A 115343-nucleotide genomic window follows, 5' to 3' on the forward strand; every position below is an offset into this window, starting at 1 on the left:
CTCACCGTCGGTCTCGCGGTGCGCTCCGCTCTCTTGGTTTCGATCCGAAAACGATACCCAATCTATTTCTCCGATCCGAAAATACACGCGCTATGAGCTACAGAGTCGACGAGATAGACAAGCGCATCCTGTATCATTTGGCCGCCGACGCGCGGCGCACGTCCGCACCGATGATCGCCGAGGAAGTAGACGTGACGCCGGCCACGATTCGCAACCGTGTCCGGCAACTGGAAGACAACGGCATCATCGAGGGGTATCACGCCGATATCGACTACGAGCGGATCGGCGGGAAGATCACGACGCAGTTCACGTGTACCGCGCCGCTGAGCGACCTCTCGGCACTCGTCTCGGAGGCGACGACGATTCCCGGCGTCGTGAACGTCAGGGAGCTCATGGCCGGCCAGGAGAACGTCGTCGTCACGGCCGTCGGCGAGGACACCGACGACATCAGCCGCATCACGCAGACGCTCTCTGACCTCGGCCTCGTCGTCGAGCGCGAGGACATCGTGCGCGACGAGCAGTTCCACCCGTACCAGCCGTTCAATCCGGAGAATGGCCGCTCGCACACCGCGCTCACCGACTTCCAGTCGCTCGCCGGCGGGGCCGAGGTGCTCGAGTTCACGGTTTCGGCCGACGCCGAAATCACGGGGATGTCCCTGGAGGAAGCCAACCGAGCGGGGCTGTTACCCGACGAAGTGCTCGTCGTCGGTATCGAGCGTGGCGACGACCGCCTCACGCCGAAGGGGGAGACGCGCATCGAGGCGGGCGACGTGGTCTCCATCTTCTGTCGGGAATCGGCTCCCGAGCCGATCAAACGCGCGTTCGCGGCCGAGGGGACGCAATGACCGACGGCCCATCCTAGCGTCGCCGCTACGTGATCGTCGGCTCACTCTGCCTCGCCTCGGTATTTTCGATGCGAAAAAATGGAATCTAGTTTTTGGTGGAGACGTAGATATACTGCATTATCTTAACCGATACGATAATAAAGGGCGTAACGTATTTATTTCCCGCACAGAAACGGGGGGATATGACGACAGAACACAGTCGGTCGGCGTTGGAGCGCCTGCGAGAGTACTACGACCACGAGGAACTGATCTGTCCGGAATGCGGGTACGAGGACGCGGACGGTAGCTGGCAGAGCGAGACGGACGGCGATGTGGTGGAGTACCACCACGAGTGTCCCCAGTGTGGCGCGGTCAGATCGCACACGCTCAACGTACACGAGGACTGACGGTCGCCCCGACCACTGAAGCTCTCGCAGGAACCGATGAATACGATGGTACGGGTCGACTGGCGCGCGAGCGTCAGTCTCGCCGGCAGCGTCGTGAAGTGGCTCACAGTGCCGATGCTGTTCCCCGTCGCGCTCGCGGCGTACTACGGACGAGGGCTCGGAACGTTTCTCGTCAGCATCACGGTCGCGTTCGCGGTCGGTTGGGCGCTCGAACGACTCCACACCGATCCGACGGACGCCCTGGGTGCCCGGGAAGGGTTCCTCATGGTCGCGTTGACGTGGCTGCTCGTCAGCGTGGTCGGAGCCGTCCCGTACCTCGTCGAGGGCTGGACGACCGCCTACGGGGCCGCATCGACGCTCCGGTACCCGGTGAACGCCCTCTTCGAGACGATGAGTGGGTTCACGACGACGGGGTCGACCGTCATGGGAACGATCTCCTTCGACCGCCACTCCCGGGCGCTGCTGATGTGGCGACAGGAGACGCAGTGGCTCGGCGGCATGGGGATCGTCGTCCTGGCCATCGCGATCCTACCGGAGCTCTCTGTCGGGGGTGCGCAGCTGATGGACGCCGAGGCCCCCGGACCGGGAATCGAGAAGCTCACACCGCGGATCGCGGAGACGGCGCGTGCCCTCTGGGGATTGTACGTCGGACTCACCGCCGTCGAGATCGCGGGGCTGTACGTGTTTCACCTCGTGGGGATGGCACCCGAGATGACGCTCTACAACGCCGTCGCACACGGCTTCACGACGATGCCCACCGGCGGGTTCTCGCCGGAGGCGCGCTCGCTCGAAGCGTTCACGGCGGTCGTCCAGTGGTTCGTCATCCCCTTCATGATCGCCGCCGGGATGAACTTCGCGCTGTTCTGGCACCTCTGGAACCGCGACTTCCGAACGGTGCTCGACGACGTGGAGCTCCGGGGCTACCTCGGCGCCATCGGCGTCCTCACGGCGCTGGTGACCGGCCTCCTCTACGCGAGGCCCGGTCTCGCGTCGCTCACGGGCGCGCTCGAACCGTCGCTCAGACACGCCGCCTTCCAGATCGCCTCTATCGTGACAACGACGGGGTACGCGAGCATGGACTTCAACACCTGGGGCAATCACGCGCAGTACGTCCTGCTCTTTGGCATGTTCGTCGGCGGGTCCGCCGGCAGTACCGGCGGCAGCATCAAGGTCGTCAGGTGGGTCGTAATCCTGAAATCGCTCCGCCGGGAGCTGTTCACGACGGTCCACCCGGAGGCCGTACGGCCGGTTCGCCTCGGCGACCAGGTCATCGACGAGACGGCCGTCCGCGGGATACATGCGTTCACCGCGCTCTACATCCTCATCTTCGCCGTCGCGACGCTGGCCGTCGTCGTCATCGGCGTTCCCAGCGGGGACCTGACTCCCTTCGAAGCGACGAGCGCGGTCGCCGCCACGCTGGGCAACGTCGGGCCGGGCGTCGGCCTCGTCGGCCCGATGAACAACTTCCTGCCGTTCCCGCGGAGCACGAAGCTCCTGCTGTTCTTCCTGATGTGGCTCGGGCGACTAGAGATCATCCCCGTACTCGTCTTGCTCACCCGCTCGTACTGGCAGTCCTGAGCACCGACGCCGTCGAACCGAACGGGGCGCTCGACGGGAGCATTCGGAGAAAACGGCGGGACAGCCGGACGTGGCGTGTCCCGGACCGTCTGACGTTCGGAATCCGAACGCTGGGCTCTGGGCCCGGGGGCAATCGATGTGTGGAGCGGCTCGAAGGGGAGCGAAGCGGGGACCAGAACCCATCTAAAGCGTGGCGAGCCAAACGGCAAAAATTTTGTGAAACCGCAAGCCACCAGAGGGATTGCGCGGCCGGGACAATGCCTCGGGCCGTCGTACCCACCGCGTCAGAACCGCGATTTGATTGGGCCAGGTAAGTGTAGAAAACCCACGTGTGTAGCCATTTCTTTCGCCAGTCCTTCGACAGATATCGTGACTTGTCTCTATTGAGTCCCAGATGCCAAATTCCGGTTTTTTCTTGGTAAATGTATCTGCCCCGACTTGCAACTGAACCCAAAATATCCCCTATGGGGACGTGCGACACACGGATTCGATGAATAACGAGGCATACGCCCGGGCGCGAGAGTCGTACACATACCTTTTAGTCGGCCGAACGGCAAGCACAGATACCGAGCAGATGTCGATAGACGAACCCACACCTTCAGCGGCACGTGTCGCATCGCAACTCCGAACGCTCGACCTCGACGGCAAGTCGTGGATCACCGGCGTGGCCATCAACGGGCTAATCGCCGAGGGGAGCGAGCCGTCGGTCCAGACCGCCAGAACGCTCGTCGACACGGCTGTCGCGACCCAGGACGACGACGGCCAGCTGGGCTACGGCCCGAGCTATCCCATCGAGGTGTTCAGTCACGGCCGGGAGTACGAGGCGAGCTGGGACCTGACGGTCAAGAAGTGCATGAACACGAACAACACGACCGCCATCGGCCACGGCGTGCTCAATTTCTACGAGCGGACGGGCGACGAGCGCTACCTCGACGCGGCGCGAAACGAGTACGAGTGGCTCCTCTCCGTCGACCGGACGGAGACAGGCGGAATCCCCCATCACGACCCCGACGTGGCCGGCATCAAGTCACTGTGGATCGACTCGGCGTACATGATGTGTCCCTTCTTCAGCCGGTACGCCGAGGCCGCCGACGACCCGGCGGCCCACGACGAGGCCGTCGAGCAGTACGAGGTCCACGCCGAGCACCTCCGGGACCCGCGGACCGGGCTGTTCCGGCACATCTGGGTCGAGCAGCCGGACCACTACCCGCAGGGGACCTTCTGGGCCCGGGGGAACGGCTGGGCCGCCGCGGCGGCCGTCGAAATTCTCGACCGACTGCCCGACGACCACGCGCGCCGCGACGACCTCGCCGAGCAGTTCAGCGACCACTGCGCGGCACTGCTCCCGCTCCAGGACGGCAGCGGCTTCTGGCACAACCTCGTGGACGACCCGGACACGCCGCTTGAATCCTCCGGGACGCTGATGTTCGCGTACGCGTTCAACCGCGGCATCGACCTGGGACTCCTCGACGAGGCGGACTACGGCGAGGCGGCGGCCGACGCGCTCGACGCCGTGACGCGCGTCGTCGACGACGACGGTAACGTCAATCGCGTCGCCGGCCCCCCCGGCGGACCGGAAGCCCCGCTGACGGTGACGCCGTACGGGCAGGGCTGGTACCTCATGGCCGCCGACAGCGACCGGCGGTGAGGCGTCGGCGGGCGCCGTCGACCGGCGAGGGGCACGTTTTATACGCGGAGGCACCGATGTCACGGGTATGGATGCAAGTGAACAGGAGATAGCGGCGCGAGCGCTGTCGGTCCCGGAAGACACCATCGTCGAGGCCTGCGGCGACCCGCCGCTGCCGGAACTGGGCGTAATCGAGCAGGTCTGGGACACCGACCCGATTCCGTCGGCCGAGGTCGCGGCCCGCGCGGTGCAGGCCGTCGAGTCGCTGTCGTTCGCCGACGTACCCGACGGCGGGGAGGTCGCCCTGGGCGTCGGCAGCCGCGGCATCGCGAACCTCCCGACCATCGTCGGCGGCGTCGTCGAAGCGGTCAGAGACGCCGGCTACGAGCCGTTCGTCTTTCCGGCGATGGGCAGCCACGGCGGCGCGACCGGCGAGGGCCAGCGTGAGATGCTGAACGAACTCGGCGTGACGGAGTCCGCCATCGGCTGTGAGATCCGCTCCAGCATGGACGTCGTCGAGGTTGGGCGGACGCCGGACCGCGACGTGCCGGTCGTTGCCGACGCCAACGCTGTCGACGCCGACGCCATCGTGCCGATCAACCGCGTCAAGCCTCACACGGACTTTGACGGCTCGGTCGAGAGCGGGCTCTCGAAGATGCTCGTCATCGGCATGGGCAAGCAACGCGGCGCGCAGATCGCCCACAAGTGGGCCGTCGACTGGTCGTTCCGGAAGATGATTCCCGAGATCACCGGGCAGTTGCTGGACGAACTACCCGTGGTCGGCGGCGTCGCGCTCGTCGAAGACCAGCGCGACGAGACGACGCTCATCGAAGGCGTCCCGCCGTCGGGCTTTCTCGACCGCGAACGCGAACTGCTGGAGACGGCCTACGACCTGATGCCGAAGCTCCCCTTCGAGGACCTCGACCTCGTGGTCTTCGACCGGCAGGGCAAGGAGATCAGCGGCCAGGGCCTGGACACGAACGTCATCGGCCGCCGCCCGTTCTCCATCAACGAACCGGCCCCCGAGAAACCGAACATCAAGCGCATCTACACCCGCGGATTGACAGAGAAGACACACGGCAACGCCATGGGGATGGGATCGGCCGACATCGTCCACGAGGACGTCGCCGCCGGACTCGACGCCCAGACCTCGCTCATCAACGCGCTCACCGCCAGTACGATCCGCGGCGTGAAGCTCCCGCCAGTGGTCGAGACCGACCGCGCCGGCCTGGTCGCCGCCCTCTCGACCATCGGCGTCGTCGACACCGAGACGGTCCGCGTGCTCCGCGCCGCCGACACGATGCACCTCCAGCGGCTGTACGCCTCGCCGGCGCTGGTCGCGGCAGCGCGTGACCGCGACGACCTCCGTGTCGTCGAAGAACCCTCGCCCATCGAGTTCGACGACGGCCAGTTCGCCGCGCCGTCGCTCCGCGAGTAACCGCCCGGCCGTCTCACTCGGTCGTGCGGTGACGATTTTCCGACGAGAATCGCCGGCACACTCAAAGATTTATAAGGATTGCTAGTGATGTGTTATCCACGGAAACCGACCGCCGCGGGTAGCGGACCGTCTCGGGAGCGCAGCGGGTAGCGACCGAGCCGCGTCTGTGCCCAGCGGCGGCACTCACACAGCCATGACATATCGAGCAGGCGTAATCGGAACGGGCGGAATCGCGGGAATGGGCATCCTCGGCATGCACGACGAGGACGCGATCGGCACGGAGAAGATCGACGCGAGCCACGCCGGCGGCTACGCGAGCACCGACGACATCGAACTCGTCGCGGTGGCCGACGTGGACGAGGAGAAACTGGCGACGTTCGGCAACGCGTGGGACATCCCCGCCGAGCGCCAGTACGTCGGCCACGAGGCGATGCTCGACGCGGAGGACCTGGACGTGGTGTCGGTCTGCACGCCGTCGTTTCTCCACCACGAGCACACCATCGACGCCGCCCGGTCCGCCGCCGATCCGGAGGTCATCTGGTGTGAGAAACCCATCGCCTCGCAGGTCAGCGCCGCCGAGGAGATGGTCGAGGTCTGTGAGGAGACCGACACCGAACTGGTCGTCAACCACTCCTTTCGGTTCACCGACAAGCTCCAGCGCCTCTACGATCTCATCCACGACCGGGACATCCTCGGCGAGGTCAAGTCCGTCAGCACCCAGTACCGCATGGAACTGATGCGTAACTCCACGCACGTGCTGGACACGCTGGTCTACCTACTCGACGCCCGGGCCGCGGAGGTCAGCGGGTACATCAACGGCGAGAACGAGGCCGTCGATTCACTCGACGCCGCCCAGGACGTGGTCGACGCCGGCGGCGGCGGCCACGTCGTGATGGACGACGGTTCGTTCGTCACCGTCGACTGTACGATTCCCCGCGACATCTCCTCGATGACCCTGAACTTCATCGGGACCGAGGGGAAGCTGTACATGAACAACGACGACGGCGAGTGGCGCTACTGGTCGCTCGAAGACGGCGAGCACGTCGAGCAATCGCTGCCGGGCATCGACGGCGCGTGGACGTGGGAAGACGACTACGAGCGGTCGTTCGCGAACGCGGCGACCCACGTCGAGGACCTCCTCAACGGCGAGGAGGAGAACTACTCGCCCGGGACGGAGGCCGCCCGGTCGCTCGAAATCATCGTCGGTTTCTACCTCTCGCACTACACCGGCGCGTCGGTGGACATCCCGCTGGCCCCGCCGCTGCGCGAGATCTCCATCACGTCCTGGTAACGAACCGGGGTTCGGGTTCGACCGCACTCCTTCGTCACCCGTTTTCGCAGCGCGTTCACGCCTGACCAGCGCGATCGCTCCCGGACGAGTGATCGTTCAGAAAACAGCCCGCCGTGTGTTTCGCTCGCTGTTCAGGCTTCGAGCCAGGGCGCGCCGTCGCGCGAGACGAACCGCTCCTCGCGCTCGATGCCGCGAATCGTTTCGATATCTTCGGCATCGAGTTCGAGGTCGAGCGCGCCGAGGTTGTCGCGGATGTGGGCCTCGCCGGTCGCCTTCGGGACGACGCTGACGTTCTCACGCGAGAGGAGCCACGCGAGGCTTACCTGTGACGCGCTGACGCCGTGCTTCTCGGCGATGGCGACGACTTCGGGGATATCGAAGACGTCGCCGCGCGCGAGCGGTGAGTAGGCGACGTGTTGGTAGTCGTGCTCCTGGGCGTGTGCGACCAGTTCGTCCTGCTGGAGCAGCGGATGGGTCTCCGCCTGGTGGGCCACCAGCGGCGCGTCGAGGTGGTCCATCGCCTCGTCCAGCAGTTCCGTGCTGAAGTTACAGACGCCGACGTGGTCGATCAGTCCCCGGTCGCGGACCTCGTCGAAGGCCGGCAGCGTCTCGGCGGCGTCGTAGTTCCCGACCGGCCAGTGGACGTACAGCAGGTCGAGTTTGTCCAGGCCGAGGCGGTCGAGCGTCACTTCGAGGCCTTCGATGACCTCGTCGTGTGCGAGCCCGAACTTCTCCGCGTGGACCTTCGAGCCGACGAAGACGTCCTCGCGGGGCACGTCGGCCCGGGCGATCCCCTCGCCGACGGCTTCTTCGTTGCCGTAGTACTGCGCCGTGTCGATGTGTCTGTAGCCCACTTCCAGGGCGGTTCGGACGCTCTCCGCGCACTCTTCGGGGTCGGTGTTCTGCCACGTGCCGAGACCGATGGCTGGTACGTCGCTCATGTCCACATGCTCACCACCGGGGCGGTTATTTCTTTCGGTTACCGGTGATACGTCACGAGAAATCGCTCTGGTGTCGTGCAGTGAAAACGGTCTGGAAAGCTGAGACGACGGGGCCGAGCGGCGGGTCGGTGGCCGCCCGGCGTTAGACGAGCTGTCGTCGGTCGGTGCTCCGTCGCTCTCGGATCCAGCCCAGCAGCTGGGGCAGGAAGCGGTGGCGAAGATCGAAGTACAGCGACACCGCGCCGTAGATCCAGAGGCCGAACAGTAGCGTCATCGCGACGAGGTACGCCACGCCCGTGAGCGTCGGCATCTCAGGCCTCCCCCTCGACGGTGACGTCGTCGGCCGCGGCGCTGGGGTCGACGAGGCTGTGGACGACCGCGTCGCCCGCGCCGTCGAAGACGTGCACGTCGTCCCGCGAGAACACGACCTCGACCGTGTCGTCCTCGCTGATCGACTTGTCGGGGTCGATGCTCATCAGCAGTTCCGTCGTCTCGCCGTCGGTCTCGGCCAGCAGGTACGCGTAGGTCTGGTCGCCGACGGGCTCCAGCACGTCGACGGACACCGTGACGGGCGTGCTCGGGTGCGCGATGTCGTCGGCGTCGTCGGCGAGGTAGATGTCCTCTGGGCGCACGCCCAGGGTCACCCGGTCGCCGTCCGCGAGCGGCGTGCCGGTCGTGTCGTACGCGACGCTGAAGTCGCCCACGTCGAGGGCGTCTCCGGCCACCTCGCCGTCAAAGAGATTCATCGAGGGGCTCCCGATGAACTGCGCGACGAAGGTGTTGACCGGGCGGTTGTAACACTCCAGTGGCGGCGAGCACTGCTGGAGTCGGCCGTCGTTGATGATGGCGATGCGGTCGGACATCGTCATCGCCTCTTCCTGGTCGTGAGTGACGTACACCGAGGTGATGCCCAGTTCCTTCTGGAGGCGCTGAATCTCGGTCCGCATCGCGACGCGGAGCTTGGCGTCCAGATTGGCCAGCGGCTCGTCCATCAGGAACACGTCCGGCTCGCGCACGATGGCGCGGGCGATGCCGACGCGCTGTTGCTGGCCGCCCGAGAGCTCGTCGGGACTGCGGTCGAGCATCCCTTCGAGCTGGACGATTTCGACGGCGTTCTCGACCCGGCGGTCGATCTCCTCTTTGTCGAAGTTCCGCAGCCGCAGCCCGAAACTGATGTTCTCGTAGACGGTCATGTGCGGGAACAGCGCGATGTTCTGGAACACCATCGCGATGTTGCGGTCTTTCGGCGGCTTGGTGGTCACGTCCCTGCCGGCGATCTCGATCGTGCCGCTCGTGGGCGTCGTCAGCCCGGAGATGGTCTCCAGGGTGGTCGACTTCCCACAGCCGGATGGCCCGACCAGCGTGACGAACTCCCCGTCCTCGATGGTCAGGTCCATCCCTTCGACGGCGACGACGTCTTCGTACTCTTTGCGAACGTCCGTGAGGTTGACTTCTCCCATTGTGTTACTCCTTGAGGCCGCCCGCGGTCAGGCCGCGGACGATGTGTTCTTGCGCGAGGATGACGAGCACGGCGATCGGGATGATTCCGATGAGGCTCGCGGCCGCCATCATGTTGTACATCTGCGTGTGTTGCTGCTGGAAGTTCAGTATCCCGTACACCAGGACGGCCCAGTTCTCCGGGGAGCCGTCGGTCATGATGAACGAGAAGAAGAACTCCCGGTAGACGCCGATGAAGACGATGATCGCGGCGGTCACGACGCCGGGTGCCGACAGCGGCATGATGACCCGGAACAGCGCGCCCAGCCGCGTGGTTCCCTCCACCCTGGCGGCGTCCTCCAGCCCGTCCGGAATCTGGCTGTAGAACGTCGTCAGGATGAAGATAGTGATTGGCAGGCTGAGCATCGTAAAGGGGAACACCATCCCCCAGGGCGTGTTGTAGAGGTCCGGCGTCGGCGTCCCGAGGATGCTCAGCGAGCCGGTCAGTAGCTCGAACAGGGGGATGAGGAACGCGATGCCCGGGAAGTACGAGATGATCAGCAGCAGCAACAGCAGCGGTCCCTTCCCGGGGAAGTCCACCCGCCCGAAGGCGTAGCCCGCGAGGCTCCCGAGCGTGATGCAGACGATCACCGTGACCGTCGCGATCAGGATGCTGTTGAAGATGTAGTGGTGCAGCGGGTACTCCTGGACCACGGTGAGGAACACGCCGACGTTGAAGTTGTCCGGCACGATCCCCATCTGGTAGAGCTGGTTATCCGGCGTCACTGCGAGCACCAGCAGCCAGTAGAACGGGAACAGGGTGATCATGATGAACGATACCAGGCCGACCCAGAACCCCAGCCGGTACACGTCGGTGGAGTTGTGGATGGCGTACTTGACGATGCGGCCGGTCAGGCCGCTGTATTGCTGTTCGCTCATGACGCATCGGCCTCCCGGAACCGCACGACGTACACCATGATTATCACGCCGATGACGACGGCGGTGAGGAACGCGATGGCGGACGCGGTGGCCCAGCGCTGCTGTCTGAAGGTCTGGACGACCAGACAGGTCAGCGTGGGAACGGTGCTACAGCCTGCCGACGCCTCGACGATGCCGTAGATCTTCATCGAACTGATCGTGTAGAAGATCATCCCGATGAACAGCACCGGCTTGATCTGTGGCAGGGTGATCAGGCGGAACTGCTGCCACTTCGTCGCGCCCGCGACCTCCGCCACGTCGTAGAGGTTCTGGTCGATGCTCGCGATGCCGGCCATGATGATCAGCGCGATGAACGGGATCTTCCGCCAGATATCGACGAGGATGACGATGATCGTCGAGTCCTGGCTGCTTATCAGCGGATTGGAGCTGAAGATTCCGAGGTTCGCCAGCGGTTCGACGAACGGGCTCAGCGACGGCTGGAACAGCAGGAAGAACATCATCCCCTGGATGACGATGGGGATCGACCACGGGAGGATGACGATGGTCCGCGCGTAGCGCCTCCCTCTGAACTCCTTATTGAGGATGATGGCCATTCCGAGACCCAGGACCGTCCCGATCAAGACGCTCACGCCCGTGATGAGCAGGGTGACGATGAGCGCGCTGGAAAACGGCGCTTGCAGGTCGAAGAAGGGCGAGGTCAGGATGGCGTTGGCGTCGCCGCTGAGTATCTGGACGTAGTTCTCCAGGCCGACGAACTCGCCGATGGGGTGGACTCCGGTCAAGTCGTCGTCCTGTAACGAGAAGTAGAACGTCCTGACCAGCGGGTAAAACGCCAGCACCCCGAGAACGAGGAACACGGGCGCGACGAGCAGGTACCCGTACTTGTCCTCGTCCAACTGCTCGATCTTGAGGAAGACCGGTGAGACCGCCTGCTGGACTTTCTGTCTCATCGTGTTAGTGTACGGCGTCGCCCAGTGGCTTGTAGATTTCGGCGGACGGTGTCGAGGCGGGCGTCACGCTCACGACTCCTGTTCCTCGATCTGTTCGACCTGGCTCTGTGCGGCGGCGACCGCTTCCTCGGGCGATTTCTGCTGATTGAGACAGGCGTGGAACTCCTGGCCGATGGCGGACTTCTGGGGGTCCCAGACGGCGTTGATCGGCGGTGCGAACTGGTTCTGGGACTGGAACTGCAGCGTGTCGAGGTACCGGCCCATCACGTCGATCTCCTGTGCCCGGTCCGACTCGAACAGTCCGGGTTTCGGCGGCGTCGAACCCAGTTCCTCGAAGATGGTGAGGTAGAACTCGTCGGAGGTCATCGCTTTGATCGCTTCGACGGTCGCCGCCAGCTTCTCGGTGTTGGGGTTGATCGAGAGGTGCCAGCCGCCCAGTTTGGCGTTCGTGCCGCCGGCGCCCTCGTATGGGGCATCGGACTCCGAGACGCTGTAGGGGTACGGCATGACGCCGAGGTCCTCACCGAAACTGTCTTCGCTGCCGTACTCGGCGATGGCGAACGACCAGTTCCGGTGGGTGATGGCCTCGCCCGCGTTGAACGACTCCATCGACGGGGAGGTGTCCCAGCCGAGCGCGTTCGACGGCGTGATGCCACCGGTGAGTCCCTCGATGGCGTACTCGTCGTCGCTCCCGTAGAGGAAGGTCCGGAACTGCCGGAGCGTCTGGATCGTCTGTTCCTCGTCGATGGTCACGGGCCGGTCGCCGATGGGCCCGTTCTGGTTCGACATGTCGCCGAAGTAGTTGCCGCCGTTGGTGACGAGGTGCTCGTAGCCGGTGATGCTCCCGATGTTGCGCTGGTTCATCGCCGTCGTGTAGCCGTGGTCCGTCCCGGCTTCCTCCTGTGCCGCTTTCGTGACTTCGGCGAAGTACTCCCACGTGAGCGGCTCCGTCGCCCAGTTCTCGCCCTCGGGGTCGTAGCCGGCCGCCTCGACGAGGTCCTTGCGGTACTGGATGGTCGGGATGTCGATGAACTGGGGGATGCCATAGAGGCCGCCGTCCCAGCGCATCGAGTCGACCATCACCTGCGAGTAGTCGTTTTCGAGCGCGTTCAGCTTCTCCTCCCCGAGAACCTGCGTGAGGTCGAGCAGCCACTCTCGCGGGGCGAAAAACGGCGTGTACGCGAAGTTCGTCAGCATGAAGTCCGGCGTCGTCCGCCCGGACGAGAGGATCTGGTTGTAGCGGTCCTGCAGGTCGTCCGCGCCCCACACCGTCGTCGAGAACTCGATGTCGATGCTCTGGGGCATTCCCGCGTCGTAGGCCGCCTGCTTGAGCGTGTCGGCGATGTTGCCGAACAGCGGCGCGGTGCTGTACTCGACGGTGACGTCCTCGCCGCCGTATTCGAGGTTGTCCGTCGATACGTCGCCACCGCTGCTCCCGTCGCCGCCGCTCCCGTCGCCGCCGCCTGTGCCCGAACAGCCGGCCAGTCCGGCCGCCAGCCCGGACGCACCGACTGCGGTGACGAACTGCCGTCGGGAGAGCGCACGGGCGCTGCTGTGACTAGACGTATGGGTATTGCTGCTGTCGCGTGCCATACGCTGGATATCATGGTCCCAGTATATAAAATTATTGTTCACGTAGATCTCGTCGGTCACTGATTTCGGTCGGCAATTCCGGAACGCCTGAATTGCAAGGTGAGAGGGTATCTCGCGGCCGTTCACCCAAAAGTATAAGAACGGTACGTCTGATTTCCTACGCGCTGTGGCAACACAGTACGCACTACTATGAGTGACGACGATACGCGACCAGACGGTAGCGAATCGCCTGCCAATCTCCCCCTCTCTCGACGCGGGGCGCTCGCGGCGCTCGGAACTGGACTCGGCGGCCTCCTCGCGGGCACGGGGGCCGCGAGCGCACAGGAAGACACAGGAAACGGCAACGGAAACCAGCCGTGGTACGACTGGGACGCCGACGTCGACGCCGGCGAGCACGCGCTGACGGGCCTGGGCTCGCTCTCTATGGCGGGCGGCGACGCTTCCATCTCCGAGTTCACCGGGGCGAACCTCTCCGTGACGGACGGGACGCTCAACGCCAGCGGCGGCGTCCCGGACTCGATACACGTCGTGACGGAGTACCCGGGCGAGACGCTCGACCAGAAGGTCGACAACGTACTCGAAGCCCTGCCCGAGGGCGACGACATCCCGAACCAGCAGCCAGGTCACCGAATCGTGATTCCGGCCCCCGACCCCGAGGACCCCGCCGCGGCCGACGGCCTCCCGGCGTGGCGCGTCGAGTCGCCGATGACCATCGGGAACAACACGGGAAAGCTCGTCTTCGACATGGGCTGGACGCTCATCTACGCGACCGACACCATCGAGAGCTTCTTCGTCATCGGGCCGGACGAGAAGACCGAGAACATCACGCTCAACGGCGGGATGTTCTACGCGAAACAGAACCTCGAACGCTCGTTCGTCGACATCCAGGGCCTCGGCCACGGGCACCTCTCGCGGATGTACCTCCAGAACCTCGAAGGACGAAACACGGTCCCGGCCGGCGTCCGCCTGGCCGACTACCACGGCTCCAGCGAACTGACGGTCCACGACACGGAGGTCACGGGCTGTACCGACGCCTTCCTCGCCGAGCACGGCAACGACGACGTGCCCTACGGTCCCGCCTTCGACCTCGACATCTACAACTGGCGGGGCGGCGGCGGCGAGCACAGCATCCGCATCGACGGCGGCGCGACTATCAACCTGGACTCCATCCAGTGTGGCGGCCACCCGCTCCAGTCCGTCAGCGAGAGCATCGTCAAACTGGAGAACTCCGTCACATCCGTACGGAAAGTCTCGATCCAGAACGTCCGCGAGCGCCACAACGCGATGGAGTACCACAGCGGCGTCACCGTGGCCGACGTGACCGACGGCGAGGGGGACCGCCACGACGGCGTCTACATCCAGAACGTCGACTGCTACAACGCAGAGGTCGGGACCGACCTGGAGTACGTCACCCACTACGACCAGCAGAACGTCCGCCCCGCGCCGACCGTGGGCGACGACGCCGAGGGGTCGACGCGCTGGTTCGACGACGGCGTCGAGCGCCGCCAGACCCACGACTCACACGCCTTCCACGCGGGCGACGGCGAGGAGGCGTCGCTCGTGGTCGACGACACGGACGTTCGCGTTCCCGGTGCCGGAGACGGGGTGGTGCTGACGACGCCCGACGGGTCCGCCCGGTACCGCGTCAGCGTCGATAACGACGGCTCGCTCGTCACCGAAGAGGTCGACGACGAGTAGCGGCGCGTCTTCGCCGCTCTCCCTTCGTCCCCGCCCTCACTGCGGATCGACGTTCCCGAACTCCGTGAACGCCGTTCCGCCTGCGATTTTCCGCTCCGCCTCGGCGAGGTCGTTGCCCGAGAACAGTCGCTCGTCGCTCGTCTCCACCGCTTCGAGGAAGACGCCCGTCCCAGCTCGGGCCCGCGAATCGCGGACGGTGACGGTCGACGAGTCTCGGAGCGAGACCGCGGCGTCACCGCTTTCGGAGTGAGCCGGAGCGCCGTCGAAGCCGTCGATAATGACGTCATCGAGACCGACGCCCGCAACACCGTGGGTGTGGTACGCCGGCACGTCGTCGGCCCACTCGACGGTAACGTCGCGTAGTACGAGCCCGTCGACGTTCTCGCAGTGGACGGCCGGCACGTCGTGCTCGCGAATCGGCGGCTCGACGCTCGTCGGCTGGAGGTCGACGTTCCCGCCGACAGCATCCGCCTCGGACGCCTCGCGAACGTCTAGGTGGACCGCCTCCAGTCGCACGTCTTCGATGTCGGCGTCGGTGTGGCCGTACACCAGCACGCCGCTCTCACACCGCGCGTCGACGTTCGAGACCGTGATGCCCGCGACCCGTCCGAGGTCCGTCTGCTCGTCGCGCGGGACCGACGTGACGTAGATGGGCTCCGCCTTCCCCCACCACGGCCCGTCGAACAGGCGCGTCTCGACGGTGCAGTCGCGAAACCGAATCCGCTCGATGTCGCCGCCGTCGCGGTGCTGGATACCGAGCCCGCGGTTCGAGCCGCGCACGACGCAGTTGGAGATAACGCAGTCGCGGATCGGCCCGTTCGTCTCGGACCCGAGTTTCACGGCACACGCCCGCGAGGCGAGCGTGCAGTTCGTCACGGCGACGGATTCGCAGGCCCGCTCCGCCTCCGTGGCCTTCAGCGTGATCGCGTCGTCACAGCACCGGATCGAACAGTCCGAGACGCGGACGTCGCGCGACCCGTCCACGGAGAGGCCGTCGCAGTTCGGGATTCGCATGTGGTTGCGGACGGTGACGCCGCCGACGGTCACCGACTCGCAGTTCCGGAGCGAGACCGTCCACGCCGGCGCGTCGCTGAACGTGACGCCGCTGAGTGCGACGTTCTCACAGCCGTCGAAGCAGAGCATCGGTCCGGGTCGGAAGGGCGGTTTCGCCACCGGCCACTCGTCGGTCCCGTCCGTCGGGTCGAGGAAGTCCTCGCCCTGGCGCGCCCGCGGTTCGCCGTCGCTGACGAGCGGGACCGACGCCGACTGCCCGGAGTGCTGTCGGAGCGGTTCGTCCAGGTCCGTTATCTCCGTCCCGCGTCCGCGGATCGTTCCCTTGCCCGTTATCGACACGCCGGTACAGTTCCGAGCGAGAACGAGCGGGCGCTCGCCGTCGGGACCGACGTACTCCGGGGGACACTGGTAGTCCGCCTCGTCGGGACTGGCAGAGACGACCGCACCAGGGGCGAGCGAGACGGTGAGATGGTCAGAGAGCGAGACAGACCCGACTTCGTACTCGCCCGGTGGGACGCGGACCGTTCCGCCGCCGTCGTCGGCACACGCGTCGATTGCCGCCTGAAACGCTTCGGTGGCGTGGCTTCCGTCGACACCGCCGTAGTCAGTGATAGCGTGGCTCATCTCCGGTAGTGGACCGAAGGACTGGACGGTGCAAAGCGCTTGTGCTGACGGAGCGCTCACGATGGTCCAGTATTACTGGACTCAGAGTTGGCATCGCTGGAATAGATTTATCAATGTTGCCGTTCTCGTATCGGCTATGGCCGACCAGCAGAACCCGAACGCAGTCAAGACCGCACAGACGACGTTCTCGATACTCGAGGAGCTAAAGGTGCGAAACGGGGCCACCGTCACGGACCTCACCGACGCCTTCGACCTCTCGAAGAGCAGCATCCACAACTACCTCACGACGCTCGAAGACGACGGCTACGTCGTGAAAGACGGGAACACCTACAAGGTCGGACTGCGACTGCTCGACCTCGGCGGCCACGCGCGCCACCGGGAACGACTCTACGACATCGCGAAGGACGAGGTGGACGAACTGGCGGCAGAGACCGGCGAACTCGCGAATTTGCTCGTGGAACAGCACGGCAAAGGGGTCTACCTGCACAGGGCCCACGGCGAGGACGCGGTCAAGACGGATTCGTACATCGGCCAGCGGGTCTACCTCCACAACACGGCCCTCGGGAACGCCATTCTCGCTCACCTCCCGCGTACGCGAGTCGAAGAGATCATCGACCAGCACGGGATGCCGGCGACGACGGAGAACACCATCTCCGACCGCGAGGAACTGTTTTCACACCTCGAACGGGTCCGCGAGGAGGGCGTCGCGTTCGACGACGAGGCCCGCCTCAAAGGCCTCCGCTGTGTGGCCGTTCCCATCGTCAACAACAACGACACCGTCGAGGGCGCGATCAGCGTCTCCGGGCCGACCAGCCGATTTCAGAACGAGCGCTTCCGCGAGGAACTGCCCGAGAAGCTCAAGAGCGTCGCCAACGTGATCGAACTGAACATCACCTACACGTGAAACAGTATTAGTAGAGTGTATTTCAGCAATACAGAATCGTATTTCAGAATGTCCATTCTCACACAGCCGCATACTGAATATTCACTTATATTCAGTGAGATATTACTATTAGTTGAGTGAATCAAGTAATACTGGATTCGGGCCAGTCATACTTGACAGTTCCACAGTTAGACAGCGTATCGCGTTGCGATACGGCGACCACCGAACGATTCGGCAATCGGAATATAACAGCCGTACACCCGTTAGTCCTCTCGCACGATGGACGAACCGTCGGGACGGCAGTTCACGACATGGATACGTCCGTTCCGCTACGAAGGCGCTCTCTGTCACGGAGAAGCGACTGGCACGCGGCCTGTCTGGCTAGCGCGTCCTCCAACGTCTCTGTCGACGCGAGGTGGGAGACAGTCCTGCATCGGTAGCCGCCGTGGGTGGGTCAGGATCGTTCGTTTCCATCTCACAGCCGGCCGAGCTATGTAGTACGGCCGTCGTGGTCGCCGACAGTCGACAGTTCCCGATCGACTGTCAAATGTCCGTACGTTCGGCGGATACGAGGCAACTTACGTTCGTATTCCCAGCACTCGGAAACAGGTTCGGGAATTTTCTCTGAGTTCGAATTTATATTTGACATATGCGATTGTATCTACGGAATAAAGATTCGAGGATTTGAACATTGACAACGATTGTCCCGAGCGGAGCTGCGAGCCTTCGCCGGCGGAGTTCGTCTGTTGTGTCCGCCCCAAGACGAACGCTCGGGCGTTTCGGCCGGGATGACGGACACTCGTCGCGGTCACTCGGCGACGAGTTCGACAGCCTGGGTCGGTCCGTCGAGAACCGCCACGTCGAATGCGCCGACGGTCGAACCGCCGGTGTGGAAGGTAACGGTGGGGTCTACGTCGATTTCGACCGCATCGCTGGTGAAGTTCAGGACCCACGTGTAACCGTCTCGCTCCATCACCCGCACGCCGTCGGGGAAGCGGTCGGTGTACTCGATGTCGGCCGCGGCGAGCAGGTCCGTGACGAGCGCGTCGGCGAGCGCGTCGCTGGGCCAGCAGCCACAGTAGGTCACCGCTCCCTGTCCCGTCTCGTTGTGTACGATCGCCGGACATCCGTCAGCCTCGCCCGTCCCGTACTCGCCGCGCCTGTCGCCCTCCTCCGGGGCCAGCCACGAGGCCCACGTCCGAAAGCCGTATTCCGAGCCACGGTAGTCCACCCGAGTCTCGACCGAGTCGGGAAGCGTCTCGTGGCGCTCGATACGCGTGCCGGCGAGCGACGCCAGCGGCCCGGGCGCGAGTGACTCGTGGAGCTGATTGTGCGGGTCTTTCTCGCCCGTCCGGGCACCGAGGAGGAGGGAACCACCCGACGACACGTAGTCCGCGAGCGCCGACGCGCGGTCGTCACCGACGAGGTACAGCGTCGGCGCGACCACCGCGTCGTACGTCTGGAGGTCCGCAGTCGGGGGGACGACGTCGACCTGTTGGCCGCGGGCACGGAGTGCGTCGTAGTAGGTTCGCAGGTGCGCCCAGTAGTCCCATTCGGGAGCGTTGGGCTGTGAGCTGGTCGCCCAGAGGCTCTCGTAGTCGTGAACGACCGCGACCGACGCGTCGACCGAACCAAGGTCGAACAGTTCCTCCGCGGCCCTCGAGGCGTCCCGGTAGCCCCGGTCTGGAGAGCCGTCCTGCCGCCGGAGGCCGGCGTGATACTGTTCCTGTCCCTGTCGGCACCGCCGCCAGCGGAAGTAGACGACGGCGTCGGCCCCGTGAGCGACGGCGTGGTGCGCCCACAGTCGCATCGCGCCGTCGGCCGGCTGAGACGAGTAGGGCGGCCAGTTCACGTCGCCCGGTTGCTGTTCCATCACCCAGAACGGGTTCCGTTTCGCGCCGCGCTGGATGTCGTGGTTCATCCCCACCTGGTCGGGGTCGCCGGCGCGCAACTGATCGGGCGTCGCCGGTTCGGGCTGGCGGTCCTGGACGAACCCCGTCGGATACGAGTCCCACGAGAGGAAATCGAGGTCGTCGGCCAGCCGATAGGCGTCGAGCGAGAAGCCGCCGATGAAGTTGTGGGTGACGAACCACTCGTCGTTCGCCTCGCGTATCAGGTCGGCGTGCAGGCGATTGTACTCGACGACGCTGTCGTTGCTGAACCGCTCGTAGTCGAGCAGGCGCGCGGGGTGATGTGCCGCCGGCGTCGGTCCCGGGGGATCGACCGCCTCGAACCGGTCGTACTGCTGGCTCCAGAACGCGGTGCCCCAGGCTTCGTTGAGCGCGTCGACGCTGTCGTACCGCTCCGCGAGCCATTCGCTGAACGCCTCACTACAGTCGTCACAGTAGCAGGTGACGGTCTCGTGACAGCCGTACTCGTTGTCTGTTTGCCAGCCAGCGACGTACGGGTGGTCGGCGTAGCGTTCGGTCATCGTTCGGACGATGCGCTCCGTTTCGGCGCGATACGTGGGGGAGTTGAAACAGGTGAATCGACGGCTCCCCCACTCCCGGGGCGTCCCGTCGCGGTCTCTCTGACGGATGTCTGGATGGTCGTCGACGAGCCACTTCGGTGGCGTCGCCGTCGGCGTACACAGCACCGCCTCCATCCCGTGGTCGCCGATGAGGTCGATGGCCTCGTCGAGCCACGCGAAGTCGAACGACCCCCGCTCGGGTTCGACTCGGCCCCACGAGAACTCTCCCATGCGGACGTACTCGATTCCGCAGTCAGCCATCTGTGCGACGTCCGTCTCCCACCGATCACTGGGCCAGTGCTCGGGGAAATAGCAGACTCCGATCGTCATATCTGGCCCTCGAAGTGCGGGGATATATTTCTTTCCAGTGGTGGACCGAGTCCACTCGAAAGTCAGCGATTTCGCCGGTTCGATTCCACGCGCCGTCTCGTGGAATCCCCCGCTGACGCTCTCACCCCTGCGAGACGAGCCACTCACCCGTGACAATCGCTCCATTATATTTGGTGCGGATGACAGCATCACTGCTCATCCGCGTCACCAGGTGAGCACGAGCAGGAGTTCTCGGATGCAAATAACAGGGCCCCGAACTGTCCGAAATTGCCACTCAGTCGGAGAGTATACCCTGCAAAGCAGTCACACGGTAGACAAAGACACCCACATTGAACCGAGCAATACTGTCACTCGTTCACCATAATTGGAGTCGCCCGTCTCGTCGCGGCCGCGGTCGGGTATCGGTTCCCCAGCGCCACCGCCGAAAAAGCTAAGCGACCGTGCTCGTTACGACCGCCCGTGTCTCTCAATACGGTAGCGATCGGCGACGCCGAGTTCGATTTCCACGACTTTGGCGTCCTCGGCCCGGCGATCGACGACGCGCTCGGTGACGGCGCGGACGTGGAACTGACGACCGATCGCACCGCGGTTTCGAGGCTTTCGGACTACGACGCGTTGATCGACTACACGACGAAGGCCGAGTGGACGCCAGCACAGCTGGACGCGATACGGTCGTTCGTCCGGGCGGGCTCGGGCTACGTCGGGATTCACTGTGCGACTGATATCGATACGGGCGTCGACGAGCCGTGTACGGAACTGGCCGATTTCATCGGCGGTCGGTTCGTCGCGCACCCGGAGATGACCACCATCGACGTGGAGATGGTCGACTCGGACCACCCCGTGACTGACGGGGTCACCGACTTCCAGCTCTACGACGAACCGTACGAACTCGACTGGGACGCGGACCGGGTCACAGTCCTCGCAGAGTTTACGCATCCCGAGACGGGGACGATGCCTGCGGCGTGGGTTCGAACCGAAGGCGACGGACGGGTCTTCTACTGTTCGCTCGGCCACGACTCGGCTGCGTTCCGTAACGCGGACTTCCGACAGCTGCTGCGCAACGGCCTTCAATGGGCGGCGGGAACCAACCCCTGAAGGCACTGTTCCGGCCGCCGACGGCCCCGTCGAACGTGAGTGGAAACTGGCGCCGCGCGTGTTCGCCCCACGATGGCGATCTCAGGACGTGAACCGGTGGCTGAAGCGTCCGTTCACGGCGCGTTGAACGACCACTTCTGGTTGTCACCGCCGTTCCAGCTCCACTGGATGACGTCGTCCCCGTTGGAGGTCCCGGAGGCGTTCACGTCGGCGACGTATCCCGAATTGGCGTTCTCCAGTCGGTAGGTGCCGTCGCCGTTTTCGAGGACGGTCCAGCGCTGTTCGTCGTTACCGTTCCACGTCCACTGGACGAGCGACGCGCCCTCGCTCGTCGACCCACCGTCGACGGAGAGGACCTTCCCGGAGTTGCCGTTCTCGAAGCGGTAGGTACCGTCGCCGTTCTGCACGGCCTTCCACTGCTGGTTCTCGCCGCCCCAGTACCCGTACTGCTGGACGTTCCCGCCGTCGGACGTGGAGCTGTCCGCGACGTCCATCGCCTTGCCGCTGTTGACGTTCTCGATCCAGTAGGTCCCCTCCGATATCGGCCCACTCCCGTCCGACGACCCGGCGTAGGGGAGGTCGCGCTGGCTGAGCGCAAGGGGGTCCTCGCTTCCCGCATCGAACGGTCGGAACGCGTAGGTGAACTGCGTGCTGATAGGATCGACGCTGTACTCAGCGAGCGTGTTGCGAGGCATTCCGCCGACGCCGCTGACGGCGTAGTCGACGTTGAAGACGACTCCGTCCGCGTACTGGAGGTCGCTGATGCGGCGCTCCGCGTCGTTCATGTCGGTAAACTCCTGGACGCTGACGTTCATGATCTCCGTCGAGGGCAGGTCGTGGACCAGCAGGCCAACACCGCTGTCGTTGGTCAGTGCGGCGTAGCGCGTGTCACACTTGTTGCCGTAGTCTCCGGGCGGGACGTACCCGACGAACTGCTCGGAGACGGACCCGCTGTAGCGACCGATGCGCTCGTTCCACTTCCTGTCGGGATAGGTCTCGCCGGGCCCCCGGCCGAACCACTCGAACGAGTCGAACTGCGTCGGCAGTCGCAACTGGAGACCGTACTTCGGCAGGTACTCCGTGATGGTGTCCTGCATGGCCGAGTTCGGCGTGACCTCGACGTGAGTGACGACGTCTCCGCTGCCGAGGACGGTGTAGGTGTAACTGGTCGTGAACGCTTCGCTGTGATCGCTCGCGGAGTCCGTCGTCTCGACCTCGATGCGGACCGCCGACGAGTCGGGCTGTGAGATCGAACTGGAATCAACCGTCGCCGTGAGCGCGTCCAGTCCCGCCGCGGTCCACTGGTCCGCTTCCGCACCGCCCCAGCCGTTCGTCTCGTTGTGGACCGGTTCGCGCCACGCGTTGAACTGTGGCCCGGCCTCGAGCAGTTCCTCACCGTGGCGCTGGAACGACGTGAACCGGCCCGCGCTCGTGTCGAAGACGTACGTGAAGTCCGACCCGGAGACGGTCACCTCGGACCCGCTCGTGGAGTAACTGACGTCCGCCATGTCCGCGAGGCTGGGCTGTGGATCCGCCGGAACATCCCAGGGGACGACAAACTGCTCGAAGGCGACCTCGTAGCCGGCGTCGGCCCACGGCTCGTCAGATGCGAGCGTGACGCTGATGTCGAGGAAGTACTCCGAGCCGGCCTGCAACGAGGGCTGAGAGTAGCCGAGGGAGACCGTCTGCGTCTCGCCGGGCGCGATGCTCGGGTTCACCGTCCCGCTCTGAATGACGGTGTCGTCCTCCGTGAGTTCCCAGCTGAAGTCGAACTGGCTCGTGTCCGTGAAGTCGTAGACGTTCGTGATATCGACGTCGCCGCTGGGCAGGTCGTTGGCAGCGAAGCGGACGAACTGCTGGGCCTTCTTCATCACGTCGAGCTGGGGCATCGCGTGGCGGTGGTCGATAATCGTCGCCGTTGGCTGTGGCGGGTCGCCCCAGTGGTGCTCCTTGATTTCGAAGTCGAGCCAGAGGCGACAGGAGTCGTCCGGCGAGGAAAGCGAATCCACCTCGTTAGACGAGAGTGCCCGCTCGAAGATGCGGACCGAATCGACGCGGACGTTCGCGTACCGGTCGGTGGACTCGGTGTTGTGGCCGATGCCGACGCGGTAGCGGTTGCTGTTGACGTCGCCCGAGAACGACGTCGAGGCGACTTCGCTCCCGTCGACGTACAGTCTGACGGCCGACCCGTCGTAGACGCCCGACACCGTGTGCCAGTTCCCGTTCCACCCGCTCGGCGGGGCGGCGCTGGCGGTGTGGCGGGTCGACCCGTCGTGGACGAAGAACTGGAGGTCGCCGCCGCTCATCTTCAGGCCGTACTGGGTGTCTCCCTTGACGACGAGGGGCTGTTCACCAGAACGGTCGCTCTCGCCGTAGACGACGGCTTCCACGGTCAGTTCGTCCGTGATGTCGATCCGGTCGTCGTGGTTGGCGTCGACCCAGTCCGTCGACCCATCGAGTTCGAGGGCCGACCCACTCTCGCCGGTCACCGCCGTCGGCGAGCCGTTTATCAGCGCCGTGTGGCCGGCGATAGAGCGGTCGTCGATCGCCGCTCGCCGGTGGTCCTCGTTCAGCAAGTCGCCGTCGAGCGGCGCTTCGGTGGCGTTGAGCTGGTGCTGGTTCCACATCCAGATGTAGCCGCCCTGTAGCTGTTCGTGGGAGTGGATGACGTCGTAGAAGTCCGTCAGGAGGCCGCCGCCGTTGCCGGACATGATCTGGTACTCGCCCATGACGACGGGCTTCGTCACGCTGGAGTCGTTCGCCATGCTCTCGATGGTCCCCGGATACGGGTAGCGGACGCCGTTGATGTCCGCAAAGGGGGCGGTGCCGCCGAACCCGCTCCCGTAGCCGCCGTCGTTGTCCTGGTGGCCGACGAGTCGAGTGGGGTCCGCACTGCTCACCCAGTCGGCCATCTTCCGGTGGGCCGGCCCGAATCCGGCCTCGTTACCGGTCGACCAGATGTTAATCGACGCGAAGTTCTTGTCGCGTACGACCATCCGTTTGAACCGGTCGAGGAACGAGGGGTCGAACGAGGGATAGTCGTTGACGAGCGTCTGATTGTCGTGGGCTTCGGTGTTGATCTCGTCCTGCAGGTAGAGGCCGTACTCATCACAGAGGCGATAGAAGTCGGGTCGGTTCGGGTAGTGCGAACACCGGATGGCGTTGGCGTTGTTGCGCTTCGCCATCTCGATCTCTTTGCGCATCCGTTCGGTGGGGACGTGTCGGCCGTGGTCGAGGCTGTAGTCGTGGCGATTCGTCCCTGCGAGCGTCACTGCCTCCCCGTTGACGGTTATCTTCTCGGCCGACCCGTCAGCGGTCGAAACCACCTCGATCGTCCGAAATCCGACCTTCTCTACCATGGCCTCGCTGGCCGAAGTCGCACCGTCCGGGACCAGTTCGATGCCGAGCGTGTAGAGAGTCGGCGTCTCGGCGGTCCACGTCTCGACGTCCGAGACGCTCATCGAGAGCGGGGGTCCGGTCTGCTCGAAGTCGAACCACAGTCGCGTCGAGCCGTCTGGGTCGGTTCGCGTCTCACTCACTTCCGACGACGACAGTGCGCGGTCGTACACGCGCGCCGAGTCGAGTTGCCCGCCAAAGTACCGGCTCCGGGCCTCGGTGTTGTGCCCGACACCGAGCCGATACCCGTTCGTCGCGACCGACCCGGAAAACGAGGTCGAACCGATCTCCGTCCCGTCGACGTACAGTCGGAGCGCCGAGCCGTCGTAGACGCCGGTGACGGTGTGCCAACTGCCCGACCAGCCGCTCGGCGGGGCGACGGTGACCGTGTTCCAGCTCCCGTCGTAGACGAAGAACTGGAGGTCGCCGCCGCTCATCTTCAGACCGTAGGCCGTGTCGCCCTTGGTGATGATCGGCTGTTCGCCCGAGAGCGACTCGCCGTAGACGACGGCCTCCAGCGTCAGTCCTGCCGAGAGGTCGAATCCCGGGTCGGCCCCGGCGTCGACCCAATCGTCGCTCCCGTCGAAATCGAGTGCCTGCACGTCCGCCCCGCTCACGTAGGACGGACCGCCGATGACGGTCCCGTCGTTGTTCTCCCCAGACCGGTCGTTCGCCACGTCGTCTGACGTGGTGACGATGTCGCCCGAATCGACGGTGACGCTCCGTTCGGTCGTTCCGACCGCAGTGCCTGACGGGTCGAACAGGCTGGCACGGACGGTCGCCGACTGCTGGGCGCTCGTGTGATTGGCGACCGCCGCGTCCACCTCCAGCGTCCCGTCCGTGTACGACGAGTCGAGGTCGGCGACCGTATCGAGGTCCTGTACGTGGACGTCCGGCTTCGAGTACAGGAGCACGTTGCGGAAGATGCCGGCGAGTCGCCACATGTGCTGCTGTTCGATGTACGTCCCGTCTGTCCAGCGCACGACCTGTATCGTCACGGTGTTGGTCGAGTCCTCGGAGACGACGTCGGTGACGTTGAACTCGCCCGGCGTCATCGACCCCTGCTTGTAGCCGACGTACGTGTCGTTGACCCAGACGAAGTAGCCGGCCTTTGCGCCCCCGACGGAGAGGTACGCCTGTCGGCCGCTGGTCCATCCGCTCGGAACGGTGAACTCGCGCCTGTACGTCCCGACGCTGTTGTCCGTGCTCGGGACGTTTGGCGGGTCGTTCGGTTCGAAGCCGACGTCGACGTTGTAGAACCCGAGGTCGCCGTACCCGTCCGTGCTCCACGTGTGTGGGACGTACACCGTGTCCCAGTTCGCGGCGTTCGAGGTGTCCGTCGTCGCGCCGCCGAGGTCGGTGGCGAAGTCGAACTGCCACGGGCCGTCCAGCGCCTTCACGTAGTCGGATTCGAGCCACTGGTCGGTCAGGAACGTCTCGCTGCTCTCTGCGGTTCGCGCCGCGGATAGCGATCCATACGGCTTCGTCGTCGGGACGTGTGGCGGTTCGGTGTACTCCCCGACGACCGTCGGATCCTCGATGTACGTGTTCCAGTCGACGTTCCCCGGGGTCGGGTCGTTCCCGTCGTGTGGCGCCGCACTCGTCAGTGACGTCCCGTTCCCGAACACAACGCTGCCGAGGAGCGTTCCGCCGGTCGCCTGCATCACGTGCCGGCGTGTCAGTCCACCCCCGTCGTCCGACGACTGGTCGCTGTCGCTCGGTGGTCCCGCTGAGCCGTTTCGACTCATCGTTTCCACCGCCGGCACGTCCCGTCGCTTCGTCGCTGGCCAGTGCTACCGAGAGTATCTGCTGTCTGTGCGTACATAGTCATTACCTACCGCGGTCTACGATAACATCCCTCATCATTTAACGTTTTCGACATGATGAGCGAACTGGTACGCATCGGTGCAAGATTGCGTCCTGCGATTCCAGTCGGGACGGCCGAGGCGGTAACCGTCTTCTGATTCGGAGGGTGACAGCGGGCAAGACGCTCGGAGCCGTCGCTGGTCACGGATTCGTCGGAAGAACGACGGACCCCGACAGTGGGGTCGGAGCGAGGCCGTTACACCTGGGTCTGCGTCACGCTGAGCTGATCCGTCTTCGTTTTGAGCGAGTCGCCGGTCTGTACGTCGAAGAGGTACACGGACTCCTCCTCGAAGGAGATGCCGACCCGGTCGCCGGTCTCGGGACGAACCGCCACGTCCGTCCGCGCGACGATCTCTTTCTCGCCGAGCGTCCCGTAGATGAAGTTCTCGTTGCCCATCTTCTCGACGACGGTGACCTCGATGTCGTTCCCTGTCGGGTCGATTTGGAGGTCTTCCGGGCGCACCCCCAGCCGGACAGTCGAGACGTCGCCGACCCGATAGTCGTCGAACGCGTAGGCGAACCCCGACTGGGAGACGAGTCGGTCACCGCTCGCGTCCATCGTGATGAGGTTGATGCTGGGACTCCCGATGAAGTCGGCGACGAACTCGTTTGCGGGGTTGCGGTAGAGTTCCTCCGGGATTCCGACCTGCTGGAGCGTGCCGTCGTTGACGACGGCGATGCGATCACCCATCGCCATCGCTTCGGTCTGGTCGTGGGTGACGTACACCGTCGTCACGCCGAGGTCGTTCTGGAGTTCCTGAATCTCGGTCCGCATCTCGGACCGAAGCTTCGCGTCGAGGTTGCTGAGCGGTTCGTCCATCAGGAACACCTCTGGCTCGCGGACGATGGCCCGTCCGAGTGCGACGCGCTGTTGTTGCCCGCCGGAGAGTTCGCCGGGCGTCTTCGAGAGCAGGTCCTCGATTCCCATCATCTCCGCGATGCTGGTCACCTGTCTCTCGATCTCGTCGGAGGAGAGCGTCGTCGAGAGTTTCAGCCCGAACCCGAGGTTCTCCCTGACAGTCATGTGCGGATACAGCGCGTAGTTCTGGAAGACCATCGCGACGTTCCGGTCGCTCGCACGCTGGTGGCTGACCTCCTCGCCGTCGAAGCGGATGCTGCCGTCGGAGACACTTTCGAGACCCGCGATACAGCGCAGCATCGTCGTCTTCCCACAGCCCGAGGGGCCGACGAGCACCAGGAACTCTTCGTCCCTGATTTCGAGGTCGACGTCGTCGACGGCGACGATCTCGTTTCCCTCGACGTCGTGGTCTTCGTTCGCTTCGTACGTTTTGACGAGTCCTTCGATATTGATTTGTGTCATCCTGAATCACTCCTTGACGGCTCCCGACAGGATGCCTCGCACGAAGTACTTCTGGAGTGCGAGGAACACCACGAACATCGGGAGTATTGCGATCGCCGATGCGACCATCAGTTGGTCGAACGCGATGACCTGCTGTCCCATGATCTTGGTGATCGCCACCGGAATCGTGAACTTGTCTTCGCCGAGGACGACCAGCGGCCAGAGGAACATGTTCCACTGGAAGAGAAAGAGAATGACGGCGAGCGCCGCCATCGACGACTTCATCGACGGTAGCGCGACCCGGTAGTACAGCTGGAACTCCGATGCGCCGTCCATCCGGGCGGATTCCAGTAGCGCGTCCGGGATCGCTTGCATCGACTGGCGCATGAAGAAGATGCCGACCGGGTACGCGGCCCACGGCAGGATAATCGCCGCGTACGTGTTGGTCATGTCCGCCGTGGACATGACGAGAAAGAGCGGAATGACCAGCAGGTTGATCGGGATGACGAGCGTCGCCAGAATCCCGGTGAAGATGGCTTCTTTGAAGCGGAAGTCGTACTTCGCGAACGCGAAGCCGGCCATCGAACACAGGAACAGGGCCAGCAGCGTGTAGACCACCGCGATGAAGATACTGTTCCAGACGCTGTTCATGAAGCTGACGTACTGTCGTGACTGGAGCGCCTGGAAGTTCTCCACGAAGTGGCCGCCCGGAACCAGTTGCGGGAGCGTCCCGCTACTCGAGAGGATCGCCGACTGCGGAAGCGTCGACGCCACGACGATCCAGTAGATCGGGACGAGCATGAACAGCGCGGCCGCGACGAGGAAGCCGTAGCTTCCGAACCGCCAGAGCGCCTCGGTTTTCGTTTCCTGATGCATCGTTAGCTCCACTTGAGTTGGACGAGCGATAGTGTCATGACGATCCCGACGAGGACGACGGTCAGCGCGCTCCCGTATCCAAGCTGGAGGTTCTGGAACGCGATCTCGTAGATGTAGTAGACGATAGTGCGGGTCTCTTTGACCGGTGCGCCCGCGCCGATGAGAATCGTCGGTTCCGAGAACTTCTTGAAGCTCCCGATGGTCGTCGTCACGAGAACGAACAATAGCACCGGTTTGAGCTGGGGCAGCGTGATGTACCGGAACTTCTGGAAGCGCGACGCGCCGTCGATCTCGGCGGCCTCGTACAGCGACTCCGAAATCGTCTGGAGCCCGGCCAGGATGATTATCATGTTGTACCCGGTCCAGCGCCAGACGACCATGAACGCCATCAGGTTCCGCGACCAGAACCCGTTTCCGAGCCAGTCGAGCGGCGTGAGACCGAACACCTGGAAGATGGCGTCGAGGAGTCCGCCTTCGGCGACGATGACGACGAAGACCACCGAGTACGCCACCGTGTTCGCCGAGACCGGCAGGAGCATCAGACTCCGAAAGACGCCCTTGAACCGGGTGAATCCGGCGTTGAGAACCACCGCGAGTCCGACGGCCAGACCGACCATCAGCGGGAGTTCGATCGCGAAGACGTAGGCCGTATTGAACAGCGACTGGTGGAAGACGCCGTCACGGAGGAGCCGCTGGTAGTTCGCCAGCCCGACGAACTCCAGGTTCGCGATCTTCGGGACGATCAGATAGAAGTCGCCGAGTTGGACCCAGAAGAGCGGGTCCGTCGCCACTCCCTGATAGGTGAAAAACGAGAGGTAGACGGTGTAGAAGATCGGAAATGCCAGAAACGCCCCGAACAGGACGAAAAACGGGGTGAGGAACACGTACGGCGTTCCCGGAATCGTCGGCATCAGCTCCTTGAACCGCTGTCGCTGGAATCGGAGGCGGTCGGACAACTCGACGATGACTTCGGAGCTCATCTGTTATGCGATGTCGCGGTCGGTTCGGTCTGCGACGCGCTGGGCCGCACGGTCCAGTGCCGCCTTCGGCGAGTCGCCCTCGTCGATCATGTTTCGCATCTCCTCGTTGATGATGCTGGAGACGATGGGCGAGTCGACGGTGAACCGGTAGCCGGGGATGTTCGGGACCATCTCGATCCAGATGTCCGCCAGCTTTTGCCCGCCGAAGAACTCGAATTCGGCGGTGGTGAACGCCTCCTCGTCCCACGACGGCTCGTGTGCCGTCATCTGCCCCTCGTTCTTGTACGTGAGCGCGTTCTGTTTCGGATTGGCGGTGACGTATTTGATGAAGTCCCACGCCCGGTTTGCCTCTTCCGCCGAAACCTGCTCCGGGATGACGAGCCCGGAGCCGCCGCGGTTGCTCGCTCGATTCCCTCCCTCCTCGACGGCGGGGACTTTGAAGCCGCGCCACTTCCCCGCGGTGTCGGCCATCGAAGAGGTGATCGTTCCGTAAAACCACGAACCGGTAGCGTACCCGGTGATACTACCGTCCTTGAAGCCGGAGAACCACTGTTGACTCCAGTTCGCCCCGCGGTCGACCAGCCCCTCGTTCGAGAGACGGTTCATTATCCGGGCGGCCTTGAGCCCCTCCTCTCCGTTGAGGACGATCTCCCCGTTCTCGTTGAACTCCTGACCGCCCTGCATGCGGTTCAGGAACCGCCAGTAGAGGTTCGAACCCGAAGCGGGGAGCGAGAGGAGTGAGACGTCGTCGGGGAGCTTCTTGCCTTCCTCGATCAGTTGGTCCCAGGTTTCGATCTCCTCGTGGGGCGCGAGTCCGTGCTCGTCCCACACGTCTCTGCGGTAGTAGAGGGTGGTCGGAGCGATGTCGTCCGGCACGGAGTAAATCTCCCCGTTCTCACCCGTCACGGCGGCGAGTACCCCCTCGTTGAACTCGTCGATGATGCCCGCCTGTTCCATCCGCGGTCGGAGGTTCCGAAGCCCGCCGGTCGAGGCGATTTTCAGCGTCTTCTTCTGCTCGATGAGCGCGGTACTGGGGGCACCCTGGCCCGAGATCAGGCGCGTCTGCATCTTGTTGATGATCTCGGAGTACCCCATGTTGGTATGAGAGATGTCAGTCCCTGTCTTCTCGGAATACCGGTCCATCAGGCCGCCGTACGCCCCTGCCATCTCCCAGAACTCCATCGCGTCGGCCATCGGACCCGGCGTCGACTGTTGAGACTCGGTTTCGTCCGTGTCCGTGGCTTCGCCACCCGAAGACCCGTCACCTGAGCTCTCACCACCGTCCGTCTGTTGGCCCTGACTCGGCGGACTGGAACCAAAGCCCGCACAGCCGGCGAGCCCCGCCGCCCCGAGTGCCCCGAGAGCATTTAGCACACTACGCCGGTCACAGAATTCTACGTGATCTTTCATTGCGAACGTTGCAGAAGTCAAAAGGGGAGTACAAATAGTTTTGGGTTAAATCCCGGGAGAAACAGTAATATTTATTATACTTATTGGTGCTCCCGGCTCCGAGTGGTCTAGCGAACCCGACCGACGGCCCTGGAGATTGGCTACCACCACGTCGACACTGCACAGTACCACTGGCACGACGGAGCGCTCTGGTGACTGCTATCGACGGGTCACCACGACGTGATCGGGATCTCACGGAGCGGTTCCGCCAGGGGAATCTCGACCGTCGATCCGGTGTAGTGAGAGATGTAGAAGCCGACGATGACCTCCAGGGACCGGGCCGCTTCGGCTCCCGGGGAGAAGTTGTCTCCGTCACCGTTCAGCAGGTCCTCGATGTGCGTTGCCGCGTTCGCGAACGACCGTTTGTAGTCGTCGTCCCACGTCCAGGCGCCCTCGATACCCGGTAACGGCTTTTCGACGTGCTCGCCGTCTTCGAGCGACCAGTAGCGCCACTCGCCGTCGTCGTTGTTCAGGTAGAGTTTTCCCTCAGTCCCGATGAAGTTCAGCGTCATCGAGGAGATGTCGCGGGGAATCGTACAGTCGACGGTGACGAACGAACCGTCGTCCATCACGACGTGGCCGCCGCCGCCAGCATCGACGACATCTGTTCCCGTCCCCAGCGAATCGACGGCCTCGTTCTCGCCGTTGATGTACCCGCTGACCTCCGCAGCCCGGGCGTCCAGGAGATAGACCAGCGTGTCCAAGACGTGCGTGGAGTTACGCATCAGTTCCATGCGGTACTGCGTGCTGACGGACGTGACCTCGCCGAGAAGGTTTCGCTCGTGGATGAGGTCGTGGAGACGCCTGAGTTTGTCTGTAAACCGGAACGAGTGGTTGACGACCAGCTCCGTCCCCGTCTCGTCACACACGTCGACCATCTCCTCTGCAGCGCTGACCTGCGAGGCGATGGGTTTCTCACACCAGATGACCTCCGGGTCGGCGGCGGACTTCGCCGCGTCGATCGTATGTTCGTGGTGCAGAAAAGACGGCGTACAGATCGAGACCACGTCCAAGTCCTCCTGTCCCAGCATCGAATCGTGACTGCCGTACCGACGATCCACCGGAATGTCCCACGCGTCACCGAAGGTCGCGAGTTTGTCTTCGTCTACGTCGGCGACCGCGACGAGTTCGATGTCGTCGGTACTCGCGTAGCCGCCGGCGTGGCTCGCGTCGATCTTTTCTTTCCCGATCGCATCCTCGTCGTGCATGCCGAGAATGCCCATGCCTGCGATACCGCCTGTGCCAATCACGCCTGCTCTGTAGGTCATCTTTGGATTCTCCCTCACTGGTCGCGGGACCCACCGCGGTCGGTGCTGACGAGTCGCTCCCAGCGAATACGGTCTGTCGCTGCTAATCCTATCAGTATCCCACCTAATAAATGTTTGAGTGGATTCGGCGGCCGGTGGTCGGCGAACGCGAATCGCCGCGGCGAGAATTACCGGTCGGTGGGGAAGCACTCGAGAAGCCGCTCGCCGTCGTGTGTCTCGACGACGACACCGGCGTCGGCCGATTCGAACTGTGGCGCTCGCTCCCAGGGAGCCGTCCCGTCGGGGCTGGCCAGCACTGCCGCACCGAACCAGTGCTCGCCGGGGTCGTGGGTGGTCCGTAGCGTCGGAACCACCGTCCGTGGGTGGTTGCTGTTCGTGTTCGGTTCCTGGGCTTCGACGGTCGGCGAGCGGTCGCCGAAGGCGTCCGCGATTCCGCTCGTCCCGTTGGGATATCTGGCGATGGCCGCCTCGCCTCGGCTATCGTGGGAGAACCGCGACTCGTCGTCGTCGCCGGTCTTGTCGAGTGCGAAACCGCCCTCCTCGCTGTGTATCGTCCGGTCCGTCCGAAGGCGGTGGACGCGAACGTGCCACGGGAGGGCCGGAGCGAGCCACGTGTCGACGGTCACACCGTCCCACGGGTCCCAGCGGGCCGCGAGCGTGGTTCCGTCCATCTCGGCCTCCGTCAGCGACGCGGGGACCGTGTACTGTTCGCCGTCGAGGCTGAGGGCGAGGGCGCTGTCGTGGCCCGCCTGTCCCGGCCCCGGTGTTCGTCCGGCGACAGAGAAACCGAACTCCGTCGAGTACGCGAACTTCGTGTATTTCTCCCGACCGTGAACGCTCTCCTGCCCGAGCGAGAGGGCGAACAGGTGGTCGTCGCCGCGACAGAGGAGTTTGCCGGCTTCGGGCTGTGTCGTCGTTTCGGGCAACTCCGGGAGCGGCTCCTCGTCGGCCTGCCAGAACGGGTGCTCCCGGTCCAGCGCGAGCGGCAGGAACGCTTTCATGGCCCAGTACGGCGAGTTCGGGGAGTTGTACGTCTCGGACACCTTCAGCGTCGGGTAGCGATAGCCGACCGAGAGCAAGCCGCCGTCGGTGAATATCGGCTGGTTCAGCCACCACCGGACGTTTCGCGCCCAGAGGCCGCGGACGGTCCCCCAGGAAAACGGCTCGACGCCGGCGTACGCGAGACCGCCCCAGAACGCCGCCTGTGCGAACCGATAGGTCAGGCTCCGGCCGAACGGGAGCGCTCGACCCGTCTCGTCGAACCAGTGCACGTGGGTGGTCGCAAACGTTTCGGCCCGTGTTCGGAACCGCGCCGCCCGCTCTGCATCGTCTTCGCCCACCACGGCCGCGTAGAGGAGGCCGTAGAAGTGCATCGCCCACGGGAGGTAGTAGTCCACGGGGCTCTGGTCGCCTTCGGGACCGTCGGTGTACCAGCCCTCGCCGCGATAGAACGTTTCGAGTCGGTCGAGCGACGACTGGGTCCGGTCCCAGTCGTGGCGCGCACCCACCGACCGAAGCCCCATGTTCACCATCACGCGGAAGAACAGCCAGTTACAGTCGTAGAGTTCGGCGTCGTTGATCTGGTTCAACCACGTGACCAGCCGTTCCCGTTCCGCCTCCGAGAGCGGGTCCCAGAGGTGTTCGGGGGTGAGCGCGAGACCGACGCCGATGGCGGCCATCTCGACGAGCTTCTGGGAGTAGTCGTCGGCCTCGCCCCAGTACTCCTCGTGAGACGGGTCCGTGCCGTTGATCAGGCCCGTCCGAAACCGCGGCCAGTGGTCGAACTCTCCGTGGACTCCCAGCGGCACGAGGCCCCACAGCGGGCGGGCGAACCCTTCCAGTTCGGCCGAGACGTCGGGAAAGTGCGCGCCAGTCGCCGTGGGACGCACCCTCGCCCGTCCGGGACTGAAGTGCTCTAACAACGGTTCTGTGAGCCGCCTCGCCGCTCCTTGGAAATCCTCCCGCGTCCGAAGCGGAGTGTCTCCGATCGGGTTCATCTAGCACGTACACTGACAGCACCGATAAATAGCGTTTTCCCCTCGGCCGACCGGCCAGGCTGCCCTCGCCGCGCCGAGAGGGCGAAGCCGGGCGAGTCTGGGCACAGAACGGTTACCAGTACCGTGACCAGTGTTCGGTCGCGCGGACGAGTCCCTCGACGTAGAAGTAATCACCCCAGATGCAACACTCGTCGTAGTCACCGTCCGTCGGGTCGTAGGCCCCGTCCGACAGCAGGCCGTTCGACTCGCTTCGATCGGTCGAGTACCGCTCCGCAAGGCTGCCGAGCGTTGCGATGGCCGCGTTCTCGTATCCCCGTGCGCGAGCGTCAGCGAGGGGCAGTTGCTGCGCCAGTTCGCCGAGACCACACGCCGCGATCGCGGCGGCCGACGTGTCCCGGTAGGTCTGGTCGGCGGGCGCGTCGAAGTCCCAGAGTGGCACGTGATCCGCTTCGACGTTCGAGAGGTAGTAGTTGGCCAGCCTGGCGGAGAGGTTCGCGTACGCGCCCTCGTCGGCGTAGTCGGCCGCGAGCGCGTATCCGTAAATCGCCCACGTCTGGCCGCGCGACCAGCACGAGTCGGCGTCGTACCCCTGGGCCGTCTCTCCGCCGAGGGGCGCCCCGCTCTCCACGTCACATTTGAACGTATGGAACGTCGAACCATCCGAACGGACGAGGTGCCGTGCGGTCGTCCGTGCGTGTCGCTCCGCGATGGACGCGTACGCCGAATCGCCCGTCGCTTCACTCGCCCAGAACAGCAGCGGAAGATTCATCATCGAGTCGACGATCATCCGACCGCGCTCCCACGAGTCCTCGGGCGAATCGATGTCGCCCCACGCCTGAATCAGCCCCGGAGCGTCCCAGAACCGATCCGCCAGGTGGTCCGCAGCGGTGAGGGCTGCCGACCGATATCGCTCGGTTTCGGTCACCTGGTATCCAGCGATAGCGGACAGCGTATAAAGGAACCCGAGGTCGTGCGTCTCGACTTCGCCGCTCTCCAGTCGCCGTTCGAAGGTCGCTAGCTGTGCCTGTGCGGCGTCTCGAAACCGACGCTCCCCGGTCACTTCGTACGCGAGCCAGCACAGACCGGTCCAGAACGCCGTCGTCCAGCCCTCCGTATTGTCGGTCGGCTCGTAGACGAGTCCCTCACTCGACGGACCCGGGAACTGGTCGTAGAACGCCTCCAGATTCTCGCCGATCCTGTCGATCGCAGTGGAGAGGGCCCGTTCGAGGTCACTTCGAGCCACGTCCGGTCTCCGTGTGTATCGCTCCGGCAGGCCGCTGTCGTCGACGGTCCGCAGCAGAGCGGCTGGCGAACTTGGCATGTGCATGCATATCCCTGGCCGGGGTGTAATAAACCCATCGTCGGACCAGCCGGACTGGCTCCGCCGCCCGCCGAGAATACTCCTGCTCGTAGCACAGACCGACGTGATGGGAGATACAGCGATACCGAATGATGTTTGGTAATACAACACACTCCCCCGACCTGGTACCGCGTCTCGATATGCGGAGGGGAGGCGGCCAATCGTCGAGGTGCGTGAATCCCACAGACAGGACGCTCAGTGGGGCTTCCAGCGCTGCCAGAGCATACACGGAATTACCGTCAGTACACTGCCTATCCCCTCCACGTGACCGAACCGCGGTGTCATGCGTCTTTGCCCGTCGCTGACAGTCTCGGATCGCCGGGCTCGACCAATTGTAGATGTTTTTTCCCTCAGGATAATGCAGATGTACATGTATTATTTCTGGAGTATCAGTCAGTATTAGCAGACCGATGCAAAAAGTACAGTCGAATCCACTATCTATGGACTGATATCCGGTATCAAAACTGAGTTCTACAGTAATACTGTATGTCTGTGTAAGATAGTACTAGCCCTGACGCCCACGCCGATCTGAGGTCCGTAGGAGTCAGCGTCAGCGACCCATCGAAATAACAGATGTACGAATGTTACGGATGGTTCGGCCGGACACCATCCGTAACGGGGAGGTTCGCCATTTCGTCCACGGTTCGACCAACCTCTCGGAATAGGAGACATACCACTTCACGTGGTGTCCGAACGAGTGGTCCCTCAGCGAGCAACTCTCGATCGTCGCGTACTCGTTTCGAGAGACGCCGGTAGCATAATCCAGCGTGCCGTTTCAGCCGAGAGAACGAGTTTCGACGATGGTCGGTACTACCTGCCGCAGTACAGTCTGACGGACCGATACAGGCTAATCCGGCTTCATGAGTCGATATCCCTGCTCTCCCTCGGATCGACCTTCAAAGAATGTGAGCAAACATCTCTGATCGTATTATATCTAGCAGTTCGTATATTTCTATCCGCGGTAGCCCGACGGCCGGTCACACCGGCGGTCAGTCGCGTCGGTCCCCGTGCCGCGTAGCCTGTCGCCGGTCACTCCTCGGCGGCGCGGAACTCGAAGCGCGCGCCGCCCGTCCGGCTCTCGGCGACTGACACCGACCAGCCGTGTGCGTCGGCGATCTGGTCGGCGATCGCCAGGCCGAAGCCGGTGCCGTTTTCGTCGGTCGTGTACCCCCTGTCGAGGACTCGGCCTCGTCGTCGACGTGGAGAACGCGAATGTGAGGACGGGTAAATCATGCATATTTGCTATTGATTCGTGTAGATGTCGATGTTAGCCTTGCTATTCCCGACTCGGGAGAATACTGAAATACGTACGTTCAGATTGCGTCTCAGGTACATTCCAGAATGACTCAGAGAGCAACGGGACCGAGCGTGGAGCCGGGCGCTGCCTCCGAGGCTGACCGCGGACACGTGAGTCGCGCCGAGAACCAGGCGCCAGACTACCTGCATCGATAGCAGGTGGTGACATCCGGTCCGGGCGTTAGAGCCCACCGCCGCCGAACACCCAGAGGGCAACGGCCGGTGCCGGGGCGAGCAGACCCCCGAGAACGAGGGTCCACGCGACGGCTCGCCTGTCGCGCTCTCGGACCGCCCCCTCGTATCGCCACAGCTGGCAACAGACGTAGAGCGCGGCCACGACGACGCCACCGAGATGGAAAAACGACGGCTGAAGCACCGTTGGAACCGCGGTCTCACTGGCCGTCGTGAAGTCGATTCCGATGGCAATCGCGCCGACGATGGCGGCCGCCAGCGCGTATGCCCCGCCGGCCGCTACGTGCCAGAGCCCCGTCCAGATATCGGGTCGCTCATCCCGCGGCGGGAATCGCCGCGGCGACGCGTAGCTTCCCAGACCCGCGTACAGTAGCGGGAGCGTCCCGACACCGACGACGACGGCATACGGCGTCGCGGAGGCGATCGAGATGATGATAAGGGCCGCCGTGAGCAGGTAGGCCCGCGCGGTCAGTTCGCCGAGCGCCAGCGGCGGGACGACGACGGCCATTCCGGCGACGAGAACTCCAATTCCGAGGGGGACCGAGACCGGACGGAGGCGGGCGGCGAGTGACATTGGGGTTGACTGGGCGTTCTGAGCGACGGTGCAAAATTGTTGTGTCGATGGTCGGTCGAGTCGCTACTCGTCCTGTGCGTCTGTGACGGCGACGGCGGCGAGATTGACGATGTCCTTGACTTCGTCGTCGCGCTGGAGGACGTGGACGGGTTCGTCCATGCCGACGAGCATCGGGCCGACGGCGTCCGCGCCGCCGAGACGCTGGAGGAGCTTGTACCCGACGTTGCCCGCCTCCAGATTGGGGAACACGAGGACGTTCGCGGGCTCGTCGAGGTCGGCGAACTCGTAGGTCCCGGTCAGCATCGACTCGACGACGGCGGTGTCTGCCTGCATCTCACCGTCGACCGGGAAGTCGACATCTGGGTCTTCACGCAGGCGGCGGGCGGCCTCCCGGGGTTTTCGGGTCCCTTCGTTGTCGACGCTGCCGAAGTCGGAGTACGAGAGGAACGCGACGCGGGGGTCCACGTCGAACCGCCGGGCGAGCGCCGCGGTCTGCCGGGCCACTTCCTCCAGCACGTCCTCGTCGGGGTCCTGATTGACCGTCGCGTCGGCGACGAACAGCACGCGGTTGCGGAACGTGAGCATGTACACGCCGGCGGCGTAGTCGATGTCGGGGGCCGTCCCGATGACCTGGAGCGGCGGACGCAACGCCGACGGGTAGTGATTGGTGAGGCCGGTCAACATCCCATCGACCTCGCCCATCTCGACCATGACGCTGGCGAGGTAGTTCGGATCTGTGCGGACGCGTTCGACGGCCTCCCGGCGCGTGACGCCGTTGCGCTGGCGCAGTTCGTAGAGGCGCTCTGCGTACCGCTTGTCGTCCACGTCGCTCGGATCGACGACCGACAAATCCGCCTCGATTCCCAGTTCCCGGGTCGTGGACTGGATCGCGTCCCGGTCGCCGACCAGTACCGGTTCGGCGATGGCTTCGTCCTGGAGTCTGACTGCGGCCCGGAGGATCTTCTCGTCGTCGCCCTCGGCGAGTGCGATTCGCTTGGGGTCACGCTGGGCCTCGTTCAGGACGATCCGCATCAGTTCCATCGATCTGTCGATGCGGGCTTCGAGGCGCTCGCGGTACGCGTCGAGGTCGATTTCGGTCCGAGCCACGCCGCTCTCCATCGCGGCGCGGGCGACGGCGGCCGACACTTCGGTGATGAGCCGCGAGTCGAGGGGCTTCGGCAGGATGTACTCCGGCCCGAACTGGAGGGTTCGCTCCTCGTAGGCCTTCCGCACGGCGTCGGGCACGTCCTGTCTGGCGAGGTCGGCGAGCGCGTCGGCCGCGGCGACCTTCATGTCCTCGTTGATCTCGGTCGCGCGCACGTCGAGCGCGCCGCGGAAGATGAAGGGGAAGCCGAGTACGTTGTTGACCTGGTTCGGGTAGTCAGAGCGCCCGGTGGCCATGACGACCGTGTCGTCGCGGGCGGTCTTCGCGGACTCGTAGTCGATCTCCGGGTCGGGGTTGGCCATCGCGAAGATGATCGGGTCGGCGGCCATCGAGCGGACCATCTCCTCGTCGACGATGCCGCCGGCGGAGAGGCCGACGAACACGTCCGCACCGGCCATCGCGTCGGCCAGATCCCCAGCGGGTACGTCTCGGGCGAACTCCCGGCTGTACGGGTCCAGATCCCCGGACTCCGCCCGCTCGGTCGTCAGGATGCCGTCGATGTCGCACATCGTGATGTTCTCCTTCTCGACGCCGAGCGAGACGTAGAACTTCGCGGTGGCGAGCGCGGCGGCCCCGGCCCCGGCGAAGGCCACCTCGATCGATTCGATGTCCTTCTCGACCAGTTCGAGCGCGTTCAGGAGGCCGGCCCCGGAGATGATGGCGGTCCCGTGCTGGTCGTCGTGGAAGACCGGGATCGACATCTCCTCGCGGAGCGCCGCCTCGATCTCGAAGCACTCCGGGGCCGCGATATCCTCCAGGTTGATGCCGCCGAAGGTGGGTTCCATCGCCGCCACGGTCTGGACGAACGCGTCCACGTCGGTCTGGTCCAGTTCGAGGTCGAATACATCAATGTCAGCGAACTGCTTGAATAGGACTCCTTTTCCCTCCATGACAGGCTTCGACGCCGTCGGTCCGATGTCGCCCAGGCCGAGGACTGCCGAGCCGTTCGAGACGACGCCGACGAGGTTGCCCTTCGCTGTGTACTCGTAGGCAGCGTCCGGATCGTCCGCGATCGCCCGGCACGGCCCCGCGACGCCCGGCGAGTACGCCAGCGAGAGGTCGCGCTGCGTGTTCGTCGGTTTGGTCGTGGCGATCTCGATCTTTCCGGGTGGGTCCTGCCGATGGTACTCGAGTGACTCGTCGTCCAGTGACATACATCGACTATTCAGCCCTGGACTTGAAAAACATGGAGTGATAGCCGCTAACAGCTGGTTCATCGTGCGGTTCGATGATAGCCCGTGTGAACCCGTCGAGACGGACCGACCCGTCCGTTGCCGGGCGTCGAGACACTCTCCGGTGATTCATTTCCGTTCTTGCCAGTATCCCGTTGCTCTCCTCTCTGAAATGGTCAGAACTAGAGTATATATTGATATGTGACTGTTTACCTCGTCCCAGCTTACAACTGGTCGTAGTTGATGTCCGTGAGCCGCCATCGCCATGCCGTGAAGTCGCCGTCGGGGAGGTGCCAGACGACCTCGCCCCGCGTCGGCACGCGCATCCCGTTGCGCGTCTCGTAGTCCATCCAGCGGCCGGTCCACGGCGTCGGCTCGTACCCGTCGTCCACCCGTCGCGGGCGGTCCGTCGCGTGGACCTCGGTGACCTCGCCGTCGTCGAACGTGAACGCGAGGGTGGCCGACACACCGCCGTACTCGAGAGTCGCGGTCGCCGTCCCGTCGTCGACGGCGTCCCACTCCATCCCTTGGCTGGGCAGCAGTGCCGTCGGGTACCACACCGCCTCGGCGAGATATCGGAGCAGTTCGCCCTCGTTCAGCTCCGGGCTCGGGTCGGCTCCGTCGATCGGAACCAGGCCGCCCAGTGAGACGCTCGCGCTCCCGTCGCCGTCCCGGTAGCTATCGCGGACGCGTAGCGACACGAGCGGCGCGACGTCGACCGCCGCGTCCCAGAGAAAGCCCGGCGGGTCGACGGTGACGTACTGCGTCGCGGTGAAGGGCCACCAGCGAGACGACGCGTCACCGGCCCGCAGCGTGCCCGTCTGTTCGAGACGGACCGCGTCGACGTGTGGTTGGCCCTCCCGGAGGACGGTCGCGAAGTACTCGCGGACCGGGTCCGGGAGGTCGGCCACGTCCTCGGTCGAGAACGTCTCGCCGGGCCCTCCGGCGGCCGACTGTCTGAGGTCGCGGACGCGCCGTGCCGTTCGTCGCTTTTGGATAGCGGTCCCGACGAGACCGGCGGTGAGGAGGACGGTAGCTCCACCGAGAGCGGCGTTTCGAAGGCGGGAGCGTTGCATAGCGTCTCGTTCGCTCCCGCACACCAGAACAGTTCCGCTCGATCGGACGGCATAAAGCACTTGTCCGCGCCATCCGGGCTGGCACGTATGGCCCCGCGAACGCCCCTCCTCCGCCCGGACAGATACTTCCGGGCCCGCGAGCCGGACCTCGCTCGCGGGCTCGTCGTCGCCGCGCTCGTGACCGCCGCGTCGGTCGCGCTCGTCGGCGGGCTCGGCGTCGTGTTCACCGAAAAGATCGACGGCACGGTCATGGTCGACAACCCGAACCGTCCGTCCGAAGCGTTCTGTGACTCGGACCCGAACTCGATGTTCACCGAGATGAGCGAGGTAGGCTTCGACTGCGATGCCCCCGCCGAGATCGAGCGAGACATCGATCCGATCATTCGGGACGCCCTCGGCGGATTCTACGGCTCCATGCTCGTCGGCTTGCCGATCGTCCTGCTCGTCACCGCCGTCATCCTCCACGTCGGGACGGCGCTGTGTGGCGGCCGCGGCGGATTCGGCAATTCGTTCGCCGTTTCGGCGTGGGGATTCGCCCCGGTCCTGGTGACGATGCCCCTCGGCCTCGCGGCTCTCTGGGTCCTGATGGACCCCGTGACCATCACGCCCGAGACCGCCCCAGCGGTCCTCAAACGGACCGTCATCGGGAGTCTCCAGCCGTGGCTTCCCGTGGCCACCGCGCTCAACGTCGCCAGTACAGCCTGGGGCGCAGTCATCTGGACGTTCGGACTCCAATGGGGACGCGACGTGTCTCGCGCGCAGGCGGCCGCGGTCGCCGCCGTCACGGCGGGCCTGTTCCTCCTCGTCGGCCTGCTCTGACTGGCCGATCCAGCGGCCCCGGAATTGACTTCCGCGTGCACCCCGGAGTCAGTACATGGTCCTCCCGCTCTCGATGGGATGGCGACACCTGCTGTTCGAGAACTGGCCGGTCGACCCGGCCGTAATGGACGCACATCTCCCGGACGGGCTGGAACCCGACGTGTACGACGGCTCCGCGTGGCTCTCCGCCGTGCCGTTCACCAACGTCGCCGTCCGGCCGAAGGGTCTCCCCGAGCGCCTGGGCGTGCGCTTGCCGGAACTCAACCTCAGGACCTACGTCACCCGCGACGGTGTCCCGAGCGTCTACTTCTTCAGCCTCGACGCGCAGGGCCTCGCGAGCGTCGTCGGCGCACGCCTGTTCCATCACCTCCCCTATTACTACGCGCGCATCTCCCTGGAGCTGGACGAGGGGCGCGTCAATTTCAGCAGTCGCCGCCGTCACCCCGGCGCGCGCCCGGCCCACTACGCGGGGACGTACTGGCCGAGCGGCGAGCCGTTCTCGGCCCCAGAAGACCCGTTCGGGGAGTTCCTCGTCGAGCGCTACCGCTTCTACACGGAGGCCCAGGACGGTTCGATACGGTACACGGACGTGTCCCACGACCCCTGGACGCTGTATCCGGCCAGCGCCGACATCGAGACGAACACGCTGCTGACGGCACACGGCTTCGATCGACCCGACGCCGACCCGGTGTACTACTACAGCCCGGGCCTCGACGTGGTCGCCTCCCGGAGCAGGCGCGCTGGAGACTGAACGCGGCGCTGACCGACGAACGCTCCGTGGGACTCACGTCCACGCGAGCACACCGAACGCGAGGTGGAACGCACCGATGGCGGCGAAGCCGGCCGCGACGTGTCCCGCAGGCAGGCGGGCGCGGTCGCCGCCGTACCCGCGGGCCTGTTCCTCCTCGTTGGCCTGCTCTGACAGTGGCCGAAGGCCCCAGAACTGACTTGGGTTTGCCGCCCATCGAGACGCACGCGATCCTGTCGTCCCGGTCTCGGAAGCGAACGGTATGTGATTTAGCTCATCTCCGTGCTCATGGGCGAGTCCTTTGTCCCGTGTTTGGTCTGGTACTGGTGTTACCATCTTTTCCTCCTGTGGAGGATGAAACGAGGGCCTAGCAGATTTATTCTACAGTAACGGAGAAAAAATTTCCCAACCTTATTCTCTGAATCCATATCCAACAAATACAAATCATCTATTTTTGGATTAAATAGTAATTTATATATAGAGAAAAATAAAAAGTATGTATATATGAAAAGAAGAGATGTTATTACCGGCGGTATAGGGAGTGTATTAGTGTTATCAATCCCAGTACAAGGCAAAAAAGACAAGAAAAGTAAGGGGAAATCGAAAAATGCCAATAAGCGCAAAAAGAATCGGGATATTAAGTTTGAAAAAAGGCTAAAAGATATTAAAATAGATAGAGGAGAGGAACATAGCAAGAAAAAAAGTCACTAAAGTCACGGTCAAATATATTCTTGAAGATACTAGTAGCAAAAAAGTGGATTATATATGTACGCCCAGTGGCAATCTCATAATTAAAAAGAAAGGAGTTCGGTATAAAAAGAGTAAACAGAATATGCAAAAAGAACTTGACGAGAAAGCTAGTGAAGTGTCTGAATTACAGGAAATAAGTCTGAGATCTATTAAGGAGGACTAAATTATGGGACTTGAACCATATCCATTACTAGAAGGCCAATATAAAGAAATCGAGAATGCAACTCACGGTTGGGTTGACAATACATTTGAGCCGGGTGGGGGGTTTGGATCCGCAGAATCCAGCTATCTTCGGAATGGGATTGAAGGGTGCGAATTTAATCCCCGTGCAGAGTATCCAATTGCATCTTGGAATGTAGCTGATGGTGAGACTTGCACATACGGTAAACTGGGCGACGGAAATTATGCTTTCGCTGATGCGACTGCGGGCCCAATTCTATCAGCTGTCCACGCTCATTCGGGTGTGGAAGCTCGTTTAAAGTACATCTCAATGGAAACAAAGGGTGATCCAGAACCTGTCTTCCGAATAAAAGGTGAGTATAGCGCCTCGGCAATAGCACTTGGATTGGCATCTGCAGGCTTTAATATCTCACTGTATATCTACGATGAGGACGCAGAAAAGGAAGTTGCGCGTCGGGTGATTGCTGATAGTAATATCCGTGGCCCATATGAAGATGATTTAGCAGAAGATGAATTTATCGTTGAAATGAGATTGGACTATGATAAGAAATTAACACCAGATCATACGTACTCAGTTGGAATAGAAGCACGGGCGTCAGGATCTGGTGGTGCATTGGATTTCGCCACTGTAAGTATCCGGGATACGGGTAAACATAATGGATTCGCAAAATGGACAAAATTGGAAATCCTGTGGGAAAATGGGAGAATCCTCCCGTATTAAATTAAGTATATGAATAAATCACTCCGAGAGGAAAATAGTTGGATTCGAATTTTTGCCTGGTTACTATTACCTGCTGTTCTCATCGGCGGCGGGTACAAGATACAAGCACCTGGTATAGAATTCGTGCTTATCATATCTACGGTAAGTGTCATCTCATATTGGATCGCCTCTACTGATAGGACTCCCGATCTTCATAGTAGAGATTTACAGGTTTACACTCTCTGTGTTCTTGCTCTGCTTCTATTACTTTGGACAGTGAAGCCGCCATTTACCAGTCCAGAGTTCTATAATTTTCACGGTCCAATAGTGGCTGTTGGGATTATTTCAGCCTCAGTCGGTGTCGGCAGTCTCTGGAACGCAAAACGGAACACGTCGGGACCACTGCCGAACCGTGGGACACTGATAATATGTGGAATTAGTGCCCTTGTAGGGATGGCTGGCTTCGTGTTTGGGGCACTTGGACTCTTGACACCGACTGCTCCATCAACGGTAGTCTTTGGGATTAGTATCATATCTCTTTCGACGATACCTGTCGGGGTCTGGGTAGCGATATATTGGTTACCCAAACACTCAGGCATCAGATTCATCTCGCTAATATTCGGTATCGAGACGCTAATTTGGGTAGTCTTCCACCCAGTTGTGAGAAAATTCTCTATCAGCTACTCGACCCGGATGCTGATTTTATTTGTTCTATTCCTAGTACCTTTTTTGTGGACAAATCGCACTCAGCCTGAGTAACATTTATAACTGCTAATTGTCAGACACAGTGTTTTTGCATGAACTGATGGTGTAATTCTCTTCACCCTCCATTTGGGAGAATCCATTCTTCCGCGATCATTTCCGATTGCTGCGTCGCCTCCCGGAGAAACCACCACCCAGGGATCCACACGAGCAGGTACGGCGCGAACCACGCGACGAGTCACCGACTCGCGAGATCAGTGGTCGCTCGGGGTCGACGTACTGTCCTCGCGGATGACCATGACCCGTACCCGTCGCACGCCGTCGAAGTCCCTGAGCCGATGGCTCAGATCCCGAATCCGGTCGACCGCGCCGCGACAGAACAGGGATTCGAGACACCACTCTCCCTGGTGGGTGTGGCTCGTGTTGAGAATCACGTCCTGATACTCGTGCTGGACGCCGTGGAGCGCCTCGATCACGTCGTGGTGGCGGTAGTCGAAGGCGACGAGCGCGACGGCGTCCCCGTCAAGCTGTTCGAGGCGGGTGTGGGACTCGACGTACTCGCGCATCGCCTCGCGGACCGCCCGCGAGCGGTTGTCGAGGCCCTGTTCCTGCCAGACCTGATCGAACTCCGCGACGAGGTCGTCCGGGACGTTGAAGCTCGTCCGCATACGGCCATGTTCGGCACGCCCGCACAAGAGTCCCGAGTATGACGATTCCCCTGATTCGGTAGTAACAACCGTTAATCGCGGGTCTCTCCAAGCCTCGCGGTACGGATGATCCACGGAGACGCGGTCGGCCTGTTGCTCGGCGCGGTCGCACTGGGGGCCGTCCACGGCGTCGAACCGGGCCACGGCTGGCCCGTCGCCGCCTCGTACGCGCTTGACCAGTCGAACAAGTGGCTTTACGGTCTCGCCGCGAGCTTCCTGCTCGGCGTCGGCCACCTCGTCAGCAGCATCGCGATGGTCGCCGTGTTCTTCTACGCGAAGGCGTACTTCGACCTGACGCAGGTCAACAGCCCGATCACGGTCGCCGGCGGTGTCGAGATCGGCGGTCTTGTCAGTCTCGTGGCCGGCGTCCTCCTCATCGCCCTCGGCGTTCGAGAGTACAGACACGGACACTCCCACGGGGGCCACGATCACGCTGACGGGAGCCACACCGAGCATGGTCACACCCACGGGAACAACGCTGATCCCGGTCACTCGCACGACCATCACGGGCACGCTTCGGAGGAGGGACACTCACGGGACCGCAGTCGGAATCACGGCGACGATGCCCCGCGTAGCGCCGCGCACGCCGACAGTGAGCTTTGGTCCCGTGTGAAGGACGCCGTCCCGTTCGTCGGCGGCCACTCACACGCCCACGACGACCGAGACGAGGTCGCCGAGCGCGGACTCTGGGGGATCGCCTGGTTCGCTTTCCTCCTGGGATTCGCCCACGAGGAGGAGTTCGAGATCATCGCGCTCTGTGCGGGTTCGACGTACTGTCTGGAACTGATGAGTGCGTACGCGCTCACCGTCGTTCTCGGCATCGTAGGCGTGACGGCGTTGCTGATCGCCGGCTACGAACACCACGAGGAGACGGTCGAGCGATACACGCAGTACCTCCCGGCGTTTTCCGCCGCCGTGCTCGTCCTCATGGGCGCAGGCTTCATCACCGGCCTCTTCTGAACGGTCCCGTTCGACTGCTCTGGCGTCCGACTGGGCGGGACCGATTACCGGAACCACCCGAGCAGTTCGTAGTCGTGGTCCGGGACGTACCGCCGGAACAGCAGGCTGTTCGACAGCACCGAGACGCTGGAGAACGCCATCGCACCGGCGGCGAGCACCGGCTGGAGCAGGCCGAGCGACGCCAGCGGGATCATCGCCGTGTTGTAGCCGAGCGCCCACACGAGGTTCTGTTTGATCTTCGCCAGCGTCGCCTCGGAGATGCGGATGGCCTTCACCACGTCGACCGGGTCGTCGCGCATCAGCGTCACGTCCGCCGCCTCGATGGCCACGTCGGTGCCCGAGCCGATGGCCGTGCCGACGTACGCCACGGCGAGCGCGGGCGCGTCGTTGACGCCGTCGCCGACCATCATCGCCTTCCGGCCCTCCTCCTGAATCGCCTCGACGGCGTCCGACTTGTCCTCGGGGAGGACCTCTGCGCGGACGTTCTCGGGGTCGATACCGACCTCTTCGGCGACGGCGCGGGCGGTGCGCTCGTTGTCGCCGGTAATCATCATCACGTCGACGCCCCGCTCGCGAAGCTGGCTCACGGCGTCTCGCGCGCTCTCTTTGACCGTGTCGGCGTCGGCGACGACGCCCACGAGTTCACCGTCGCTTCCGCCCGCGGGCCGGCGGCCGACGAGCATCGCGGTCTTTCCGTCCGACTCGAGGCGCTCCATCGTCTCGGCCGCCGGCTCGGGGTCGATACCGTTATCGCGGAGCAGCTTGCGGTTCCCGACGAACACCTCGTCGCCCTCGACCGTCGCCGTCACACCGTGGCCGGGGACGTTCTCGAAGTCCTCTGGGTCGGGCACGTCGATCCCGCGCTCGCGAGCGCCCTCGACGATGGCGCGGGCCAGCGGGTGTTCGCTCCCGCTCTCGGCTGCGGCCGCCAGTCGGAGCAGGTCGTCCTCGCTGAGGCGGTCGCGGGCGGCCACCTGCCCGCCGTCGGCCGCGGCGTCGCCACCGTCGGCCACCGCCTCCCCGTCGTCGAAGGCGACTACGTCCGTCAGCTCCATCTCGCCCTTCGTGAGCGTGCCCGTCTTGTCGAAGACGACCGTGTCGACGTCCTTCGCGCGTTCGAGCACGTCACCGCCCTTGAACAGGACGCCGTTCTGTGCGCCGATGGTCGTCCCGACCATGGTGGCCGCGGGCGTCGCCAGCCCGAGCGCACAGGGGCAGGCGATGAGCACGGCGGAGGCGAAGACGATAACGGCGAACTCGAAGACCGAGACGCCGCCGGCAGCGACCGGGCCGCCCGCGACGAGGCCCCACAGCGGGAGCCACTCGACGAAGCCCGCGAGGGCTGCGGGGAACGCGTACCAGACGAGGCTCCAGAGCACGGCGTTCACGATGACCGCCGGGACGAAGTACGCCGAGATTCGGTCTGCGAGGTTCTGGATGTCAGGCTGACGGGACTGCGCCTCCTTCACGGTCTGGACGATCTGCTGGAGGGCGGTGTCCTTCCCGACTTTCGTCGCCTCCACGACGAGCACGCCGTTCTCGTTGATGGTCGAGCCGACGACCTCGTCGCCCTCCCGCTTCTCGACCGGGACGGACTCGCCCGTCACCATCGACTCGTCGACCGCCGACTGCCCGTCGACGACGACGCCGTCGGTCGGAATCTGCTCGCCGGGGCGGACCTTCATCCGGTCGCCCACCTCCACGTCCTCCAGCGGAATCTCCGCCTCGGTGCCGTCCTCGCGGACGACGGTGGCGGTGTCCGCCTCCATCTCCAGGAGCTTCCGGAGCGCCTCGCCGGCCTGTCCCTTCGAGCGGGCTTCGAGGTAGTTCCCGAGCGTGATGAACACGAGGATGAACGCCGCCGTGTCGAAGTAGATGCCGCCGGCGATTGCCCCGAGCAGGACCGCCACGGAGTAGACGTACGCGGTGGTCGAGCCGAGCGCGATCAGCACGTCCATGTTGGCCCGGCCGTTCGTGACGAGCGCCTTGTAGGAGTTCTCGTAGAACGGCCGGCCGAGCACCACCTGAACGGGCGTCGCCAGCCCGAACGCGACCCAGTCCGACGGAAGGCCGAAGACCTCGTCGCCGACGAGTCCGAGCCCCAGCAGGTGGTCGGCCATGAACACCAGCAGCGGCGCGGCCAGCACCGCGCCGAACAACGTCAGCCGCAACTGTCGCCGTATCTCCTCCTGTCTGGCCGCCTCTCGGGCGTCCCCACCCGAATCGCCGGCGTCGGAATCTCCGTCCGCGTCCTCGCGGACGGGCGAGTACCCGGCAGACTCGATGGCGTCGTAGAAGTCGCCCCGGCCGGCCTCGGCGGGGTTGTACGTGACCTGCGCCTCGTCGGTCGCGAAGTTCACGTCCGCGTCGACGACGCCCGGCGTCCCCTCCAGTGCCTCCTGGACCGTCTCGGAGCAGTTCGCACAGGACATGTCGGTGATGCCGATGGTCACCGAGTCCGTGACCGGCGTGTACCCCGCGTCCTCGATCGCATCGAAGATCTGCCCGAGCGAGACCGCCTCCGGGTCGTACTCGACGCTCCCCTCGTCGGTCGCGAAATTGATGTTCGCCGCCGAGACACCGTCGAGCGATTCGACGGCGTCCGTGATGGTCTGCGAACAGTTCGCACAGCTCATCCCCTGGATGTCGATTTGGCTTCGATGCTGACTCATTGCTTGATACTACGGCTTCATCCTTCAATCGGTTTGCCCCTTCGAATATGTCGTGAACTCCCGGGCTTACTTTCGAATCGAAAGTCCTGATGGGGCGAACTCACTCAGCCGGCCGTTTGCTTCGAGCGGCGACGACATCCAGTCCGGGACTGTAGTAGTACACCGGCTCGGCGTCCGGACGGGCGAACCCGTCGGCGCGCAACAGCGTGTTCCTCTCGACGGACGCCTCTGCGGGGTACAGCGTCCACGGATCGTGCTTCACGTCGGTGTACCGAAGCGACCCGTCGGGGGCTTCGGTATAAAACCGGTAGCGCTCGACCAGGAACTCCGCGAGTGGATCCGAGTGGGACTCGAACGGTTCGCCGGTCGGCCAGTATGTGGCCTCGTACCGGGCCGGTCGCGCGCCCGGATGGAGCCGACGGCTGTTGAACGCCACGCAGCCGTCCGTCAACGCAAGCGAGATTCGAGCGTAGTAGTAGGGCAGGTGATGGAAGATGCGCGCGCCGGTGACACTGGCGAGTCCCTGCGCGTCGAGACTGAAGAAGTACACGCTCGGGACGCCGTCGCGGGTGACGTACGTTCGGACGTTGATCTCGGGGAGACGGACACCGAGCGACCTGGGGACTCCCTTCGGTCGGACGGCCACGTTCGTGAACGGCACGACCGAGAGCCACGCGCGGCCGTCGTGGCGGTCGGCGGTCAGGGACTCGGGGAGATGAGAGTCGAGAACGGCGGGATCTACGGGCCAGTTCTCGAACAGCAAGTGCCGCCATCCCATCTCCAGTGAAATCACAGTACGTACGTGTTAGTCGCTCGATGAAAAGAGTCCGTCGCTCACTGGTCCATCGCTCCGCCAGTGGCCGCTGGCTGCGGCGCCTGCCAGCCGTGTCGGAATCGAGTGTCGGCCGCCATCGACTCACGACCAGGCGAGCACTCCGAACGCGAGATGAAACAGTCCGAGGGCGGTAAAGCCCGACGCGACGAGCCAATCACCGGTCCGCGACCCCATGTGTCGCTGGGTCGCCGCTCTGAGAAACCACCACACTGCGATCCACACGAGCAGATACGGCGCGAACCCTGCGGTGAGCCAGCGGTCGACGAGCAGGTCGAGGACCCCGATCGTCACGAGCGTATAGCTCACCGCGTGGTTCATGATCTGGGCGATGCCGCGCACGTCCGTGCGTTTCGTCTGGTAGGTGACGCCGGGCAGTACGAGCGGGCGCAACGGCTCGCCCGCCGTCGGTATCGCGCCGTCGAAATCCAGCAGCCGCGGCATCGCAAAGTGGACGAGGCCCAGCGCGACGGTGAACACGCCACAGATTCCGAAGCCGACCACGCGAACGATATCGGGTATCATGGGGACCTTCGTCGAGCCCTACACCCCGGGACGGGAAAAGGAAGGCCGTCGCTACCCGGTGAAATCCTCGGTGAATCGCGTCGGGGGCCGATCGAGGACGGTTGCTGCTATCCCCTCGCACCGGCCCGGCGAATCGACTTTCGTTTCCAAAGCGTATCGGTGACGGGACCCCGTCTGACGAAAGGATAACCCGCATAAGAACGAGGACCGTAGGGACGTCCGTATGTCGACCACTATCACCGTCGAGGGAATGAGCTGTGAACACTGCGAGCAGACGGTCGAAGAGGCGCTCAGAGACGTGGGCGGCGTCACGGACGCCACCGCCGATCGAGAGGCCGAACAGGCGAGCGTCGACGGAGACGCCGACCCCGATGCCCTCGTCCAGGCCGTCGAGGACGCTGGGTACACCGCCCACGCCTGAAGCAGGCTCGGCGGTCGGGCCCACGAACTGAAGCAGCGAACCGCAGAGAACGGCTCGAAAACGACTGGCGCTGGCAGTTTCTATCCCGCCTTTCGCCGTCCCGTCTCAGCCGGTGAAGTCCTCTGTGAACCGCGCCGGAAGCCGATCGATGACGGTGGGCGGGAGCGTGTCGACGAGCCGCTCGGTCACGTGGACCATCGGCTTCCTGACCAGGGTGTAGACGACCGAGACGGCCAGTAGCACGTACACCGCCGTCTGGAGCCGTCCGGTCGAGAGGGCGAGCGTCGGGAGGGCGAGCGCGCCCGCGAGCGCCGCGTCCTCCGGTGCGCCGTCGTAACGGATCCACCGTCGCGGACGAATCCAGCGCTCACGGTAGTGATCGTACACTGCGCGTTCGGAAGTGGCCAGCCACGGCTTCAGTTCGAGGCCGCCGCCGAAGGCGTCCATCACGGAGTGCAGCGCCGCCGAGCCGAGGAAGGCCGCCAGCGCGACGGTTCCGACCGCTGGCGCGAGGAGCGCGACGGCGAGCGCCGCGACCGCGCCGACCGAGTAGTACACCGGGTAGTGGAGGGTCTGGCGGTGCTCGCCGTAGAGGTCGAGGTCGGGGAACACGCCGCCGGCCCCGGCGGCGCTCACGGCAATCGGCGTGTACTCCGGCGCAACGAGCGCCGTCACGCCCGCGAGGGCCATCCCCGCGAGCGCGTGTGTTGTCGCCATCATCACCCCCGAGTACGAGACCGCGCTTTATGTGGATTCCGGCGGCCTGTGTCGGACGGACAGGCCGCCGTGCGTCGTTTTATATCGACGGGCGCCCCAGAGACGAGTAGAGCGATGGCAGTTCGACGGCTCGGCGTGTCGCCGCGGCGAAAGCGCCTGGCGAGCCGGCTGCTTCAAGTCGCTATCGGCGCGATACTCGTCGTCGGCCTGTTCGCCCGGAACCTGAGCGTGGTGGTGAACGCCGTCCTCGCGCTCGCCCTCACCTTCGTGCCCGCGGTACTCGAACGCGACTACCGACTACAGCTTGATCCGGGCGTGACGCTGTGGATCGCGCTCGCGCTCTTCTTGCACATGCTCGGGATGCTCGGCTTCTACGACGAGTACTGGTGGTTCGACCACGTCACGCACACCCTCTCGGCGGCCATCGTCGCTGCCGGCGGCTACGTCGTCACCCGGGCGGTCGACGAGTGGACCGACGATCTCTACCTGCCGTCCCGGTTCATGTTCGTCTTCGTGTTGCTGTTCACGCTCGGTCTCGGCGTCCTCTGGGAAGTGCTCGAGTTCGCCGCCCGCATCGGCGCAGACCTGCTGGGTCTCGAACCCGTCCTCATCCAGTACGGCCTCGAAGACTCGCTGCTCGACCTCCTGTTCGATACCCTCGGGGCGGTTATCGTCGCGACGTTCGCCACGGACCTGTTCTCGGACATCGTGGAGACGCTGACCGAGCGACTCGAGGAGTACCGGCGCGGTGACCGCGCTACGGGCGGTGCCGATCCGAACCGCGACACCGTCACCAGTCTGGAGCGACTCCTCAGGACCGACTCGGTAAACGCCCGAGTCTCGTGGCTGTTGCTCGCATTTCTGGCCGTAGCGTCCGTCTCTGGACTCGCGAACGGTGAACTGCTCCCGTGGGTTCTCGTGGCGGCAGTCCTCGCGCTCTCGGTCGTCCCGGCGCTCGCCTACCGCGATCTGGGGGCGATGCTACCGTGGCCGCTCCTGCTGCTCGCGAGTCTGCCCGTGTTCGGTGCCGTGTTCGCCCGGCCGTGGCTCGCTTCGGGGCCGGTCACCTACGTCGCGGTGGCGACAATCGCGCTCGTGGTCGCGCTGGAACTCCACTTGTTTACCCCCGTCCTGATGACGCCGCGGTTCGCGGTGCTGTTCGTCGTCGTGACGACGATGGGCGTCGCCGGCGTCTGGGCCGTCGGCCGCTGGCTCGCGGATCTCTACCTCGGAACCCAACTGCTGCTCGACCCCGCCCTCTCAGACGCCGAAATCGAGTCCAGATTGATGTGGGAGTTCGTCTACTCCGCCACGGCCGGCGCCGTCGCTGGACTCGTCTTCGAGTGGGGATTCAGGCGGTAACGGTCGGACTGGACCTGGCGCCCGGGGGACCGCCAATCCGTCTCAGTCCGGGAGTGGCGGCCACGTCGTCGCCATCGTCTCCTGAATGAGTTGCGTCTGTGCGCGCCGGAGTCGCTCTGATACCGACGACGCCGAGACACCGAGTTCGTCGGCCACGTCTTCGAGCGACGCCCCGCGAGGGACGTCGAAGTACCCCCGTTCGTATGCCGTCCGGAGCGCCTCCTGCTGGCGGTCTGTTAGCCCGTCGCCCGGCGGCTCTGGCTCGCCGTCGTGCGTGAGTCGGTGTAACGTGAAACCGGCGTTGCGCAGCCAGAACGACGAGAATTGCTCGAAGGCGTCTCGGTCGGCGAACCAGCCCGTCTGCGTCCAGCCGTCCGTCCGGACCTCGATCCGCTCGATGATGGCGTCGGCCGTCGCGAGGGCTTCCAGGTCGGTCAGGTCGTCGAGGTGGTCGCCGAGCTGTTCCGCCATGCTGAGCGCTGGACGGAGTTTGTACCGCCGCGTGTCGCCGGCCCGACCGACCAGCGTCCACTCAGCAACGTCGTAGGCGTCCGTGAACCCCGACTCGATGGTGTCCTTCGACTCGCCGCTCGTCGTGACGAGGAACAGCGGCCGTCGCCCGTGGTTGTACTGGAACTCGAACGTCAGCGACGCCTCGGGCACGGCCCTCGCGACCGTGACGAGCGGGAGCGCCTCGCAGTCGATGTCGAACTCTGCGACGAGTCCCATGGGCCACCGTTGCCGCGGTGGCTAAAGGGAACACCGATACGGACCGCTATCTGGTGGGCCGGTGGGGACTGGAGTCACAACCAAGTCGCTACTCGGACCGCTGCAGGAAAGCCCGAACTTCCGACGCGACTGTGGCCGGTGCCTCGGCGGGCCCGCTGTGGCTCACGCCGTCAAACTCCACGAGACGGCTGTGCGGGAGCGCGTCGTGGACGCTCCGGGCGCTGTCGCGAAGGAAGCCGGGGCCGGCGGTCCCAGCGAGGACGAGCGTCGGCGCGTCCACGTCGAGGCGGTCGGGAAGCCGATACCGTTCGACGGCGCGGTTCATTCTGACGACCTCCTCAGCGAGGTCGACGCAGTCCGGCCAGACCGGCCACTCCGCCAGCCACGCGTCGAGGTCGTCGATGCCGTCGGGGTGGAGCACCATCTCGACGTAGCGTTTCACCGCCTTGCGACGGTCGCCTCGCTCGATCAGTGCTTCCATCTCGTCGGCGAGGTCGGCCTCAGCGCGGAACTCGTCGGGGAGAACCGCAGGTTCGTAGGCGACGACTGCCTCGACGGCCGCGTCCGTCGCGCTCTCGATGGCCGTCAGCGCGCCGAAGGAGTGGCCGAGTAGCACCGGGTCGTTATCCACGTCGTCGACGAGAGCGCGGACGTACTCGGCCTCGCGCGTCAGTACCTCCTCGGCGCTCGTTTCCGAGGGATCGTCGAGACACGTGCCGAAACCCGGTCGCTGGGGAATGATAGCCGCGAACTCCTCGAAGTGCGGGACGACCGGCTCCCAGTACGCCCTGGGAGCCATCCCGCCGTGGAGGAGGACGAGCGGCCGCCCGTCACCGCGTCGTTCGTAGGCGATCTCCGTTCCGTCTGTGGACTGTGTCGTCTGCATACGTCACCATTCAGGGGACGAGACGGCTAACTCACACTCTCAGTCGTTGGGCATTTTAAATGCGGACCGGGGAGACACCGTTGGTGGGAGCAAATTCTGGCAACAAACACCGTACAGAGAGAGGGTTCGATTTAAGAGGTCTGATATCCCCAAGTGAATATGGGATAGCGGTATTTTGAGTTTAAATTGTCTGTATATAGATCTGAATAGGGTGTAGAAGTTCAAGTATAGACCCATATGAAATCAGATATCCTAGATGCTCCTCTATTCACACAGAGAACGCACATATCGCTACGGATAAAGCGGTTCACTCATCGCTCGTTCACGGATAGTCGATGGGTTCCTCGGAGCCGATATCGGCTAACATGGGTACAGATGTTAGTCTGGATGGCTGCACTCGAACCTGCAGTCCACCATCAGTGGATTCTCGTCGAATAATCATGCTCATTGTTCACACATTTGGCGTCGGATCGGGACCGATTCACCGGCAAATTGCGGGGAATCCACGCATAGTAGATTTTATCTGTGACGGGGCTGAACTACGTGTATGTCCGGAAACTACGCGACGGACGGCGGGAAACGGGTCGGAGCCGTAGAGCGCGCCTTCCGGATCCTGGCGCTTCTGCGGGAGTCGGGCACGATGCGCATCAACGACGTCGCAGCGGAACTCGACATGCCGACGAGTACGGCACACGTCCATCTCCGGACGCTAGCGGACGTCGGCTATCTCGTCAAGGACGAGCGAGGGTACCGGCTCAGCCTCCGATTCCTCCGTGACGGTGCGGTAGTCAGAAACGACCTGAGCGTCTACACGGTCGCGAAACAGGAGATCGACGCGCTCGCGGAGGCCACTGGTGAAGTGGCTAACCTGGGCGTCGAGGAAGACGGTCAGCGCGTCATCCTCTACCAGTCCGAGGGGAGCGAGGCCGTCTACGACAACGCGCTCGTCGGTGAGTTCACGAACATGCACTGGACCGCGCTGGGGAAGGCGATTCTCGCGGAGCGATCGGACGAGGAGGTGGAACGGATCGTCGAGCAGCACGGGCTGCCGTCTGCGACCGCAAACACGATCGACACGCCCGATCGACTTGTCGAGGAACTGGCGCGGATCCGCGAGGAGGGATTCGCACTCGAAGACGAGGAGCGACGGACCGGCATCCGGTCGATCGCCGTTCCGATCACCGTGGACGAGGGCGTCGTCGGCGCGGTGTCACTCTCGGGGCCGAAAGAGCGATTCGACGACGCGCGGATCGAGGACGAACTACTCCCGGCGCTGAAAGACCGGACCAACGTCATTGAGGTCAAGGTCGCCTACGACTAGCCCGCCAAAGTCATCGTACGGCCCTGACCCCGCTGTCGACCGCCAAATCCGCCGATCCACTATTCGTGGACCAATTGTTGTTATTTTTTAGTGACTGTTGTCGGTCGACACTCACGGTACCGACGAGATCGGACGGACCATATTGCTGTAGACAAAACATTCAAATAAGACGGGCAGTGTCACCATTCGTATGGACCCGGCACTGATGTTGCCACCTTCACCGGATAGACGATGGACACTCGCCAAACAACTGGGCGTCTCGTCCGGGGTCGTCCGGTTCTGGGGCGTCGACGACTGGTGGGAGTTCGATACGCTGCTCCGAGCGCGAAACCGCTTCGAGGACCATGGAATCCCGCTCCGAGTCGTCGAGGACAGGCCTCCGATGACGAAGACTGTCCTCGGAAAGGAGGGGCGTGACGAAGAGATCGAGACGGTGAAACGACTCCTCAGGAACATGGGCAAGCTCGGGATCGAGACGTACTGTTGGGTCTGGACGGAGAACCCGGTCGGCGTCCTGCGGACCTCCGATTCGATCCCGGACCGGGGCGGTTCGCTCAAGACCGGCTACGACCACGAGCTATCCGAGCGCGCCGACGACCACTCCGAGGCCGGCATCACCGAGGACGAACTCTGGGAGAACCTCGAATACTTCCTCGACGAAGTCGTCCCCGTCGCCGAAGAGGCCGGCGTGAACATGGCGCTCCACCCTGACGACCCGCCGCTCTCCCCGGTCCGCGGCGTCCCGCGTCTCGTGACCTCGGTCGACAACTACGAACGCATCCTCTCGCTCCACGATAGCCCGAATCACGGCGTGACGTTCTGTCAGGGAAACTTCGCCGCGATGGAGACCGACGTGCCCTCGGCCATCCGACGGCTGGGAGACCGCATCCACTTCGTCCACTTCCGCGACGTGGAGGGGTCGCCCGAGTCGTTCGTCGAGACGTGGCACGACGACGGCCCGACGGACATGCTCGCGGCGATGGAGGCCTACCGAGAGGTCGGCTTCGACGGGCCCATCCGCCCCGATCACGTCCCGAAGATGCTCGACGAGGAGGACCGCGAGGGCGTCCACGCCGGCTACACTGACATGGGGCGGCTCTTCGCGGTGGGGTACATCAAGGGACTGCTCGAACAGACCGAGTGACGGGCGAAGGTCCGCGAATCTCTCATTTTCGGCTGTGACGAGTCTTCTAGCGTATGGTGGGTTTGGCTGGAAGTAGGTTCTCTGCACTGAGTCCGGCGCACCGAGATGATTAATTGGGGAAGATATAAATAGAGGGACAATGACGTTCCATACTGTATGCCCCAGAAAAGTCGACGCAGTTTCATCGAACAGCTCGGACTACTTGGCGGAGCCGGCGCAGTCACGTCGCTCGCGGGCTGCTCCGGCGGTGACGGCGGCTCGGACGGCGGCGACGGAAGCACCGGGTCGGGCGGCACTGGCACGTCCGGCGACGGGAGTTCCGGCGGCGAGAGTCAATCGATGCTCATCGGGAGCGTCTTCCCCAGCGGTCACGTCATTAACGAGATGGCCCAGTCGTGGGCGGAAACCGTCGCCGAGGAGACGGACGACCGCGTCTCCATCACCATCGAACCGGCCTTCGGCGGGGAGTCCGAAGTCATGGAACAGACCCGCATCGGCTCGATCGACGGGACGATCATCGGCACTCGCTGGGTCATCGACTACGACCCGAAGAACTTCTGGGTCGAGTCCCCGTTCGTCTTCGAGAGCTGGGAACAACAGAAGCGCGCGTTCCAGACGGACTTCTTTGACGACGGCCGACAGCGCCTCCGAGAGGAAGGGAACCAGCGCCTCGTCGGGCCGCCGGTCTACCGCGGCTACCGACACACGTCCGGGAAGCAGGGCTACGAGACGCCCGCCGACATCGAAGGAGCGAACCTCCGGGTGCCGGACCTCTCGCCGTGGGTCAACATCTGGGAGGGCATCGGCGCCAGCCCGACGACCGTCGCGTTCGACGAACTGTACAGCGCGCTCCAGCAGGGCGTCGTCGACGCGCAGGAGAACCCCGCCGAGACCGTCCTCTCCGCGTCGCTGTACGAGGTCCAGAGTCACTACACGCTGACCCAGCATCTGGCCTCGACCGGCTGGTTCACACTCAACACCGACACCTTCGGCTCGCTGTCGGACGACGACCAGACGGTCGTCACGGAGACGCTCACCGAGAACATCCAGAGCCTCAGCAGCGACATCCAGGAGTCGGAGTCGCAGGCCATCGACGAACTCGAAAGTAACGGCATGAACATCGTCGAGCCCGATCGAGAGGCGTGGCTCTCTGCGGCCCAGGAGCCGCTCCGCGCCCAGTTCGAAGCGAGCTGGGAGCCCTCGCTTGAAGAAGTGCGAAACATTTGAGAGCGTTCCCCAGACATACAACGCATGGCCACAAACGACACCGCCGCGTCACTCGCCCGCTACTTCGACGGTGGAGTCAGGGCGCTCGCACTCGCACTGTACGGGCTGATGATCTTTGTCGTGGGACTCCAGATCCTGACGCGGTGGGTACTGGGCTCGTTCATCGGGAGCAGTCTGCCGTGGACCGTCAATCTCTCACAGATGCTCCTCGTCTACGTTACCTTCGTCGGAGCCGCCGTTGCCAGTGGGAAGCGCGAACACATCTCGCTCGACCTGCTCGTCTCGCGGCTCTCGGACCGGACGATCCGGGTGCTGACCGGCCTTCGGACGTTCCTCATCCTCGTGTTCGTGGGCGTCCTCGTCTCCGGCGCGTACCCGCTGTACCTGCAGAACCGGGGTTCGGTCATCGGCGCGCTGCCGACCCATCCCCCGTTCACCCAGGCGTGGTTGTACGTCCCGGTCGTCGTGGGCGGACTCATCATCGCCGTCTACGGCCTCCGCGACCTGTACCAGGTCGTGGTCGCACCCGACGCCATCCTCGAGGACCTGAAGGGGGACGACCATGAGTAATGGACGGCTCGGCGTCCACCGCGCCGAGATGGAGGTGAGCGCCTGATGGCCGACATCGTGCTCCTCACGCTGTTCGTCGGCGTCCTGCTCGCGCTCTACCTGTTCGAGACTCCGGTCGTCTACGCGCTGGGCCTGACGAGCCTGATCCTCATGTGGACGACTTCGATCCCGTTCGAACCGCTCCTCGTCGCCCAGACGATGGTCAGCGGGAGCAACTCGTTCGTCCTGCTCGCCATCCCGCTGTTCCTTCAGACCGGGCTCCTGATGAACGCGCTCGGGCTCACCGACGTGATCTTCGACTTCGCGAAGGCGCTCGTCGGCCCGATCCGCGGCGGGCTGGCGCACGTCAACATCATCGCGAGCATCATCTTCTCCGGCATGACCGGCACGGCCGCGGCGGACGCGGCCGGACTGGGCGCGATCGAGTACCGCGCGATGCGCGAGGAGGGCTACGACGAGGGGTTCAGCGTCGCCGTGACCGGCTCCTCGTCGATCATCGGGCCGATAATCCCGCCGAGCGTCCCGCTGATCATCTACGGCGTCATCGCGCAGGTGTCCATCGGGACCCTGTTCATCGCCGGCCTCGTTCCGGGGCTCATCATGGGCGTCGGACTGATGATTCTGTGTGCCATCTACGCGAACCGACGCGGCTACGACCGCGGCGACTGGTGGTCCGTCGGCGAGATCGGTCGGACCGCCTACCGGGCGCTCCCCGCCCTGGGAACGCCGATTCTCATTATCGGCGGGATCCTCGGCGGACTCTTCACCGCGACCGAAGCGGGCGCGGTCGCGCTGTTCTACACGCTCCTGATCGGGACGCTCTTCTACGACGCCCTCACGCTGGATCAGGTCATCGAGAGCTTCGAGGACGGCATGACGCGCACGGCCTCACTCACGTTCATCGTCGCCGCCGCCTCGCTGTACGGGTTCCTCATCCGGCGCGCGCAGCTGCCGGAGGTGCTCGCCGAGGCGGTCACGACGGTCTCGACGGACCCGCTCGTCATCCTGCTGCTGATCGCCGGCGTGCTGTTCGTCGTCGGCCTGATGCTGGAGACCATCGCGGCGATCACCATCCTCACGCCCGTCTTCCTCCCCATCATCGAGCAGACGGCGATCAGTCCCATCCACTTCGGCGTCGTGATGATCATCACGCTGATGATCGGGCTGCTGACGCCGCCGTTCGGCGTCATCCTGTTCGTCCTCAACGCCGTCACTGGCGTCTCTCTCGAACGGATCACGAAGAACATGATCCCGTTCTACGTCCCGCTGCTCGTCGCGCTCGTCCTGGCCATCGTCTTCCCGGGCGTCGTGCTGTGGCTCCCGCGCGTGATGGGACTCGCCTGACGCTCTGAAGTTTCTCCTTTCCCTCTCGACCGGACAACCGTAAGAGTAACAGGTTGGGTCGTGGATACTCACATCGTATGAGCGAAACAGCAGCGCAGACTGTCAGTGTGGCGGACAAATCGGCCGTCGTCATCGGCGGGACGAGCGGTATCGGTCGGGCGATCGCGCTCGCGTTCGCGGACGACGGGGCCGACGTGGTCGCGACGAGCCGTGACGAGGACGCCGTCGAGGAAGCGGCCGCGGAGTTGCGCGAGCGCGGTGCCGAGACCACGGCGGTCACCTGCGACGTTCGCGATATGGACTCCATCGAGCGGCTGTACGAGGAGGCGTCGGCCGCGCTGGGGGACATCGACGTGCTGGTGAACTCCGCCGGCTCCGTCGGGCGTGGGTCCGTCACGGAACTGAGCATGGACGACTGGGAACTCGACATCGACACGAACCTGACCGGCGTCTTCCGCGCGTGCAAGGTCTTCGGCCGGGAGATGGAGGCGGGGAGCATCGTCAACATCTCGTCCATGTCGGCCGGGCAGGCCCGCGAGGAGCGACCGGCGTACTGCGCGGCCAAGAGCGGCGTCAACGGTCTCACGCGGGCCGCAGCGGCCGACCTCGGCCCCGAGATCCGCGTCAACGCCATCGAACCGGGCTTCGTCGTCACGCCGCTGGCCGGCGACGCCTTCGAAGAAGGGACGGACCTCCGCGCCCAGATCGACGACCGGACGCCGATGGAGCGAGTCGCAGCGCCCGAGGAAATCGCCGGTGCCGCCGTGTATCTCGCCAGCGACGCGGCGTCGTTCACCACCGGCGAGATGATCACGGTCGACGGCGGCTACGACGACAGTTCGCTATAGCTCGTCGCTGACCCGCACGACGCCCTTGACGCTCTCGGGGTCGGCCGCATCGTCGAACGCCGCCTGCGTCTCGTCGAAGCCGCGCTCGAAGCTCACGATCCCGTCAACGTCGAAGCGGCCGGTCCGAATGCCCTCGATAGCGTCCGGGTAGGTGTTGCTGAATCGGAACGACCCGCGGAAGTCGTACTCGTCGCCGATGAGCCCGACCACGTCGGTCGGCAGCGAAGCGTCGATGGGAACCCCGACGAACACGACGTCGCCGCCGCGCGTGACCGCGTCGGTGGTCGTCTCGATGGCGACCTCGGCACCCGAACTCTCGATGGCGACGTCGACGCCGTTCTCGTGGACCTCCTCGTGGATCACGTCGACCGGGTCGTCTGTGGTGACGTCGACGCCGAAGTCGACGCCCCGTTCTTCGGCGAGTCGGACCTTCTCGGCGACGACGTCCGTCAGGACGAGCGGCCCCGCGCCTCGCGCCATCGCGACCTCGGCGACCAGCTGTCCGATGGGGCCGCCGCCGGTCACGAGCACGGAGTCCCCGTCGGAGACGCCGGCGCGCTCGCAGGCGTGCATGGCGACACTCAGCGGTTCGACCAGCGCGCCCTCGCGGAGCGAGACGGACTCCGGGAGCGGGTAGACGTACCGCGCCGGCCAGGCGACGTACTCGACGAGCGCGCCGTCTGTCGGCGGCGACGACATGTACTCCATGTCCTCACACAGGTGGTACGTGTCCTCGTTCTCGCAGTACGCGCAGTCTTCGCAGGGGAGTCCGGGCTCGATGGCCACGCGGTCGGACGCGGCCACTCCGCTCACGTCGTCGCCGACTTCGACGACAGTCCCGGCAGACTCGTGGCCGAGGACGTGGGGAAAGTCCACGACGTTCCCGCTGTTCTCCCCGTTCTGGTAGTAGTGGATGTCCGATCCGCAGATACCCACGCGGTCGATACGGACCAGAACCTCGTCCGCTTCGATACTCGGTCGCTCTCGCTCGACGTGGGAGAATTCACCCACGGCTGAGAGTTCACAGGCTCGCATACTAATCGGTTCAGCGAACTCGTACTTACCGTTTGTGGTGGCTGTCATCGGAACCGCCGTCGAGAACTTCAATTCAGCGGGATCTTCCACACAGAAAGGAGATAGGATGGGGCGTCATATGATTGAAGATTGGACTTATGTCCATACTTAGTTGATACTAATTCCAAGAGTAGCCATTTTGATCTGTAATTAGCGTAGGAGAGGGCGGATCTAGAATATTAAACACAGATAGTCTAATAGTGCGTATGATTGAGGCCACATTCGATGGAAATGGTTCTTTCATCGCAGCTATCGCTGGTGTCGACGAATCGAGACTACTCCGCCGGCTGCAACAGGAGCCACCGGCGCTTCATCCTCGTTTGCCGAGACCGATTCGGGCCCCGACCGCGAACAGCAGCGCTGTTACCCACGGTCATCGCGCTCGCGCCGTTCGGGACGCTGGCGCTCTTGCTGGTGGCAGTGACCGGGAGGCTCCGTCGACGGACCCGCCCGTCCACCTGTTGACGACGGCGATCGACCTGCTCGTCGTACGGACTGTCGTTGCCGACGTTCACCCGGTATCTGCCATGTAGATGTGCCGGCTTTCGCTGGAGGGGGCTAAACAATTAGCCAGAACAATCAATCGGTGAGCCGGGTAACACGGAAACAGGCACCGGCCCATGTCCACTTTCGGTGCCTATCCGCCACCCCCAACCTACCACCCAGTGTCGGGCTGTCCCGGCACTGTCCCTTCGAATACCGGTCCCCCGTCGCGATTCTGTTGATCGGTCTGACTGGCCTTTCGTATCTCGTCCGACCCCCGTCGAACCAGCGCTCAGCGCAGGGTCGCCAATGAGTCACGTTACGCGTCGCTGACAACGTTCTCGCTACGCCCGACCCACACTCCTGTCGCTCAGAGACGGTAACTGAAAGAACGAATTGCCATCCATCGCTACGAACGACGGACGAACTCAATCGTTATTTGCGGACGAGATTCGTCGCGCGGGGCCCCTTCGGGGACGACTCGATGTCGAACTCGACTTCCTGCCCTTCTTCGAGGTCCGGCCCGCCGACGTCCTCCATGTGGAAGAACACGTCCTCGTCGTCGTCAACCTCGTCGTCGTCAGTCGAAATGAACCCGTAGCCGCCTGTGTCGTTGAAGAAATCAACCTTACCGTTTGCCATTACAAACAACTGTAGTCGGCTTTGGCGGATAACACTTCCGAGGGTCGGGTTACCACGACCGGCCGGCGGAGACACACCTGAAAGATCGGTCGCGAGTACACCTCGATCGGAGGCCCCGACGTAGTTCGATTTCGGAGGCAGATATTTACCGTGTGGTCACCAGGTGTGACATGCATCGCCATGAAACCGTGTCACAGCTGTCAGACGGTCATCGACGAGTATCTCCTGGATAAACAACTCGAACCCCTGCGTGAACTCACAGCTGACGACTTCAACATCTGCGCGGACTGCGCGACCATCGTCCCGAATGCGTGCGTGAAGTGCGGCGATGCGGTGTACGTTCCCCGAAGCGAATCGATCACTCCCGACTACTGCCCGGCGTGTCGGTCTGACCTTATCGACCGCACTGGCCACGACCCAAGCTGGACGCGTGGCAACCGGTCCACCTGAACGGCGCCCCCGCTCGAACATTTTTTGGAGGCCTCACCGTCCGATAGGCGCTCGTCGCGATCATCGACCCGATCGCCCGGCGGCGATGGGACCGGTGTGTAACTCGCTTCACTTGGTACGATAGCTTGCGGCGATGGAGAGCGTACTGCAAGTTCTCGAGGGAGCCTCGACTGCGCCACGTGCTGGGAATCGCAACAGCTATCTGAGTGTATGTTCAATCAATCAGTTATGAGCCAACAGACAGACCGACTGGAGCGGTTGATCGCCGATCAAGAGGGCGAGTGTTGCGCCAGCGATATCGAAGGCCGAGTTGCAACGCTCAAGCGTCACGTGAGCGATTTCCCGGCAGACAGCGCTCGGGATCAGGCGGCACTCAAGGCGCTCAGTAACGACACTCGCTACACGATCGTTCGGCTCCTGATCGCTGCCGACCGCGAGCTGTGCGTCTGTGAAATTACGCCTGTCGTCGATGTCAGCGACAGCGCGGTGAGTCACGCGCTCTCGGATCTGTACGAGACAGGTCTCGTCTCGCGCCGCAAGGACGGAACCTGGCGATACTACGAAGCGACCGACCGGGCGGTCGCCCTCACGGACGCACTCGACGAGACCAGGGAGAGCGCACGATGAGTCAGGCTCCGATTCGAGTGGCGTTCATGTGCGTCCAGAACGCTGGGCGAAGCCAGATGTCGACCGCCTTCGCCGAACAGGAACGACGAGAGCGAGGGCTGGAAGACGAGGTCGAAATCCGCACTGGTGGGACCCACCCCGCGGACCACGTCCACGACGTCGTCGTCGAAGTAATGGCCGAGGACGGGTTCGACCTGTCCGACCGGACCCCGCGTGAGATCACGACAGCGGAACTCGAATCCTGTGCGTACGTGGCGACGATGGGCTGCTCGACGCTCGAACTCGACGCCGACGACACGGCGGTCGACGTTCGAGACTGGGCACTCGACGACCCCGATGGAAAAGACCTCGACGAGGTGCGTGCAATCCGTGACGAGATCCGACGGCGAGTACGTGCGCTCTTCGACGAGGTCGAACAGGAGGTGGCCCAGGATGTCTGATTCGGAGCCGACGGCGACCGACGAGTCACTCGACCCGGCGACGCAACGGCGGATCGTCCGTGAACGGTACGCGCGGATTGCGACGGAAACCGAGGCGGAAGCGGACGGGCGCGACTCCTCGGATAGCTGTTGCACCGACGGTACCACCGAGTCGGAGGGCACCGCCGAGACGGCGACGCAACTGGGCTACTCGACGGCGGCGGTCGAGAGCGTCGACGGCGAGGCGAACCTCGGGCTCGGCTGTGGGAACCCACACGCACTCGCGTCGATATCCGAGGGCGAGACGGTCCTGGACCTCGGTTCCGGGGCTGGCTTCGACTGCTTCCTCGCGGCGCAGGAAGTGGGTCAGTCGGGCCGGGTTATCGGGGTCGATATGACGCCGGAAATGGTCGAAAAGGCACGCGAGAACGCCGCGAAAAACGAGAGCGAGAACGTCGACTTCCGGCTGGGCGAGATCGAACACCTCCCGGTCGCAGACGAGAGCGTCGACGTCGTCATCTCGAACTGCGTGATCAATCTCTCCCCGAACAAGCCGCGGGTGTTCCGGGAGTCGTTTCGAGCGCTTCGACCCGGTGGCCGACTCGCCGTCTCGGACGTGGTCGTCACCGCCGACGTGCCGGCGGGACTCCGTGCCGACCCCGATTCTGTTGCCGCCTGTGTCGCCGGAGCGTCCACCATCGACCGCCTCCGAGAGATGCTCGACGACGCCGGTTTCGAACAGGTAGACATCGCCCCGAAAGACGACAGTGACCGATTCATCCGTGAGTGGGACGACGAACACGACGTGAGCGACTTCCTCGTCGCGGCGAACATCACTGGCCGGAAACCGGAGTAACCACCGATGAGTGCCGTCGATACCCACGAACACGGACCGAACTGTGGCTGTGAGAGTTGCGGCGATCCGCAGTCGATGGACGTCCTCGATAAGTACCTCACCGTCTGGATCTTCAGTGCGATGGCGGTCGGCGTCGGACTCGGGTTCGTCGCCCCCTCCGTGACCAGACCGATTCAGGACCTCCACCTCGTCGAGATCGGACTGATTCTAATGATGTATCCGCCGTTGGCGAAGGCGGACTACTCGCGTCTCCCGACCGTGTTCAGCAACTGGCGCGTCCTCGGGCTGAGCCTGATCCAGAACTGGGTCATCGGGCCGACCCTCATGGTCGGGCTCGCAATCGTCTTCTTCAGCGGACTCGTTCCCGGCCTGCCGGCACGCCCCGAATACTTCCTCGGACTCGTCTTCATCGGGATGGCTCGCTGTATCGCGATGGTGCTCGTCTGGAACGAACTCGCCGAGGGCTCGACCGAGTACGTGACCGGGCTCGTCGCGTTCAACAGCCTCTTCCAGATTCTCACGTATGGCGTGTACGTCTGGTTCTTCGGGCTGGTCCTGCCCCCGTTGCTCGGCATGGAGACGCTCGTCGCCGGGATTCAGACGTTCGACGTCACGCCGATGCAGGTCTTCCAGGCCATCGTTATCTTCCTCGGAATTCCGTTCGTCGGTGGGTTCTTGACTCGGTACGTCGGCATCCGGGCGAAGGGTGAGCAGTGGTACGAGGACGTGCTCGTTCCGAAAATCGACCCGCTGACGCTGGTCGCGCTGCTGTTCACGGTGATCGTCATGTTCGCCACGCAGGGCGAAACCATGGTCGCGTCACCCGGGGACGTGCTCTTGATCGCCGTGCCGCTGACGATCTACTTCGTCGTGATGTTCCTGGTGAGCTTCGGCATGGGTCGGGGGATCGGTGCGGATTACTCGACGACGACCGCCGTCGGATTCACCGCCGCCTCGAACAACTTCGAGCTGGCGATCGCCGTCGCCGTCGCGGTGTTCGGCGTGGGTTCGGGCGTGGCGTTTACCACGGTCGTCGGCCCGTTGATCGAAGTTCCGGTGCTGCTGGCGTTAGTCAACGTCGCGCTGTATTTCCAGCGGCGGTTGGACTGGGGTGAGACGACCCGGAGCGGGCAGACTGCGTCTTCGTCACGGCCCGTTCCCGGCGAAGAGTAAGCGCTGGCAGCGCGATCTGCGTCTTTCAGTCGCCGCCAGACACGCGGCTCGTGTGTCGTTCGCCGTGGTCATCCTCGAAGCTGTCGTTCCGTTTGCCGCCGAACTGGCGGTCGTCGAGCACGTCCCCCGGAGCCGGTTCGAAACACCGTCGGCCGAGTAGTGAAAGGATTTAATTAGAAATACTCTGTAAATCTGATATGGTCCTCGCAAGCACCCTCTCCGACAAGCGTGTGGTCAGTTCAGATGGCCGTGAAGTCGGAAACGTCCACAACGTGATAATTAACCCCGAATCGGGTTCCCTCCAGACACTCGTCATCGATACCGAACGGCCGGAGGTCTTCGGTATCGAGGCCAACGAAAACGGTCGCGTCAAGCTCCCAGCGGCTGTGCTCGAGACGGTCGAAGATCACCTGATCATCTCGCCGCCGGCTTGACCCCGAACGACGGTCGCCAACCGTCAGCCTCCCGTTAGAGTACAGGGTCGCTAGCGACTCGATCGTCCATACGCCGGGTCGCTATCAGTTGCTAGTCCAATTATCTAATACTTTATATACCCATTAATCATACTCAAACGCCGTTTTCTAGCACGAGATGGGCATTCTGCCGGCGGGAGTTCCGGCCATCATACATAAACTAAGTTTATTTGATAAGATAGATATCAAATATGGTTTTCACAGAGTCGTGCTTATTATTCCCGTCTGTGAACTGGGAGCCATGTCGGAAACCTCACGAGAACGGCGCGACCGGTCTGGCGAGAAAGACCGGCCGAGCGACGGAGCAACCGAATACCAATCTGCGGGCAGTATCCACCCTACAGCCGAGATCGAAGACGAGACGGAACGCCTGCGCTACGAGCGGGATCACTGGCGCGGCCTCTTCGAGCAAGTGGTAGAGGAGTTCCCACAGTTCGGTTTCATCATCGATAGCGACGAGCAGATCGCGTACTACAATTCCGCGGCCGAAGCGGTGCTCGGGTTCCAGAAAGAGGACGTGCTCGGGGAGTGGGTCTACGACGCGTTCCCGATTCCGGAGCACGAGGAGACGTTCGCACAGACCGTGGCCGGCGAGGGGTCGTCCCGACGCGAATCCGGATACCGACAGATTCCGACCGCCCACGGCGAGAAGTGGGTCCGGTCGAGCGGCGTTCCGCTTCGAAATCCCGACGGGGAGATCATCGGCGGGTTCGAGACGACGACCGACGTGACGGCCCTGGTCGAACAACAGCAGACGATCACCGACGCGCAAGAGCAGGTCTCAGAGGAGGTCTCGACCAGCACTGAACGAGCAGCACAAGCGACAGAACGCGTCGAGGAAGCCATCGAAACCGCCGACGAACTAGCCAGCGAGCAGACCGACAACATGGAGGAGGTCGCGAGTGAGGTCGGATCACTCTCGGCGACTGTCGAGGAGATCGCCTCCTCGGCGAAGGAGATCAACGACCGGTCCGAGGAGGCGGAACAACTCGCAGTCGAGAGCACCGAAGCTGGGAGCGACGCCGTGGACCGGATGGAAGACATCGCGGAGCGAAGCGACGACGTGGCCACGAAGACGCACACGCTCGCCGAACAGGTCTCCGAGATCGAAGACATCGTCGACGTGATCAACGACATCGCCGACCAGACCAACATGCTCGCGCTCAACGCCAACATCGAGGCTGCCCGCGCCGGCGAACGGGGGAGCGGGTTCGCCGTCGTCGCTGACGAGGTGAAATCTCTCGCCAACGAGGTGCAGTCCGAGTCCAAGCACATCGAGCAGATCATCAGCCAGACCCGCTCGGACGCCGACGAAACCATCGAGAGCATCGAATCCGTGACCGAGGAACTCCGCAACAGCACCGAGGCGATCCGCGACCTCGTCGAGAACCAGCAGGAGATCGTCGACGTCGTGAACGACGCCTCCACCGGTATGGAGGACATCGCCGAGGCGACCGACGATCAGGCCGTCCGGACGGAGGAAGTGGCGAGCATGGTCGACGCCGCGAGCGACCGGGCCCAGCAGGTCGCAGACGAGGTCGAGACCATCGCCGCCGTCAACGAGGAACAGGCCGGTCTCGTCTCCGATATCCAGGGAGCTATCGCGGACCTCGAAGCGACCGTCGAACAGATTGATACGACCAGCGCGGACGAGGGAGCCGTCATCGAACGCGTGGACAAGACCGGATAGAGGGAATACACCTACATTTCCGAGACTAAGTAAGATATATACACGTAGATCGCGCTTTGAGATTGGTTTTGGTCCCAGATATACAATATTTCGTATCGGGATTCGAGATTGTCGTTATATATAACCAGCCATCGTTCTTATTCAGATAGGTAGGCGGTCACTCCGGCTCGATACGTCGCTGATAGCGTTGTCGACGAGCGAAACCGGCCTATGTCGGAATTAGATCGCAGGGCGATCCAGTCAGTCAGCCAGCGATAACCGGGCCGACGACGGTGAGCGAGACCGGAACCCGTTGCCGAGCACAATAGTTATACGAGCCGGCGTGGATTCAAAAACGTATGTCGAGCGAAGTTAGCGTCAGCGGTGGCGAGACTATCGATCGGATCTCAGAGAACATCTACGGCCACTTCGCCGAGCACCTCGGCCGATGTATCTACGGCGGGATTTGGGTCGGTGACGACGACCGGGTCGAGACGGAAGACGGCATCCGAATGGACACCGTCGAACTGCTCCGGGAACTCGAAATGCCCGTCCTGCGCTGGCCGGGCGGCTGTTTCGCGGACGACTATCACTGGGAGGACGGCGTCGGCCCACGAGACGAGCGTCCGCGCCGCCGGAACCTCTGGTGGACACAGGGTCGCGACAACGTCCCCGAGGAGTCGAACGCGTTCGGGACAGACGAGTTCCTGCACCTCTGTCAGCTCCTCGAGACCGACCCGTACATCGCGGTCAACGTCGGGTCCTCCACGCCCCAGGAGGCCCTCGACTGGATCGAGTACTGCAACTACGACGGCGACACGGAACTGACAGAGCGCCGGCGTGAGAACGGCCAGGAAGAGCCCTACGGAGTGAAGTACTGGGGCATCGGGAACGAGAACTGGGGCTGTGGCGGCCGGTTCGCGCCGGACGAGTACGCCGACGAGTACCGCCGCTTCGCGAACTACTTCAACGGCTTCGACAACCTGATGAACGCCGACTCGACGGAGTTCATCGCCTGCGGTCACCTCACCGACGACTGGAACCGTGTCTTCTTCGAGAACCTCAACGGCGGCATGGAGTTCGGTCCCGGGACCTTCCTCGGGATGGGGTCCCCGTTCAATCTGCTCGACCACTTCTCGGTCCACCGCTACTACCAGGCCGGCGGCGACGTCGACTTCTCCGACGACCAGTACTACAAGATGTTCGCGCGAGCCGAGAAGATCGCGGGCGACATCGACCGGGCCGCAGAGACCATCTCGGACTTCGTCCCGAAGGACGAGGTCGGCATCATCGTCGACGAGTGGGGTGCATGGCATCCCGAAGCGACCAACGACAACGGTCTCGAACAGGAGAACACCGTCCGGGACGCGGTGGCGACGGCCGGCGTCCTCGACCTCATCCACGACCGCGCTGACGTCGTCTCGATGGCGAACATCGCCCAGACCGTCAACGTCCTGCAGTGTCTCGTCCAGACCGACGAGGAGGACGCGTGGCGCACCCCGACGTTCCGCGTGTTCGAACTCTACGAGAACCACGTGGGCCAGACCGCGCTGGAGACGAGCGTCGACACCGACGTGGAGTCGTTCGAGGAAGAGGACCACGACGTGCCGATGGTCTCGGCGTCCGCCTCGAAGGGCGACGGCGAACTGTTCGTCACGGCGTCGAACCGCCGTCACGACGAGACGGAGACGATTACCGTCGACGTCGGATCGGACGCGTCCGTTGAGTCGGCCACCGTGCTGTTCGACGGCAAGGACATCCGGGAGTACTCGACGAAGGACAACGCCGAATCCTTCGAGGGGTCGAACCTGTCCGTCGACGACGAGGGCGACGGCACGGTCACGTTCGACGCGCCGCCGGCTTCTGTCGTCGGTCTGACGCTCACGGAGTAACGCAGCCGCCACCTTTCATTTTCAAGCTGACAGCAGGGGTACAGTTATTGTAGTGGCGTGTGAACACGTGACTGCGTTATGAGTGACCGCGATTCCACTAGTCAGCATAGCCGCCGGAAGTACCTCGCCGCTCTCGGGGCCGTCGGGGTCGGTGCCGTCGGGTCCGCCGGGGTCCTCGCGGGCCGCGGACGCAAGGACGAACAGACTGACGTCGAGGGAACACTGTACTCGCCCCCGTCGGGAGCGCCCGCGCCCGGGTCGCTGTATCCGCGCGTCACACGTCTGAAGCACGGCCCGGGGAAGGGCGGCGAGAAGCAGTTGCTCGCGACCTTCGAGTACTATCCGTCGATGAGCGGCGGGTCGGAGCCGTACTTCCCCGTCTACCGGAGTACAGACGGTGGAGAGACCTGGTCGAAGTTCTCCGAGATTCACGACACGAGCGGGAAGGACTGGGGGCTTCGCTACCAGCCGACCCTGTTCGAACTCCCGCACGCGGTCGGTCCGTGGCCGGCCGGGACTGTCCTCGCCGCCGGCAACGCCATCCCGATACTCGACGATCCAGCAGACGTTCCCGAGGGAGAGATCGGCGAACTCGGCGAGACGAGCATCGACCTGTACGCCAGCACCGACCGGGGGGAGTCATGGGAGTTTGTGAGCACCGTCGTCACGGGCGGGACTGCAGTCCCCCACGAAGGGAACAGCCCGGTCTGGGAGCCGGAACTCGGGCTCGACGCCGACGGGAACCTCGTCTGTTACTTCGCCGACGAGCGACAGGGGAGCGACGACGACTACAACCAGTTGGTCGGGTACAAGGCCTCCGAGGACGGCGGCCAATCGTGGGGCGACGAACAGTTCGTGGCGGCCGTTCCGAACGAGACGTCGCGACCTGGGATGCCCGCGGTCACCCCGCTACCCAACGGCACCTACATGATAACCTACGAGGTCGTCGGACCAGACCACCTGTGGGGCGAAGTGCACGTCAAGACCTCGCCCGACGGGCGAGACTGGGGCGACCCGACCGACTTGGGGACCCTCGTCTCGACGGCCGACGGCCGGCGGTTCGTCAACGGCCCCTACGTCACGTGGACCAGCGCCGGCGGGAAAGACGGGACGATACTCGTCTCCGGGAAACAGCTCGTCGACGGGAACCGCGACCTCGCGGAGGGGAACGGCAAGGTCATCCTGGCGAACTCGAACCTCGACGGGAGCGGCGACTGGGAGCCGGTCGACGCCCCGCTATCCTTCGAGACGGAGAGCGAACTCGGCGGCCGAACGTTCGTCGGCTGGACGACGCCGCTGCTCCCCTCGCGACACGGCGACGAACTGCTCCAGCTGACCTCGACCGCGGCCAACTCGGAGCTGTGCGAGATCAGTTACGGTGTCGAGTCGCTAGATCTGGACGACTGACGGTCCCGCTACCGTCCGAACGTCGTCGAAAAGTCGTTTCTCCGATCCTCACCGACGACGGACGGCTCCTGTGAGACGGTCGCATCCGTTTCGTCACCGTCCGACGCGTCGCCCGTCGCGGCGACCAGTTCCGTGTGAAACGCCGCCGCGAGCGCGGGGAATACGAGTGGGAGTGCGATCGTCAGTGCCGCACTCACGACCAACAGCGTGCCGGTGACGATGCCGACGAGTACCGTCGCGACCGGATTCTCGACCGACCACCGGTAGCCGCCCGTGACGGCATCGACCGGGTCAGCACCGTCAGCGAGCGAGACGAACGCCAGGGCGAAGACGACCCAGGCGTGATACGCCAGATAGAATCCGACGGCACCGAGGACGCCCGCGAGGGGCGCGCCCGTTGCCGCGTACTGACCGAGATAGAGGACGGCGATGGCCGGGAACACGACCAACAGCCCGCTGAACAGGACCGCATCGAGCCAGTGGGCTCTGAGCGTCTCCCTGACCGCTCCGCGGTCGATCCGGCCGTCCTCACGGACCGACCGGACCGCGCTGTACGCGCCAAGCGTCGCCGGGCCGATGGTGACAAGCGGGAGGGACGCGAGGACCCACCCGACGCTGATCGCCACCATTGGCAGGGGGTGGCGATAGACCTGTCGGCCCGCGGTCGCGAGCGCGCGGTGAACGCCGACGGTGGCGTCCGCGGAGTCGCCGTCGCTCATGGTCACCCGGTCGCACCCTGCATCTGCACTGCACGCACGATCTGCCCCTGGAACAGGAGGTAGATGACGAACAGCGGCAGCGAGCCGAGGATGGCCACGGCCATGTGGAGACCGGGCGTGTCGATGTTCCCCTGGTAGAGGTTCACGAGCCCGATCGGTAGCGTGTAGGCCGTCTCACTCGACAGCACGAGCAAGGGCCAGAGGAACGCGTTCCAGTTGTAGACGAACATGAACAGCGCGAGGGCCGAGAGGATCGGCTTCGCGAGCGGCAGGATGATACGCGTGTAGACCTGGAACGTCGAGAAGCCGTCGAGCCTGGCCGCCTCCTCGTACTCCACCGGGATGTCTCTGAAGAACTGATAGAGGAGGAACACCCCGAGCGGACTTGCGGCGGCCGGCATGATCACGCCCCAGTAGGAGTTGATCAGTCCGAGGTTCGAGACGATCTGGTACAGGGGCACGATGTTCATGTAGTACGGGACCATGAAGCTCGCGAGGATGATCCCCATGACGGCTCCCTGTCCGGGCCAATCGAGTCGGGTGAGCGAGAACGCGATCATCGAGTCGATGGCGACGATGAGGATCGTCGCCCCGCCGGCGATGATGAACGTGTTGATGGTCCACTGGACCACCAGCGTGTTGTCCAGCAGGTACTGGTAGTGCTCGAACGTGATCGGTTCGCCGACCAGCGGCGGGATCCAGTACGGCCGCGGGTCACGCAGCAGTTCGTTCGGCTGGAACGACCGCGAGATCGTGTACAGATACGGGACCGCCATGAGGAACGCGAGCCCGTAGAGGAACACGTGCAACAGGGCGCTCCGAATGGAGTCGCCGGTCAGATAGGCGCTGACCGACCGCGATTGCGTCGATTCAGGCATTGGAATCACCGATTACCTTGAAGTTGACGATGGCGATCAATATAAGGATGGCGACCAGCACGTAGCCCATCGCCGCGCCGTACCCGAACTGCTGTTGGGAGAACGCGCTCCGGTAGAGGTAGTAGACCAGCGTGTCCGAGGAGTCGCTCGGGCCGCCCTGGGTCATGATGTAGGGCTGGGCGAACACCTGGAACTGCAGGATGAACTGCACCATCACGACGAACACGACCGAGTTCCGCATCTGCGGGAGCGTGATGTCCTTGAACGCACGCCAACCGGTCGCACCGTCGAGCCGAGCGGCCTCGTAGAGCCGTTCGGGGATGCTCTGTCGGGCGGCGAGGAAGATGACGAAGTTGAAGCCCACGAGCCACCACACCGTCATGAAGGCGAGCGAGCCCATCACGAGGTCCGGCGAGGTGAGCCATCCCGGCGGATTCTCCATGACGAAGCCGAGATAGTAGTTGAGCAGGCCGTAGCTCTGTGAGTACACCTGTCCCCAGACCAGCGCCACGACCGCGACGGTCAGGACGTAGGGGCTAAAGTAGATGGCACGGAGCGTCCGCTTTCCAGCGACGTCCCGGTTCACGCCGAGCGCCATCACGAGCCCGAGGATCACGAGCGCCGGGACCGAGATGGCGACGAAGAGGAGCGTCCCCTCCATGGCGTTGTAGAACACCGGATCCTGGAACAGTTCGACGTAGTTCTGTAGACCGACCCACTCGGTCTCCGTGAGGTCGAACTTGTTCGGGTAGGTGTGGAGGCTCATGTAGAGCCCCTTCACCGCGGGCCAGACGAGGAAGACCGTGAACACGGCGAGGTACGGGATCGACCAGAGGATGCCCTCGATGGTCTCCTTTCGGAGTCCCATGACTGTCTTCCGATTCGTGCCTGTCTCACCTCCCGAGATTCGTTCTGATATCCCCATCGTTTACTTACTCCGAGATGCCGTTGGAGACCGTCTCGATACCGGACTGGACCCCTGCCTCGGGCTCCGAGTTGTGCGCCCAGATGTCGACGAGCCAGGTGTACCAGTTCTGTGCGTTGGGGTCGCCGTTCGGGACCTTCGGGTGGTAGAAGTAGTCGCCGTCTTCCGCCATCTCGACGTACTTGTTGAGCGTCTTGTCGTAGTACGGGCTGTTCTGGAAGGCGTCGGACTCGTAGATGCTGTTTGCAGCGGGCAGGTGACCGGCCTCGGCACCCCAGGAGGGGTTCTGCGTGGTCATCCAGTGTGCGACCTGCGCCGCGATCTCCGATTTCGCGTCGCTACGCCCGTCCTTCTTCGGGAGGACGAGCGAGTGGCCGTCGGCCCACACCTTGTCCTGTTGCTTGTTCGGGCCGACCGTCGGCTCGAAGAAGCCCCAGTTGAGGTCGTCGACGCCCGAGAGGGCCGCGACGTACCAGGTCCCGTTCATGGCCATCGCACAGGAACCGTTCTGGAACGCGTTGTTCCCCCACGTGTCCTCGCTCGTGGCGGGAGCCCAGCCCATGTCGCCGGTCATGTCGGAGAAGAGCTGAGCGATGTTCATCCCGGCCTCGCTGTCGAAGGTCGGGTTCCACTCCTCGTCGTAGAGGCTGCCGCCCTGCTGTTTGACCCACGAACTCCAGGTTCGGAACGATCCGAAGCCGTCGTTGTACGGCGACTGGGTGAACGCGGCCGCGTCGGTGTTCTGAGCGACCGCGTTGCCGGCCGCCTCGAACTCGGACCAGTTCGTCGGCGGACTCTCCGGGTCCAGTCCGGCCTGCTCGAACAGGTCCTTGTTGTAGTAGACGCCGATGGGGTGCATGTCCATCGGGAGGGCGTTCACGTTTCCGTCGACGGTGACGAGGTTCCAGTGGCTCTCGGTGTAGTCGCTCTGCATGGAACCAGTGTCAGCGTACTGACCGATGGAGTCGACACCGCCGGCCCAGGCACGCAGGTACGCGGCGTGCATGACTGCCATATCCGGAGCCTGGCCGCCAGAGAGAGCCGTGAAGAGCTTGTTGTAGTACTCGTTCCACGGTGTGCGCTGTCGATTGATCGTGACTTCGGCGTCCGTGTCGAGTGGCTGCTCCTCGTTGAATTTGTTGACGATGCTCTCCATGATCGGCCCCTCACCGCCGCTGAAGAGCTCCCAGAAGGTGATCTCGTAGGACTCGCTGCCACCGTCGCCCGTGCTTCCGCCGTCACTGCCACCGTCGCCGCCGTCGCCACCATCGCCGCCACTGTTGCCCCCACAGCCTGCGAGGGCGACTGTTCCAGCGACACCGAGCGATTTGATGAACGTTCGACGGGTCTCGCTACCCGAGGCTTTCTGAACCATGTGCTACCATTACAATCTGAACTATTTATAGGTCTATTTGTAGTGGAAGATCATGCCGGTTCTGTCGGGCGATACCATGCGAACTGGAGGGGCTTCCGAGGAGTGGTAGTTGTACACGCGCGGGGGTTCTAATCACAACTATTATTATGCCACTTGGCAATTACGGCACTATGGGTACGGTTAGCATCGAGAACGTACGAAAGGTCTACGACGGCGACCCTGAGGTCGTGGCAGTCGACGACGTGAGCTTCGAGATCGCTGACGGCGAATTTCTCACGATCGTCGGGCCATCGGGTTCGGGGAAGTCAACACTGCTGCGAATGATTGCGGGACTGGAAGATATTTCTGACGGGACGATCCGAATCGGGGATCGAGTCGTCAACGGCGTCCAGCCACAGGATCGGGACGTCGCGATGGTGTTCCAGAACTACGCGCTGTATCCGCACATGTCCGCGCGAAAGAACATGTCCTACGGGCTGGAGTTGACGACCGATCTCCCCGACGAGAAGATCCAGCAGCGCGTCGAGGAAGCCGCCGAGATGATGGGCGTCACCGAACAACTCGACAAGCGGCCCGGGAACCTCTCGGGTGGCCAGCAACAGCGAATCGCGACCGGCCGCGCCATCGTTCGCGAGCCGTCCGTGTTCCTATTCGACGAACCGCTCTCGAATCTGGACGCCAAACTCCGACTCCACATGCGGACGGAGCTCCAGCAACTACAGGACAAACTCGGCACCACGACAGTCTACGTCACGCACGATCAGGAAGAGGCGATGACGATGTCGGACCGAATCGCCGTCGTCAACGGCGGCCAACTCCAGCAGATCGGAACGCCGGAGGAAATCTACGACGAGCCCCGGAACCTGTTCGTCGGTGATTTCGTCGGCAGTCCCCCGATGAACCAGTTCGACGTCCGCCTGGACGGATCGACGCTGGTCGGCAACGGATTCACCTACGAAGTCTCCGACTCGATCCGCGAGCGCATCGACCAGTACGCGAAAGGCGTCGACGAGTTCGTTCTCGGCATCCGCCCGGAGAACATCACCATCGTCGACGAGGACCACCCGAACACGATCCGTGCGTACCTCGACGTCCGCGAACCGGTCGGCTCTGACAATTATCTCCACATGGACATCGACGGCGAAGAGTGCTGGGTCCGCGTGCCCGGCGAGGTCAAACCCGAGACGAACCAGGACCTCTCGCTGGCGTTCGACGAAGATCGGCTCCACCTGTTCCGCCAGTCCGACGGTATCAACATTCTCGCAGCGGATGAGCCGGCAAAAGAGATCCCCCCAACGGAGCAGGCCCAGTAGGCGGATTTGTGAGCATCGCTGGACTGGATTCCCAGCGGTCTGTATCGGAAGGCCACTGGTCTGAGACCGACGATCTGGCACCCGGTATTTCTCCTTCCGCTGATCCCCCTCGTGTTGTTGTGGATTGCCGGCCCCCACCGGACGAGAATCCATCGTTGCCGAGTCCGTGTGACAGGAACGGAGCAGTGTCTGTGCCAGCGACACCGTTCCGATTACTCAAAATATCGTTCAGTTATTCTGAACGCCTTCAATAACACGAGTACACGTGTTATGTTATAGGCCTCTTTCAACCCACGCCGCTCAAAGCGTCCAGGGACGTCTAATTCGGCACGCTGCCGACCTTTCAATTCCACGTCCGAATGTCCGTATTTAATTCGGCCGAGTGTTGGATTCCACTATGGAGAACACGCGAGCGTCATTTCGGGAGGGGTGCGCATATTGCGGAACACAATTCGAAAATTACTGTATCAGTTTCGAGAATAGCTAAGAGACAGCGGACCGAACGACTGAGAGGACCGCCCTGTCGATACGGACTGTCATCGCTCTCGGCAATCTATATCCGAATTATAAGATTTGTTCTGATTTCTCAGTGATTTCGCACATCTGAATATTGTTATTCGAACTTAATTCCCGAATTCCCCAATAATATATCTCTCTGCGTCGAATGCCGACTTTTCAACCACAGGTATTACTATTTTAGACGGAATTACCCACAATATGTTTTTTAACAGATTTACCACCCATTTCTACGGGCTGATAGCGGTGCTCGAACGACATCCATATGGAATTGTAGTGCGGTACGCGGAGGCAGTCGTCCTCGACAAAAATCCGGTTCTCAGGGACGAATCGGTGTCTCGGTCCTCAGTAACCGAGTTCTTCGCGAATCAGGACGACAGTCGTCCGACCCTCTTCGAGTTCCTGTCGGAAGATGAGCTGTTTGGCGATTGCGGATTCGACCCCGTAAGCCTCCTTGGCTCGTTCGTTCTCGAGCGGGTACGCGACGGACTCCAGTCGGTCCAGGGCGTCGTCCAGCGTGGGGACGATTTTGTTGACCCCGCTGACGATGACGACGTTCTCGGCGGCGAAGGGGTAGGCACCGATCCGGCTCCCAGAGCGATCTGCCGCGACTAGTTCGCCCGTCTCCGCGATGGCGTTGATACCGCCGACGAAGTAGTCCGCAGTCTGTGACTCTCGACGAGCGGCCTGGCGCTGCTCGTCGTCGTCGATGCTCCAGATCTCGTCCGGAAGGCTCTCCCACCCGTGGTCGCCCTCTGTCAGGTAGTCGACGAACCCGATCTCTTCGAGCGTCGTCGAGTGACCGTTCATGACGGACACGTCTGAAGGAATGTGGGACGTGAGCGATTCGAGCGCTTCGTCTGTCGAGTCGGCGACCACGACCTCGAACCCGTTCGCCTCCAGATTGGCGACCGTTTCCTCGATGGTGTCGTCGTCCGGCAAGTCATCGAGCGTTGCGTCGATTTCGGCGTCGTCTACGTAGTCTGATTTTTGCTGGCTCATGGAATGAGGTGCTTCGACGTATCCGAGTACTTGCGCGAGTCTCTTAACCGCTCGCGGACACCGGCGTCAGCTAGTAACATCGGTGTCACTCGACGTCAGACCGCGACAGTCGGTGACTGGTTGCGACCATCTCTGTGGATGAAAGACAATTTCACTCGGGTGACCCAAATCGTCGACCGATGTGGCGCGAGAAGATCGACCCGCCACGTTTCGAAGGTGGGTCACTGGTCCCCGTCGCAACGTACCTCCTGACCCTCGCCGTTCTGTCCGGTCTCCTGTTCGTCTCACCGCCCGGTTCTCCGCCGCCGCTTCTCGGGATCGGCTGGGGTGTCTTCCTCAGTGTGCTCGCCGTCGGTGCACTCGTGGTCGAAGGCGTTTCGCCGCGGTCACTCCTCGAACCGTCCCGGCCGTTCCTGCTTGCGGTCACCCCCGTCGTCGGATTTTGGACGGCGTACAACCTCCTCGCGTTCGGTCTCGCCCTCGTGGGGATTCCCGGGCTCGAACTCGGTGGGTCGAGAGTGACCGCTCACCCGGTGCTGTATCTCGCGGCCTTCGGAAGTTCGCTCCTGTTCACCGCGATTCCAGAGGAACTGATGTTTCGCGGGTATCTCCAGTCGAAGTTCGTCTCGGTCGCCGGTGGCAGTACACGGCGGAGAATCGTCATCGGCGTCACCGCTGCGACAGCGCTGTTCACCGTCTTTCATCTCCCTCGGGTGTTCGCGTCGGGACACGGCCTCGGGCCGGGGCTGGCGACGACGCTGACGGGACTAGCGCTTGCCGGGTTCGCCTACGGTCTCGCCTTCCTGCTGACACGGAATGTCTGGCTGGTCGCGCTGTTTCACGCGACGATGAACCAGCCGCCGTTCCTGCTCACAGTGCAGTTCCCGCCCGAGCTCCACCTTCTGGTCGGAGCCGTCGAGTACGGCGGCATCGTTGCCGTCGCATTCGTGACCAGTCGAGTGACGAGGTCCGACGGCTCGATCGGAGTTGCGTCTCACCGCCTCTCGTCGGCAGACGACTGAGCGCAGGTGCACGTTGCGAGAGCGAGCAACTGCTCCAACGTGAACGATGGGCCGTCCACACACAGACACCACTGTGTCCGCAGTTCTCGGTGTGGACGAGTCCGTGGTTATCGGAACAGCGGACATGCTGGTGTGCAGGCATTCGAGATATCTCTGTAGTCCAGACTCGACACGAACCATAGAGATAGCAGAACCAAGGAATGATGCGAACTCAGATGATTCGAGAGTGAGAATTACTGCGGACATTGTGGTGTTGGATCGGGACACGGTGTCATTTCTACAGCGAGAGTAGACCCCCGCTAGGGAAGTGCTTGACTGAGATGGGGCGCTGAGCGACGGTGTGACTCCTCGGAGACACCACCATGTCCGCCGTTCTTGAGATGATGGCCAGCGAAACAGCGGACATTGTGGTGTCTGGGATATCCGGGGAACAAAAGGACCCCTCCCACCCCACTGTGTCCGCAGTTCTCCGATGAAAGGAGTGGAGGGTGGGATGGAAAGGAATGAGAATCCCGTACAGGAGGATCAACTGGAAGAAGTCCGTGTTAGCATCTGTAGACGGGAGACGGAAGGAAGGTCAGGATGAAGTGAGGTTGAAGAGTGAACGATTCCTTCTGCTTCAAGGGAGTGCTTCAGAATGTACTGGCGCTCTGCTAGGTACCGAGCCCGCTACAGCTACGGCAAAGTTGTTGAGCCTACGGACCAACTCAGACGCCATTATAATAAACCTTTCCAAAATTTAGAGTTTGTTCTCACCCCCTCCCCACCCCTTGGACCGATTACTGCGGACATAGTGGGGTGGGGGTGTCCCGCTATGATTTAAGAAACACCAGAACAACGGACACTGCGGACACTGCGGACACGGGTGGTTTTATGTGTCTTCTATCTAATGTACCAACGAATACAATGGGGATATTCGAACGAGATACCGAAATCTATCTTGATCGGGATGCGCTTCGGGAGGATTACCAGCCCGAAAATCTCGTGGGACGGGACACCGAACTCGATCGGTACAAGGCCGCACTCCAGCCCGTCATCAACGGTGAACAACCGAACAACATCTTTCTCTACGGGAAGACCGGCGTGGGTAAGACGGCTGGGACGCGGTATCTGATCGATCACCTCAAAGCCGACGCGGCACAATACGAGGACATCGATCTCACGGTCAAGATGCTCAACTGCGACGGGCTCTCGAGTAGTTATCAAATCGCGACCCGTCTCGTCAACGAGTTTCGGAACGAAACGAACCAGATCAGCACGACCGGATATCCCCGAGCGACGGTCTACGACATGCTCTGGACCGAACTGGACTCGTGTGGCGGTACGATCTACATCGTTCTCGACGAAGTCGATCACATTCAGGACGACAGCATTCTCTATCAACTCCCGCGTGCTCGCGCGAACGAAAACCTGAGTTCCGCGAAGATCGGAATCATCGGTATCTCCAACGACTTCTCGTTTCGAGACAACCTCTCCCCGAAGGTCAAGAGCTCCCTTTGTGAGGAGGAAATCCAGTTCCCGGCCTACGACGCGAACGAACTGATCAAGATTTTGGAACAGCGAGCCGAAGTTGCTTTCCACGAAGGTGTCCTGGAAGACGGCGTCATCGAACTCTGTGCCGCCTACGGAGCCAAAGACGCCGGTGACGCCAGACAGTCGCTCGACCTCCTGATGAAAGCGGGCGACCTGGCTCGCGATAAGGAAACCGACACGATCTCGGACGACCTCGTTCGCGAAGCTCGCGACGTCCTCGAACGCGGACGGATCCGGGAGGGAATTTCCGGGTTGACTCAGCACGGCCACCTGGTCGTGTACGCGCTGGTCACGCTCGATCAGGAGGGCAAGACGCCTGTCCGAACGCGAGACATCCGACCCCGATACACGAACTTCGCCGAGAAAGCCGGTATCGACCCCCTCGTTCCCAGACGTATGCGAGACCATCTGGGAGAACTCTCGATGCTGGGGATTATCTCCGCGATCGAACGCAACGAGGGCCGTCGCGGCGGGACCTATCGAGAGTACTCGGTCGAGATGGATCCGAAGATGATCCTCTCAGCGCTCGAAGACACCGTCGACGACGTCGGTATCCACACGTCAGTCGCCGATCTCATCGATCGAGACGTGACGCTCTCTGACTTCGAATCCCCGACGTGACTTCCCAACGGGAAGCAACTGCGGACATGCTGGTGTCGAAACAGCGGACGCACCGGTGTCCCCCGCTCTCGCTGTCTCGACGGAGCAGAACTGCGGACAGGGTGGGGTAGACCGCCGGATCGAACGCACCCTGTCCTCGGCTTTCCATTTCTCGAAACTGCGGACACACTGGTGTCGGAACAGCGGACACACCGGTGTGGGAACCGCCGGACCCCCTGCCGGGGAACAGCGGACATACCGGTGTTGGCCCGGCGGAACCGAGATCTGAACGGTCTCTCATATGTTCTGAAGACAGGCCGTACTGTCGCTCGTAACCACACGGTAGCGTCCGGGAAGCAACCGACTGCCCGGTCTCGGAACTGCGGACAGGATGGGGTGGCTACGCGACACCGGAGTGTAACTGCGGACAGAGTGGGGGTAGTCGACGAGACGGTGATTCGAAACTGCGGACAGCGTGGGGTGGTCGACCCGATGCCAGCGCAAAACTGCGGACAGTGTGGGGTGAGATGGGGAGGGAAGCGGTCCACGCGACGATCGCCCGAACCGGCTGTCAGCGTCGAGTCCGAATCCCGTCGGGTGCGGGAATCCGTCGGTGAAAGGATGTGGTGCTGTTGCTGGTGGTGTTGTTGGTGCTTGTGCTAGTAATTATGATTCCCTCCCCCACGGATATGTGGGTAGTAAACGTAACATAGTGGCATCAAAACTGCGGACACGGTGGTGTGGGGGTGGTCGGCCAGTTCGGAGCAACTGCGGACACGGTGGGGTCGATTCTCGGACCTCAGTGCCAGAGAACAGCGGACACAGTGGTGTTCGACCGCCAGACACACTGGCGATAGAACAGCGGACAGAGTGGGGTACAGTGACGTCGACGTGATTCGACGCGCGAATCGGGGATTCGGATCAGGCTGAAACAGCGGACACAGTGGTGTCCCTCCGGTTTCGCGTGAGTCGGCCAGTTCGAGGCGTTCGCCTCCGTCCCGTCGTCGGGTGCTACTGGTCTGGACCGAACAGCGCAGCGGCGTCGTCGGGCGTGTCGAAGTCGTGGAAGTGCTCGCCCTTCTCTTTCGTGAGGATGTTCAGAGCGGCCGCCGCGCCATCACCGGCAGAGATGACTGCCTGCCACTCCTCTGCGCGGACCATCGCACCAGTAGCGTAGGCGTTGTCGACGCTCGTCTCCATCGTCACGTCCACGTCGACGGTGCCGTCGTCGGCGATTTCACAGCCGAGCGACTCCGCGAGGTCCCGATTCGCCCCGGTCGCGAGGACGACGTAGTCCGCCTCGTGGGTCCCGCCGTCTGTGGACACCTCGAACCCCGCGTCGGTCTCCTGGACGTCGGTTACTTCTGTTCCCTGCTGTCTGTCGACTCCGAAGCTGTCGACCTGCTCGCGGGCGGTCTCCAGGAACGCCGTCCCGTCCTGCGAGCCGACGCCGAGGTAATTGAACAGGTGGGCCTTGTGCATCCACGTCCCGTCGGTGTCGAACACTGTCGTCTCCAGGCCGTTTTTCTGTGTGAACAGCGCGGCGCTCAGGCCGGCGGGACCACCGCCGACGACGAGTACGTCGGTCACGAAATGACGTTACGCCGACACAGTTGTAACCGTTTTGCTTCGTTACACGTTACCGGGCAGCGCGACCTGTGCGACAGACGACTGTCGACGGTTTCACTCCACCCAGACCGTCTTCGCGTTCGTGAACTCCCTGATGCCGTGTTTCGAGAGTTCGGTCCCGTAGCCGGAGTCCTTGATCCCACTGAAGGGGAGTCGCGGGTCGGACTGCACGATCTGATTGACGAAGACGTTTCCGGCGTCGATCTCGGGAACGAGTGCCTCGCCGCGTGCGGCGTCGGCGGTCCAGACGCTGGCACCGAGTCCGAAGTCGGTGTCGTTCGCGACGCGTACCGCCGCCTCGTCGTCGGGCACAGCGGTCACTGTCGCGACTGGACCGAACAGTTCTTCCTCGGCGGCCGGACACCCATCTGGAACGTCGGTCAGAATCGTCGGCGGGTAGTAGTGGCCCTCACGGGGCAGCGGCTCCCCGCCCGTGACGACGGTGGCCCCGGCGTCGACGGAGGCTCGCACCTGGTCGTCGAGCTGTTCGAGGATGTCCGCCCGGGCCAGCGGGCCGAGGTCCGTCGCCTCGGCCGTCGGGTCGCCGATGGTGAGCGACTCCATCCGTCGAGTGACCGCGTCGAGGAACTCGTCGTACACCGCCTCGTGGACGACCAACCGCTTCGCGGCGATACACGACTGGCCGGCGTTCTGGGTGCGAGCCGTCACCGCCTGCTCTGCGACCGTCTCGATCGGGGCGTCGTCGAGGACGACGAACGGATCGCTCCCGCCAAGTTCGAGCACGGTCTTTTTGAGTGCCTCGCCGCTCTCTGCGGCCACCGCTCGCCCGGCGCGGGTGCTCCCCGTGAGCGTGACCGCCGCGACACGATCGTCGGCGATCACGCCAGCGACACGGTCGGTGGGGATCTGCAGCGACGAGAAGACGCCCTCGGGGTACCCCGCCTCGCGGAAGATCGACACGATCGCCTGCGCACAGCCGAGCGTGTTCGGAGCGTGCTTGAGGAGACCGACGTTACCGGCAGTGAGGTGTGGCGCGGCGAACCGGAACACCTGCCAGAACGGGTAGTTCCAGGGCATGATCGCCAGCACCGGCCCGAGCGGTTCGTAGCTCACGTAGGTCTTCGTGCCGGGCGCGCCGTCGAGGCGGTCGTCCTGGAGTTGCTCGGCGGCGCGCTCGGCGTAGTACTCACAGACCCACGCGCACTTCTCGACCTCGGCGCGCGACTGGTCGAGCGGCTTGCCCACCTCGTCGGTGATGAGCGCGGCGTACTCCTCCTTCCCGTCGCGGAGGACCGCAGCCGCGTCTTCGAGGAGGGCTTCGCGCTCCCGTATCGGTCGGTCGCGCCACGCGTCGAACCGAGTGGCGGCGCTGTCGAGCGTCGCCTCCACTGCGGCCTCGTCGTCGACCGCGTACGTCGCCAGCGGCGCGCCGGTCGCGGGATTGCTAGTCTCGAACGTCGTCGACGAGTCCCCGCTCATGGCCAGATCCCCAGCGTCTCGTGGCTCTCGGCGACCCGTTCGAGCGCGACGGCGTACGCCGCGTCCCGCCAGGGAACTCCCCGCGTTTCGTGGCTCTCCCTGACCGCTTCCCATGCCGACAGCATCCGGTCGTCGAGTTCCTCGCGGACCTCTTTGTGGGTCCACGAACGGCCGTTCGTGTTCTGCAGCCACTCGAAGTAGCTCGCGGTGACCCCCCCGGCGTTCGCGAGGATGTCGGGAACCACCGGGACACCGCGATCGGCGAGAATCGCGTCGGCCTCGGCCGTCGTGGGCTCGTTCGCGCCCTCGACGACGAGCGACGCCCGCACGTCCGGCGCGTTGTCCGCCGTCAGGACGCCGCCGACCGCGGCGGGGACGAGCACGTCCACGTCGAGTTCGAGCAGCGCGTCGTTCGTCACCTCGTCGGCGTCGGCCGCGGCAGTGCGGTCGGTGAGCGGACCCGCCTCAGCCGAGAGCGCGTCGATGTCGACTCCGTCTTCGTCGTGGACCCCGCCGTCGATGTCGCTCACGGCGACGACGGTCGCGCCCCACTCGTCGAGGAGTCGGGCGGCGTGGCCGCCGACGCTGCCAAACCCTTGAATCGCCACGGTCAGCCCGTCGATCGAGTGGTCGTAGTAGCGCGCCGCCTCGCGGGCGACGAGCGCGGTGCTCCGACCCGGCGCTTCCTCGCGACCGGCGAGGCCGCCGACGCGCGGGGGTTTCCCGGTGACGACGCCGCGCGTGCCGTCGCCGGTCTGCATCTTGTACACGTCGGCGATCCACGCCATCGTCTGGGCGTCGGTACCCATGTCCGGCGCGGGGATGTCGGTCTGCGGGCCGACGAACGACCGCATCTCCTCGGCGAACCGACGGGTGAGCCGCCGCTTCTCCTCGGTCGAGAGTGACCGCGGGTCGACGGCGACGCCGCCCTTCGCGCCGCCGAAAGGCAGGTCGAGGAGCGCGCACTTCCAGGTCATCGCCATCGCCAGGGAGACGCACTCGTCGCCGGTCACGCCGGGCGCGTACCTGATGCCGCCCTTGTACGGGCCGCGGACGTTGTCGTGCTGGGCCCGGTACCCCTCGAACACCTCGATGTCGCCATTGTCGAGGCGCACGGGAATCGAGACGCGGTGGACCTGCGAGGGGTACTTCAACCGCTCGACGTACTCGTCGCTCACGTCCACCAGTGCTGCGAGCCGGTCCAGCCGCCGCCTGGCCGTCTCGACCGCCGGTTCGTCGGCCGCCGTCTCCGCTGTCGTGGCGTTCGCTGATATCATCGTCGCTATGCAGTGGTCTTCGAGGCCGTTCCTTAATAGTTTTTCCAAATATTGGAGAAGATATGGGATCTAATTCTATAGGATTTAGGATAGTTGGATAAAATCCAGCCCACCCCACTCACTCTGTCGCCTCGGGCTGAAGCAACCCGGCCAACGTCTCCGGGTCGAAGTCGTTGAGGGGGCGCGGTTCGTCCTTGATAGTCTTGATGACGAATTTTGAACTCGTCTGCTCGACGCCGTCGATGGACTCGTAGTCCTCGATGAGTCGCTCGACCATGCCGCGACTGGACAGGTGCGCGATGACGACGAAGTCGGTGTCGCCCATCGTGAAGTAGACCTGATTGACGCCCTCGACAGCGGCGAGCGCCTCGCCCACGTCGTCGTGGTACTGCTCGCTGTACTCCGCGGTCACCTCGGTGATGACCGTGATGTTCAGGCCGACAGCTTCGAGGTCCACGTCCAGCAGGTCATTCGTGACGAGGCCGCGCTCCCTGAGTTTCTCCAGTCGGTAGTGGACCGTCGAGGTCGGAATGCCGGTCTCCTCGGACAGTTTCTCCGCGCTCCCGGTTCCCAGTCGCGCGACCGCCGAGAGGATGGTCACGTCCTTCTCGTCCATAGTTGAATCTGGTCCCACTTCACCGGCCGCCGTTGAATACGTTCCGACCGGCCGTCCGATCACCCCCGCTGCCGCAACTGCCGTTCCCGCCGCCGATCAGGGCCGCCGGAACTCGATGGCCATGCCCTGGCCGTAGCCGACGCACTCGGTGGCGAGTCCGAGAGAGTCGTCGCGTCGCCGCATCTCGTGGAGCAGGGTCACTGGCAGTCGCGCGCCGGTCGCCCCCAGCGGATGCCCCAGGGCGATGGCGCCGCCGTTGACGTTGAACCGCTCGTCGTCGAACCCGAGTTCGCGCTTGCAGTGCAGGCACTGGCTGGCGAAGGCCTCGTTGAGTTCGACCAGGTCGTAGTCCGACGGGTTCCGTTCCTGTCGGTCACAGAGGGTTCGAACCGCGGGCACCGGGCCGACGCCCATGATCTCCGGGTCGACGCCGGCGACCGAATGGCCGCCGATCTCCCCGAGGACGGAGAGCCCGTGTCGGTCCGCGAAGGTCCGACTCGTCACCAGCAGGGCGGCGGCGCCGTCGCTGATCTGCGAGGCGTTCCCCGGCGTCACGGTCCCGTCGTCGCGGAACACGGTCGGCAGGTCGGCGAGGCGTTCGAGGGACGTGTCGGGACGGATGCCCTCGTCGCGTGAGACGCGGCCGTCCGGGGTCTCGACCGGAACGATCTCCTCCTCGAAGGCCCCCGAGGCCGCCGCGTCAGCGGCTCGCTTGTGGCTGCGGAGGGCGTACTCGTCCTGAGCCGCACGGGACACGTCGAAGCGCTCGGCGACGGCTTCGGCCGTCTGTCCCATGTTCAGCTCGTCGAGGTCGTAGTGGTCGGCCAGCCCGGGATGGACGCTGTCGATGTTCCCCGCGATTGCCACGCGGGACATGCTCTCGACGCCGCCGACGATCAGACAGTCGCGCTGGCCGGCCGCGACGGCGTCGGCTCCGCGCGCGACGGCTTCGGCCGAGGACGCGCACCAGCGGTTGATCGTCGCGCCGGGGACAGACTCCCCGAGGTCCGAGAGGAGCGCGATCACCCGCGCGAGGTTGTTACCCTGCTCGTCGCGCTGCTGGGCGCAGCCCCACAGCAGGTCGTCGACCGCGTCGCCGTCGAGGCCGGTTCGCGCGAGCAGTTCGTCGACGAGCGGGACCGAGAGGTCTTCGCTGCGAACGTCCGCGAAGACGCCGTCGCCCACGCCGAGCGGCGTCCGAACCGCCTCCACGACGACCGGTGTCATGTCCGCCGCGTTCGCGTCTCCCGCCGTCATCGCTGCTCGGCCTGGATAGCGTCTTCGAGCCCGTCGACGGCGCGTCGGAGTTGCTCCCGGTCGATGGTCAGGGGCGGCTGGAATCGGATGACGTTCTTGTAGTAGCCGCCGACGCCCATCACGATGCCCTCCTCCTCGCGGAGGTGGGTCCCGACGCGCTTTGCGAGCGTGGCGGCCGGGGCCGGCGCGTCACCGGGCCCTCGCTCGTCGGGGTCGACCAGTTCGACGCCCTGCATCAGGCCGAGGCCGCGCGTCTCCCCGACGGCGTCGAGCGATTCGAGCGCGGCGAGTTCGTCTGCCAGCCACGCCCCCTGTTCGCGGGCGTTGTCGACGATGCCGCCCTGTAGCTCGTCGATGGTCGCCAGCGCGGCGGCACAGCAGACCGGATTGCCGCCGAACGTCGAGAGGTGGTCGCCCGACTCGAACGCGTCGGCGATCTCCGCCGGCGCGGTGAACGCGCCCAGCGGCAGGCCGTTGGCGATTCCCTTCGCCTGCGTCAGGATGTCCGGGGTCACGTCGAAGTGGTCCGCGGCCCAGAACTCGCCGGTCCGGCCGTAGCCGGACTGGACCTCGTCCAGCACGAGCAGGCCGCCGTGGTCGTGGGCGATCTCCTTCACCCGCGAGAGGTAGTCGGCCGGCGGGACGATGATGCCGCCCTCGCCGATGACCGGCTCGACGACGACGGCCGCGAGGTCACCGCTCGTGTGGGTGCCGATGACGCGCTCCAGTTCCGCCGCGGCCTCGGCGGCGAACGCCTCGTCGTCCAGGTCGCCGTAGTGCGAGCGGTACTTGTAGGGGGCCGGCGCGTGGGTCACGTCGTTCAGCGTCGGGGCCATCCCGTGCTTGTAGGCGTGGTTCCCGGTGAGCGCGAGGCTCCCGAGGGTCCGTCCGTGAAAGCCCATCTCCAGGGCGACGATCTCCTTCCCGCCGGTGTACTTCCGCGCGAGTTTGATCGCGCCCTCGACGGCCTCGGTCCCGGAGTTACAGAAGAAGGACTTCTGTAAGTCGCCCGGCGTGATCTCCGCGAGGCGCTCAGCGAGGTCGGCGACCGGCTGCGAGGGGTGGACGTACGAGCAGCCGTGAACGAACGTGTCGAGCTGGTCTTTCGCCGCCTCGACGACGGCCTCGTTGTTGTGGCCGGCGTTGGCCACCGAGATGCCGGAGAACACGTCGAGGTACTCGTTGCCCTCGTGATCGAACAGGCGACACCCCTCCGCGCGCTCGACGGGGACGTTGAGCGACTTCCAGATCGGCATCACGTGCTCGTCGTACCCGGCGACCACGTCGTCGTTGTCGGTCGTCGATTGAGGTTTAGGACTCATACTATGGAAAGTATTATTCTCGTCTAGGTATACAATGGAAAACGCGACTAAAAAGTTATCGACTCTCAGAATCGATCGGAGCGTGACTTACCCATGAGCGAAAACCCAGACCACAACGACTGGCAGTTCCAGAATCGAGACATCAAGATCCTCCGCGAACTCTCGAAGGACCCGCAAATCTCCTCCAGAGAGCTCAGCGCGACGCTTAACGAAAAATACGACATCGACGTCTCCCACGTAACCGTCAGCAAGGCGATCCGGAACATGCGCTCCTCGGGCGTCTTCCGCGAGGCGATCATGCCCAACGAGGAGTTCTTCAACTTCGCCCTCTTCGAGTTCAAGTTCGACCCGCGGAACTTCGACGAGGAGTGGGAGGCGGCGATGGAGTACATCATGGACGACCCGCACACGCTGATGTACTTCATCTCGAACGGCGAGTACCAGTGGAAGACCATCATGATGTTCCAGAGCCGGGAAGCGGAGTCCCAGTGGATTCACGACTTCTACAAGCACCACGGGACCGTCGTCTCGAACGTCCGCAACTCCGTCGTCCACAACCTCCTGAAGTTCCAGACGGATCCGGAAATCTTCGAGTTGATGGACGAGGACTGAGCCGCGGGAATCGCCACGTGCCGAAATCGGGAGTCCTCAGGCCGACTTGAGGATCAGGTTCTTCCCGAGCGCGACGTCGAGCAACAGCGGGATGACGACCGTGATGATCATGAGCACCGTCGCCATCGCGTTGATCTCCGGCGTGAGGCTCGTGCGGACCATCGTGTAGATCTCGATGGGCGCGGTCACCGTGTCCGGCTGGACCCAGAACTGCGTCGCGGTGAACTCGCCGAAGCTGATGACGAACGCGAGCAACATGCCGGCGGCGAGGCCGGGCATGATCGACGGCAGCGTCACCTCGACGAACGTCTCCAGTTCGTTCGCGCCCAGCGTCAGCGCGGCCTCCTCGATGGAGCGGTCGAACCCGAACAGCTGCGCCCGCACGGTCACGAACACGTAGGGAAGCACCAGCGTCGAGTGACCGAGGACGAGAAACAGGTAGTTCTTCTGCATCCCAACGTCGGTCAGGAACGCCGTCAGCGCGACGCCGATGACGACCGGGCTGATGAGCATCGGCAGGAACAGCAAACTGGAGAGGACGCTCTTGTACCGGAAGTCCCGACGGACGAACCCGATGGCCGAGATGAGGCCGACGAGGCCGGCGACGAGGGCGCTGCCGGCCGCCACGACGAAGCTGCTGACGAGCGCGTCGAGCAGTCGGTCGCTCGCGAAGAACGTCTGGTACCAGGTCAGGCTCAGCCCCTCTGGCGGGAACGTCGCGTACTGCGTCGGATTGAACGAGATGAGGACAACGATGAACAGCGGTAGCAACAGGAACAGGTACAGCAGTCCCGTCGCGCCCCTGATCGCGTTCCACCGCGTGCCGTCCGAGAGGCGGGTGCTCACTGGTCGAACACCTCCTCGAGGCCGACGAAGCGATTGAAGACGGTGATGATGGCGAACAGCACCACCAGGTACACCATCGCCATGGCGCTCGCGAGCGGCCAGTCGAAGGCCTGTCCGAACGTCTGGCTGATGAGGTTCGCGACCATCATGTTCGCCGGGCCACCCAGCAGCGCGGGGGCCATGAAGCTCCCGACGGCGAGGATGAACACGAGGATCGATCCGGCACTGATGCCGGGCAGCGACAGCGGCAGCGTCACCTCGTAGAACGCCCGGAGCGGCGACGCACCCATCGTCTTGGCGCTCTCGATGTACTCGTCGTCGATCTTGTTGACCGTGTTGTAGATTGGGAGGATCATGAACGGAAGCAACACCTGGACGAGGCCGGTGACGACGGCCACGTCGTTGTAGAGGTAGCCGTTCGACGCGACGCCGATCCAGCCGAGCACCGTCGTGAGGAGTCCGTCGTTCCCGAGGACGAGGATCCACGCGTAGTAGCGGATGATGAGCGGCACCCAGAACGGCAACACGACGAACAGCAACAGTAGCGACCGATACCGGCTCTCTGTCCGGCCGAGGAAGTACCCGGGCACGTAGCCGAGCGCCAGCGTCACGACCGTGGTGAGGAAGCCGAACTTCAGGGACTGCCAGAGGATCAGCAGGTACGTGTTCCCGATCTGCCAGCCGAGCAGATCGACGTTCTGGAGCAGTATCTCACGGTAGTTCGCCATCGTCGCCTCGTAGACGATGGTCCCGCCGGCCCCCCGCTGCCAGAACGACAGCGAGAGGATGTAGACGAGCGGGGCGAGGAGGAACAGGGCCATCCAGGCCAGGCCGAGACCAGCCTGGATGACGGTCAGGAGGCGCTCGCGGCGCTTGACGACCTGGATGCCACGCACGACGGGGTCGGCGCGAAGCACCGCCGTCCAGAGGCGGAACCGGAGCGGCTGACTACTCGCGGGCCGCAGGTCTTCGGCGCGGGTCTCGTGACGCTCGCTCATGCCGTGGACTCACCGGCGGTGCCCGGTTGCTGGTCCGTTCCCGGGTCGCGGGCCACGACGAGGTTCTCCGGGGGCACGCTGACGTACACGGTGTCGCCCGGCTCGAACGACTCGACGTCCGTGAAGCCGTGCTTGGCGACGATGAGTTCCGTGCCGTCGTCGAGTCGGCAGAAGAACTGCGTCTTCTCGCCGAGGTAGTTCGTCGTCGCGATCTCGGCGGGGAACTCGTTGGCCGCCCCCGTCGGCTCGCGTGACACGTCGAGTTTCTCCGCGCGGAGGAAGACGCTGAGCCGGCCGCCCGGCGTCGCCGCGACGGACTGGGGCAGTTCGAACCTCACGCCGGAATCAGTCTCCAGAACCGGCGTCCCGTCGGCGCTGCCGACAGTACCCGAGAGCTGCGAGGACTGGCCGATGAAGTTCGCGACGAACTCCGAGTCGGGGCTCTCGTAGATGTCGAGCGGCCGGCCCTGCTGTGAGAGGTGACCGTCGTCGACCACGGCGACGCGGTCGGACATCGCGAACGCTTCAGCCTGGTCGTGCGTGACGTAGATGGTCGTGATGCCGAACTCGCGCTGGATGCGTTCGACTTCGACGCGCATCTGCTCGCGGAGGACGCGGTCGAGCGCCGACAGCGGCTCGTCCATGAGCAACACGTCGGGTTCGAAGACGAGCGCGCGGGCGAGCGCGACCCGCTGTTGTTGCCCCCCGGAGAGGTCTTCGGGCGAGCGGTCCATGACCTCGGGGAGGCGGACGCGCTCGAGCACGTCCGCGACTCGTTCCCGGCGCTCCGCCTCCGGGACGCCGCGCATCTTCAGCGGGAAGCCGATGTTCTCGCCGACGGTCTTGTGGGGGAACAGCGCGTAGTGCTGGAACACCATCCCGATTTCGCGCTCGTAGGGCGGTCTGTCGGTGACGTCGTCCCCGTCGATTCGGATGGTCCCCTCGGTCGGCATCTCGAGGCCGGCGATCATGCGGAGCGTCGTGGTCTTCCCGCACCCGCTGGGGCCGAGCAGGGAGACGAACTCCCCCTTCTCGGCGGTGAAGCTCACGTCGTCGACCGCGGTGACGTCCCCGAACCGTTTCGTGATGTTTTCCACTTCAACGTAACTCATGCGTGTGATCTGGTGATGGTCTGTAGTTCCGCAAGCGGGATACTCTTTCGCGCGGTCAGTACTGCCCGAGTTTGATCTGCTCGAACGTCTGGTTCCAGTCCTCCTGGTGCTGTTCCTTGAACTGCTGGTCCTGGAACTTCAGGCGCTCGCCGCCGGTCGGATCGAAGTCCGGCAGGGCTTCGATGTCGCTGGACGTGGCCCCCGTCGCCGGCGGGTAGCCGATGACGGGCGAGAGGCTCTCCATGACCTCGGGGCGGTAGGCGAACTGGATGAACTTCTCGGCGGTGTAGCGGTGTTCCGAGCCCTTCGCGATGGCGAAGGTGTCGGACCAGCCGTACGCGCCCTCCTCCGGGATGGTGTACTCGAGGTTCTCGTAGCCGTCGTCCTGCAGCGAGAGGATGCGACCGGACCAGCCGTCGCCGAGGACGGCCGTCTCGTTGGAGTACAGCGTCGTCTGCTCCTGGCCGCTGGTCCAGTACTTCTTGACCAGTTCGTGTTGCTCGGCCATCGCGTCGTACACCTGCTTGACGCCCTCCTCGTAGGAGCCGGCGTCGCCCTCCATCTTGTTGGGATCCATCCCCTGTGCGAGCGCGGTCGTGAACATCCGCACGAACGCGAACCCTTCGAGCGTCAGCGCGCCGCTGTACTCGGAGTCCCACGTGAGGTCCCACGAGAACGGCGGCGACCCGGAGACGTAGTCAGTGTTGTACACCATCCCCACGGTCCCGTAGTACAGCGGCGCGACGAACGTGTCGTCGCCCGTGCCGGCCGGGCTGTACTCGCGGAAGGCCGGGAGCAGGTTCGACCACGTGTCGATGTTGTCCAGGCGAAGCGGCTCGACGAGGTCCTGCTTGACCGCGTTGTACGAGCCCGACAGCGACGGCATGATGACGTCGTAGGAGCCGGCCGGGTTCGAGCGAACGTTCGCCAGCATCTTGTCCTGGCTGGAGAAGCTCGACTGCTCGATGGTGACGCCGAACTCCTCCTCGAAGGGCTCGATGAGGTGCTTCGTCAGCGCCTCCTGGGTCGACCCGCCCCACGAGTAAAAGCGGAGCGTGTCGGCGAGTTCGTCCTCGCCGCTCGAAGACGTGGCGGTGCCGGTGGTCCCGGAGCTCCCACCGTCACCGCTGGAACCGTCGCCGCCCGAACTCTCGCCGTCCGAGCCGCCGCCGAGACAGCCGGCGAGACCGACGACAGTCGCGCCCGCCCCCGCCTTCAGCAGTCGCCGCCGGCTCAGTGGTGCGCCGCCCGAACTTTCCATCGACTCCGACCTCCCACCGGTGTCGTTTCCGTTCGATAGTCCGTCGTCTTTCTTCATGTACGAAGATTACTCATAGCGCAAGTATAATAAAGTTTGGCAAGCGAGACATAATTACGCGAGACAGAAGATCTAGTCTCGGCCGATTAGATTAACACTGGAAAGAAGACACCAATCATGATACCACGGACACCACAGCCGGTCAGCGCCGGCGGACGGGGAGAGCGATGACGGCGGCCCCGTCGGTCGATTCGGAGGATGCACAGCGGGTCCGAGACGCGGTCGCGGACCTGACGAGCGACGCGGCGGCGTTCGCGTCGACCCTCGTGCGCGAGCGTAGCGTCCAGGGTAACGAAGCGGACGCACAGCGCCACGTCATCGAGCGCGTCCGCGAACTCGGCCTGGACGTTCGCCTCCTCGAAGCCACGGACGTGCCGGGGATCGAGGACCACCCGGAGTTCGCGGAGACGGACGACACCTACGAGGGGCGGCCGAACGTCATCGCGACGAAGCCCGGCGCGGGCGACGGCCGTTCGCTCCTGTTCAATGGTCACGTCGACGTCGTTCCCGAGGGCGACGCCGAGCAGTGGTCGTTCGATCCGTTCGGCGGGGAAATCGTCGACGGGGAACTTCGGGGACGCGGCGCGTCGGACATGAAAGGCGGCGTCGCCGCGATGCTGTTCGCTGTCGAGGCGCTTTCCCGCGCCGGCGTCGAACTCGCCGGTGACCTCACGATTCAGTCGGTCATCGAGGAAGAGGCCGGCGGCTACGGCGGGTCGCTCGCGACCGCGCTCGACGGCTGTGACGCCGACGCCGTCGTCATCCCGGAGCCGACCGACTTCGACCTCTGGATCGCCAACGACGGCGTCTCGTACTTCCGGGTGACTGTCGAGGGCCGCGGCGCGCACGCGGCTCACACGGACGAAGGTGTCAACGCAATCGAGAAGCTCTATCCCATCTTCCGGGCGCTGCAAGACCTCCACGACCGCCGGAAGGAGACGGTCCACGACGACCTCTTCGAGCGCGAGTACGAACACACCGTCTCGCTCAACCCCGGGACGATCCGGGCCGGCGAGTGGCCGTCGAGCGTCCCCGACGAGGCCGTCCTCGAAGGGCGCGTCTCGCACGCGCCAGCGGAGACGCGCGAGGGGATCAGGACGACGGTCGAGGAGACGGTCCGCGAGGCCGTCGCGGACGACCCGTGGTTCGACGAGCACCCCCCTGAAGTGGAGTGGTTCGGCTGGCGCGGGAGCTCGGCCAGTATCTCGCCCGACGAACCCATCGTCACGACGGTCCAGGACGTGCTGTCGGAGTCCCTCGGCGTCGAGCCCACCGCCAAGGGCTTCCCTGGCGGCATCGACACCCGCTTCTTCGTGAACTACGCGGACACGCCGGCCCTGTGTTTCGGTCCCGGCGCGCACAACATCCACGGCACCGACGAGTACCTCCCGGTCGATGAACTCGAACGGGCGACTGCCGGCCTCGCGCTGATCGCGATGGCGTGGTGCGGCTACGAGGTGGCGGACGAACCGGCGGCCGCGCCCGACGCGACCACGGAGGGAGCCGAATGACGCCCATCGACCACGGCGCGGTCACGGGCGAGTCGTTCCCGGACGCGGCAGGCGTGGCCTCCGGGTCCCCGACCGGCTCCCGGAGCAGACGCGACAAGACGACCGACCTCGAAACGGCGATCGACCGCTACGTCCCCGACGGCGCGAGCGTGGCCTTCGGCGGGATGGGCGGCCGCGACCCGGAAGCCGCGGCACGCGAGATCGTCAGACAGGAGAAGTCCGGCCTGACCGTCCTCGACGACGCGCGGACGACCCTGTTCGACATCATGGTCGGCGCGGGCTGTGTCGACCGCTACGTCGGCTCCTGGGTGGGGACGAGCCTCATCTCGCAGGGCCACAACGTCAGGAACGCCGTCGAGAACGACGTCCCCCACCACCTGGAGATGCGCGATGTGTCGAACTTCGGCTCCTCGCTCATGTTCCTCGCGGGCGCGATGGACGTTCCCTTCGTCCCGACCCGGTCGATGCTGGAGACGGACATCCCCGAGCACAACCCGGACATCGAGGTCGTCGAGGACCCGCTCGGCTCGGGTGACGACCTGGCGCTGGTCCCGGCCGCCACGCCCGACGTGGCCGTCATCCACGTCCAGCGCGCCGACCGCCTCGGCAACGCGCAGATCTGGGGGAACGTCGTCAACGACCACCTCAAGGCCAGAGCGGCGGACAACGTCGTCATCACCTGCGAAGAGGTCGTCCCGACCGAGACGATCCAGCGCCACCCCGAACTGACGAAGATTCCCTTCTACGCGGTCGACGCCGTCGTCGAGGTCCCGTTCGGCTCCCATCCGTGGCACTGCTACGGCTACTACTACGCCGATCTGCCCTTCTACCGCGAGTACGGGCAGCGATCGCGCGACCGCGAGGACTTCCTCGACTGGCTCGACGAGTGGATCGTTCCCCACGAGACCTATCTCGAACGGATCGGAGCCGACCGACTCGCCACACTCGAAGAGATGGAGGCCCAGATCAACGACCTGCCGCCGGTCCACGGCGACGAGGGGGAGGCGTCCAGATGACGAGCAGACAGCCCCCGTCCGCGGTCGACGAGACGGAGGGCCGGACGCCGGAGACGCTCTCGGGCGCGGATATCGACTACCCGGTCGAGGTGGATCGACCCCACGAGACGGCCGAAGATTACTCGCTGACTGAACTGCTCGCGGTCTCGGCGGCCCACGAGATCGAGAACGGCGAACTGGCCTTCATCGGCGTCGGGATGTCGCTCATCTCTGGCATCCTCGCGAAGCACACCCGGTCGCCGGACTGCCAGCTGGTCACGGAGTCGGGATACGTCGGCTCCCGACCGCCGGGCGTCGTCCAGTCCATCTCGGACACCGTCCTCGGCGTCGACGCCCTGTTCGCGTCGAACCAGTTCCAGATCTTCACCGACAATCAGCGCGGCCTCTTCGACGTGGGTATCATCGGGGCCGGCCAGATCGACCGCTACGGGAACACGAACTCCACGGTCGTCACCGGCGGCGACGCGACCTACGACCGCCCGAAGGTCCGCCTCCCCGGCTCCGGTGGGAGCAACGACATCATGACCTCGTGTGGCCGCTCGGTCGTGATGATGCGCCAGGACGAGCGCGCGTTCACGACCGATCTCGACTACCGGACCGCGCCGGGTCACCTCGACGGCGGCGACGCCCGGGACCGAGCGGGTTTCCGCGGCGATGGCCCCAGTGCGGTCATCACGGACATGGCGATCTTCCGGTTCGACGACGACGGCGAGATGGTACTCTCGGCCACCCACCCCGGCGTCAGCGTCGACGACGTGCGGAGTGAGGTCCAGTGGGACCTGCAGGTGGCGGACGATGCCTCGACGACGCCCGAACCGACCCGCGGCGAACTCGCCGTCCTCCGGGCCATCGACCCGACCGACACGGTGTTGCGCGGCAGCGACTACATCTACGAGGTCGGCTTCGAGGAGTGGAGCGAGCGCGTGATGGAACAGTGGAAGACCTTCCAGGACACACAATGAGTAACGAACAGATGACCGACGACACCACGAGCGAGCGAACGACCACGCCCGGCACGGACCTCGGCGGGATGTTTCCCCGGGCGTTCCAAAAGGAGTACGTCACGATCACCCGCGGCGAGGGCCACCACGTCTGGGACGCCGACGGCAACCGCTACGTCGACGCCATCGCCGGCAACCAGAACGTCAACATCGGCCACGGCCGAGAGGAAGTCGCCGAGGCCGCAAAGGAGCAGATCGAGCGCCTGGAGTACACCTCCAGCATGCTGTTCGCCAACGAGCCCGCGATGGAGTACACCGAGCGCATCGCCGAGTTCACGCCCGACGGCTTCGAGCACACGTGGCTCGTCTCCAGCGGGTCGGAGGCCAACGAGAGCGCCGTCAAGATGGCCCGCCAGTACCACTACGAGCGGGGCAACGAGGGCAAGTACAAGGTCCTCTCGCGCCGGAAAAGCTACCACGGCAACACCGGCATCGCCATGGCCCTCTCGGGCTTTCCCGCCCGCAAGACGAAGATGGAGCCGCTGTTCGACAACTGGCCGAAGGTGCCCAACGGCTCGCCCTACCGCTGTGGCTTTTGCGGCGGTGACGGCGGCGAGGCCTGCGGGCGGCGCTGTGCCGACGAGGTCGAGCGCATCATCCAGCAGGAGGGTCCCGACACCGTCGCGGCGTTCATCGCGGAACCGGTCACCGGTGCCGCCAACGCCGCCGCCTCGCCCCACGACGGCTACTTCGAGCGGATCCGGGAGATCTGCGACGAGTACGACGTGCTGTTCATCGTGGACGAGGTGATGGCCGGCTTCGGCCGGACCGGCGAGAACTTCGCCATCGAGCACTGGGACGTGACGCCGGACATCATCACCGGCGCGAAAGGGATGAGCGGCGGCTATTCGCCCATCGGGGGCACGATGCCCCACCGCCGCGTCGCCGAGGTGTTCGAGGACGTCGAAGACGGCTTCCAGCACGGCCACACCTACTGTTTCAACCCCGCCTCGGCCGCCATCGGCTCCGCGGTTCTCGACTACATGACCGACCACGACCTCGTCGCCAACGCTCGCGACGTGGGCTCGTATATGCGCGAGCGCTTCGAGGAGTTCTACGAGTACGAGATGATCGGCGACGTGCGCGGGAAGGGCCTCATGCTCGGCGTCGAGTTTGTCGGCGACCGCGAGACGAAAGAACCGCTCTCGTCGTCCGGTGGCGAGTTCCAGTCGCTCCTGTTCGAGACCGGACTCGACGAGGGCGTGTTGACCTACCCCGGCGGCGGGCACGTCGACGGCAACCGCGGCGACCACGCCCTCGTCACGCCGCCGCTCACCATCGACCGCGCGGTCGCCGACGAGATCGTCGACCGCCTGCACGCGACCTTCGAACGCGTCGAGGCGGAACTGGACGACTAAGGCGGACCGCCGTGGGCCTCTCTCGCAGGACCCGCCGGTTCAGTGGATGGACCGGTCCTCGTCCTCCCAGTACCGGTCCCTGAGCGCGTTCCGGTCGACTTTTCCGAGATCCGTCGTCGGCAGCGACTCGGCGACCTCATAGGATTTCGGCTTCTTGTAGCCCGCAAGCCGTTCGTCGGCGAATTCCCGGAGGCTTTCCCGGTCGACAGTCGACCCCGCCGGTACGACGACGGCGTGGACGGCCTCGCCCCACTCGTCGTCCGGGACGCCGACGACGGCGGCGTCGGTCACCTCGGGATACTCTCGGAGGACTCGCTCGACGGTCCGGCTGTAGACGTTCATCCCGCCGGTGACGATCACGTCGCTGCTGCGGTCCAGCAGCGTCAGGTACCCGTCCTCGTCCATCGTCCCGACGTCGCCGGTGTACACCCAGCCGTCCCGGAGCGACTCGGCGGTCGCGTCCGGGCGCTCGTAGTACTCCTCGAACGCGTACGGCGCGGCGACCACCACCTCGCCGACCTCGCCCGGCGGGAGTGGGTCGTCAGTCTCCGGGTCCCGGATCTCGACTGTCGCTCGCAGGCAGGAGGTCCCCGCCGACCGGAGGCGCTCGGTGTCGCCCGCCTCGGCGGCACGGGCGTGCTCCTGGGGCGGGAACGTCGCGATGAGGTTCGGGACCTCGGTCTGGCCGTAGAACTGGTGGAAGACGGGGCCGATTCGCTCGATGGCGGCTTCGAGCCGGTCGGTCCGCATCGGCGCGGCCCCGTAGACGATCCGGTCGAGCGACGAGAGGTCCGCGGCCGCGAGGCTGTCGGCCTCGAGCAGGCGGTAGAGCATCGTCGGGACCAGGAACGTCCACGTCACGTTTGCCCGTTCGATCGTCGCGGCCGCGTCGTCGGGGTCGAAGCCGTCGCGCAACAGTACCGTGCCCCCGCCGAGCAGCGCCGCCCAGCAGAACGTCCCCGCCGAGTGCGACAGCGGGGTCGTCAGCAGGCCCACGTCGTCGCCGTCGAAGCCGAACTCCAGCAAATGCGCCCCCACGTTCTCGACGAGGCCCCGGTGGGAGTAACAGACCCCCTTCGGCTGGCCCGTCGTGCCGCCGGTGTAGTAGTGGCCGGCGACGCCGTCGGGGTCGGGCGTCGGCCGGTCGCCGTCGCCGTCGTAGCGGGCGAGCAGCTCCTCGTACCGATGCACGTCGACGCCGTCGGCAGGATCCGCGCCCGCCTGCGAAACGGCCGTGTCCTCGACCGCCGAGGCCGCGTCGTCAGCGCCGACGACGATCACCGTTCGAAGCGAGTCGATTTCGCGCGAGACGGCCGCCACGGCGTCGAACCGCGCCGCGTCGCAGATGACTGTCGCTGCTCCGGCGTCCTCGATGAGGTACTGCAGTTCGTCGGTGCTGTGTTGGGGATTGAGCGGGAGGCGCGCCCCGCCGGCACGCAGGATTCCGATATCCACGACCGGGCTCGCCGCCGCGTTCCCCAGCAGTGCGCCGACTCGATCCGCCGTGTCGACGCCGAGGTCGCCAAGCGCGTCGGCCAGGCTCGCCGACCGCTCGTCGAGGTCGGCGTACGAGAGCGACCGAGTCCCGTCGCGTATCGCCGGGCGGTCGGCGTACTTCCGCAGGGCCCGGTCGAAGAGCCCCGGGAGCGTCCGAGGGTACCGCGCATCCATACCAACACTCGGCCCGCGACGGTGAAAAATCCACAGGGGCTCGGAGCGACGCGAGCGGCCTGCGACCGCGGCAGGGGAACGGTTTTTGCCCCGGAGCGCCGATACCGTGGTATGCGCGCAGCCATCTACCGCGGTCCCGGTGAGATCGCCGTCGAAGAGGTCCCGCGACCGGAAATCGAGTCGCCCACGGACGCCATCGTCCGCGTGACACACACCGCGGTCTGTGGCTCTGACCTGTGGTTTTACCGCGGCGACAGCGACCGCGAGGAGGGGTCTCGCGTCGGGCACGAGCCGATGGGCATCGTCGAGGAGGTCGGCGACGACGTACGGTCGGTCGAACCGGGCGACCGGGTGTTCGCGCCTTTCGTCATCAGTTGCGGCCGCTGTGAGTTCTGCCGGAAGGGCCTGCACACCTCCTGCGTGAACGGCGACTCCTGGGGCGGCGACAACGGCGGCGGCCAGGGCGAGTACGTCCGGGCGACGGAGGCCGACGGCACGCTCGTCCGCGTTCCGGACCGCCACGCCGACGACGAGGACACGCTCGAAGCGATCCTCCCGCTGACGGACGTGATGGGGACGGGCCACCACGCCGCCGTCAGCGCCGGCGTCGACGAGGGCGACACCTGTATCGTCATCGGCGACGGTGCGGTCGGGCTCTGTGGCGTCCTCGCGGCGTGCCGTCTCGGCGCGGAACGCATCATCGCCATGGGCCACCACGAGGACCGCCTCGCGATCGCCGAGGACTTCGGTGCAACTGAAATCGTCTCGGCCCGCGGGCAGGAGGCGGTCGACGCCGCGCTCGACCTGACCGACGGCGGCGCGAACCACGTCATGGAGTGCGTCGGGGCGGCTTCGGCGATGGACACGGCGACGGACGTGTGCCGGCCCGGCGGGACCGTCGGCTACGTCGGCGTCCCCCACGGCGTCAACGAGCAGGGGCTCGACATGTTCTCGCTGTTCGGCGACAACATCTCGCTCAGCGGCGGCGTCGCCCCGGTCCGTGCCTACGCGGAGGACCTGCTCGCGGACGTGCTCCAGGGCACGCTCGACCCCTCGCCGATCTTCACGAAGACCGTCGATCTCGACGGCGTCCCCGACGGCTACCGGGCGATGGACGAACGCGAGGCGATCAAGGTGCTGGTAAAGCCCTGACCGGGCGCGATGGCTGTGGGCGTCAGCCGCCCGCTACGTCGCCGCCCGAACGTCGACTGCTCCCGAGGCCAGTACGCTCACGGTGTAGCCACAGTACCGGAACCGAACGACGCCGTCAGTCTCCGGCCGGGCGAACAGCGAGTCGAGGGCGTCCGGGTCTACCACGTACGCGAGGGGTGGCGCGAGCTCCCACGGGGAGACGTTTTCGGCATCCGCGACCGCCTCGACGACCGCCTCGCTCGGTTCGAAGCGGTCGGGTGACGCCATCTCGGTCACGAACTCCCCCACTTGCGGTCGGGCGACGAGCGCCGGGACTCCGGTTCCGGGAGGAGCGTCGATAGCGCCTCGCGGACCCGCTGACTGTCCGCGAGCGACACCCGTTCTCCCTCTCTGTCCCAGTCGATCACGGCCGCCTGGTGGAGCTTCGGCAGGTGACAGTGATACAGCATGGTCCGTCGGCGGTTGGCCTGCTCGTCCGTGACGGCGTCGCCGGGAACGTCTCGGTCCCGCGCGACGAGTTCGGTCGCGAGTCGCTCGACGGGGAGCGGTACCGACTCGGTGCGCTGCTGTAGCACACGCAGTATCGACCGGCGATCAGTGTTAGAGAGCGAGGCGGTCAGCGATTCGAGAAATTCGGTCTCACCCATCTCCGGGCGTGCGCTGTCGATATCCATGGCCACAGTTCTGGCGCGACCGTGATCTGAACTGGGCTTGCACACGCAACCCGGGGACCCGCTCAGCCGTCGACGCAGCGAACCGTCGAGCCACACGCCGGGCAGTGCTGGCGCTCCGTATCGAATGTCAGCCCACACAGTGCGCACTTGTACGTCGATTTCCCACCGAGTCGGGACTGTATCTGTCGGCGAATACTCATCGGTTATCTCACCCGAGTTTCCCGCAGGTACGACAGCGCGGGCGTTCGGCCGCCGGGTCGAACGCCAGCGCGACTTCGTTGCAGTGGTGGCAGTATCTGTCGGCTCCGGTGTGGTGCGACCGCGCGTCCGAGACGCCCCCGGTCGTCGGTGCGGTGGAATCGTGAATCGCCATGTGAACTACAACCACGGCATCCTGTAAAGTACTTTTGGACATACGGCCTGAACCATCCTTATATTCTGCCCAACTCCCCTCACGATTGCGTATATTTCTGATGTGTGTCGAGTATAGATCTATATATGTGGGGAATACGTCGGAAAACCCGGCGATGGGTCTGATTGAGATCTCGGCGAGACCCGTACTGGAAGCGGACGGCAAGAGAACGTCTGCGATTTCTTCGCGTCGGTCGCTCAGTCGGCGCTGTGTCTCGGGACGTAGCGGCACTCGCTACAGCGCCAGGCGCGATCGACGAACTCGATTTCGCCGTGACAGTCGGGGCAACGGTACGTTTCCGCGGCGGTGTTCTGGTGAATTGCCATTACCGGAGTGGTGACTGTCATCTCCCAAGAAGGTTGCTCTAATACTGCTGATATAATATTAGGTCCTATATGCCGTCAACGGAGATTGTGGCGAGATATGCGCGCTCTGAAGCTCTCTCCTTCAGCATTCTCGTTTCACGGTCTCATACTGTATTAGGTCAGTTGTAGAATAGGTACTCTGTGACATAGCACTGACCGTCACTGCAGACCCGATCGAACGGAGACCTCGCCTACGCCACCCGTCCAGACTCCGGATCGTAGTTGACGACGCCCATGTCTGCCATTCGGGGGAGGTGGTTGTGATGCAGGGCGGTAGCGATGGACGAGACGCGGTCGGAAGCCGGGTCACCGTCGCCGGCCTCGTGTTCGGCGACTGCCGCCGCCAGTTCGTCGAGGTCGACCGGACAACGCCTCTCCGAGAGGACGGATAGCGCCGTCTGCCGACACTCGGAGGCGAGCAGGCGACTGCGCTCGGACTGAGAGAGGCCGGCCCGCTCGAACAGCGCGGTCGCGTCGTCGGGACTCGCTTCGGTCTCCATCGCGTTCGGGTCAGACGGTACTGGTGTCGGGGACATACCTGTCTGTGCCGTGGAGGGGGTCGGAGGTAAGGCTGACCTAGTAAGAATTAGACTGTGTCAGACGATTCGACGTGTCGGGACGAACGCGAGTCCGACGATCTCACACGAAACAGACCCCTCGTCTGCGCCACAACAGGCAGATCGCCGGGGGTGACTCCGTCGACGGAGTCTATATATTTGTGGCGGTCATCTCGTCTGTAATGGCTCCGAACTCGTTGACGCCGGCCCTCAGAGAAACGCTGTCGGCATTCGAGACCGCCGGCGTCCCGCTCACGACGAACGAGGTGGCGGAGCGCCTCGACCTCGGACGGCGCAGCACGTACGACCGACTCGACCGACTCGCCGACAGCGAGCGCCTTCGAACCAAGAAAGTCGGCGCAAACGCCCGCGTCTGGTGGCTTCCGATCAGCGACGACTCCCGTACGGACGGCCTGGCGGGCGAATCGGACACGACACAGGAAATCGAGGCCACCGATACCACGGACCTGCGCCGGGCCGACCAGGCACAGACACGCCGGGACTGGCAGTTCCGGTCGCTGGTCGAAGCGACCGAGGAGTACGCCATCTTCCTGCTCGACTCCGACGGGCGCATCCAGACGTGGAACGAGGGGGCCAGACGGATCAAGGGGTACGACGCGGACGAGATCGTCGGGGAGCACTTCTCGACGTTCTACACTGCCGAGGAGCGTGCTGCCGGGAACCCCGAGTCGAATCTGGACGCCGCCGCCGCGGACGGAACGTACCAGGAGGAGGGGTGGCGGATCCGGGCCGACGGGTCGCGGTTCTGGGCCAGCGTGACGATAACCGCGCTCTTCGACGACGATTCGCTCGAGGGGTACGCGAAGGTCACGCGTGACATGACCGAACGCCGCGAGACCGAGCGAGAACTCCGACAGGAGAAGGCCTTCGTCGAGAGCCTCTTCGACAACCAGCGGGACGTCCTCTACGCGGTCGACGCCGACGGCGAGTTCCTCCGGTGGAACGATCGGTTCGAGACCGTGACTGGCTGTGACCCGGCCCAGATACGAGACAGCGATCCGCTCGACTTCGTCGGCGAAGCGACACGGGCCGCGGCCAGAGACGCCTTCGAGCGCGTGCTCGAACACGGTGAGAGCGAGACCGTCGAACTCCTGCTCGAAACCGAAGACGGTGACGTGCCCTACGAGTTCACAGCGTCGCCAGTCGTCGACGGCGGCCGGATCGTCGGCGTGACGGGCATCGGTCGTGACGTCAGCGAGCGAAAGCGGCGACAGCGCGAGATCGAGCGCCAGCGGGACGACCTGGAAGCGGAGTTAGGTGAGGTGTTCGAGCGGATCGACGAGGCGTTCTTCGGGCTCGACGAGGACTGGCGGTTCACCCACGTCAGCGAGCGGGCGGCGGACCTGTTGAGCCGGTCGGTCGGCGAACTCGTCGGTCGCAGTGTGTGGGACGAGTTCCCGGGATCCGTCGATTCGACGTTCCAGCGGAAGTACGAGGAGGCGTTCGAGACGCAGGACCCGGTCACGTTCGAGGAGTTCTACCCGCCGCTGGCCGCCTGGTTCGAGGTGAGCGCCTATCCGTCCGAGAGCGGGCTGTCGGTGTACTTTCGCGACATCACCGATCGAAAGGAGCGCGAGCGCGACCTCGAACGGTACGAGACCATCGTCGGGACGGTCGACGACGGCATCTACGTCGTCGACGAGGACGGCTATTTCACCGCGGTCAACGAGGCATACGAATCGCTGGTCGGCCACTCGCGCGAGGAGTTGCTCGGGGCGCACGTCTCGACAGTCATCGACGACGAAGACACGCTGGACGCGGCGAACGAGATCGAATCGGAACTGGCGGCCGGAGAGCGATCGACCGCGTCGCTCGAAGCGGAACTGACGACTCCCGACGGCGATACCAGGGTCGGTGAGGCGACGTTCGCGCTGATGGACACCGAAGACGGGTACGAACGCGTCGGTGTCGTTCGGGACGTCACCGAGCGAAAGGAGCGCGAGCGCGACCTCGAACGGTACGAGACCATCGTCGAGACGGTCGGTGACGGCATCTACGCCGTCGACGACGAGGGGCGATTCGTCCTGGTCAACGACGGCTTCTGCGAGCTCACGGGGTACGATCGGTCCGAATTACTCGGCGCGCACGCCACGACGATCCACGACGACGAGATCACGCCCCGGGCCGAGGCGATTGCGGACAACGTCGTCGGCGGGGAGCGAGAGGTCGGACGGCTCGAACTCGACGTCCACACGAAGTCCGGCGACACCGTGCGCTGCGAGAGCCGCCTCTCGCCGTTTCCGCTGGGTGACAGTTACGGCCGCTGTGGGGTCACCCGCGACATCTCGGCCCGTCTCGAACGCGAGCAGGAACTGCTCCGCCAGCGCAGGCAGCTCGCGGCCCTGAACAACCTCCACCACGTCGTCCGCGACATCACCGACGCCGTCATCGAGCGGTCCACCCGAGACGAAATCGAGGCGGCCGTCTGCGAGCGGATCGCGGCGACGAGTTCCTACCGATTCGCCTGGATCGGAGACGCCGACAGGGTCGCCGAGACCATAACGTTCCGCACCGGGGCCGGCGTCGACGGCTACCTCGACGACGTCACGATAGCGCTCGACCCGGACGACGAGCGGGCCGACGGGCCGACCGGGCGGGCCTTCCGCACGGGCGAGATACAGACGACGCGGGACGTTGAGACGGACCCGCGGTTCGAGCCCTGGCGCGACAACGCCGTGGAACACGGGATCCGCTCGTCGGCCGCGGTGCCGATCCGCCACGAGGAGACGACGTACGGCGTCCTCAACGTCTACGCGGACCGAACCGACGCCTTCGAGGAGACGGAGCGAGCGGTGCTCGCCCAGCTCGGCGAGGTCGTCGGGCACGCCATCGCGGCGACCGAGCGAAAGCGAGCGCTGATGAGCGACGAGATCGTGGAGCTACAGTTTCGCCTCCCGAAGATCTTCGAGACCCTCGACATCCCGTCGACGGACTCCGGGCGTATCACGATCGAGCACGCGACACCCATCCACGACTCGGAGTACCTCGTGTACGGCACGGCGACGGCCGACGCGGTCGACAGCGTGCGCGGCATCGTCGAGACGATTCCGCACTGGGAAGCCGTGACGTTCCGGGAGGGAGACGGCGAGACCGGCTTCGAGGCCAGGCTCTCCGAGCCGCCGGTGCTCTCGACGGTCGCGTCCCTCGGCGGGTCCGTCGAACAGGCGACGATCGAGGACGGCACCTACGACATGACGATCTACGTCCCGACCAGCGTCGACGTTCGACAGGTGATCGATACCGTCACCGAGGCGTACCCGAGTATCAACCTCCTCAAGCGACGGCAGCGAACCCGTGACACCGAAACGACGACGCAGGTCCGTCAGGTCCTGGAGTCGGACCTCACCGAGCGGCAACTGGCCTCGCTGCAGGCCGCCTACTACGCGGGCTTCTTCGAGTGGCCGCGCGACGCCTCCGGCGAGGACGTCGCCGACTCGCTCGGCGTGGCTCCCCCAACCTTCCACCAGCACCTTCGGAAGGCCGAATCGAAGGTGTTCGATCGCCTCCTCTCGACGGAGCTATCCGCGACTCCGTGATCTGGGCCCGGTCTGCCGTTCCGGGCCCATGTCCATTCATGCCGACATTCCACGTCGTGTCAATAGCCTATACGATTAGGCCTGTGGTACTTCCCCGAGAGAAGACAGTGAACAGTCATGCGCACCGACCACGACGCGGCGACTCTCACGCTCCTCGACGTCGGTTCGGGGGTCCTCGCGTCCGAGTCGCTCCGCGACTATCTGTCGGCTGTCGATGTCTCTGTCCAGCACTTCACTGTCGGGAGCGCCGCCGAGGCGAGACAGACTGCGACAGCGGCCAACCCCAGCGTCGTCGTCTCGCAGTACGACCTCGCCGACGGCGACGGGATCTCGGTGCTGTCGCACTGCCGCGAGGCGAACCCTGACGCGCTGACGATCCTCGTCTCGGCGGCTACCGACCCCGACCTCGTCGAACGCGCGTACGACGCCGGCGTCGACAGGTTCGTTCAGGACACCGGGCCGGAGAAGTACCGTGTCGTCGAACACCACCTGCGAGAACGGTTCGGAAGCGGGTCGCGAGACGCCGAGACGCCCCACACCACCCGACACATGGAGGCGCTCGCGTCTGCGACGCCGGACGCTATCGTCTCGATCGACGAGTCGAGCGTCGTCCGATACGCGAACCCCGCGGTCGCCGACGTATTCGGGTACGACCCCGACGAACTCGTCGGCGAACCGCTGACGATGCTGATGCCGGACGACCTCGCCGCCAGCCACCACCACGGAATCCAGCGGTACCTCCGAACGGGCGAGCGGACGCTCGACTGGGACACGATCGAGTTAGCGGGACAACACGCGGACGGCCACAAGATCCCGCTGAGCATCTCGTTCGCTGAGTTCACCATCGGAACGGAGCGGTACTTCACCGGGATCATCCGGGACGTCTCCGAGCGCAAGCGACTGGAAGCCGAGCGGTCGCTGTACCGCGAGACGACCCAGCGCATCCTCCAGGCGGACTCGTTCGAGGAGGGACTCGAAATGGCTCTCGACGCCGTCGGCTCGGCGATGGACTGGCAGTACGGCGAGGCGTGGGTACGGACGGACAACGAGCACTTCGAGCGCGTCTCGGAGGCGTACACCTCGTCGGCCGATGCGGCGTCGTTCCAGGACGCCACCTCACCGGTCGCCTTCACGCGGGACGGCGGGCTAGTGAGTCGGGTCTGGGACTCGGGATCAGCGGAGTGGATCACCGACGTGACCGACGAGGCGGTGGACTTCGAACGCGAGTCCGAAGCAGCCTCGGCGGGACTGCGTGCGGCGCTCGCCGTCCCCATCGTCACCGACGGGACGGTCGTCGCCGTCATGGTGTTCCTCCTGGACGAGTCACGCGAGCCGAACGAACCGATGCTGGAGGCGACACAGGCCATCGCGGCGGACCTCGGTCGCCTGATGCAGCGGCTGCGGGCCGAGACCGCCCTCCGCGAGGAGCGGGTCCTCAAGGATCGAATCCTCGAGACCAGTCCGGTCGGCATCGCCATCATCGACGAGGACGGGACGTTCCGGTACATCAACGACCGGGCGACCGAGATCCTGAACATCGACGAGTACGACGGCCCGCTCACGGAGGGGGATCTCTCGATCGATCCGCTCACCTTCGACGGGGACCCGATCAGCGACGAGCGCCGGCCGTACCGGCGTGTCGTCGAAGACGGCGAGACGCTGTCCGGCCAGGCCAGCGTCGAGGTCGACGGCGAGACGCGCTGGCTCACTGTCCACGGGACGCCGATGCGGGGCGAGAACGGCGAGGTCTCCTCGGGTGTCTTTTCGCTTCAGGACACCACCGCACGAAAGCGGCGCGAACGAGAGCTCCAGCGGTACGAGGCCGTCGTAGAGACCGTGAGCGACGGCGTGTACGTGCTCGACGAGGAGGAGCGGTTCGTGCTGGTCAACGACGCCTACACCGACCTCCTCGGCTACGACCGCGACGACCTGCTCGGACGGCCCGCGAGCGACGTCATCGACCCCGACGTCACCGACACGGCACGGGACCTCCAGGACGAAATTCGGACCACGGGAACCGAGCAGGCGACGATCGAGACGACCCTGGAGACCGCCGACGGGGGGACCGTCCCCATCGAGGCCCGCATCTCGCTGTTCGAACTGGTGGAGGGTGGACACGGGCGGGTCGGCGTCGTTCGGGACATCACCGAGCGCAAGCGGCGCGAGGAACGACTGGCGACGCTCAACGAGATCGGACAGGCGCTGACGGGCGCGGAAACCGAGAGCGAAGTCGCGGACATCGTCGTCGGCGGGGCACGAGAGACACTCGGATTACCACTGGTGACGCTGGAGTACTACGACGAGGCGGCCGGACAGTTGACTCGCGGCGCGGCGACCGCCCCTCTCGAAACCCTCGTCGGGACCGACCCGCTCTTTGCCTCCGAGTGGAGCGTCCCGTGGCAAGTATTCGCGGAGAGCGAGGGGCGCGTCATCAGCGACCTCTCGGCCGAGACGTCCCTCGGCCCCGACGAGACGCCCCTCGAGAGCGCGGTGATCCTCGACGTCGGGAGCCACGGCGTCTTCATCGCCGGCTCGACCGAAGCCGACGCGTTCACCGAGACGGACGTGATGGTCGCCCGGATCTTGGTGGCGAACGCGACCGCCGCACTCGACCGGGTGGACCGCGAGCAGTCGCTCCGGGAGAAAAACGAACGGCTGGCCGACCACAACGAGTCGCTCGAACGGCTCAGCCGCCTCAATCGAGTCATCCGCAGTCTCACCCAGGAACTGACGCAGGCGTCGACGCGCGAGGAGATCGAGACCGCCGTCTGCTCGGAACTGATCGACTCGGAGCCGTACGTCTTCGCCTGGATCGGCGAGCAGCGGGCCGGGAGCGACGAGGTCGTCCCGCGCGCGAGCGCCGGCAGAGAGGAGGGATATCTGGACGCCGTCACCGTCACGACCGGCGACGAGCGGACCGGCAACGGGCCGACGGGGACCGCCTTCCGGTCCCGGGAGCCAATCGTCCAGAACTCGCTCCAGACTGATCCGCCGTTCGAACCGTGGCGGACCCAGGCGCTCCGGCGCGGCTACCGGGCGAGCATCGCCGTCCCGCTGGCGTACCGCGACACCGTCTACGGGACGCTCAACCTCTATTCGGACGAAGCGGGCGTGTTCGACGAGATGGAGGTCGCGGTGCTCGGGGAACTCGGCGAGATGGTCGGCTACGCTATCAACGCCATCGAGCGCAAGAAGGCGCTGGTCAGCGACGGCGCGGTCGAACTCTCCTTTCGGCTCGACGACGAGTCGATTCCGGCCCTGGAGTTCGCGAGCCGGACCGACAGCACGTTCGAGTTCGAGGAGCTCGTCGAACACGGCGACGGCACACTGCGGGTCTTCTTCACTGTCTCCGACGCGGAGCCCGAGCAGGTCTACGACTTCGCCGAACGGATCCCATCCATCGAACAGGTGAGTCTGCTGACGGAGACCGACGACGGCGGCCGGTACGAAGCGCTCGTCGCTGAGGGCGGGTTCCTCTCCCAACTCCTCTCCTACGGCGTCCATCCGACGGCGGTCTCGGCCGGTTCGGACGGCGGGACGGTGACGGTGGAGATTCCACAGAGCGGAGACGTGCAGTCGTTCATCCGAATGTTCACCGACCAGTACGAGAGCGCCGAACTCGTCTCCCGGACGGAGTACGACCGTCCCGTCCAGACCTCGGCCGAGTTCGAGGCGCACTACCGAGACCGCCTGACCGAGCGCCAACTGGAGGTCCTCAAGACGGCCTACTTCAGCGGCTTCTTCGAGTGGCCCCGCGAGACGAGCGGCAAGGAACTGGCCGAGCTTCTGGACATCTCACAGCCGACCGTCAGCCGCCACATCAGGACGGGCGAACAGAAGCTGTTCTCGCAGGTGTTCGACGAGTGACTCGCCCCGGGCTAGGAATATAGCCCCTCGACCACACACGGGGTATGTCCTTAGTGAGGACGCGTATGGGGCTGAAGCCTGTACGGTGTCGTAATGGCGTACGACCGATTCGATGAGATGGCCGGTACCGATGGCGGCTCCGATTCACTGCTCGTCTCGATCACGGACCAGCTCGCGACAGCACGCGGCGTCGACCCGCTCGATCTCCCGCCGCTCAACGAGTACGTGGACGTCGAAGCGCTCACGACGCTCGTCGACAGCACGTCCGACGGGCGGGGGCACAGCCGAGTGACGTTCCGGGTCGAGCAGTACGAGGTCCGCGTCGCTGGTGACGGAACGGCGGAGGTGCGGCCGGTCGAAGGCATCTGTGAACGCGCTCCGGTCGTCGGCGAGGACTGACCGATGTCGGCTTCGCTCCGACCGGCAGGCGGTCGTCGCTGGGGCAGTGCTGTGATGACACCGCGGCACCCGCCCCGAACGCTGTCGACCTTCGCATCGGGGGGCCGACGATGAGCACCGAGAACGACGCAGACGACGGGATCACGGAACTCCCAGACCGGTTCCGGTGGATCGAGTACACGGGCGACCTCGGGCCGGTCTCGATCATCCAGGACACCGAGAACCACCAGGCGTGGCTCCAGTCGGACTCCGTCGTCGACGTGCGTCCCTGATCGGTGCGCAGTCGCACCGTCGTGCATGCCAAAAAACACCGTCATAGAGTATAGCCATTTAGTATAGCTATATTAGATGGTCGCAGTCCGTACGACTACCTGCCGAGCGTCTGCCACACAGAACGCGTACGGAATCCGCCGAGATGCGCGCCAGTCGTCACGGGCTTCGAGGACTCTGCGAACGGGTACGAGCAGAACGGGCCACTCGTCGACTCACGCGGACGGTTCTGGGCGCTCGTGATCGGCTGACGGACCGGAATCGTCGAGCACCAGTCGCCGGTCTCGAACCAATCGGACGACGTCCGCGGGGTCGAGGATTTCCGTGTCGGGTTCGCCAGCCTCGGGGTCGGTGTCGGGGGCGTAGCGCCGGACCTGGAGCGCGTCGAGGGCGTTTCGGTTGTCGGTGACGGGTTCGAGGACCCGAATCCGCTCGTCTGTCTCGGTGTCCCGGTAGGTGGTGCCGCTGTCGAGGCCGACGACCGGGCGGTCGGCGGGCCAGTCCCAGGAGAACTCGCGGCGGTACTGGTCGAACTGCCAGACGAGGTGGTCGACGTCCGCCGCGTTCTCGGTGGTCACGTCGGCCTCGCGGAGCGTGCGATCCCAGTAGTCGAGGACGCACTGTTTGAGGTCTGGCTGGAGGTGGTCGTCGACGAGTTTCTGTTCGATGGGGTAGCCGATTTCGATGGCCACGACGGCGTGACTGTCGAGGTGAGTGAGACAGCGCTGGCACTCGGTTTCGAAGACCGAAAGCCCTAGCGGCGTGTCGACGGTCAGGTGCGCGAGCTCGTTGCCGCAGTTGGGACACCACAGGAACACGACTCCGTTGTCCGGGTCCCGCAACTCAGCCAGGACGGTCAGGTCCTCGAAGGGTGTGTCCGGCGCGGTGGTTTCGTCCGCGGCGTCCGCAGTCTGGTCGGCTCCCGGTTCGGCAGGCTCGTCGACGTACTGGGCGAGCTTGCGGTCTTTCAGGAGGGACTTGATGACCGAGTCGTGCGAGGAGTGCGACTCGGCGTCCCGGATCCGCTCGATCTGTTCTTTCGTCCAGTCACGCACGCGAATAGTTGCCATTTGCCATGTCTTTCTATCACGTGATAATAGTTGTTCCCCTGTCATCCGCTCGCCGACAGGCGGGGCTGGCGCGATGCGGTGCGTGCGACACGCGAGTCGCCGAATCAGTGGGTCTCTGTCGTTATCCGCCGCTGGATCTCTGCGTGCGAGACGCGTATCTGACCGGCTGCCAGCCGGTGAGTCACGAGGTCGAGGAGGTCGAGTTCCGCGAGGAGTCGGCGGGCGTGTCCCTGACTCAGATCGAGTCGACGGGTGACCTCGTGAATCGAGTCGGACTGATTGACGGTCGTCGCGAGCTCGGCGACGGTCAGATCCTGCGGGACGCCGAGGCCGTCGGCGACCAGGTTGTCGTCGCTGTCTTCGCCGTCCTCCGCGAGCAGGGCAGCGACAGAGCGCTCGCCGAGATCGCCGCTCCCGTCGCCGTTCGACTCAGTCTTCGATGCCTCTGTCGCGTCCGCCTGTGGTTCGGAGCCGTTCGACTCCGGTTCCGAAAGGTCGAGACCAGCCGTCGGGGCCGCGTTCTCGGACGGGTCGTGGATGTCGTACTCGACCATGTACCGGCGGACGGTCTCGGAGGTCACGTCGGCGCCGAGTGCCTCTGTCATCTCCGGGAACGTGTCGCAGGCCTCGTACGCGGCCCGGAGCGCTTCGGGGTCCTTGTACGCGGGGACCGTGCTCGACTCTCCGACAGACTGTGCCAGCCTGTCGGCCGACTCGCTGCCATCGTCCGGCGGAGATTCGAGCGTCGCGTCGGCGGGAACCGTTACGGTCACATCGAGTTCGAGGCGCCGGTCTCGCACGTCGACACCTTCGGCCTCGATCGAGACCTCCTCGTCCAGGCATGCGTCCCCCAACACCGGCGTGGCAACGGTCAAGTCCGCCGTGATCTCGTCGTCTCCTGGGGTCGTCTGTTCGCGGACCGAGACGGCTTCGACCTCAGTGGCGGACGACTCGACGCGCTGGAGTACCGCTGTTAGCGTTTCAAAGGCGTCACTAACGACCATGTCGTTTATGATAGATCATGATACTATTGCGTTGCGGAATGAGAGAAAATTGCCACAATATCCGCTCGTGGCGGCGTGTACGTACTGTTTACAACCGATCGGGACGGGCCAGTTGGATATACACCCTAAGCCCGTGAATATTGTGCGCCCGGTTCAGAGTCGGTCCCACAGGTCCGCGCTCGCCGCCCCGACGGCGTCGAGGTCGGAGTCGTCGACGCCGGTGACGCCAGTCTGCGGGTCGTACACCACGTCGCCGTCGACGATGGTCCGCGTCACGTCGGCGCGACTCGCCGCGCTGACGACGTAGTACGGCGCGCTCCCGTCGAGGACCGGGTTCGGACCGAGGTCCAGCGTGACGAAGTCGCCGCGCTTGCCGACCTCGACGCTGCCGACCGCGTCGTCCATGCCGAGGACTTCGGCGCTACCGATCGTCGCCCACTCCAGGGCGTTGGCCATGTCGAAGCCGCTCGGGTTGTTCTGCTTCAGTTTGTGGATGCCGACGGCAGAGCGCATCGTCTCGAACATGTCGGGGTCCCAGCCGTCGTCGCCGATGCCGATGGTCAGACCGTTGGCTTCCATCGTCTCCACGTCGGCGATGCCGACGGCGTTGTTGATATTCGAGTAGGGGTTGTGCGCGACGTTCACGTCGTGGTCTGCGAGAATCTCGATCTCGGTCTCCGTCGAGTGGACGCAGTGGGCGGCGATGACCTCGGC

At 64.3% G+C, this 115343-nt stretch carries 96 protein-coding genes and 2 pseudogenes (1 of these 98 only partly in view); 44 read left to right on the forward strand and 54 right to left on the reverse strand.

Going from position 1 to position 115343, the window contains the following annotated elements; translation table 11 throughout:
* Positions 1-92: 92 nt before the first annotated feature.
* The 6 genes from ACOZ4I_RS18185 (at position 93) to ACOZ4I_RS18210 (ending at position 7165) form a co-directional block, all read left to right on the forward strand.
* Positions 93-845, forward strand: coding sequence for a winged helix-turn-helix transcriptional regulator (locus ACOZ4I_RS18185; protein WP_424005342.1), 753 nt, complete (start codon positions 93-95; stop codon positions 843-845).
* A 182-nt stretch (positions 846-1027) separates the two neighbouring features.
* On the forward strand, positions 1028-1231 hold the full coding sequence (locus ACOZ4I_RS18190) for an HVO_0649 family zinc finger protein (protein WP_424005343.1): 204 nt from the start codon (positions 1028-1030) through the stop codon (positions 1229-1231).
* A gap of 36 nt (positions 1232-1267) precedes the next feature.
* Complete coding sequence (locus tag ACOZ4I_RS18195; protein WP_424005345.1) at positions 1268-2809, forward strand: TrkH family potassium uptake protein; 1542 nt, start codon at positions 1268-1270, stop codon at positions 2807-2809.
* A 574-nt stretch (positions 2810-3383) separates the two neighbouring features.
* The gene (locus ACOZ4I_RS18200) at positions 3384-4457 is read left to right on the forward strand and encodes a glycoside hydrolase family 88/105 protein (RefSeq protein ID WP_424005347.1); all 1074 of its coding nucleotides are present in this window, start codon (positions 3384-3386) and stop codon (positions 4455-4457) included.
* Positions 4458-4524: 67 nt separating this feature from the next.
* Positions 4525-5874, forward strand: a complete 1350-nt coding sequence (locus tag ACOZ4I_RS18205; protein ID WP_424005349.1) for a DUF362 domain-containing protein — start codon at positions 4525-4527, stop codon at positions 5872-5874.
* Between the two features lie 193 nt (positions 5875-6067).
* A complete protein-coding gene (locus ACOZ4I_RS18210; protein ID WP_424005351.1) occupies positions 6068-7165 on the forward strand; it encodes a Gfo/Idh/MocA family protein in 1098 nt (365 codons plus the stop codon).
* 131 nt (positions 7166-7296) lie between these two features.
* Here the strand turns inward: ACOZ4I_RS18210 and ACOZ4I_RS18215 are convergent, their stop codons facing one another.
* The 6 genes from ACOZ4I_RS18215 to ACOZ4I_RS18240 form a co-directional block, all read right to left on the reverse strand.
* Positions 7297-8106, reverse strand: coding sequence for an aldo/keto reductase (locus ACOZ4I_RS18215; RefSeq protein ID WP_424005352.1), 810 nt, complete (start codon positions 8104-8106; stop codon positions 7297-7299).
* A gap of 142 nt (positions 8107-8248) precedes the next feature.
* Positions 8249-8416: a hypothetical protein gene (locus ACOZ4I_RS18220; protein WP_424005353.1), complete on the reverse strand. Its 168-nt coding sequence runs from the start codon at positions 8414-8416 to the stop codon at positions 8249-8251.
* 1 nt (position 8417) lies between these two features.
* The gene (locus tag ACOZ4I_RS18225) at positions 8418-9566 is read right to left on the reverse strand and encodes an ABC transporter ATP-binding protein (RefSeq protein WP_424005355.1); all 1149 of its coding nucleotides are present in this window, start codon (positions 9564-9566) and stop codon (positions 8418-8420) included.
* 4 nt (positions 9567-9570) lie between these two features.
* On the reverse strand, positions 9571-10482 hold the full coding sequence (locus ACOZ4I_RS18230) for a carbohydrate ABC transporter permease (protein WP_424005357.1): 912 nt from the start codon (positions 10480-10482) through the stop codon (positions 9571-9573).
* On the reverse strand, positions 10479-11432 hold the full coding sequence (locus ACOZ4I_RS18235; protein ID WP_424005359.1) for a carbohydrate ABC transporter permease: 954 nt from the start codon (positions 11430-11432) through the stop codon (positions 10479-10481). Before ACOZ4I_RS18235 ends, ACOZ4I_RS18230 begins: the two co-directional genes overlap by 4 nt.
* A gap of 69 nt (positions 11433-11501) precedes the next feature.
* Entirely contained in the window at positions 11502-13025 is a 1524-nt protein-coding gene (locus tag ACOZ4I_RS18240; protein ID WP_424005361.1) for an extracellular solute-binding protein, read from the reverse strand.
* A 189-nt stretch (positions 13026-13214) separates the two neighbouring features.
* Between ACOZ4I_RS18240 and ACOZ4I_RS18245 the strand changes: the two genes are divergently transcribed.
* Positions 13215-14723 carry a hypothetical protein gene (locus ACOZ4I_RS18245; protein ID WP_424005363.1) on the forward strand — a complete coding sequence of 503 codons (1509 nt, stop codon included), beginning with the start codon at positions 13215-13217 and terminating at the stop codon, positions 14721-14723.
* 36 nt (positions 14724-14759) lie between these two features.
* Here the strand turns inward: ACOZ4I_RS18245 and ACOZ4I_RS18250 are convergent, their stop codons facing one another.
* Complete coding sequence (locus ACOZ4I_RS18250; RefSeq protein WP_424005365.1) at positions 14760-16361, reverse strand: glycoside hydrolase family 28 protein; 1602 nt, start codon at positions 16359-16361, stop codon at positions 14760-14762.
* 136 nt (positions 16362-16497) lie between these two features.
* Between ACOZ4I_RS18250 and ACOZ4I_RS18255 the strand changes: the two genes are divergently transcribed.
* A complete protein-coding gene (locus tag ACOZ4I_RS18255; RefSeq protein WP_424005367.1) occupies positions 16498-17265 on the forward strand; it encodes an IclR family transcriptional regulator in 768 nt (255 codons plus the stop codon).
* A 787-nt stretch (positions 17266-18052) separates the two neighbouring features.
* Here the strand turns inward: ACOZ4I_RS18255 and ACOZ4I_RS18260 are convergent.
* The gene (locus tag ACOZ4I_RS18260) at positions 18053-20044 is read right to left on the reverse strand and encodes a beta-galactosidase (RefSeq protein ID WP_424005369.1); all 1992 of its coding nucleotides are present in this window, start codon (positions 20042-20044) and stop codon (positions 18053-18055) included.
* A 459-nt stretch (positions 20045-20503) separates the two neighbouring features.
* On the opposite strand from ACOZ4I_RS18260, the gene ACOZ4I_RS18265 reads away from it, so the two are divergent.
* Positions 20504-21139 (forward strand): ThuA domain-containing protein, encoded by a 636-nt coding sequence (locus tag ACOZ4I_RS18265; protein WP_424005371.1) that lies wholly within the window; start codon positions 20504-20506, stop codon positions 21137-21139.
* Positions 21140-21252: 113 nt separating this feature from the next.
* Here the strand turns inward: ACOZ4I_RS18265 and ACOZ4I_RS18270 are convergent, their stop codons facing one another.
* The 12 genes and pseudogenes from ACOZ4I_RS18270 to ACOZ4I_RS18325 form a co-directional block, all read right to left on the reverse strand.
* The gene (locus tag ACOZ4I_RS18270) at positions 21253-26283 is read right to left on the reverse strand and encodes a glycoside hydrolase family 2 TIM barrel-domain containing protein (RefSeq protein ID WP_424005373.1); all 5031 of its coding nucleotides are present in this window, start codon (positions 26281-26283) and stop codon (positions 21253-21255) included.
* Between the two features lie 314 nt (positions 26284-26597).
* Positions 26598-27722 (reverse strand): ABC transporter ATP-binding protein, encoded by a 1125-nt coding sequence (locus tag ACOZ4I_RS18275; RefSeq protein WP_424005375.1) that lies wholly within the window; start codon positions 27720-27722, stop codon positions 26598-26600.
* 6 nt (positions 27723-27728) lie between these two features.
* On the reverse strand, positions 27729-28577 hold the full coding sequence (locus tag ACOZ4I_RS18280) for a carbohydrate ABC transporter permease (RefSeq protein ID WP_424005377.1): 849 nt from the start codon (positions 28575-28577) through the stop codon (positions 27729-27731).
* 2 nt (positions 28578-28579) lie between these two features.
* The gene (locus tag ACOZ4I_RS18285) at positions 28580-29557 is read right to left on the reverse strand and encodes a carbohydrate ABC transporter permease (RefSeq protein WP_424005379.1); all 978 of its coding nucleotides are present in this window, start codon (positions 29555-29557) and stop codon (positions 28580-28582) included.
* 3 nt (positions 29558-29560) lie between these two features.
* Positions 29561-30751, reverse strand: a complete 1191-nt coding sequence (locus tag ACOZ4I_RS18290; protein ID WP_424005381.1) for an ABC transporter substrate-binding protein — start codon at positions 30749-30751, stop codon at positions 29561-29563.
* Between the two features lie 425 nt (positions 30752-31176).
* On the reverse strand, positions 31177-32274 hold the full coding sequence (locus tag ACOZ4I_RS18295) for a Gfo/Idh/MocA family protein (protein ID WP_424005383.1): 1098 nt from the start codon (positions 32272-32274) through the stop codon (positions 31177-31179).
* 167 nt (positions 32275-32441) lie between these two features.
* On the reverse strand, positions 32442-34271 hold the full coding sequence (locus ACOZ4I_RS18300; RefSeq protein ID WP_424005384.1) for a DUF2264 domain-containing protein: 1830 nt from the start codon (positions 34269-34271) through the stop codon (positions 32442-32444).
* Positions 34272-34383: 112 nt separating this feature from the next.
* Positions 34384-35592 carry a glycoside hydrolase family 88 protein gene (locus tag ACOZ4I_RS18305; RefSeq protein ID WP_424005386.1) on the reverse strand — a complete coding sequence of 403 codons (1209 nt, stop codon included), beginning with the start codon at positions 35590-35592 and terminating at the stop codon, positions 34384-34386.
* Positions 35593-36660: 1068 nt separating this feature from the next.
* Positions 36661-36813, reverse strand: a pseudogene (locus ACOZ4I_RS18310) (ATP-binding protein); the annotation flags it as partial.
* Between the two features lie 295 nt (positions 36814-37108).
* Positions 37109-37693, reverse strand: coding sequence for a hypothetical protein (locus ACOZ4I_RS18315; protein ID WP_424004858.1), 585 nt, complete (start codon positions 37691-37693; stop codon positions 37109-37111).
* A 63-nt stretch (positions 37694-37756) separates the two neighbouring features.
* Positions 37757-40012 carry an NADP-dependent malic enzyme gene (locus ACOZ4I_RS18320; protein ID WP_424004859.1) on the reverse strand — a complete coding sequence of 752 codons (2256 nt, stop codon included), beginning with the start codon at positions 40010-40012 and terminating at the stop codon, positions 37757-37759.
* Between the two features lie 242 nt (positions 40013-40254).
* Positions 40255-41106 carry a DUF6544 family protein gene (locus ACOZ4I_RS18325; protein ID WP_424004860.1) on the reverse strand — a complete coding sequence of 284 codons (852 nt, stop codon included), beginning with the start codon at positions 41104-41106 and terminating at the stop codon, positions 40255-40257.
* Positions 41107-41193: 87 nt separating this feature from the next.
* On the opposite strand from ACOZ4I_RS18325, the gene ACOZ4I_RS18330 reads away from it, so the two are divergent.
* The gene (locus tag ACOZ4I_RS18330) at positions 41194-41925 is read left to right on the forward strand and encodes a YIP1 family protein (RefSeq protein ID WP_424004861.1); all 732 of its coding nucleotides are present in this window, start codon (positions 41194-41196) and stop codon (positions 41923-41925) included.
* Positions 41926-41980: 55 nt separating this feature from the next.
* Complete coding sequence (locus ACOZ4I_RS18335; protein WP_424004862.1) at positions 41981-42676, forward strand: YqjF family protein; 696 nt, start codon at positions 41981-41983, stop codon at positions 42674-42676.
* A gap of 33 nt (positions 42677-42709) precedes the next feature.
* Here the strand turns inward: ACOZ4I_RS18335 and ACOZ4I_RS18340 are convergent, their stop codons facing one another.
* The gene (locus ACOZ4I_RS18340) at positions 42710-43009 is read right to left on the reverse strand and encodes a hypothetical protein (RefSeq protein WP_424004863.1); all 300 of its coding nucleotides are present in this window, start codon (positions 43007-43009) and stop codon (positions 42710-42712) included.
* A 168-nt stretch (positions 43010-43177) separates the two neighbouring features.
* Between ACOZ4I_RS18340 and ACOZ4I_RS18345 the strand changes: the two genes are divergently transcribed.
* Both ACOZ4I_RS18345 and ACOZ4I_RS18350 read left to right on the forward strand, forming a co-directional pair.
* On the forward strand, positions 43178-43384 hold the full coding sequence (locus tag ACOZ4I_RS18345) for a hypothetical protein (protein WP_424004864.1): 207 nt from the start codon (positions 43178-43180) through the stop codon (positions 43382-43384).
* Between the two features lie 205 nt (positions 43385-43589).
* Positions 43590-44324, forward strand: coding sequence for a hypothetical protein (locus tag ACOZ4I_RS18350; RefSeq protein WP_424004865.1), 735 nt, complete (start codon positions 43590-43592; stop codon positions 44322-44324).
* A gap of 935 nt (positions 44325-45259) precedes the next feature.
* Here the strand turns inward: ACOZ4I_RS18350 and ACOZ4I_RS18355 are convergent.
* Entirely contained in the window at positions 45260-45673 is a 414-nt protein-coding gene (locus ACOZ4I_RS18355; RefSeq protein WP_424004866.1) for a CopG family ribbon-helix-helix protein, read from the reverse strand.
* A 105-nt stretch (positions 45674-45778) separates the two neighbouring features.
* Between ACOZ4I_RS18355 and ACOZ4I_RS18360 the strand changes: the two genes are divergently transcribed.
* The gene (locus tag ACOZ4I_RS18360) at positions 45779-46672 is read left to right on the forward strand and encodes a hypothetical protein (RefSeq protein ID WP_424004867.1); all 894 of its coding nucleotides are present in this window, start codon (positions 45779-45781) and stop codon (positions 46670-46672) included.
* Positions 46673-46716: 44 nt separating this feature from the next.
* Here ACOZ4I_RS18360 and ACOZ4I_RS18365 read toward each other — a convergent pair whose 3' ends face one another.
* From ACOZ4I_RS18365 to ACOZ4I_RS18375, 3 genes are all read right to left on the reverse strand, one after another.
* Positions 46717-49344: a heavy metal translocating P-type ATPase gene (locus ACOZ4I_RS18365; RefSeq protein WP_424004868.1), complete on the reverse strand. Its 2628-nt coding sequence runs from the start codon at positions 49342-49344 to the stop codon at positions 46717-46719.
* A gap of 100 nt (positions 49345-49444) precedes the next feature.
* Entirely contained in the window at positions 49445-50122 is a 678-nt protein-coding gene (locus ACOZ4I_RS18370) for a YqjF family protein (protein ID WP_424005391.1), read from the reverse strand.
* Between the two features lie 138 nt (positions 50123-50260).
* Positions 50261-50701: a hypothetical protein gene (locus tag ACOZ4I_RS18375; RefSeq protein ID WP_424004869.1), complete on the reverse strand. Its 441-nt coding sequence runs from the start codon at positions 50699-50701 to the stop codon at positions 50261-50263.
* Positions 50702-50924: 223 nt separating this feature from the next.
* Here ACOZ4I_RS18375 and ACOZ4I_RS18380 point away from each other — a divergent pair, with 223 nt between their 5' ends.
* Positions 50925-51122 carry a heavy-metal-associated domain-containing protein gene (locus tag ACOZ4I_RS18380; protein ID WP_424004870.1) on the forward strand — a complete coding sequence of 66 codons (198 nt, stop codon included), beginning with the start codon at positions 50925-50927 and terminating at the stop codon, positions 51120-51122.
* A 105-nt stretch (positions 51123-51227) separates the two neighbouring features.
* On the opposite strand, the gene ACOZ4I_RS18385 is transcribed toward ACOZ4I_RS18380, so the two are convergent.
* Entirely contained in the window at positions 51228-51842 is a 615-nt protein-coding gene (locus ACOZ4I_RS18385) for a metal-dependent hydrolase (protein ID WP_424004871.1), read from the reverse strand.
* 111 nt (positions 51843-51953) lie between these two features.
* Here ACOZ4I_RS18385 and ACOZ4I_RS18390 point away from each other — a divergent pair.
* Positions 51954-52583 (forward strand): annotated as a pseudogene (locus ACOZ4I_RS18390) (hypothetical protein); the annotation flags it as partial.
* 660 nt (positions 52584-53243) lie between these two features.
* On the opposite strand, the gene ACOZ4I_RS18395 reads toward ACOZ4I_RS18390, so the two are convergent.
* Positions 53244-53930 carry a helix-turn-helix domain-containing protein gene (locus ACOZ4I_RS18395; RefSeq protein WP_424004872.1) on the reverse strand — a complete coding sequence of 229 codons (687 nt, stop codon included), beginning with the start codon at positions 53928-53930 and terminating at the stop codon, positions 53244-53246.
* A gap of 88 nt (positions 53931-54018) precedes the next feature.
* Positions 54019-54816, reverse strand: a complete 798-nt coding sequence (locus ACOZ4I_RS18400; RefSeq protein WP_424004873.1) for an alpha/beta fold hydrolase — start codon at positions 54814-54816, stop codon at positions 54019-54021.
* Between the two features lie 547 nt (positions 54817-55363).
* Here ACOZ4I_RS18400 and ACOZ4I_RS18405 point away from each other — a divergent pair.
* The 6 genes from ACOZ4I_RS18405 (at position 55364) to ACOZ4I_RS18430 (ending at position 61270) form a co-directional block, all read left to right on the forward strand.
* Positions 55364-56137, forward strand: a complete 774-nt coding sequence (locus ACOZ4I_RS18405; RefSeq protein WP_424004874.1) for an IclR family transcriptional regulator — start codon at positions 55364-55366, stop codon at positions 56135-56137.
* 190 nt (positions 56138-56327) lie between these two features.
* Positions 56328-57281 carry a mannonate dehydratase gene (locus ACOZ4I_RS18410; RefSeq protein WP_424004875.1) on the forward strand — a complete coding sequence of 318 codons (954 nt, stop codon included), beginning with the start codon at positions 56328-56330 and terminating at the stop codon, positions 57279-57281.
* Between the two features lie 156 nt (positions 57282-57437).
* Positions 57438-58508 carry a TRAP transporter substrate-binding protein gene (locus tag ACOZ4I_RS18415; protein ID WP_424004876.1) on the forward strand — a complete coding sequence of 357 codons (1071 nt, stop codon included), beginning with the start codon at positions 57438-57440 and terminating at the stop codon, positions 58506-58508.
* Between the two features lie 24 nt (positions 58509-58532).
* Complete coding sequence (locus ACOZ4I_RS18420; RefSeq protein WP_424004877.1) at positions 58533-59078, forward strand: TRAP transporter small permease; 546 nt, start codon at positions 58533-58535, stop codon at positions 59076-59078.
* Positions 59079-59123: 45 nt separating this feature from the next.
* Positions 59124-60422, forward strand: a complete 1299-nt coding sequence (locus ACOZ4I_RS18425) for a TRAP transporter large permease (RefSeq protein ID WP_424004878.1) — start codon at positions 59124-59126, stop codon at positions 60420-60422.
* Positions 60423-60499: 77 nt separating this feature from the next.
* Positions 60500-61270 (forward strand): SDR family NAD(P)-dependent oxidoreductase, encoded by a 771-nt coding sequence (locus ACOZ4I_RS18430; RefSeq protein ID WP_424004879.1) that lies wholly within the window; start codon positions 60500-60502, stop codon positions 61268-61270.
* On the opposite strand, the gene ACOZ4I_RS18435 is transcribed toward ACOZ4I_RS18430, so the two are convergent.
* Both ACOZ4I_RS18435 and ACOZ4I_RS18440 read right to left on the reverse strand, forming a co-directional pair.
* The gene (locus ACOZ4I_RS18435) at positions 61265-62281 is read right to left on the reverse strand and encodes an NAD(P)-dependent alcohol dehydrogenase (RefSeq protein WP_424004880.1); all 1017 of its coding nucleotides are present in this window, start codon (positions 62279-62281) and stop codon (positions 61265-61267) included. The genes ACOZ4I_RS18430 and ACOZ4I_RS18435 overlap by 6 nt on opposite strands.
* 981 nt (positions 62282-63262) lie before the next feature.
* A complete protein-coding gene (locus ACOZ4I_RS18440; protein WP_424004881.1) occupies positions 63263-63469 on the reverse strand; it encodes a cold-shock protein in 207 nt (68 codons plus the stop codon).
* 180 nt (positions 63470-63649) lie between these two features.
* Between ACOZ4I_RS18440 and ACOZ4I_RS18445 the strand changes: the two genes are divergently transcribed.
* The 9 genes from ACOZ4I_RS18445 to ACOZ4I_RS18485 all read left to right on the forward strand — a co-directional run bounded on the left by ACOZ4I_RS18445 (position 63650) and on the right by ACOZ4I_RS18485 (position 72435).
* Positions 63650-63919, forward strand: a complete 270-nt coding sequence (locus ACOZ4I_RS18445) for a DUF7571 family protein (RefSeq protein ID WP_424005393.1) — start codon at positions 63650-63652, stop codon at positions 63917-63919.
* A 228-nt stretch (positions 63920-64147) separates the two neighbouring features.
* Entirely contained in the window at positions 64148-64546 is a 399-nt protein-coding gene (locus tag ACOZ4I_RS18450) for an ArsR/SmtB family transcription factor (RefSeq protein WP_424004882.1), read from the forward strand.
* Entirely contained in the window at positions 64543-64986 is a 444-nt protein-coding gene (locus tag ACOZ4I_RS18455) for a low molecular weight phosphatase family protein (protein WP_424004883.1), read from the forward strand. Before ACOZ4I_RS18450 ends, ACOZ4I_RS18455 begins: the two co-directional genes overlap by 4 nt.
* Complete coding sequence (arsM, locus tag ACOZ4I_RS18460; RefSeq protein ID WP_424004884.1) at positions 64979-65821, forward strand: arsenite methyltransferase; 843 nt, start codon at positions 64979-64981, stop codon at positions 65819-65821. The genes ACOZ4I_RS18455 and arsM overlap by 8 nt, the downstream gene beginning before the upstream one ends.
* Positions 65822-65827: 6 nt before the next feature.
* The gene (arsB, locus tag ACOZ4I_RS18465; RefSeq protein ID WP_424004885.1) at positions 65828-66994 is read left to right on the forward strand and encodes an ACR3 family arsenite efflux transporter; all 1167 of its coding nucleotides are present in this window, start codon (positions 65828-65830) and stop codon (positions 66992-66994) included.
* Between the two features lie 197 nt (positions 66995-67191).
* Positions 67192-67428, forward strand: coding sequence for a PRC-barrel domain-containing protein (locus ACOZ4I_RS18470; protein WP_424004886.1), 237 nt, complete (start codon positions 67192-67194; stop codon positions 67426-67428).
* Positions 67429-67708: 280 nt separating this feature from the next.
* Positions 67709-69157, forward strand: coding sequence for a methyl-accepting chemotaxis protein (locus tag ACOZ4I_RS18475; RefSeq protein WP_424004887.1), 1449 nt, complete (start codon positions 67709-67711; stop codon positions 69155-69157).
* Positions 69158-69495: 338 nt separating this feature from the next.
* Positions 69496-71028 carry an alpha-N-arabinofuranosidase gene (locus ACOZ4I_RS18480; RefSeq protein ID WP_424004888.1) on the forward strand — a complete coding sequence of 511 codons (1533 nt, stop codon included), beginning with the start codon at positions 69496-69498 and terminating at the stop codon, positions 71026-71028.
* Between the two features lie 78 nt (positions 71029-71106).
* Positions 71107-72435: a sialidase family protein gene (locus ACOZ4I_RS18485; protein WP_424004889.1), complete on the forward strand. Its 1329-nt coding sequence runs from the start codon at positions 71107-71109 to the stop codon at positions 72433-72435.
* A gap of 8 nt (positions 72436-72443) precedes the next feature.
* Here the strand turns inward: ACOZ4I_RS18485 and ACOZ4I_RS18490 are convergent, their stop codons facing one another.
* The 4 genes from ACOZ4I_RS18490 to ACOZ4I_RS18505 form a co-directional block, all read right to left on the reverse strand.
* Complete coding sequence (locus ACOZ4I_RS18490) at positions 72444-73154, reverse strand: hypothetical protein (RefSeq protein ID WP_424004890.1); 711 nt, start codon at positions 73152-73154, stop codon at positions 72444-72446.
* Between the two features lie 2 nt (positions 73155-73156).
* A complete protein-coding gene (locus ACOZ4I_RS18495) occupies positions 73157-74032 on the reverse strand; it encodes a carbohydrate ABC transporter permease (protein ID WP_424004891.1) in 876 nt (291 codons plus the stop codon).
* Positions 74025-74900, reverse strand: coding sequence for a carbohydrate ABC transporter permease (locus ACOZ4I_RS18500; RefSeq protein WP_424004892.1), 876 nt, complete (start codon positions 74898-74900; stop codon positions 74025-74027). The genes ACOZ4I_RS18495 and ACOZ4I_RS18500 overlap by 8 nt, the downstream gene beginning before the upstream one ends.
* Before the next feature lie 64 nt (positions 74901-74964).
* Positions 74965-76332 (reverse strand): ABC transporter substrate-binding protein, encoded by a 1368-nt coding sequence (locus ACOZ4I_RS18505; protein ID WP_424004893.1) that lies wholly within the window; start codon positions 76330-76332, stop codon positions 74965-74967.
* A gap of 170 nt (positions 76333-76502) precedes the next feature.
* On the opposite strand from ACOZ4I_RS18505, the gene ACOZ4I_RS18510 reads away from it, so the two are divergent.
* A complete protein-coding gene (locus ACOZ4I_RS18510) occupies positions 76503-77645 on the forward strand; it encodes an ABC transporter ATP-binding protein (RefSeq protein ID WP_424004894.1) in 1143 nt (380 codons plus the stop codon).
* 861 nt (positions 77646-78506) lie between these two features.
* On the opposite strand, the gene ACOZ4I_RS18515 is transcribed toward ACOZ4I_RS18510, so the two are convergent.
* Entirely contained in the window at positions 78507-79163 is a 657-nt protein-coding gene (locus ACOZ4I_RS18515; protein WP_424004895.1) for a lactate utilization protein, read from the reverse strand.
* A 179-nt stretch (positions 79164-79342) separates the two neighbouring features.
* Here ACOZ4I_RS18515 and ACOZ4I_RS18520 point away from each other — a divergent pair, with 179 nt between their 5' ends.
* Positions 79343-80185 carry a type II CAAX prenyl endopeptidase Rce1 family protein gene (locus tag ACOZ4I_RS18520; protein WP_424004896.1) on the forward strand — a complete coding sequence of 281 codons (843 nt, stop codon included), beginning with the start codon at positions 79343-79345 and terminating at the stop codon, positions 80183-80185.
* A 906-nt stretch (positions 80186-81091) separates the two neighbouring features.
* Positions 81092-82339, forward strand: a complete 1248-nt coding sequence (locus tag ACOZ4I_RS18525) for a Cdc6/Cdc18 family protein (protein WP_424004897.1) — start codon at positions 81092-81094, stop codon at positions 82337-82339.
* Positions 82340-83329: 990 nt separating this feature from the next.
* On the opposite strand, the gene ACOZ4I_RS18530 is transcribed toward ACOZ4I_RS18525, so the two are convergent.
* From ACOZ4I_RS18530 to ACOZ4I_RS18555, 6 genes are all read right to left on the reverse strand, one after another.
* Positions 83330-83908 (reverse strand): FAD-dependent oxidoreductase, encoded by a 579-nt coding sequence (locus ACOZ4I_RS18530; protein ID WP_424004898.1) that lies wholly within the window; start codon positions 83906-83908, stop codon positions 83330-83332.
* A 93-nt stretch (positions 83909-84001) separates the two neighbouring features.
* Positions 84002-85387 carry an NAD-dependent succinate-semialdehyde dehydrogenase gene (locus tag ACOZ4I_RS18535; RefSeq protein WP_424004899.1) on the reverse strand — a complete coding sequence of 462 codons (1386 nt, stop codon included), beginning with the start codon at positions 85385-85387 and terminating at the stop codon, positions 84002-84004.
* Positions 85384-86664, reverse strand: a complete 1281-nt coding sequence (gene gdhB / locus ACOZ4I_RS18540) for a glutamate dehydrogenase GdhB (RefSeq protein WP_424004900.1) — start codon at positions 86662-86664, stop codon at positions 85384-85386. Before gdhB ends, ACOZ4I_RS18535 begins: the two co-directional genes overlap by 4 nt.
* Before the next feature lie 118 nt (positions 86665-86782).
* Entirely contained in the window at positions 86783-87280 is a 498-nt protein-coding gene (locus tag ACOZ4I_RS18545; RefSeq protein WP_424004901.1) for an Lrp/AsnC family transcriptional regulator, read from the reverse strand.
* 96 nt (positions 87281-87376) lie between these two features.
* Entirely contained in the window at positions 87377-88537 is a 1161-nt protein-coding gene (locus tag ACOZ4I_RS18550; protein WP_424004902.1) for a thiolase family protein, read from the reverse strand.
* Entirely contained in the window at positions 88534-89859 is a 1326-nt protein-coding gene (locus ACOZ4I_RS18555) for an aspartate aminotransferase family protein (RefSeq protein WP_424004903.1), read from the reverse strand. The genes ACOZ4I_RS18550 and ACOZ4I_RS18555 overlap by 4 nt, the downstream gene beginning before the upstream one ends.
* 93 nt (positions 89860-89952) lie before the next feature.
* Between ACOZ4I_RS18555 and ACOZ4I_RS18560 the strand changes: the two genes are divergently transcribed.
* The gene (locus ACOZ4I_RS18560; protein WP_424004904.1) at positions 89953-90471 is read left to right on the forward strand and encodes an Lrp/AsnC family transcriptional regulator; all 519 of its coding nucleotides are present in this window, start codon (positions 89953-89955) and stop codon (positions 90469-90471) included.
* Positions 90472-90507: 36 nt separating this feature from the next.
* Here the strand turns inward: ACOZ4I_RS18560 and ACOZ4I_RS18565 are convergent, their stop codons facing one another.
* From ACOZ4I_RS18565 to ACOZ4I_RS18580, 4 genes are read right to left on the reverse strand one after another with little or no spacing between them, the layout of a single operon-like run.
* The gene (locus tag ACOZ4I_RS18565; protein WP_424004905.1) at positions 90508-91317 is read right to left on the reverse strand and encodes an ABC transporter permease; all 810 of its coding nucleotides are present in this window, start codon (positions 91315-91317) and stop codon (positions 90508-90510) included.
* Positions 91314-92315 (reverse strand): ABC transporter permease, encoded by a 1002-nt coding sequence (locus tag ACOZ4I_RS18570; RefSeq protein ID WP_424004906.1) that lies wholly within the window; start codon positions 92313-92315, stop codon positions 91314-91316. Before ACOZ4I_RS18570 ends, ACOZ4I_RS18565 begins: the two co-directional genes overlap by 4 nt.
* Positions 92312-93427, reverse strand: a complete 1116-nt coding sequence (locus tag ACOZ4I_RS18575; RefSeq protein WP_424004907.1) for an ABC transporter ATP-binding protein — start codon at positions 93425-93427, stop codon at positions 92312-92314. Before ACOZ4I_RS18575 ends, ACOZ4I_RS18570 begins: the two co-directional genes overlap by 4 nt.
* A 55-nt stretch (positions 93428-93482) precedes the next feature.
* Positions 93483-94688, reverse strand: coding sequence for an ABC transporter substrate-binding protein (locus ACOZ4I_RS18580; protein WP_424004908.1), 1206 nt, complete (start codon positions 94686-94688; stop codon positions 93483-93485).
* A gap of 224 nt (positions 94689-94912) precedes the next feature.
* Between ACOZ4I_RS18580 and ACOZ4I_RS18585 the strand changes: the two genes are divergently transcribed.
* Genes ACOZ4I_RS18585 through ACOZ4I_RS18600 form a run of 4 tightly spaced genes read left to right on the forward strand, consistent with a single transcriptional unit; the run spans position 94913 to position 99631 of the window.
* Entirely contained in the window at positions 94913-96256 is a 1344-nt protein-coding gene (locus ACOZ4I_RS18585) for an ArgE/DapE family deacylase (protein ID WP_424004909.1), read from the forward strand.
* Positions 96253-97272 (forward strand): CoA transferase subunit A, encoded by a 1020-nt coding sequence (locus tag ACOZ4I_RS18590; protein WP_424004910.1) that lies wholly within the window; start codon positions 96253-96255, stop codon positions 97270-97272. Before ACOZ4I_RS18585 ends, ACOZ4I_RS18590 begins: the two co-directional genes overlap by 4 nt.
* Positions 97269-98234 carry a CoA-transferase subunit beta gene (locus ACOZ4I_RS18595; protein ID WP_424004911.1) on the forward strand — a complete coding sequence of 322 codons (966 nt, stop codon included), beginning with the start codon at positions 97269-97271 and terminating at the stop codon, positions 98232-98234. The genes ACOZ4I_RS18590 and ACOZ4I_RS18595 overlap by 4 nt, the downstream gene beginning before the upstream one ends.
* Complete coding sequence (locus ACOZ4I_RS18600) at positions 98231-99631, forward strand: aspartate aminotransferase family protein (RefSeq protein ID WP_424004912.1); 1401 nt, start codon at positions 98231-98233, stop codon at positions 99629-99631. Before ACOZ4I_RS18595 ends, ACOZ4I_RS18600 begins: the two co-directional genes overlap by 4 nt.
* Positions 99632-99670: 39 nt before the next feature.
* Here the strand turns inward: ACOZ4I_RS18600 and ACOZ4I_RS18605 are convergent, their stop codons facing one another.
* On the reverse strand, positions 99671-101302 hold the full coding sequence (locus ACOZ4I_RS18605; RefSeq protein ID WP_424004913.1) for an AMP-binding protein: 1632 nt from the start codon (positions 101300-101302) through the stop codon (positions 99671-99673).
* A gap of 111 nt (positions 101303-101413) precedes the next feature.
* On the opposite strand from ACOZ4I_RS18605, the gene ACOZ4I_RS18610 reads away from it, so the two are divergent.
* Positions 101414-102454 carry a zinc-dependent alcohol dehydrogenase family protein gene (locus ACOZ4I_RS18610; protein WP_424004914.1) on the forward strand — a complete coding sequence of 347 codons (1041 nt, stop codon included), beginning with the start codon at positions 101414-101416 and terminating at the stop codon, positions 102452-102454.
* A gap of 33 nt (positions 102455-102487) precedes the next feature.
* On the opposite strand, the gene ACOZ4I_RS18615 is transcribed toward ACOZ4I_RS18610, so the two are convergent.
* The 5 genes from ACOZ4I_RS18615 to ACOZ4I_RS18635 form a co-directional block, all read right to left on the reverse strand.
* Positions 102488-102721 carry a HalOD1 output domain-containing protein gene (locus tag ACOZ4I_RS18615; RefSeq protein ID WP_424004915.1) on the reverse strand — a complete coding sequence of 78 codons (234 nt, stop codon included), beginning with the start codon at positions 102719-102721 and terminating at the stop codon, positions 102488-102490.
* Between the two features lie 5 nt (positions 102722-102726).
* On the reverse strand, positions 102727-103128 hold the full coding sequence (locus ACOZ4I_RS18620) for a DUF7344 domain-containing protein (RefSeq protein WP_424004916.1): 402 nt from the start codon (positions 103126-103128) through the stop codon (positions 102727-102729).
* A gap of 208 nt (positions 103129-103336) precedes the next feature.
* A complete protein-coding gene (locus tag ACOZ4I_RS18625) occupies positions 103337-103501 on the reverse strand; it encodes a hypothetical protein (protein ID WP_424004917.1) in 165 nt (54 codons plus the stop codon).
* 236 nt (positions 103502-103737) lie between these two features.
* Positions 103738-103866, reverse strand: coding sequence for a hypothetical protein (locus tag ACOZ4I_RS18630; protein ID WP_424004918.1), 129 nt, complete (start codon positions 103864-103866; stop codon positions 103738-103740).
* A gap of 230 nt (positions 103867-104096) precedes the next feature.
* Positions 104097-104441, reverse strand: a complete 345-nt coding sequence (locus ACOZ4I_RS18635; protein WP_424004919.1) for a DUF7344 domain-containing protein — start codon at positions 104439-104441, stop codon at positions 104097-104099.
* 203 nt (positions 104442-104644) lie between these two features.
* Between ACOZ4I_RS18635 and ACOZ4I_RS18640 the strand changes: the two genes are divergently transcribed.
* The 4 genes from ACOZ4I_RS18640 to ACOZ4I_RS18655 all read left to right on the forward strand — a co-directional run bounded on the left by ACOZ4I_RS18640 (position 104645) and on the right by ACOZ4I_RS18655 (position 112557).
* Positions 104645-108019, forward strand: coding sequence for a PAS domain S-box protein (locus ACOZ4I_RS18640; protein WP_424004920.1), 3375 nt, complete (start codon positions 104645-104647; stop codon positions 108017-108019).
* 117 nt (positions 108020-108136) lie between these two features.
* The gene (locus tag ACOZ4I_RS18645) at positions 108137-111886 is read left to right on the forward strand and encodes a PAS domain S-box protein (RefSeq protein WP_424004921.1); all 3750 of its coding nucleotides are present in this window, start codon (positions 108137-108139) and stop codon (positions 111884-111886) included.
* Between the two features lie 93 nt (positions 111887-111979).
* Complete coding sequence (locus ACOZ4I_RS18650; protein ID WP_424004922.1) at positions 111980-112285, forward strand: HalOD1 output domain-containing protein; 306 nt, start codon at positions 111980-111982, stop codon at positions 112283-112285.
* Between the two features lie 110 nt (positions 112286-112395).
* The gene (locus ACOZ4I_RS18655) at positions 112396-112557 is read left to right on the forward strand and encodes a hypothetical protein (RefSeq protein ID WP_424004923.1); all 162 of its coding nucleotides are present in this window, start codon (positions 112396-112398) and stop codon (positions 112555-112557) included.
* A 213-nt stretch (positions 112558-112770) separates the two neighbouring features.
* Here ACOZ4I_RS18655 and ACOZ4I_RS18660 read toward each other — a convergent pair whose 3' ends face one another.
* The 3 genes from ACOZ4I_RS18660 to ACOZ4I_RS18670 form a co-directional block, all read right to left on the reverse strand.
* A complete protein-coding gene (locus ACOZ4I_RS18660) occupies positions 112771-113625 on the reverse strand; it encodes a hypothetical protein (RefSeq protein WP_424004924.1) in 855 nt (284 codons plus the stop codon).
* Positions 113626-113729: 104 nt separating this feature from the next.
* Positions 113730-114629, reverse strand: coding sequence for a hypothetical protein (locus ACOZ4I_RS18665; RefSeq protein WP_424004925.1), 900 nt, complete (start codon positions 114627-114629; stop codon positions 113730-113732).
* 153 nt (positions 114630-114782) lie between these two features.
* On the reverse strand, positions 114783-115343 hold the final stretch of the coding sequence (locus ACOZ4I_RS18670; RefSeq protein ID WP_424004926.1) for an amidohydrolase family protein. Its footprint extends 738 nt past the window's final position; only the last 561 of its 1299 coding nucleotides appear in the window; the start codon falls outside the window, past its right edge — the gene reads right to left on this strand; the stop codon is at positions 114783-114785.

Origin of the sequence: Haloarcula salina (genome assembly GCF_049603855.1) — an archaeon.
GTDB lineage: Archaea > Halobacteriota > Halobacteria > Halobacteriales > Haloarculaceae > Haloarcula > Haloarcula salina_A.

Bases quoted from the DNA above. Each gene is read 5' to 3' on its own strand.
- ACOZ4I_RS18185 (WP_424005342.1), top strand. From the start codon at position 93: ATGAGCTACAGAGTCGACGAGATAGACAAGCGCATCCTGTATCATTTG.
- ACOZ4I_RS18190 (WP_424005343.1), top strand. From the start codon at position 1,028: ATGACGACAGAACACAGTCGGTCGGCGTTGGAGCGCCTGCGAGAGTAC.
- ACOZ4I_RS18195 (WP_424005345.1), top strand. From the start codon at position 1,268: ATGAATACGATGGTACGGGTCGACTGGCGCGCGAGCGTCAGTCTCGCC.
- ACOZ4I_RS18200 (WP_424005347.1), top strand. From the start codon at position 3,384: ATGTCGATAGACGAACCCACACCTTCAGCGGCACGTGTCGCATCGCAA.
- ACOZ4I_RS18205 (WP_424005349.1), top strand. From the start codon at position 4,525: ATGGATGCAAGTGAACAGGAGATAGCGGCGCGAGCGCTGTCGGTCCCG.
- ACOZ4I_RS18210 (WP_424005351.1), top strand. From the start codon at position 6,068: ATGACATATCGAGCAGGCGTAATCGGAACGGGCGGAATCGCGGGAATG.
- ACOZ4I_RS18215 (WP_424005352.1), bottom strand. From the start codon at position 8,106: ATGAGCGACGTACCAGCCATCGGTCTCGGCACGTGGCAGAACACCGAC.
- ACOZ4I_RS18220 (WP_424005353.1), bottom strand. From the start codon at position 8,416: ATGCCGACGCTCACGGGCGTGGCGTACCTCGTCGCGATGACGCTACTG.
- ACOZ4I_RS18225 (WP_424005355.1), bottom strand. From the start codon at position 9,566: ATGGGAGAAGTCAACCTCACGGACGTTCGCAAAGAGTACGAAGACGTC.
- ACOZ4I_RS18230 (WP_424005357.1), bottom strand. From the start codon at position 10,482: ATGAGCGAACAGCAATACAGCGGCCTGACCGGCCGCATCGTCAAGTAC.
- ACOZ4I_RS18235 (WP_424005359.1), bottom strand. From the start codon at position 11,432: ATGAGACAGAAAGTCCAGCAGGCGGTCTCACCGGTCTTCCTCAAGATC.
- ACOZ4I_RS18240 (WP_424005361.1), bottom strand. From the start codon at position 13,025: ATGGCACGCGACAGCAGCAATACCCATACGTCTAGTCACAGCAGCGCC.
- ACOZ4I_RS18245 (WP_424005363.1), top strand. From the start codon at position 13,215: ATGAGTGACGACGATACGCGACCAGACGGTAGCGAATCGCCTGCCAAT.
- ACOZ4I_RS18250 (WP_424005365.1), bottom strand. From the start codon at position 16,361: ATGAGCCACGCTATCACTGACTACGGCGGTGTCGACGGAAGCCACGCC.
- ACOZ4I_RS18255 (WP_424005367.1), top strand. From the start codon at position 16,498: ATGGCCGACCAGCAGAACCCGAACGCAGTCAAGACCGCACAGACGACG.
- ACOZ4I_RS18260 (WP_424005369.1), bottom strand. From the start codon at position 20,044: ATGACGATCGGAGTCTGCTATTTCCCCGAGCACTGGCCCAGTGATCGG.
- ACOZ4I_RS18270 (WP_424005373.1), bottom strand. From the start codon at position 26,283: ATGAGTCGAAACGGCTCAGCGGGACCACCGAGCGACAGCGACCAGTCG.
- ACOZ4I_RS18275 (WP_424005375.1), bottom strand. From the start codon at position 27,722: ATGACACAAATCAATATCGAAGGACTCGTCAAAACGTACGAAGCGAAC.
- ACOZ4I_RS18280 (WP_424005377.1), bottom strand. From the start codon at position 28,577: ATGCATCAGGAAACGAAAACCGAGGCGCTCTGGCGGTTCGGAAGCTAC.
- ACOZ4I_RS18285 (WP_424005379.1), bottom strand. From the start codon at position 29,557: ATGAGCTCCGAAGTCATCGTCGAGTTGTCCGACCGCCTCCGATTCCAG.
- ACOZ4I_RS18290 (WP_424005381.1), bottom strand. From the start codon at position 30,751: ATGGCCGACGCGATGGAGTTCTGGGAGATGGCAGGGGCGTACGGCGGC.
- ACOZ4I_RS18295 (WP_424005383.1), bottom strand. From the start codon at position 32,274: ATGACCTACAGAGCAGGCGTGATTGGCACAGGCGGTATCGCAGGCATG.
- ACOZ4I_RS18300 (WP_424005384.1), bottom strand. From the start codon at position 34,271: ATGAACCCGATCGGAGACACTCCGCTTCGGACGCGGGAGGATTTCCAA.
- ACOZ4I_RS18305 (WP_424005386.1), bottom strand. From the start codon at position 35,592: ATGCCAAGTTCGCCAGCCGCTCTGCTGCGGACCGTCGACGACAGCGGC.
- ACOZ4I_RS18315 (WP_424004858.1), bottom strand. From the start codon at position 37,693: ATGTCACTCGCCGCCCGCCTCCGTCCGGTCTCGGTCCCCCTCGGAATT.
- ACOZ4I_RS18320 (WP_424004859.1), bottom strand. From the start codon at position 40,012: ATGTCACTGGACGACGAGTCACTCGAGTACCATCGGCAGGACCCACCC.
- ACOZ4I_RS18325 (WP_424004860.1), bottom strand. From the start codon at position 41,106: ATGCAACGCTCCCGCCTTCGAAACGCCGCTCTCGGTGGAGCTACCGTC.
- ACOZ4I_RS18330 (WP_424004861.1), top strand. From the start codon at position 41,194: ATGGCCCCGCGAACGCCCCTCCTCCGCCCGGACAGATACTTCCGGGCC.
- ACOZ4I_RS18335 (WP_424004862.1), top strand. From the start codon at position 41,981: ATGGTCCTCCCGCTCTCGATGGGATGGCGACACCTGCTGTTCGAGAAC.
- ACOZ4I_RS18340 (WP_424004863.1), bottom strand. From the start codon at position 43,009: ATGGTAACACCAGTACCAGACCAAACACGGGACAAAGGACTCGCCCAT.
- ACOZ4I_RS18345 (WP_424004864.1), top strand. From the start codon at position 43,178: ATGAAAAGAAGAGATGTTATTACCGGCGGTATAGGGAGTGTATTAGTG.
- ACOZ4I_RS18350 (WP_424004865.1), top strand. From the start codon at position 43,590: ATGGGACTTGAACCATATCCATTACTAGAAGGCCAATATAAAGAAATC.
- ACOZ4I_RS18355 (WP_424004866.1), bottom strand. From the start codon at position 45,673: ATGCGGACGAGCTTCAACGTCCCGGACGACCTCGTCGCGGAGTTCGAT.
- ACOZ4I_RS18360 (WP_424004867.1), top strand. From the start codon at position 45,779: ATGATCCACGGAGACGCGGTCGGCCTGTTGCTCGGCGCGGTCGCACTG.
- ACOZ4I_RS18365 (WP_424004868.1), bottom strand. From the start codon at position 49,344: ATGAGTCAGCATCGAAGCCAAATCGACATCCAGGGGATGAGCTGTGCG.
- ACOZ4I_RS18370 (WP_424005391.1), bottom strand. From the start codon at position 50,122: ATGGGATGGCGGCACTTGCTGTTCGAGAACTGGCCCGTAGATCCCGCC.
- ACOZ4I_RS18375 (WP_424004869.1), bottom strand. From the start codon at position 50,701: ATGATACCCGATATCGTTCGCGTGGTCGGCTTCGGAATCTGTGGCGTG.
- ACOZ4I_RS18380 (WP_424004870.1), top strand. From the start codon at position 50,925: ATGTCGACCACTATCACCGTCGAGGGAATGAGCTGTGAACACTGCGAG.
- ACOZ4I_RS18385 (WP_424004871.1), bottom strand. From the start codon at position 51,842: ATGATGGCGACAACACACGCGCTCGCGGGGATGGCCCTCGCGGGCGTG.
- ACOZ4I_RS18395 (WP_424004872.1), bottom strand. From the start codon at position 53,930: ATGGGACTCGTCGCAGAGTTCGACATCGACTGCGAGGCGCTCCCGCTC.
- ACOZ4I_RS18400 (WP_424004873.1), bottom strand. From the start codon at position 54,816: ATGCAGACGACACAGTCCACAGACGGAACGGAGATCGCCTACGAACGA.
- ACOZ4I_RS18405 (WP_424004874.1), top strand. From the start codon at position 55,364: ATGTCCGGAAACTACGCGACGGACGGCGGGAAACGGGTCGGAGCCGTA.
- ACOZ4I_RS18410 (WP_424004875.1), top strand. From the start codon at position 56,328: ATGGACCCGGCACTGATGTTGCCACCTTCACCGGATAGACGATGGACA.
- ACOZ4I_RS18415 (WP_424004876.1), top strand. From the start codon at position 57,438: ATGCCCCAGAAAAGTCGACGCAGTTTCATCGAACAGCTCGGACTACTT.
- ACOZ4I_RS18420 (WP_424004877.1), top strand. From the start codon at position 58,533: ATGGCCACAAACGACACCGCCGCGTCACTCGCCCGCTACTTCGACGGT.
- ACOZ4I_RS18425 (WP_424004878.1), top strand. From the start codon at position 59,124: ATGGCCGACATCGTGCTCCTCACGCTGTTCGTCGGCGTCCTGCTCGCG.
- ACOZ4I_RS18430 (WP_424004879.1), top strand. From the start codon at position 60,500: ATGAGCGAAACAGCAGCGCAGACTGTCAGTGTGGCGGACAAATCGGCC.
- ACOZ4I_RS18440 (WP_424004881.1), bottom strand. From the start codon at position 63,469: ATGGCAAACGGTAAGGTTGATTTCTTCAACGACACAGGCGGCTACGGG.
- ACOZ4I_RS18445 (WP_424005393.1), top strand. From the start codon at position 63,650: ATGAAACCGTGTCACAGCTGTCAGACGGTCATCGACGAGTATCTCCTG.
- ACOZ4I_RS18450 (WP_424004882.1), top strand. From the start codon at position 64,148: ATGAGCCAACAGACAGACCGACTGGAGCGGTTGATCGCCGATCAAGAG.
- ACOZ4I_RS18455 (WP_424004883.1), top strand. From the start codon at position 64,543: ATGAGTCAGGCTCCGATTCGAGTGGCGTTCATGTGCGTCCAGAACGCT.
- arsM (WP_424004884.1), top strand. From the start codon at position 64,979: ATGTCTGATTCGGAGCCGACGGCGACCGACGAGTCACTCGACCCGGCG.
- arsB (WP_424004885.1), top strand. From the start codon at position 65,828: ATGAGTGCCGTCGATACCCACGAACACGGACCGAACTGTGGCTGTGAG.
- ACOZ4I_RS18470 (WP_424004886.1), top strand. From the start codon at position 67,192: ATGGTCCTCGCAAGCACCCTCTCCGACAAGCGTGTGGTCAGTTCAGAT.
- ACOZ4I_RS18475 (WP_424004887.1), top strand. From the start codon at position 67,709: ATGTCGGAAACCTCACGAGAACGGCGCGACCGGTCTGGCGAGAAAGAC.
- ACOZ4I_RS18480 (WP_424004888.1), top strand. From the start codon at position 69,496: ATGTCGAGCGAAGTTAGCGTCAGCGGTGGCGAGACTATCGATCGGATC.
- ACOZ4I_RS18485 (WP_424004889.1), top strand. From the start codon at position 71,107: ATGAGTGACCGCGATTCCACTAGTCAGCATAGCCGCCGGAAGTACCTC.
- ACOZ4I_RS18490 (WP_424004890.1), bottom strand. From the start codon at position 73,154: ATGAGCGACGGCGACTCCGCGGACGCCACCGTCGGCGTTCACCGCGCG.
- ACOZ4I_RS18495 (WP_424004891.1), bottom strand. From the start codon at position 74,032: ATGCCTGAATCGACGCAATCGCGGTCGGTCAGCGCCTATCTGACCGGC.
- ACOZ4I_RS18500 (WP_424004892.1), bottom strand. From the start codon at position 74,900: ATGGGACTCCGAAAGGAGACCATCGAGGGCATCCTCTGGTCGATCCCG.
- ACOZ4I_RS18505 (WP_424004893.1), bottom strand. From the start codon at position 76,332: ATGGTTCAGAAAGCCTCGGGTAGCGAGACCCGTCGAACGTTCATCAAA.
- ACOZ4I_RS18510 (WP_424004894.1), top strand. From the start codon at position 76,503: ATGGGTACGGTTAGCATCGAGAACGTACGAAAGGTCTACGACGGCGAC.
- ACOZ4I_RS18515 (WP_424004895.1), bottom strand. From the start codon at position 79,163: ATGAGCCAGCAAAAATCAGACTACGTAGACGACGCCGAAATCGACGCA.
- ACOZ4I_RS18520 (WP_424004896.1), top strand. From the start codon at position 79,343: ATGTGGCGCGAGAAGATCGACCCGCCACGTTTCGAAGGTGGGTCACTG.
- ACOZ4I_RS18525 (WP_424004897.1), top strand. From the start codon at position 81,092: ATGGGGATATTCGAACGAGATACCGAAATCTATCTTGATCGGGATGCG.
- ACOZ4I_RS18535 (WP_424004899.1), bottom strand. From the start codon at position 85,387: ATGAGCGGGGACTCGTCGACGACGTTCGAGACTAGCAATCCCGCGACC.
- gdhB (WP_424004900.1), bottom strand. From the start codon at position 86,664: ATGATATCAGCGAACGCCACGACAGCGGAGACGGCGGCCGACGAACCG.
- ACOZ4I_RS18545 (WP_424004901.1), bottom strand. From the start codon at position 87,280: ATGGACGAGAAGGACGTGACCATCCTCTCGGCGGTCGCGCGACTGGGA.
- ACOZ4I_RS18550 (WP_424004902.1), bottom strand. From the start codon at position 88,537: ATGACGGCGGGAGACGCGAACGCGGCGGACATGACACCGGTCGTCGTG.
- ACOZ4I_RS18555 (WP_424004903.1), bottom strand. From the start codon at position 89,859: ATGAGTCCTAAACCTCAATCGACGACCGACAACGACGACGTGGTCGCC.
- ACOZ4I_RS18560 (WP_424004904.1), top strand. From the start codon at position 89,953: ATGAGCGAAAACCCAGACCACAACGACTGGCAGTTCCAGAATCGAGAC.
- ACOZ4I_RS18570 (WP_424004906.1), bottom strand. From the start codon at position 92,315: ATGAGCGAGCGTCACGAGACCCGCGCCGAAGACCTGCGGCCCGCGAGT.
- ACOZ4I_RS18575 (WP_424004907.1), bottom strand. From the start codon at position 93,427: ATGAGTTACGTTGAAGTGGAAAACATCACGAAACGGTTCGGGGACGTC.
- ACOZ4I_RS18580 (WP_424004908.1), bottom strand. From the start codon at position 94,688: ATGGAAAGTTCGGGCGGCGCACCACTGAGCCGGCGGCGACTGCTGAAG.
- ACOZ4I_RS18585 (WP_424004909.1), top strand. From the start codon at position 94,913: ATGACGGCGGCCCCGTCGGTCGATTCGGAGGATGCACAGCGGGTCCGA.
- ACOZ4I_RS18590 (WP_424004910.1), top strand. From the start codon at position 96,253: ATGACGCCCATCGACCACGGCGCGGTCACGGGCGAGTCGTTCCCGGAC.
- ACOZ4I_RS18595 (WP_424004911.1), top strand. From the start codon at position 97,269: ATGACGAGCAGACAGCCCCCGTCCGCGGTCGACGAGACGGAGGGCCGG.
- ACOZ4I_RS18600 (WP_424004912.1), top strand. From the start codon at position 98,231: ATGAGTAACGAACAGATGACCGACGACACCACGAGCGAGCGAACGACC.
- ACOZ4I_RS18605 (WP_424004913.1), bottom strand. From the start codon at position 101,302: ATGGATGCGCGGTACCCTCGGACGCTCCCGGGGCTCTTCGACCGGGCC.
- ACOZ4I_RS18610 (WP_424004914.1), top strand. From the start codon at position 101,414: ATGCGCGCAGCCATCTACCGCGGTCCCGGTGAGATCGCCGTCGAAGAG.
- ACOZ4I_RS18615 (WP_424004915.1), bottom strand. From the start codon at position 102,721: ATGGCGTCACCCGACCGCTTCGAACCGAGCGAGGCGGTCGTCGAGGCG.
- ACOZ4I_RS18620 (WP_424004916.1), bottom strand. From the start codon at position 103,128: ATGGATATCGACAGCGCACGCCCGGAGATGGGTGAGACCGAATTTCTC.
- ACOZ4I_RS18625 (WP_424004917.1), bottom strand. From the start codon at position 103,501: ATGGCGATTCACGATTCCACCGCACCGACGACCGGGGGCGTCTCGGAC.
- ACOZ4I_RS18630 (WP_424004918.1), bottom strand. From the start codon at position 103,866: ATGGCAATTCACCAGAACACCGCCGCGGAAACGTACCGTTGCCCCGAC.
- ACOZ4I_RS18635 (WP_424004919.1), bottom strand. From the start codon at position 104,441: ATGTCCCCGACACCAGTACCGTCTGACCCGAACGCGATGGAGACCGAA.
- ACOZ4I_RS18640 (WP_424004920.1), top strand. From the start codon at position 104,645: ATGGCTCCGAACTCGTTGACGCCGGCCCTCAGAGAAACGCTGTCGGCA.
- ACOZ4I_RS18645 (WP_424004921.1), top strand. From the start codon at position 108,137: ATGCGCACCGACCACGACGCGGCGACTCTCACGCTCCTCGACGTCGGT.
- ACOZ4I_RS18650 (WP_424004922.1), top strand. From the start codon at position 111,980: ATGGCGTACGACCGATTCGATGAGATGGCCGGTACCGATGGCGGCTCC.
- ACOZ4I_RS18655 (WP_424004923.1), top strand. From the start codon at position 112,396: ATGAGCACCGAGAACGACGCAGACGACGGGATCACGGAACTCCCAGAC.
- ACOZ4I_RS18660 (WP_424004924.1), bottom strand. From the start codon at position 113,625: ATGGCAACTATTCGCGTGCGTGACTGGACGAAAGAACAGATCGAGCGG.
- ACOZ4I_RS18665 (WP_424004925.1), bottom strand. From the start codon at position 114,629: ATGGTCGTTAGTGACGCCTTTGAAACGCTAACAGCGGTACTCCAGCGC.